104 protein-coding genes and 2 pseudogenes (2 of these 106 only partly in view) are annotated in these 114,297 nt (G+C 71.8%); 50 read left to right on the top strand and 56 right to left on the bottom strand.

Features of this window, described 5'->3' with window-relative positions; translation table 11 throughout:
• Both AB0K18_RS19815 and AB0K18_RS19810 read left to right on the top strand, forming a co-directional pair.
• Positions 1 to 2,040: the 3' portion of a tetratricopeptide repeat protein gene (locus AB0K18_RS19815; protein ID WP_364915879.1), read on the top strand. 237 nt of this gene lie to the left of the window's left edge; the window shows 2,040 of its 2,277 coding nt (coding positions 238-2,277); the start codon falls outside the window, past its left edge; it ends in the stop codon at positions 2,038 to 2,040.
• Positions 2,041 to 2,098: 58 nt separating this feature from the next.
• Positions 2,099 to 2,857, top strand: coding sequence for an SDR family oxidoreductase (locus AB0K18_RS19810; RefSeq protein ID WP_364915877.1), 759 nt, complete (start codon positions 2,099 to 2,101; stop codon positions 2,855 to 2,857).
• 10 nt (positions 2,858 to 2,867) lie between these two features.
• On the opposite strand, the gene AB0K18_RS19805 is transcribed toward AB0K18_RS19810, so the two are convergent.
• Together AB0K18_RS19805 and AB0K18_RS19800 are read right to left on the bottom strand one after the other, a co-directional pair.
• Entirely contained in the window at positions 2,868 to 3,245 is a 378-nt protein-coding gene (locus tag AB0K18_RS19805; RefSeq protein WP_364915874.1) for a hypothetical protein, read from the bottom strand.
• Between the two features lie 287 nt (positions 3,246 to 3,532).
• On the bottom strand, positions 3,533 to 4,528 hold the full coding sequence (locus AB0K18_RS19800; RefSeq protein WP_364915872.1) for a helix-turn-helix domain-containing protein: 996 nt from the start codon (positions 4,526 to 4,528) through the stop codon (positions 3,533 to 3,535).
• Between the two features lie 197 nt (positions 4,529 to 4,725).
• Here AB0K18_RS19800 and AB0K18_RS19795 point away from each other — a divergent pair, with 197 nt between their 5' ends.
• The 5 genes from AB0K18_RS19795 (at position 4,726) to AB0K18_RS19775 (ending at position 12,514) form a co-directional block, all read left to right on the top strand.
• Positions 4,726 to 7,107 carry an FAD-dependent oxidoreductase gene (locus AB0K18_RS19795; protein WP_364915869.1) on the top strand — a complete coding sequence of 794 codons (2,382 nt, stop codon included), beginning with the start codon at positions 4,726 to 4,728 and terminating at the stop codon, positions 7,105 to 7,107.
• Positions 7,104 to 8,306: a sarcosine oxidase subunit beta family protein gene (locus tag AB0K18_RS19790; protein ID WP_364915867.1), complete on the top strand. Its 1,203-nt coding sequence runs from the start codon at positions 7,104 to 7,106 to the stop codon at positions 8,304 to 8,306. The genes AB0K18_RS19795 and AB0K18_RS19790 overlap by 4 nt, the downstream gene beginning before the upstream one ends.
• The gene (locus AB0K18_RS19785) at positions 8,306 to 8,548 is read left to right on the top strand and encodes a sarcosine oxidase subunit delta (RefSeq protein WP_364915866.1); all 243 of its coding nucleotides are present in this window, start codon (positions 8,306 to 8,308) and stop codon (positions 8,546 to 8,548) included. The genes AB0K18_RS19790 and AB0K18_RS19785 overlap by 1 nt, the downstream gene beginning before the upstream one ends.
• Entirely contained in the window at positions 8,545 to 11,781 is a 3,237-nt protein-coding gene (locus AB0K18_RS19780; RefSeq protein ID WP_364915863.1) for a 2Fe-2S iron-sulfur cluster-binding protein, read from the top strand. The genes AB0K18_RS19785 and AB0K18_RS19780 overlap by 4 nt, the downstream gene beginning before the upstream one ends.
• Positions 11,782 to 11,842: 61 nt before the next feature.
• Positions 11,843 to 12,514, top strand: coding sequence for an HNH endonuclease family protein (locus tag AB0K18_RS19775; RefSeq protein WP_364915861.1), 672 nt, complete (start codon positions 11,843 to 11,845; stop codon positions 12,512 to 12,514).
• A gap of 60 nt (positions 12,515 to 12,574) precedes the next feature.
• Here AB0K18_RS19775 and AB0K18_RS19770 read toward each other — a convergent pair whose 3' ends face one another.
• The 12 genes from AB0K18_RS19770 to aceB all read right to left on the bottom strand — a co-directional run bounded on the left by AB0K18_RS19770 (position 12,575) and on the right by aceB (position 25,350).
• The gene (locus tag AB0K18_RS19770; protein ID WP_364915858.1) at positions 12,575 to 12,925 is read right to left on the bottom strand and encodes a PepSY domain-containing protein; all 351 of its coding nucleotides are present in this window, start codon (positions 12,923 to 12,925) and stop codon (positions 12,575 to 12,577) included.
• A 67-nt stretch (positions 12,926 to 12,992) separates the two neighbouring features.
• Positions 12,993 to 14,231: a HAMP domain-containing sensor histidine kinase gene (locus AB0K18_RS19765; protein ID WP_364915855.1), complete on the bottom strand. Its 1,239-nt coding sequence runs from the start codon at positions 14,229 to 14,231 to the stop codon at positions 12,993 to 12,995.
• On the bottom strand, positions 14,228 to 14,905 hold the full coding sequence (locus AB0K18_RS19760) for a response regulator transcription factor (protein ID WP_364557919.1): 678 nt from the start codon (positions 14,903 to 14,905) through the stop codon (positions 14,228 to 14,230). Before AB0K18_RS19760 ends, AB0K18_RS19765 begins: the two co-directional genes overlap by 4 nt.
• A gap of 382 nt (positions 14,906 to 15,287) precedes the next feature.
• Positions 15,288 to 16,172: a hypothetical protein gene (locus AB0K18_RS19755; RefSeq protein WP_364915852.1), complete on the bottom strand. Its 885-nt coding sequence runs from the start codon at positions 16,170 to 16,172 to the stop codon at positions 15,288 to 15,290.
• Positions 16,173 to 16,249: 77 nt separating this feature from the next.
• Positions 16,250 to 18,151 carry a hypothetical protein gene (locus tag AB0K18_RS19750; protein WP_364915849.1) on the bottom strand — a complete coding sequence of 634 codons (1,902 nt, stop codon included), beginning with the start codon at positions 18,149 to 18,151 and terminating at the stop codon, positions 16,250 to 16,252.
• A 60-nt stretch (positions 18,152 to 18,211) separates the two neighbouring features.
• Positions 18,212 to 18,424, bottom strand: a complete 213-nt coding sequence (locus AB0K18_RS19745; RefSeq protein ID WP_345398997.1) for a DUF2277 domain-containing protein — start codon at positions 18,422 to 18,424, stop codon at positions 18,212 to 18,214.
• Positions 18,425 to 18,427: 3 nt separating this feature from the next.
• Positions 18,428 to 19,168, bottom strand: coding sequence for an IclR family transcriptional regulator (locus AB0K18_RS19740; RefSeq protein ID WP_364915846.1), 741 nt, complete (start codon positions 19,166 to 19,168; stop codon positions 18,428 to 18,430).
• Positions 19,169 to 19,186: 18 nt separating this feature from the next.
• Positions 19,187 to 19,933, bottom strand: a complete 747-nt coding sequence (locus AB0K18_RS19735; protein WP_364915843.1) for an IclR family transcriptional regulator — start codon at positions 19,931 to 19,933, stop codon at positions 19,187 to 19,189.
• Positions 19,930 to 21,132, bottom strand: coding sequence for a heterodisulfide reductase-related iron-sulfur binding cluster (locus AB0K18_RS19730; protein WP_364915840.1), 1,203 nt, complete (start codon positions 21,130 to 21,132; stop codon positions 19,930 to 19,932). Before AB0K18_RS19730 ends, AB0K18_RS19735 begins: the two co-directional genes overlap by 4 nt.
• A gap of 1 nt (position 21,133) precedes the next feature.
• Complete coding sequence (locus AB0K18_RS19725) at positions 21,134 to 22,315, bottom strand: FAD-binding oxidoreductase (protein WP_364915839.1); 1,182 nt, start codon at positions 22,313 to 22,315, stop codon at positions 21,134 to 21,136.
• The gene (locus AB0K18_RS19720) at positions 22,312 to 23,748 is read right to left on the bottom strand and encodes an FAD-linked oxidase C-terminal domain-containing protein (RefSeq protein WP_364915836.1); all 1,437 of its coding nucleotides are present in this window, start codon (positions 23,746 to 23,748) and stop codon (positions 22,312 to 22,314) included. Before AB0K18_RS19720 ends, AB0K18_RS19725 begins: the two co-directional genes overlap by 4 nt.
• Positions 23,749 to 23,772: 24 nt before the next feature.
• Positions 23,773 to 25,350, bottom strand: coding sequence for a malate synthase A (gene aceB / locus AB0K18_RS19715; protein ID WP_364915834.1), 1,578 nt, complete (start codon positions 25,348 to 25,350; stop codon positions 23,773 to 23,775).
• A gap of 158 nt (positions 25,351 to 25,508) precedes the next feature.
• Here aceB and AB0K18_RS19710 point away from each other — a divergent pair, with 158 nt between their 5' ends.
• From AB0K18_RS19710 to holA, 8 genes are all read left to right on the top strand, one after another.
• Positions 25,509 to 26,201, top strand: a complete 693-nt coding sequence (locus tag AB0K18_RS19710; protein ID WP_364915831.1) for a DUF4097 family beta strand repeat-containing protein — start codon at positions 25,509 to 25,511, stop codon at positions 26,199 to 26,201.
• Between the two features lie 108 nt (positions 26,202 to 26,309).
• Positions 26,310 to 27,722 (top strand): GTPase HflX, encoded by a 1,413-nt coding sequence (gene hflX / locus AB0K18_RS19705; RefSeq protein WP_364915829.1) that lies wholly within the window; start codon positions 26,310 to 26,312, stop codon positions 27,720 to 27,722.
• 1,371 nt (positions 27,723 to 29,093) lie between these two features.
• Positions 29,094 to 30,302 (top strand): imidazolonepropionase, encoded by a 1,209-nt coding sequence (hutI, locus tag AB0K18_RS19700; RefSeq protein ID WP_345399018.1) that lies wholly within the window; start codon positions 29,094 to 29,096, stop codon positions 30,300 to 30,302.
• 13 nt (positions 30,303 to 30,315) lie between these two features.
• The gene (locus AB0K18_RS19695) at positions 30,316 to 31,209 is read left to right on the top strand and encodes a DegV family protein (protein WP_364915826.1); all 894 of its coding nucleotides are present in this window, start codon (positions 30,316 to 30,318) and stop codon (positions 31,207 to 31,209) included.
• 980 nt (positions 31,210 to 32,189) lie between these two features.
• A complete protein-coding gene (locus AB0K18_RS19690) occupies positions 32,190 to 32,726 on the top strand; it encodes a ComEA family DNA-binding protein (RefSeq protein ID WP_364915824.1) in 537 nt (178 codons plus the stop codon).
• A gap of 262 nt (positions 32,727 to 32,988) precedes the next feature.
• Complete coding sequence (locus tag AB0K18_RS19685) at positions 32,989 to 35,517, top strand: ComEC/Rec2 family competence protein (protein ID WP_364915821.1); 2,529 nt, start codon at positions 32,989 to 32,991, stop codon at positions 35,515 to 35,517.
• Positions 35,518 to 35,762: 245 nt separating this feature from the next.
• Entirely contained in the window at positions 35,763 to 36,188 is a 426-nt protein-coding gene (locus tag AB0K18_RS19680; RefSeq protein WP_364915818.1) for an NUDIX domain-containing protein, read from the top strand.
• 106 nt (positions 36,189 to 36,294) lie between these two features.
• Positions 36,295 to 37,278: a DNA polymerase III subunit delta gene (gene holA, locus AB0K18_RS19675; protein ID WP_364915815.1), complete on the top strand. Its 984-nt coding sequence runs from the start codon at positions 36,295 to 36,297 to the stop codon at positions 37,276 to 37,278.
• Between the two features lie 100 nt (positions 37,279 to 37,378).
• Here holA and AB0K18_RS19670 read toward each other — a convergent pair whose 3' ends face one another.
• Positions 37,379 to 37,864, bottom strand: coding sequence for a MarR family transcriptional regulator (locus AB0K18_RS19670; protein WP_364915812.1), 486 nt, complete (start codon positions 37,862 to 37,864; stop codon positions 37,379 to 37,381).
• Positions 37,865 to 37,931: 67 nt separating this feature from the next.
• Between AB0K18_RS19670 and AB0K18_RS19665 the strand changes: the two genes are divergently transcribed.
• The gene (locus AB0K18_RS19665) at positions 37,932 to 39,251 is read left to right on the top strand and encodes an MFS transporter (RefSeq protein ID WP_364915809.1); all 1,320 of its coding nucleotides are present in this window, start codon (positions 37,932 to 37,934) and stop codon (positions 39,249 to 39,251) included.
• A 101-nt stretch (positions 39,252 to 39,352) separates the two neighbouring features.
• Here AB0K18_RS19665 and AB0K18_RS19660 read toward each other — a convergent pair whose 3' ends face one another.
• From AB0K18_RS19660 to AB0K18_RS19635, 6 genes are all read right to left on the bottom strand, one after another.
• Positions 39,353 to 40,045, bottom strand: a complete 693-nt coding sequence (locus tag AB0K18_RS19660) for an ABC transporter ATP-binding protein (protein ID WP_345399043.1) — start codon at positions 40,043 to 40,045, stop codon at positions 39,353 to 39,355.
• Complete coding sequence (locus AB0K18_RS19655; protein ID WP_364915806.1) at positions 40,042 to 40,959, bottom strand: ABC transporter ATP-binding protein; 918 nt, start codon at positions 40,957 to 40,959, stop codon at positions 40,042 to 40,044. The genes AB0K18_RS19660 and AB0K18_RS19655 overlap by 4 nt, the downstream gene beginning before the upstream one ends.
• On the bottom strand, positions 40,956 to 43,538 hold the full coding sequence (locus AB0K18_RS19650) for an FtsX-like permease family protein (protein WP_364915803.1): 2,583 nt from the start codon (positions 43,536 to 43,538) through the stop codon (positions 40,956 to 40,958). The genes AB0K18_RS19655 and AB0K18_RS19650 overlap by 4 nt, the downstream gene beginning before the upstream one ends.
• Entirely contained in the window at positions 43,535 to 46,588 is a 3,054-nt protein-coding gene (locus AB0K18_RS19645) for an ABC transporter permease (RefSeq protein ID WP_364915800.1), read from the bottom strand. Before AB0K18_RS19645 ends, AB0K18_RS19650 begins: the two co-directional genes overlap by 4 nt.
• Positions 46,589 to 46,793: 205 nt before the next feature.
• A complete protein-coding gene (rpsT, locus tag AB0K18_RS19640) occupies positions 46,794 to 47,063 on the bottom strand; it encodes a 30S ribosomal protein S20 (protein ID WP_113700875.1) in 270 nt (89 codons plus the stop codon).
• 108 nt (positions 47,064 to 47,171) lie between these two features.
• Positions 47,172 to 48,158, bottom strand: a complete 987-nt coding sequence (locus tag AB0K18_RS19635; protein WP_364915797.1) for a glycoside hydrolase family 18 protein — start codon at positions 48,156 to 48,158, stop codon at positions 47,172 to 47,174.
• A 56-nt stretch (positions 48,159 to 48,214) separates the two neighbouring features.
• On the opposite strand from AB0K18_RS19635, the gene lepA reads away from it, so the two are divergent.
• Both lepA and AB0K18_RS19625 read left to right on the top strand, forming a co-directional pair.
• On the top strand, positions 48,215 to 50,044 hold the full coding sequence (lepA, locus tag AB0K18_RS19630) for a translation elongation factor 4 (RefSeq protein ID WP_364915794.1): 1,830 nt from the start codon (positions 48,215 to 48,217) through the stop codon (positions 50,042 to 50,044).
• A 53-nt stretch (positions 50,045 to 50,097) separates the two neighbouring features.
• Complete coding sequence (locus AB0K18_RS19625; protein ID WP_364915792.1) at positions 50,098 to 50,589, top strand: GNAT family N-acetyltransferase; 492 nt, start codon at positions 50,098 to 50,100, stop codon at positions 50,587 to 50,589.
• A 9-nt stretch (positions 50,590 to 50,598) separates the two neighbouring features.
• On the opposite strand, the gene AB0K18_RS19620 is transcribed toward AB0K18_RS19625, so the two are convergent.
• Together AB0K18_RS19620 and ccmA are read right to left on the bottom strand one after the other, a co-directional pair.
• Positions 50,599 to 52,140, bottom strand: coding sequence for a DUF6297 family protein (locus AB0K18_RS19620; protein WP_364915790.1), 1,542 nt, complete (start codon positions 52,138 to 52,140; stop codon positions 50,599 to 50,601).
• A gap of 56 nt (positions 52,141 to 52,196) precedes the next feature.
• Positions 52,197 to 52,820 (bottom strand): heme ABC exporter ATP-binding protein CcmA, encoded by a 624-nt coding sequence (gene ccmA / locus AB0K18_RS19615; RefSeq protein ID WP_364915788.1) that lies wholly within the window; start codon positions 52,818 to 52,820, stop codon positions 52,197 to 52,199.
• Positions 52,821 to 53,231: 411 nt separating this feature from the next.
• Here ccmA and AB0K18_RS19610 point away from each other — a divergent pair, with 411 nt between their 5' ends.
• Positions 53,232 to 53,510 (top strand): hypothetical protein, encoded by a 279-nt coding sequence (locus AB0K18_RS19610; RefSeq protein WP_364915787.1) that lies wholly within the window; start codon positions 53,232 to 53,234, stop codon positions 53,508 to 53,510.
• Here the strand turns inward: AB0K18_RS19610 and AB0K18_RS19605 are convergent.
• A complete protein-coding gene (locus tag AB0K18_RS19605) occupies positions 53,497 to 54,387 on the bottom strand; it encodes a response regulator transcription factor (RefSeq protein WP_364915784.1) in 891 nt (296 codons plus the stop codon). The two genes, AB0K18_RS19610 and AB0K18_RS19605, sit on opposite strands and share 14 nt — an antisense overlap.
• 198 nt (positions 54,388 to 54,585) lie before the next feature.
• On the opposite strand from AB0K18_RS19605, the gene AB0K18_RS19600 reads away from it, so the two are divergent.
• Positions 54,586 to 55,035: a hypothetical protein gene (locus AB0K18_RS19600; protein WP_364915781.1), complete on the top strand. Its 450-nt coding sequence runs from the start codon at positions 54,586 to 54,588 to the stop codon at positions 55,033 to 55,035.
• Here AB0K18_RS19600 and AB0K18_RS19595 read toward each other — a convergent pair.
• Together AB0K18_RS19595 and AB0K18_RS19590 are read right to left on the bottom strand one after the other, a co-directional pair.
• On the bottom strand, positions 55,019 to 56,218 hold the full coding sequence (locus AB0K18_RS19595; RefSeq protein WP_364915950.1) for a histidine kinase: 1,200 nt from the start codon (positions 56,216 to 56,218) through the stop codon (positions 55,019 to 55,021). The two genes, AB0K18_RS19600 and AB0K18_RS19595, sit on opposite strands and share 17 nt — an antisense overlap.
• A complete protein-coding gene (locus AB0K18_RS19590) occupies positions 56,218 to 56,706 on the bottom strand; it encodes a hypothetical protein (RefSeq protein ID WP_364915778.1) in 489 nt (162 codons plus the stop codon). The genes AB0K18_RS19595 and AB0K18_RS19590 overlap by 1 nt, the downstream gene beginning before the upstream one ends.
• Positions 56,707 to 56,980: 274 nt before the next feature.
• Here AB0K18_RS19590 and AB0K18_RS19585 point away from each other — a divergent pair, with 274 nt between their 5' ends.
• The gene (locus AB0K18_RS19585) at positions 56,981 to 57,436 is read left to right on the top strand and encodes a sigma-70 family RNA polymerase sigma factor (protein ID WP_364915947.1); all 456 of its coding nucleotides are present in this window, start codon (positions 56,981 to 56,983) and stop codon (positions 57,434 to 57,436) included.
• Between the two features lie 194 nt (positions 57,437 to 57,630).
• A complete protein-coding gene (locus tag AB0K18_RS19580) occupies positions 57,631 to 58,533 on the top strand; it encodes a hypothetical protein (RefSeq protein ID WP_364915776.1) in 903 nt (300 codons plus the stop codon).
• 9 nt (positions 58,534 to 58,542) lie between these two features.
• Here the strand turns inward: AB0K18_RS19580 and AB0K18_RS19575 are convergent, their stop codons facing one another.
• Complete coding sequence (locus tag AB0K18_RS19575) at positions 58,543 to 59,790, bottom strand: glycoside hydrolase family 18 protein (protein WP_364915773.1); 1,248 nt, start codon at positions 59,788 to 59,790, stop codon at positions 58,543 to 58,545.
• 129 nt (positions 59,791 to 59,919) lie between these two features.
• Here AB0K18_RS19575 and hemW point away from each other — a divergent pair, with 129 nt between their 5' ends.
• The gene (hemW, locus tag AB0K18_RS19570) at positions 59,920 to 61,140 is read left to right on the top strand and encodes a radical SAM family heme chaperone HemW (protein ID WP_364915770.1); all 1,221 of its coding nucleotides are present in this window, start codon (positions 59,920 to 59,922) and stop codon (positions 61,138 to 61,140) included.
• Here the strand turns inward: hemW and AB0K18_RS19565 are convergent.
• The 3 genes from AB0K18_RS19565 to AB0K18_RS19555 are packed head-to-tail and all read right to left on the bottom strand — an operon-like array spanning position 61,137 to position 63,366.
• On the bottom strand, positions 61,137 to 62,033 hold the full coding sequence (locus AB0K18_RS19565) for a DUF4870 domain-containing protein (RefSeq protein ID WP_364915767.1): 897 nt from the start codon (positions 62,031 to 62,033) through the stop codon (positions 61,137 to 61,139). The two genes, hemW and AB0K18_RS19565, sit on opposite strands and share 4 nt — an antisense overlap.
• Complete coding sequence (locus AB0K18_RS19560) at positions 62,030 to 62,839, bottom strand: DUF3097 domain-containing protein (RefSeq protein WP_364915764.1); 810 nt, start codon at positions 62,837 to 62,839, stop codon at positions 62,030 to 62,032. Before AB0K18_RS19560 ends, AB0K18_RS19565 begins: the two co-directional genes overlap by 4 nt.
• 17 nt (positions 62,840 to 62,856) lie before the next feature.
• Positions 62,857 to 63,366 (bottom strand): hypothetical protein, encoded by a 510-nt coding sequence (locus tag AB0K18_RS19555; RefSeq protein ID WP_364915761.1) that lies wholly within the window; start codon positions 63,364 to 63,366, stop codon positions 62,857 to 62,859.
• 415 nt (positions 63,367 to 63,781) lie between these two features.
• Between AB0K18_RS19555 and hrcA the strand changes: the two genes are divergently transcribed.
• The 3 genes from hrcA to AB0K18_RS19540 are packed head-to-tail and all read left to right on the top strand — an operon-like array spanning position 63,782 to position 66,671.
• Entirely contained in the window at positions 63,782 to 64,795 is a 1,014-nt protein-coding gene (gene hrcA, locus AB0K18_RS19550; protein WP_364915758.1) for a heat-inducible transcriptional repressor HrcA, read from the top strand.
• Between the two features lie 11 nt (positions 64,796 to 64,806).
• On the top strand, positions 64,807 to 65,949 hold the full coding sequence (dnaJ, locus tag AB0K18_RS19545; protein ID WP_364915755.1) for a molecular chaperone DnaJ: 1,143 nt from the start codon (positions 64,807 to 64,809) through the stop codon (positions 65,947 to 65,949).
• Positions 65,946 to 66,671 carry a 16S rRNA (uracil(1498)-N(3))-methyltransferase gene (locus AB0K18_RS19540; RefSeq protein WP_364915752.1) on the top strand — a complete coding sequence of 242 codons (726 nt, stop codon included), beginning with the start codon at positions 65,946 to 65,948 and terminating at the stop codon, positions 66,669 to 66,671. Before dnaJ ends, AB0K18_RS19540 begins: the two co-directional genes overlap by 4 nt.
• Before the next feature lie 72 nt (positions 66,672 to 66,743).
• On the opposite strand, the gene AB0K18_RS19535 is transcribed toward AB0K18_RS19540, so the two are convergent.
• Positions 66,744 to 67,406: a hypothetical protein gene (locus AB0K18_RS19535; protein ID WP_364915750.1), complete on the bottom strand. Its 663-nt coding sequence runs from the start codon at positions 67,404 to 67,406 to the stop codon at positions 66,744 to 66,746.
• Positions 67,403 to 67,915 (bottom strand): SigE family RNA polymerase sigma factor, encoded by a 513-nt coding sequence (locus AB0K18_RS19530; RefSeq protein WP_080047132.1) that lies wholly within the window; start codon positions 67,913 to 67,915, stop codon positions 67,403 to 67,405. The genes AB0K18_RS19535 and AB0K18_RS19530 overlap by 4 nt, the downstream gene beginning before the upstream one ends.
• A gap of 278 nt (positions 67,916 to 68,193) precedes the next feature.
• On the opposite strand from AB0K18_RS19530, the gene AB0K18_RS19525 reads away from it, so the two are divergent.
• The 9 genes and pseudogenes from AB0K18_RS19525 to era all read left to right on the top strand — a co-directional run bounded on the left by AB0K18_RS19525 (position 68,194) and on the right by era (position 75,178).
• Entirely contained in the window at positions 68,194 to 68,538 is a 345-nt protein-coding gene (locus AB0K18_RS19525) for a histidine triad nucleotide-binding protein (RefSeq protein ID WP_364558029.1), read from the top strand.
• 153 nt (positions 68,539 to 68,691) lie between these two features.
• Positions 68,692 to 69,396: pseudogene (locus tag AB0K18_RS19520) on the top strand (PhoH family protein); the annotation flags it as partial.
• An 891-nt stretch (positions 69,397 to 70,287) separates the two neighbouring features.
• A pseudogene (locus tag AB0K18_RS19515) lies at positions 70,288 to 70,623 on the top strand (PhoH family protein); the annotation flags it as partial.
• On the top strand, positions 70,620 to 71,096 hold the full coding sequence (ybeY, locus tag AB0K18_RS19510) for an rRNA maturation RNase YbeY (RefSeq protein ID WP_364915747.1): 477 nt from the start codon (positions 70,620 to 70,622) through the stop codon (positions 71,094 to 71,096). The pseudogene AB0K18_RS19515 and the gene ybeY, both read left to right, overlap by 4 nt.
• On the top strand, positions 71,093 to 72,406 hold the full coding sequence (locus AB0K18_RS19505) for a hemolysin family protein (RefSeq protein ID WP_364915745.1): 1,314 nt from the start codon (positions 71,093 to 71,095) through the stop codon (positions 72,404 to 72,406). Before ybeY ends, AB0K18_RS19505 begins: the two co-directional genes overlap by 4 nt.
• A 385-nt stretch (positions 72,407 to 72,791) precedes the next feature.
• Complete coding sequence (locus AB0K18_RS19500; RefSeq protein ID WP_364915742.1) at positions 72,792 to 73,439, top strand: hypothetical protein; 648 nt, start codon at positions 72,792 to 72,794, stop codon at positions 73,437 to 73,439.
• 10 nt (positions 73,440 to 73,449) lie between these two features.
• Complete coding sequence (locus AB0K18_RS19495) at positions 73,450 to 73,767, top strand: cytidine deaminase (protein WP_355419232.1); 318 nt, start codon at positions 73,450 to 73,452, stop codon at positions 73,765 to 73,767.
• A 7-nt stretch (positions 73,768 to 73,774) separates the two neighbouring features.
• Positions 73,775 to 74,251 (top strand): NUDIX domain-containing protein, encoded by a 477-nt coding sequence (locus tag AB0K18_RS19490; RefSeq protein ID WP_364915739.1) that lies wholly within the window; start codon positions 73,775 to 73,777, stop codon positions 74,249 to 74,251.
• Between the two features lie 18 nt (positions 74,252 to 74,269).
• Complete coding sequence (era, locus tag AB0K18_RS19485; protein WP_364915737.1) at positions 74,270 to 75,178, top strand: GTPase Era; 909 nt, start codon at positions 74,270 to 74,272, stop codon at positions 75,176 to 75,178.
• Positions 75,179 to 75,196: 18 nt separating this feature from the next.
• Here the strand turns inward: era and AB0K18_RS19480 are convergent, their stop codons facing one another.
• The 7 genes from AB0K18_RS19480 to AB0K18_RS19450 form a co-directional block, all read right to left on the bottom strand.
• A complete protein-coding gene (locus AB0K18_RS19480) occupies positions 75,197 to 75,664 on the bottom strand; it encodes a hypothetical protein (RefSeq protein WP_364915734.1) in 468 nt (155 codons plus the stop codon).
• Between the two features lie 182 nt (positions 75,665 to 75,846).
• Positions 75,847 to 76,635 (bottom strand): urease accessory protein UreD, encoded by a 789-nt coding sequence (locus tag AB0K18_RS19475; RefSeq protein WP_364915731.1) that lies wholly within the window; start codon positions 76,633 to 76,635, stop codon positions 75,847 to 75,849.
• A gap of 215 nt (positions 76,636 to 76,850) precedes the next feature.
• Positions 76,851 to 77,525, bottom strand: a complete 675-nt coding sequence (gene ureG, locus AB0K18_RS19470) for an urease accessory protein UreG (protein WP_364915728.1) — start codon at positions 77,523 to 77,525, stop codon at positions 76,851 to 76,853.
• Between the two features lie 14 nt (positions 77,526 to 77,539).
• Positions 77,540 to 78,208, bottom strand: coding sequence for an urease accessory UreF family protein (locus AB0K18_RS19465; protein ID WP_364915725.1), 669 nt, complete (start codon positions 78,206 to 78,208; stop codon positions 77,540 to 77,542).
• Positions 78,208 to 79,917 carry an urease subunit alpha gene (locus tag AB0K18_RS19460; RefSeq protein WP_364915722.1) on the bottom strand — a complete coding sequence of 570 codons (1,710 nt, stop codon included), beginning with the start codon at positions 79,915 to 79,917 and terminating at the stop codon, positions 78,208 to 78,210. The genes AB0K18_RS19465 and AB0K18_RS19460 overlap by 1 nt, the downstream gene beginning before the upstream one ends.
• Positions 79,910 to 80,221, bottom strand: coding sequence for an urease subunit beta (locus tag AB0K18_RS19455; RefSeq protein WP_364915719.1), 312 nt, complete (start codon positions 80,219 to 80,221; stop codon positions 79,910 to 79,912). Before AB0K18_RS19455 ends, AB0K18_RS19460 begins: the two co-directional genes overlap by 8 nt.
• On the bottom strand, positions 80,218 to 80,520 hold the full coding sequence (locus AB0K18_RS19450) for an urease subunit gamma (RefSeq protein WP_345399154.1): 303 nt from the start codon (positions 80,518 to 80,520) through the stop codon (positions 80,218 to 80,220). The genes AB0K18_RS19455 and AB0K18_RS19450 overlap by 4 nt, the downstream gene beginning before the upstream one ends.
• A 198-nt stretch (positions 80,521 to 80,718) precedes the next feature.
• Here AB0K18_RS19450 and urtA point away from each other — a divergent pair, with 198 nt between their 5' ends.
• Genes urtA through urtE form a run of 5 tightly spaced genes read left to right on the top strand, consistent with a single transcriptional unit; the run spans position 80,719 to position 85,206 of the window.
• Positions 80,719 to 81,939, top strand: coding sequence for an urea ABC transporter substrate-binding protein (gene urtA / locus AB0K18_RS19445; RefSeq protein ID WP_364915715.1), 1,221 nt, complete (start codon positions 80,719 to 80,721; stop codon positions 81,937 to 81,939).
• On the top strand, positions 81,939 to 82,787 hold the full coding sequence (gene urtB / locus AB0K18_RS19440) for an urea ABC transporter permease subunit UrtB (protein ID WP_364915712.1): 849 nt from the start codon (positions 81,939 to 81,941) through the stop codon (positions 82,785 to 82,787). The genes urtA and urtB overlap by 1 nt, the downstream gene beginning before the upstream one ends.
• Positions 82,784 to 83,806: an urea ABC transporter permease subunit UrtC gene (gene urtC / locus AB0K18_RS19435; protein WP_364915709.1), complete on the top strand. Its 1,023-nt coding sequence runs from the start codon at positions 82,784 to 82,786 to the stop codon at positions 83,804 to 83,806. The genes urtB and urtC overlap by 4 nt, the downstream gene beginning before the upstream one ends.
• Entirely contained in the window at positions 83,790 to 84,539 is a 750-nt protein-coding gene (gene urtD, locus AB0K18_RS19430; protein ID WP_364915706.1) for an urea ABC transporter ATP-binding protein UrtD, read from the top strand. Before urtC ends, urtD begins: the two co-directional genes overlap by 17 nt.
• Positions 84,517 to 85,206, top strand: coding sequence for an urea ABC transporter ATP-binding subunit UrtE (gene urtE, locus AB0K18_RS19425; RefSeq protein WP_355419204.1), 690 nt, complete (start codon positions 84,517 to 84,519; stop codon positions 85,204 to 85,206). The genes urtD and urtE overlap by 23 nt, the downstream gene beginning before the upstream one ends.
• Positions 85,207 to 85,251: 45 nt before the next feature.
• Here the strand turns inward: urtE and AB0K18_RS19420 are convergent, their stop codons facing one another.
• Positions 85,252 to 87,858, bottom strand: coding sequence for a BTAD domain-containing putative transcriptional regulator (locus tag AB0K18_RS19420; protein ID WP_364915704.1), 2,607 nt, complete (start codon positions 87,856 to 87,858; stop codon positions 85,252 to 85,254).
• 23 nt (positions 87,859 to 87,881) lie between these two features.
• Positions 87,882 to 88,592 carry a Mut7-C RNAse domain-containing protein gene (locus AB0K18_RS19415; protein WP_364915701.1) on the bottom strand — a complete coding sequence of 237 codons (711 nt, stop codon included), beginning with the start codon at positions 88,590 to 88,592 and terminating at the stop codon, positions 87,882 to 87,884.
• Positions 88,593 to 88,625: 33 nt separating this feature from the next.
• On the opposite strand from AB0K18_RS19415, the gene AB0K18_RS19410 reads away from it, so the two are divergent.
• The gene (locus AB0K18_RS19410) at positions 88,626 to 89,531 is read left to right on the top strand and encodes a TAXI family TRAP transporter solute-binding subunit (RefSeq protein ID WP_364915699.1); all 906 of its coding nucleotides are present in this window, start codon (positions 88,626 to 88,628) and stop codon (positions 89,529 to 89,531) included.
• A gap of 77 nt (positions 89,532 to 89,608) precedes the next feature.
• Here AB0K18_RS19410 and AB0K18_RS19405 read toward each other — a convergent pair whose 3' ends face one another.
• From AB0K18_RS19405 to AB0K18_RS19380, 6 genes are all read right to left on the bottom strand, one after another.
• Positions 89,609 to 90,943, bottom strand: a complete 1,335-nt coding sequence (locus tag AB0K18_RS19405; RefSeq protein WP_364915696.1) for a HAMP domain-containing sensor histidine kinase — start codon at positions 90,941 to 90,943, stop codon at positions 89,609 to 89,611.
• Positions 90,940 to 91,605 carry a response regulator transcription factor gene (locus tag AB0K18_RS19400; protein WP_364377682.1) on the bottom strand — a complete coding sequence of 222 codons (666 nt, stop codon included), beginning with the start codon at positions 91,603 to 91,605 and terminating at the stop codon, positions 90,940 to 90,942. Before AB0K18_RS19400 ends, AB0K18_RS19405 begins: the two co-directional genes overlap by 4 nt.
• A 9-nt stretch (positions 91,606 to 91,614) precedes the next feature.
• Entirely contained in the window at positions 91,615 to 92,925 is a 1,311-nt protein-coding gene (locus AB0K18_RS19395) for an MFS transporter (RefSeq protein ID WP_364558093.1), read from the bottom strand.
• Positions 92,926 to 93,160: 235 nt separating this feature from the next.
• Positions 93,161 to 95,284, bottom strand: a complete 2,124-nt coding sequence (locus AB0K18_RS19390; RefSeq protein ID WP_364915692.1) for a glycoside hydrolase family 6 protein — start codon at positions 95,282 to 95,284, stop codon at positions 93,161 to 93,163.
• A 73-nt stretch (positions 95,285 to 95,357) separates the two neighbouring features.
• Positions 95,358 to 96,341, bottom strand: coding sequence for a GNAT family N-acetyltransferase (locus tag AB0K18_RS19385; RefSeq protein ID WP_364915689.1), 984 nt, complete (start codon positions 96,339 to 96,341; stop codon positions 95,358 to 95,360).
• Positions 96,342 to 96,382: 41 nt separating this feature from the next.
• A complete protein-coding gene (locus tag AB0K18_RS19380) occupies positions 96,383 to 96,628 on the bottom strand; it encodes a DUF2630 family protein (protein ID WP_364915686.1) in 246 nt (81 codons plus the stop codon).
• 38 nt (positions 96,629 to 96,666) lie between these two features.
• Between AB0K18_RS19380 and ddaH the strand changes: the two genes are divergently transcribed.
• From ddaH to AB0K18_RS19355, 5 genes are all read left to right on the top strand, one after another.
• Positions 96,667 to 97,413 (top strand): dimethylargininase, encoded by a 747-nt coding sequence (gene ddaH, locus AB0K18_RS19375; RefSeq protein ID WP_364915683.1) that lies wholly within the window; start codon positions 96,667 to 96,669, stop codon positions 97,411 to 97,413.
• Between the two features lie 183 nt (positions 97,414 to 97,596).
• Positions 97,597 to 99,303, top strand: a complete 1,707-nt coding sequence (leuA, locus tag AB0K18_RS19370; RefSeq protein WP_364915680.1) for a 2-isopropylmalate synthase — start codon at positions 97,597 to 97,599, stop codon at positions 99,301 to 99,303.
• A gap of 142 nt (positions 99,304 to 99,445) precedes the next feature.
• On the top strand, positions 99,446 to 100,822 hold the full coding sequence (locus AB0K18_RS19365; protein ID WP_364915677.1) for an MDR family MFS transporter: 1,377 nt from the start codon (positions 99,446 to 99,448) through the stop codon (positions 100,820 to 100,822).
• Positions 100,819 to 103,257 (top strand): PEP/pyruvate-binding domain-containing protein, encoded by a 2,439-nt coding sequence (locus AB0K18_RS19360; RefSeq protein WP_364915674.1) that lies wholly within the window; start codon positions 100,819 to 100,821, stop codon positions 103,255 to 103,257. Before AB0K18_RS19365 ends, AB0K18_RS19360 begins: the two co-directional genes overlap by 4 nt.
• Before the next feature lie 10 nt (positions 103,258 to 103,267).
• Positions 103,268 to 103,864 carry a TetR/AcrR family transcriptional regulator gene (locus tag AB0K18_RS19355; RefSeq protein WP_364915671.1) on the top strand — a complete coding sequence of 199 codons (597 nt, stop codon included), beginning with the start codon at positions 103,268 to 103,270 and terminating at the stop codon, positions 103,862 to 103,864.
• Here the strand turns inward: AB0K18_RS19355 and AB0K18_RS19350 are convergent.
• The 3 genes from AB0K18_RS19350 to AB0K18_RS19340 all read right to left on the bottom strand — a co-directional run bounded on the left by AB0K18_RS19350 (position 103,845) and on the right by AB0K18_RS19340 (position 105,859).
• Entirely contained in the window at positions 103,845 to 104,708 is an 864-nt protein-coding gene (locus tag AB0K18_RS19350) for a hypothetical protein (RefSeq protein ID WP_364915668.1), read from the bottom strand. The genes AB0K18_RS19355 and AB0K18_RS19350 overlap by 20 nt on opposite strands.
• 98 nt (positions 104,709 to 104,806) lie before the next feature.
• Positions 104,807 to 105,130 carry a helix-turn-helix transcriptional regulator gene (locus AB0K18_RS19345; protein ID WP_345399206.1) on the bottom strand — a complete coding sequence of 108 codons (324 nt, stop codon included), beginning with the start codon at positions 105,128 to 105,130 and terminating at the stop codon, positions 104,807 to 104,809.
• A 24-nt stretch (positions 105,131 to 105,154) separates the two neighbouring features.
• Positions 105,155 to 105,859 carry a TetR/AcrR family transcriptional regulator gene (locus AB0K18_RS19340; RefSeq protein ID WP_364915665.1) on the bottom strand — a complete coding sequence of 235 codons (705 nt, stop codon included), beginning with the start codon at positions 105,857 to 105,859 and terminating at the stop codon, positions 105,155 to 105,157.
• Between the two features lie 114 nt (positions 105,860 to 105,973).
• On the opposite strand from AB0K18_RS19340, the gene AB0K18_RS19335 reads away from it, so the two are divergent.
• The 3 genes from AB0K18_RS19335 to AB0K18_RS19325 are packed head-to-tail and all read left to right on the top strand — an operon-like array spanning position 105,974 to position 108,125.
• Entirely contained in the window at positions 105,974 to 106,327 is a 354-nt protein-coding gene (locus AB0K18_RS19335; protein WP_364915662.1) for a YrdB family protein, read from the top strand.
• A 2-nt stretch (positions 106,328 to 106,329) separates the two neighbouring features.
• Complete coding sequence (locus AB0K18_RS19330) at positions 106,330 to 107,241, top strand: NAD-dependent epimerase/dehydratase family protein (RefSeq protein WP_364915659.1); 912 nt, start codon at positions 106,330 to 106,332, stop codon at positions 107,239 to 107,241.
• A complete protein-coding gene (locus AB0K18_RS19325; RefSeq protein WP_364915656.1) occupies positions 107,238 to 108,125 on the top strand; it encodes a Gfo/Idh/MocA family oxidoreductase in 888 nt (295 codons plus the stop codon). Before AB0K18_RS19330 ends, AB0K18_RS19325 begins: the two co-directional genes overlap by 4 nt.
• Here AB0K18_RS19325 and AB0K18_RS19320 read toward each other — a convergent pair.
• Genes AB0K18_RS19320 through AB0K18_RS19305 form a run of 4 tightly spaced genes read right to left on the bottom strand, consistent with a single transcriptional unit; the run spans position 108,122 to position 112,501 of the window.
• Positions 108,122 to 108,946, bottom strand: coding sequence for a trypsin-like serine protease (locus AB0K18_RS19320; RefSeq protein WP_364915653.1), 825 nt, complete (start codon positions 108,944 to 108,946; stop codon positions 108,122 to 108,124). The genes AB0K18_RS19325 and AB0K18_RS19320 overlap by 4 nt on opposite strands.
• Positions 108,947 to 109,003: 57 nt before the next feature.
• Positions 109,004 to 110,008 carry an acetamidase/formamidase family protein gene (locus AB0K18_RS19315; protein WP_364915650.1) on the bottom strand — a complete coding sequence of 335 codons (1,005 nt, stop codon included), beginning with the start codon at positions 110,006 to 110,008 and terminating at the stop codon, positions 109,004 to 109,006.
• Positions 110,005 to 111,372: an APC family permease gene (locus AB0K18_RS19310; protein ID WP_364915648.1), complete on the bottom strand. Its 1,368-nt coding sequence runs from the start codon at positions 111,370 to 111,372 to the stop codon at positions 110,005 to 110,007. The genes AB0K18_RS19315 and AB0K18_RS19310 overlap by 4 nt, the downstream gene beginning before the upstream one ends.
• A 52-nt stretch (positions 111,373 to 111,424) precedes the next feature.
• Positions 111,425 to 112,501, bottom strand: coding sequence for a substrate-binding domain-containing protein (locus AB0K18_RS19305; protein ID WP_364915646.1), 1,077 nt, complete (start codon positions 112,499 to 112,501; stop codon positions 111,425 to 111,427).
• A 48-nt stretch (positions 112,502 to 112,549) separates the two neighbouring features.
• Between AB0K18_RS19305 and AB0K18_RS19300 the strand changes: the two genes are divergently transcribed.
• Positions 112,550 to 112,996 carry a MarR family transcriptional regulator gene (locus AB0K18_RS19300; protein WP_364915644.1) on the top strand — a complete coding sequence of 149 codons (447 nt, stop codon included), beginning with the start codon at positions 112,550 to 112,552 and terminating at the stop codon, positions 112,994 to 112,996.
• A 101-nt stretch (positions 112,997 to 113,097) separates the two neighbouring features.
• Here the strand turns inward: AB0K18_RS19300 and AB0K18_RS19295 are convergent, their stop codons facing one another.
• Together AB0K18_RS19295 and AB0K18_RS19290 are read right to left on the bottom strand one after the other, a co-directional pair.
• Entirely contained in the window at positions 113,098 to 113,301 is a 204-nt protein-coding gene (locus AB0K18_RS19295) for a hypothetical protein (RefSeq protein WP_364377649.1), read from the bottom strand.
• A gap of 75 nt (positions 113,302 to 113,376) precedes the next feature.
• A protein-coding gene (locus tag AB0K18_RS19290) for a Glu/Leu/Phe/Val dehydrogenase (RefSeq protein ID WP_364915641.1) crosses the window boundary here: on the bottom strand, positions 113,377 to 114,297 show its 3' portion. Its footprint extends 357 nt past the window's final position; only the last 921 of its 1,278 coding nucleotides appear in the window; its start codon lies off the right edge, out of view; it ends in the stop codon at positions 113,377 to 113,379.

Below are 114,297 nucleotides of genomic sequence, written 5' to 3'. Positions count from 1 at the left end.
CAGGGCGCGGTCGCGGTCGACGACGCCAAGCAGTTGCTGGCGTTCGCTCAGCGCGAAGACGTGCGCGAGTGCCCCGCGACTCCGGCGGCGGCCGAGGCGATGGCCATCGCGTGGGCCAACGCCGACGGCCCTGGCCACGCCACCGAGCGGCTTGAGACCGTGGGCGCCTTTCTCGAAGGCATGAGCCCGGAAAACCCGGCCTTCTCCGGCCTCACGACGCAATACGTCGCGGCCCTCATCGACGCCGGAAAAGCGGGCGAGGCCGTCACCTACACAGAGTCCGCCGTCGAGCGGCTGCGCACGGCGGGCCGCGAGGCGAGCTGGGAGCTGGGGGCAGAGAGCGCCCGCGCGCTGCTGGCCGCGGGCCGCGCCGAAGACGCGCTCACCGCGCTGCAGGCGGCGTCGGAGTTCAAGCCCGACGACCCGGTCGCCAAGGAGCACCGCGACGGCGTGCGCAGGGCGCTCATCCTCGCCACGCTCGGCCGCATCGCCGAGTCCGTCGACGCGCTGCCCGACCTCGACGTCGTGGGCGACCACCCGCGCGTGTGGGTCGAGTGGACCCAGGCGGTCAGCAAGCTCGCCGGCTCCGCCCAGATCACCAACACCTGGCAGCTCGGCCGCGTCGTGCGCCAGTGGATCGACTACTTCGGCATGATGGGCGGCTACCGCGCCCGCGTCGAGCTGGCGCTGGTCGCCGGCGACCTCGCACTCGGCCGGCAGGGCGTGTGGCAGGCCAGGCTGCTCGCCGACCTCGCCGAGTCCGGCACCGCCGAGCTGCGCGAGAGCGGCGACCTCGGCGAGCGCATCGCCGCGCTGCGCGCCGGCGCCGACGGCACGGAGGAGCCGGCCGCTCCCGGCCCGCTGGAGGAGCGCGTCGGGCTGTTCGACGCCGCCGACGGCTTCAACGCCGACCCCGAGAAGTGGGTGGGCTGGCTGGCCCCGCTGTCCGGCGACGACCTCGAGGCCACCCGCCGCCACACCACCACGCTCGGCTTCCTCGGCTACCCCGCCACCGGCGCCGACATCTACTGGAAGAAGCTGGTCGACAGCGGCGAGATCGCCACCGCCGACGGTGACGACGTCGCCTACCTCACCACGCTGCTCATCGAGGCCCGCCAGGACGAGCGGCTTGAGCAGATGGCCGCCATGCTGCCCCACGCGGCCCAATACCTCGCGCTCACCCGCCTCCACAGCGCCCGCGAGCGCTGGCCCGAGGCGGTCGAGGCGGGCGAGCACGCCATCGCGGCCGGGGCCGGCATCGACGCCCGCCGCCTGCTGTCCGGCGCCGCCCAGCAGGTCGACCAGAACGCCAGAGGCGCCCAGGTGCTGCTCGAAGTGCTCGACGAGCTCACCGAGGAGGACACCTGGCGCATGATCGTCATGGCCACCTCCGCCGAAGACTGGGAGACCGTGCGCAAGGGCGCGGCCAAGATCGGCATGCCGATCAAGTCCGCCGAGGGGCCGATCGAGGAGGAGATGGGCCTCATCAGGCTCATCCTGCCCGCGCCCGACGGCGGCCAGCGTCAGGTGCTGTCCATCCGCACCGGCCCGGCCACCGCCAGGCTCGCCCTGCCGCAGCCGCGCGGCATGGACTACAACGCAGGCGACCTCGTCGTCTTCGACCCGCAGCTGCTGGAGCCGGTGCCGGAAGACCCGCAGGAGCAGCAGAACTTCGTGCCGCCCTTCGCCGCGGTGCGCATCCTGCGGCCCGGCGGCTACACCAGCTACTTCTTCGACGGCGCCGCGCCGAGCGAGGAGGACTGGGCGGAGTTCACCGAGGTCATGGCCGAGCGCGGCTGGCCGATGTGGGTCTACAGCGACGAAAACTACACCATCACCCACCCCTCCACCGGCGAGTCGCTGCCCGGCGTCTTCGGCTGGGTCGCGGTGCCGCCCGACGTCTCGGCCGCCGAGGTCGACGCGCTGCTCGACGACGCCACCGAGCGCTGGGTGCACCCGCTGGCCTGGCTCGACCTGGCGCGCGAGATCGACGTCGAGGTCGAGCGGCACGAGCGCATCGTCAAGGAATACGGGCTCTAGACCGGGCTTACAACTGGGCTTTCAACCGGGCTCTGGATCGGGCGGAGGGCGGTCAACGGTGCTGGAGCGGTTCCGGCTCGACGGCAAGGTGGCGATCGTCACGGGTGCGTCCGCGGGCCTCGGCGTCGCCTTCGCCCGTGGTCTCGCGGAGGCCGGCGCCGACGTGGTGATCGCCGCGCGCCGCGCCGATCGTCTCGCCGAGACCCGGCGGCTGGTCGAGGAGACCGGCCGCCGGTGCCTGGCCGTCCCGACCGACGTGTCCAAGCCGGACGACTGCGACGCGCTGGTGGCCGCCGCCGTCGAGGGCATGGGCTCGGTCGACGTGCTCATCAACAACGCGGGGGTCGGCACCGCCGTGCCCGCGCTGCGCGAGACGCCCGAGGAGTTCCGCCAGGTCATCGACATCAACCTGCACGGCACCTACTGGATGGCGCAGGCGTGCGCGCGGGTGATGCGGCCGGGCTCGTCGATCGTCAACATCGGCAGCGTCCTCGGCGAGACCACCGCCGGCCTGCCCCAGGCCGCCTACAGCGCCTCGAAGGCCGGCGTCGTGGGCCTGACCCGCGACCTGGCCCAGCAGTGGACCGGCCGCCGCGGCATCCGGGTCAACTGCCTGGAGCCCGGCTTCTTCGCCTCGGAGATGACCGGGCAGTACAAACCGGGCTACCTGGAACGCATGACGGAGTCCCGCGTCATCATGGGCCGAGCCGGCGACCCCGCCGAACTGGTGGCGGCCGCCGTCTTCCTGGCCGCCGACGCCTCGTCGTACATCACCGGAGCCACCCTCCCCGTGGACGGCGGCCTCCTCATCACCTAGCGCGCTGCGCTCAGGCGCTGACCTTCAGCTGATGGACGCGCTGCTTCGACAGGCCCATGAGGCGCGCCGTGTCAGGCTCCGACCAGTGACTCGTCAACGCCTTGGCGGTCTTGGCGGCCAGTTCGGCGGCGCGCTTGGCATGCGCCTCGGCCAGCTCCTTTTCGCGATGGTAGTCGCGCACCATGACGGCCAGGTCCTCGGGCAGGTCGAAGACGAAATCCACCCCTGGGGTGTCATCAGGCCATGCCCAGCCGTGCACTTCCATCAGGTCGCGCTCGAGCTGGGACAGGGAGCCGGCCACACCCACGCCTTCGGTCTCGCCGGTGGGGCAGCGCGAGACCCAGCGCTCGTTCTCGTAGGTGACGACGTACGTGATCGGCTTGCTCATCAGCTCATCCTTTCCATGACCACTTTCAAGCGCTTCAAGGCCTCGCGAAAGAGCTCAGGATCGCGTTCCGGGTTGGCCGGGATAACGATCGGGACCGAGATGATGCCCCCTTGATCACCCGAAGTGCGCACATGTCGCCCCTCAAGTGGTAGAGCCAGTCGGCGGTAGCTCCTGCAGCGGTCACGATCGCCGCGACCTCGGCCAGCTGACGCATGTGGGGAGGGAGATCCTCGGACAGGTGAAGAGTCTAGCCCTCTAGTAGTTGTTCTCCTAGTCGGATAGGAGGATCACGGGTCCTTGGGGAGGAGGTTGTGCTGGGCGGCCAGGTAGCCGGCGTGGAAGCGGGTGCGGGCGCCCAGGCGTTCGGCGAGCATTTGGACGCGGCGTTGCACCGTGCGGGGGCTGAGGCCCAGCTGGCGGGCTATGGCGTCGTCCTTCAGGCCGGCCGCCAGCAAGGCCAATACCTCCGTGTCCGGGGGTGAGGGCCAGGATTCTGGTTCGAGGCCGTCGGCCGCGATGCGGAGCGGGACGGCCGCGCGCCACAGGGTTTCGAAGAGGCCCACCAGGGCGTCCAGCAGGGCGGACGGGTGGACGACCAGGGCGCTTTCCACGGCTTTGTCGGTGTCGGAGACCAGCGGGAGGATGGCGGTCCGGGCGTCGGCGACGGCGAGCTTGACGGGCACCGAGCCGAGCCTGGCCTGCTCGCCGCCCGCGACGGCGCGGCGGGTGTGGTCGAGCATGCCGGGCTGCTCGAAGGCGAGCGGGCTGTAGATGCCGCGTGTCACGGGGGCGCCGCCGCGGGCGGCGCGGCGGAGGTTCTCCTGGTCGTCGCTGACGTCCACCGCGTACGGCGGATGCACCAGCACCAGCAGCTCCCTGGTGGCGTTGCGTTCGAGCTGGAGGTAGCGCCGCGCGACGGCGTCGCGCCCCGTCACCACCTCGAGCACCTCCTCGGGATGCGGCCCGCCGCGCTCGGCGACCTCGGTGGCCAGCAGCGCGGCGGCGGCCCTGCTGTGGGTGAGCTCCTCCTGGCGGCGCGCGACGAGGATGTCGATGGCGATGGTCGGCGGCGTCGCGACGAGGCGGAGCGGGCGGCCGGCGACGCGCGAGATGAGGCCGAGGTCCTCCAGCCTGGGCAGCATGCGGCGGATGGCGGCGGCGGACGAGCCGGTCTCGGTGGCCAGCTCGTTCAGCGTGGCGGGACCGTGCCGCAGCAGGGCGCGGTAGGCCGTCTCCTCGGCCGCCGTGACGCCGAGCCCGTCCAGTAAGCGCCGCTGCGCCATGGTGCCGTGACGCCCCCTCCCGTGCGATGATCCGAGGTCAGCGTACTGGTACGCCGCCCCGCTCGATCTCCCCACGCGGGCACAGTCCGGATGCGGCCGTTGTGCACCGAAGTGACTCTTGTTCCGGCGGTCCCTGGAATCTATGGTCGTTGCGTAGTGCGGTGCGTGTTGCGTCATAAGGAACAACCGGAGGCACCATGAGCCGACCGCGTACGGTGATCGTGGGAGCGGGCATCGTCGGCTGCGCCCTCGCCGACGAGCTCACCGAGCGGGGGTGGACGGACGTCACCGTGGTCGACCAGGGCCCGCTCTTCGCCGCGGGCGGCTCCAGTTCCCACGCCCCCGGCCTGGTCTTCCAGACCAACCCGTCGAAGACGATGACCGAGTTCGCCGCCTACACGGTCAGGAAGTACACCGCGCTCGGGGCGGACTGCTTCCGCCAGGTCGGCGGCCTGGAGCTGGCCACCACCCCCGAGCGCTGGACCGACCTGCACCGCAAGCTCGGCTGGGCCGAGTCGTGGGGCGTCGAGGGGCGGCTGCTCGACCCCGGCGAGTGCGCGGAGCTGTGGCCGCTGCTTGACAAGGACAAGGTGCTCGGCGGCTTCCACGTGCCCTCCGACGGGCTCGCGACGGCGGTCGCGTGCGGCGAGCGGCAGGCGGCCCGGGCCACCGAGCGCGGCGCCAGGTTCCTGGGCGGGCACACGGTCGTGGGCATCGACCAGCGCGGCGGCCGGGTGACCGGCGTCGCCGTCGTGGTCGAGGGCGAGCACCGGACGATCCCCGCCGACGTGGTGGTGTGCGCCGCGGGCTTCTGGGGGCCGACGGTCGGCGCGATGGCCGGGCTGAGCGTGCCGCTGCTGCCGCTGGCCCACCAGTACGCGAAGTCGGGCCCCCTCGGCGTCCTGCGCCCTGGCCCGATCCTCCGCCACCAGGACCGCGACCTCTACTTCCGGCAGCACGGCGACCGCATCGGCATCGGCTCCTACGCCCACCGCCCGATGCCGGTCACCCAGGACGAGATCGGCTCGCGGTCCACCACGATGCCGTCGGTGCAGGCGTTCACCGAGGAGGACTTCGACCCCGCCTGGCGCGACGCCGTCGAGCTGCTGCCGGCCCTGGCCGAGTCCAAGTACGAGGACGGCATCAACGGCGTCTTCTCCTTCACCCCCGACGGTTTCCCGCTGATCGGCGAGGCCCCGCACCTCGACGGGTTCTGGCTGGCCGAGGCCGTCTGGGTGACCCACTCGGCCGGCGTCGCGCGGGCGGTGGCCGAGGTACTGGTGAACGGGCGCTCCGAGGTCGATCTGCACGAGTGCGAGCTGGGCAGGTTCGAGCGGGCGCAGCTGTCGCCGGCGTTCGTCGAGGAGCGCGGCAAGCAGAACTTCGTCGAGGTGTACGACGTCATCCACCCCCTCCAGCCGATGGAGTCGCCGCGCCCGCTGCGGACGAGCCCGTTCTACCCGCGGCAGCGGGAGCTGGGCGCGGTCTTCCTGGAGGCGGCGGGGTGGGAGCGGCCGCACTGGTTCGCGTCCAACGAGGACCTGCCCAGGGCGGCCACCGGCGCCGAGCTGCGGGACGCGTGGGCGAGCCGCTACTGGTCGCCGATCGCGGCAGGGGAGTCGCTGGCCACCAGGGAGGGCGTCGCCCTGTACGACATGACGCCGCTCAAGCGCATCGAGGTCAGCGGTCCTGGCTCGGCGGCGTTCCTGCAGCGCCTGACCACGAACAACGTGGACAGGAAGCCCGGCTCCGTCACGTACACGCTGCTGCTCGACGCCAAGGGCGGCATCCGCTCCGACCTCACCGTGGCCAGGCTCGACGAGCACACCTTCCAGGTCGGCGCCAACGGCAACCTGGACCTCGAATGGCTGACCAGGCACGCGCCGGGCGGCGTACGCGTGCGTGACCTGACGCCGGGCACCTGCTGCGTCGGTGTGTGGGGGCCGCGCGCCAGGGAGCTGGTGCAGCCGCTGACCGACATGGACCTCTCACACGAGGGCCTGCGTTACTTCGGCTGCCGCCAGGGCCACATCGGGCACGTACCGGTGCTGGCGCTGCGCGTGTCGTACGTGGGGGAGCTGGGCTGGGAGCTCTACACCAGCGCCGACATGGGGCTGAAGCTCTGGGACACGCTGTGGGCGCCGGGCCTCGCGGTGGCGGGGGGCCGGGCCGCGTTCAACAGCCTGCGGCTGGAGAAGGGCTACCGGCTGTGGGGGGTGGACATGACGACCGAGCACACCCCGTACGAGGCGGGGCTGGGGTTCGCGGTCAAGACGGACAAGGAGTTCATCGGCCGCGACGCGCTCGCCACCGACGTCACCCGCAAGCTGGTGCCGCTGCTCAGCGCCGAGGTCGTCATGGGCAGGGAGCCGGTCAGGCACGACGGCCGCACGGTCGGCTACGTCACCAGCGCCGCCTACGGCCACACGATCGAGCGTCCCATCGCCTACGCCTGGCTGCCCGCGGAGCTGGCCCACCCCGGGACACAGGTGGAAATTTCCTACTTCGGCCGCCGCGTCCCCGCGGAGGTCGCCGCCGAGCCCCTGTACGACCCCGGGATGGAGAAGATCCGGCGTTGACCCACCCCGACTTCCTCTGGCGCAACCCCGACCCCAAACCCGCCTACGACGTCGTCATCGTCGGCGGCGGCGGCCACGGCCTGGCCACCGCGTACTACCTGGCCAGGAACCACGGCCTGACGAACGTCGCCGTCCTGGAGCGCGGCTGGCTGGCCGGCGGCAACATGGCGCGCAACACCACGATCATCCGCTCCAACTACCTGTGGGACGAGAGCGCCGCCATCTACGAGCACTCGCTCAAGCTGTGGGAGGGGCTGAGCGCGGAGCTGGACTACGACCTGCAGTTCAGCCAGCGCGGCGTGCTCAACCTCGCGCACAACCAGGGCGACGTCCGCGAGGGCCGGCGCCGGGTCAACGCCAACCGGCTCAACGGCGTGGACGCCGAATGGCTCGACCCCGACGAGGTCAAGAAGTTCTGCCCGGTCATCAACGTGTCCCGGCGGGCCCGCTACCCCGTCATGGGGGCCACGCTGCAGCGGCGCGGCGGCATCGCCAAGCACGACCACGTGGCCTGGGCGCTGGCCCGCAAGGCGGACGCGTACGGCGTGGACCTGATCCAGGGCTGCGAGGTCACCGGGTTCGAGATCACCGGCGGCCGGGTCGTCGGCGTGGAGACCTCGCGCGGCAGGATCGCCGCGGGCAAGGTCGCGCTGGCCGCCGCCGGGCACACCTCGGTGCTCGCCGCGCGGGCCGGGCTGCGGCTGCCGCTGCAGTCGCATCCGCTCCAGGCGCTCGTGTCGGAGCTGCTGGAGCCGGTGCTCGACTGCGTGGTGATGTCGAACGCGGTGCACGTGTACGTCAGCCAGGCCCACAAGGGCGAGCTGGTCATGGGGGCGGGGATCGACGCGTACAACTCGTACGGGCAGCGCGGCGGCGTCCACGTGATCGAGGCGCAGATGGCGGCGGCCCTGGAGCTGTTCCCCGTCTTCAGCCGGGTCCGCGTGCTGCGCACCTGGGCCGGCATCGTGGACGTCTCACCCGACGCCTCCCCGATCATCGGCCGCACGCCCGTCGACGGCCTGTACGTCAACGCCGGCTGGGGCACCGGCGGTTTCAAGGCCACCCCCGGCTCCGGCTGGGTCTACGCCGACACGCTCGCCAACGACCGCCCGCACCCGCTGGCGGAGCCGTTCGCGCTGGAGAGGTTCACCACGGGGGCGCTCATCGACGAGCACGGCGCGGCGGCGGTGGCGCACTGATGCTGCTCATCGACTGCCCGCACTGCGGCCCCCGCGACGAGACCGAGTTCCACTACGGCGGCCAGGCCGGCGTCGCCTACCCGGCCGGTGAGACCTCCGACGCCGAGTGGGCCGGCTACGTCTTCTTCCGCGACAACCCCAAGGGCTGGTTCCGGGAGCGCTGGTTCCACGTGCACGGCTGCCGGACCTGGTTCGACGTCGAGCGGCACACCGTCACCCACGAGATCAGGAAGCCCTCATGAGATTCACGTTCGACGGCCGCCCGCTGCGGGGCGAGCCGGGTGACACGCTGGCCGCCGCCCTGCTGCGCAACGGCGTACGGGTGGTGGGCCGCAGCGTGACCCTCGGCCGGCCGCGCGGCGTCTTCACCGCCGGACCCGAGGAGCCGAACGCGCTCGTCCGCGTCGGCCCCGACCCCATGCTGGCCGCCACCACGGTCGAGCTGTACGACGGCCTGGAGGCGTGGAGCCTGCGCGGCAAGGGCCGGGTGGACCCGCACGCCGTGGACGAACGCCGCTGCGACAAGGGCTACCTGCACTGCGACGTGCTCGTGGTGGGCGGCGGTCCCGCCGGGCTCGCCGCCGCGAGCGCCGCGGGACGGCTGGGCGCGCGGGTGATCCTGGTGGACGACCAGCCGCGGCTCGGCGGCGACCTGCTCAACGGGCGGCTGCTGCTCGACGGCGCGCCCGCGCTCGACTGGGTGGCGGGGCTCGACCTGCCGGGCCGGGTGCTCACGCGGACGACCGCCGTCGGTTACTACGACCACAACTACGTGGTGGCGGTCGAGCGGCGGGCGCGCGGTGAGCGGTTGTGGCACATCAGGGCCCGCCGGGTGGTGCTGGCCACGGGCGCGCACGAGCGCTCGGTCGCCTTCCCCGGCAACGACCGTCCCGGGGTGATGCTCGCCTCGGCGGCCCGCGCCTACGCCAACCGGTACGGGGTCGCGCCCTGGCGGCGGGCGGTCGTCTTCGCCTGCGCAGACTCCGGCCACGAGGCGGCGGCCGACCTGGCGGCGGCCGGGGTGGAGGTCGTCGAGGTCGTCGATCCCCGCCGCGACGGGCAGGTGGTGACCGGCACGACCGGCGACGCGGAAGGCGTGCTCAATGGTGTGCTGATCGGCTCCCGGCACGTCGAGGCGGACCTGCTGGCCGTGGCCGGCGGCTGGAACCCGGCCGTGCACCTGTTCAGCCAGTCGCAGGGGCGGGTCAGGTTCGACGAGGAGCTGCAGGCGTTCGTGCCGGGCACGTCCGCGCAGGCCGAGCGTTCGGCGGGGGCGTGCAGGGGCCTGTACGGCACCCGCGACGCCATCGCCGACGGCCACGCCGCGGGCACGCAAGCCGCGGAACTGGCGCTCGCCGGCAGCCGCGCCGACGGCGCGAGCGGGTTCGGCGCGAGCCGGACCGAGGCGCGCGGGCAGGACTCGGGCGGGCAGGACGCGGGCGGGCAGGACGCGGGCGGGCAGGACGCGGGCGGGCACGGCACGGGCGGGCGGGGCGGCCGTGCGGAGTTGCGAGTTCCTGAGTGCGACGAGCGGCCGAGCGCGCCGCCGGCCGCGCTGTGGCTGGTCGAGGGCGACGGCGGCGAGCCGGCGTTCGCGGACCTGCACCGCGACGTGACCGTGGCCGACCTCGCCAGGGCCACCGGCACCGGCATGCGCTCGGTCGAGCACGTCAAGCGCTACACCACCGCGGGCACCGGCGCCGACCAGGGCAAGACGTCGGGCGCGGTCGTGGTGGGCGTCATGTCGGCACTGCTGGGCAGCGCGCCGGGGCAGGTGGGGACGACCACGTTCCGCCCGCCGTACACGCCGGTGTCGTTCGCCACGCTGGCCGGACGCGACAGGGGCGAGCTGTCCGACCCGGTCAGGACCACCGCCATGCACGACGCGCACGTGGCGCGCGGCGCCGTGTTCGAGGACGTCGGCCAGTGGAAGCGCCCCTGGTACTTCCCCCAGGACGGCGAGTCCATGGAGGACGCCGTGCGGCGCGAGTGCCGGGCGGCCCGCACGGACGTGGCCGCCATGGACGCCTCCACCCTCGGCAAGATCGACATCAGGGGCGCGGACGCCGGGACGTTCCTCGACCGCGTCTACACCAACATGTACTCGACCCTTCCGGTCGGCGCCTGCCGCTACGGGCTGATGTGCCGGGCCGACGGCATGGTGTTCGACGACGGCACCACGACCAGGCTCGCCGACGACCGCTACCTGATGACCACGACGACGGGCAACGCCGCCGCGGTCTTCGACTGGCTGGCGGAGTGGCACCAGACGGAGTGGCCTGACCTCGACGTGTCGTTCACCTCGGTCACCGACCATTGGGCGACGGTCGCCGTGGTCGGGCCGCATGCCAGGCGGGTGCTCGCGGACGTCGCGCCGGAGGCCGTGGACCTGGCGTTCATGCGGTACGCGGCCGTCGACGTGCTGGGCGTGCCGGGGCGGGTGTTCAGGATCAGCTTCTCCGGCGAGCTGGCGTACGAGGTGAACGTGCCGTGGGCGTACGGGCGGGCGCTGTGGGAGGCGGTGCTGGAGCTGGGGGCGGTGCCGTACGGGACCGAGACCATGCACGTGCTGCGCGCCGAGAAGGGCTTCGCGATCGTCGGCCAGGAGACCGACGGCACGGTCACCCCGCAGGACCTCGGCATGTCGTGGATCGTCTCCAAGCGCAAGCCCGACTTCGTCGGCAAGCGCTCGCACGCCAGGCCCGACACCGCGCGGCGGGACCGCAAGCGCCTGATCGGCCTGCTGCCCGACGACCCCGCCGCGCGGGTGGACGAGGGCGCGCAGCTCGTGGCGGCCGGGCGTGCGCCGGACGGCGTGGTGCCGATGCTCGGCCACGTCACCTCCAGCTATCACAGTGAGGCGCTGGGCCGTACCTTCTGCCTGGCGCTGGCCAGGGAGGCGGCGCCGGGCGACCGGCTGACGGCGGTGTCAGGGGGCGCGGCGCTGCCCGTGACGGTCGTGGAGCCGGTCTTCTACGACCCCGGCAACGCCCGCCGCGACGGCGAGCCGCTGCCGGCCGGCACGGTCACGCCGCTGACCGAGCCGCAGGCGGAGAGCCCGGCCGCCGCCTTCGCCGCGCGCTTCGCGGCGGCGGGCGGGGAGCGGGTGCGGCTGCGGGAGGTGGCGTTCGAGCCGATGTGGGAGGTCAGGGGCGCGAACCCGGGGACGGGGCTGCGGCTGGGGCCGTCCTGGTGGCTCGTGGCGGGGGACGCGACGCCGGGGCCCGCCTGGGTGGACGTGTCGGGGCAGCGTACGGTGCTGGAGCTGGCGGGCCCGGCGGCCGATGAGGTGCTGATCACCGGCTGCCCGATCGACCTGCACCCGTCGGCCTTCCCCGGGCACGCCCAGACCCTGCTGGGCAAGGCGCCGGTCATCCTGGAACGGCGGGCGCCCGACACGTACCGGATCTACGTGAGATCGTCTTTCGCCCGGTATCTGGCCGAGTGGCTGCTCGATGCCGTAGAGGCGTTATAACGACATACCGGGGAATTACCTAGACTTTACGAGGTTTTTAGGCGAAGTCTGGGGAGCAAGCGTGCGCGTACGGGCGTTCATGGCCGGCCTGGCCACGGTGACGATGCTGGCCGGGTGCGGCGGACTGGAGGCCCGGTCGAGCGGCGGGGTCTCGGACGCGAAGCCCGATTCCGCCGCGGTCGCCGACGCGAAGAAGAAGCTCGGCGAGCTGGAGGTCAAGGGCCGCGCGCCCAAGACCGGCTTCGACCGCGACAAGTTCGGCCCGGCCTGGTCCGACGTCGACCGCAACGGCTGCGACACCCGTAACGACATCCTCAAGCGCGACATGGAGGACGAGACGTTCAAGTCGGGCACCCACGACTGCATCGTGCTGACCGGCACCCTGGAGGACCCCTACAGCGGCAAGACCATCACGTTCAAGCGCGGCCAGACCACCAGCAGCGCCGTCCAGATCGACCACCTGGTGCCGCTGTCGGACGCCTGGCAGAAGGGCGCCCAGCAGTGGTCGGCGACCAAGCGCAAGGAGTTCGCGAACGACCCGCTGAACCTGCTCGCCGTGGACGGCCCGCTGAACGGCCAGAAGAGCGACTCCGACGCCGCCACCTGGCTGCCGCCGCGCAAGGCGTACCGGTGCGCCTACATCGCCCGCCAGATCGACGTGAAGGCCAAGTACGGGGTCTGGGTGACCTCCGCGGAGAAGGATGCCATGAAGGGCATCCTGGACTCCTGCTGACCGCATGAGCGCGCCGGCCCACCGTGGGGGTGAGCCGGCGCCACAGGAAGGTGCGGAGAATCAGTCGTCGTCGTCGTTGTCGTCCCGGTCGTCGTTGTTGTTGTCCACCTCGGACTTGGCGACCTTGCCCGAGGCGGCGTCCACCTTCACCTCGTGCCGCTGGGAGCCCTTGACCAGCTCCAGCTCCCAGACGTCGGCGGCGGTGCCGTTGCGGTCGAAGTCGAGCTCGCTGACCCAGGCGCCCGGCACCTGCTGGTGCGCGATCTCGATGGCCCGCTCGGCGGTGACCTTGGGGGCGGCGGGCGCGGCGGCCTCGGCAGCGGTCGCGGCGGTGGCGTACGCCGCGCCACCGCACGCGATCAGGGAGACGACACCGGCACCGGCCACGAGAAGCTTCTTTGTGATTCGCATGCCCCTACGAAACCGCGACCCCCGGTAACCGCGCGCTAAACGATGGTTAAGGCGGTGAGAAGACGCTTCAGGGGGCGCCGAGGAGGAGGTCGACGCGGGCGCCGCCGCGGTCCCCGGTGGCGACGGTCAGGCCGCCGCCCGTCGACTCCGCGGTGCGGCGGGCGATGTCGAGGCCCAGGCCCGTCGAGCCGGCGCCGCTGATGCCGCGCTCAAGGAGGGCCGGTCCGAAGCCGGGGCCGGTGTCCTCGACGGTGAGCAGGGCGCCGGGCCGGTGCGGACGCAGCCGTACGGACATCGCGACGCCCTCAGGGGTGTGGGCGAAGACGTTGCCGAGCAGGGCGTCCACGCACGCGGCCAGCTCCTCGGCGCCCACCGCCACCTCCAGGGCGCCGTCCGGCAGCGTGACCGTGACCTCGCGTCCCTGGTCCTCGGCCAGCACCGACCAGAAGCGCACCCGCTCGCCCACCACGGCCGTCGCGTCGCACGACTCGCGGCCGGCGGTGCGGCGGCGGGCCTCGGTGATGACGGCGCTCACCGCGCGCTCCAGCGCGTCCACGCGGGCCTGGACGCGGGCCGCCTCCTCCGGGTCGCGCAGCGACTCGGCGTCCAGCCGCAGGCCCGTCAGGGGCGTGCGGAGCCGGTGCGACAGGTCGGCCACGGACTCCCGCTCGGCGGCCAGCAGCTCGTCGATGCGTCCGGCGAGGTGGTTGAGCGCGAGCGCGACCGAGCGCACCTCGGGCGGCCCGCCCGGCTCGGCCCGCGCGGTCAGGTCGCCGCCCGCGAGCCGGTGGGAGACCCTGGCCAGGCCGTCCACGGGCCGGGTGACGGCCAGGGCCAGCCGGTCCGCCAGCACGATGCCGAGCACCACCAGACCGAGCCCGATCAGCAGCAGCGCCAGCCACGCCTCGCGCACGCCGCGCCCCAGCTCGTCGTCCGGCACGAACACCCTGATCACCGCCGTCCCGCCGGGCGACTGCGCCGAGACCAGCACCTCCCTGCCGCCGGGCGCGGCGGCGGTGACGCTGCGGCCGGTCGCGGCCAGGCGGACGGCGTCGGAGCGGCGGGCCGGCGAGCCGACGGTGGTGCCGTCGGGCAGGAACACGGTCACGGGACGCGACACCTGCTCGACCGTCAGCGGCAGATCGGGCGTGCCCACGGCGACGGCGACTGACTCGGCGGCGGCGGTGGCCCTGCTCATCGCGCCGTTCTCGGCCACGGCGCGGATCAGCAGCGCCATCGGCACCAGCAGCGCGATGAGCACGAGCGAGGTGGTGGCCGCGACGAGCAGCGCCAGCCAGCGCCTCACGACGGCTCGACCAGCTTGACGCCGACGCCGCGCACGGTGTGCAGGTAGCGCGGCTCGGCCGCGGTCTCGCCCAGCTTCCTGCGCAGCCACGACAGGTGCACGTCCACGGTCTTGTCGGCGCCCCCGTACGGCAGCTGCCACACCTCGGTCAGCAGCTCCCGCTTGGTCACCACCTCGCCGGGCCGGGCCGCGAGGTAGTGCAGCACGTCGAACTCGCGCGGCGTCAGGTCGAGCGGCGTGCCGTCGAGCGTCGCCGTACGGGCCCGCGGATCGACTCGCAGCGCGCCCACCGCCAGCGGTTCGGGGGCGGAGCCGCCCGCGCGCCGCAGCACGGCCCGCACCCGGGCGTCGAGCTGCGCCGCGCTGTACGGCTTGACCACGTAGTCGTCGGCGCCCGCGTCGAGCACGGGCACCATCTCGGCGTCGCCGTCGCGGGCGGTGGCCACGATGACCGGCACCCGGCTGACCGCCCGCAGCATGCGCAGCAGCTCCACGCCGTCGAGGTCGGGCAGCCCGAGGTCGAGCACGATCAGGTCGGGCCGGTCCTGGACGGCCAAGCGCAGCCCGTCCATGGCGGTGGGGGAGGAGGAGACGGCATGGCCGAGCTCCCGCAGCCCCCGGCTCAGCGCCGTACGGATCGCCACGTCGTCCTCGATGAGCAGGATGTCGGCCATACGAAGAACGTAGACGCTTTCCTGCCCTGCCTTGAGCAGCCTTAGCGTCGCCTTAACCTGGCGTTAGCCGGACAGGGGAGAACCTGATCGGGATGAAGAGACTAGTCGCGGCCTGGGCCGCCACCGCGATCGCCGCCACCGGCGCGGCCGTGGCGGTGCTCGGCCTGCTCGGCAACGGACTGACCGGCTCCGACAGCCACGTGCTCGGCCCCGAGGAGGTGCGCGCGGAGCTGGCCACTGCCACCACCCGCAGCGCCGCCACCCCTGCCCCCGCGGCGACGCAGACCGGGCAGAGCCGGCTGATCCGCAGCGCGGGCGGCACGGTGATCGCCTCCTGCGACGGCGGCCTGGTCACGCTGCGCTCGTGGAGCCCGGCCCAGGACTACAAGGTGGACGGCGTCGAGCCGGGGCCTGCGGGCGAGGCGAAGGTGGAGTTCGAGCCGGACGAGGGCGAGGAGGTCGAGCTGACCATCGTCTGCTCGGGCGGCGCCCCCGTCGTACGCGAGCACTGATCAGGCCCCTCGCGCCAGCGGTGACCGGACTTGCGCAGGTGCCGGTACTCCAGCACGGCCAGCGTCAGGGACGAGACGACCCCGCAGAGGTTGAGTGTCAGCCACAGCCACAACGGCACGCCCTTGGCGTCGCCCTCGCTCAGCTCCAGACCGGTGACCAGCAGCATGACGGCCGTCGTGCCGACCGGCGCGAGCAGCGGGTGCAGCTCGGCGCTCCACAGCCCGGTGCGCGCCGCCCAGTAGAGCGTGCAGCCCCAGAAGCACCAGAACCAGAGGAAGAGCAGCGGGGACAGCAGGATGAGGAACAACGTCCCCACCCCGGCGTCCGGGAGCGAGATCGCGACGGTGCCGTCGCCGGCCGCCACCAGTAAGGACCAGGTGACGAACGGCAGCACGACGACCGCCACCGCGAGCCCCGCGCGGGCGAGCAGCCGCCGTGCGCCGGGCATGAGCGTGCCGCGCAGGCCGGGCCGGGTCACGAGCAGCAGGACGACGAACGCCAGCGGCGGCAGGAGCAGCGCGATCACGCCGCTCTGCACGACCTTCAGCCCGAGGCTGCCCGAGATGAACACGATGTGCTGGTAGTTCGACGTCGCGATCACGATCATCACCAGGCCGGTCGCCGACCGCCAGAACGCGAGCCGGTCCAGCAGCCGGTCCTTCTTCCCCGTACCGACCTGGGGTTTGAACACCTGTCTGGCGAAGAGCCACGGCAGCAGCACGTTGACGGCGGCACGCCGCTGAGGTGAAAGCACTCGGTCCTCCCATGTCAGAAGCCGGGGAACACGGCCACAGTAGGGAGATCACCTTGCGGGCGGCTTGACCGCCGGTGTCAGGGCGCCTCGGCGCTGAGCGCCGACTTCGTCAGCTCGGCCTGGCGGCGGATCTGTCCCATGACGATGGGGTTGACGCCCTTCGCCTGGAACGTGGCGACCATCGCGTCCATGACGGCGTTCGCCTTGATGAGGTCGCCCTGCCGCGCCTCGGCCCTGGCCAGGCGGCGCATCGCCAGGTTGAGCGTGATGTTGTCGATGCCGCCCGCGCGGACGACCTGGCCGAGGTGCTCGATGCCCTGCTTGGGGTCGGGCGGCCGGACCCGCAGCCCGCCCGGCGTCAGCTCCTTGAACTCCCGCTCGGCGTTGAGCCCCTTGACCAGCCGGGCGTAGACGGCCAGCGGGTGGCCGCCGTGCCGGTTGATGAGCTCGTCCAGCGCCAGGTTGCCGGCGCGCAGCTCGGGCGCGTCGGAGCCGAGCAGCGAGAACAGCTTGCCCTGCTCCTCGCCCAGCATCAGCTCGGCCACCTCGTGGTCGGCGCGGCTCACCGGGAGGCGCACCCTGACCGGGCAGGCGGCGGAGACGATGCGGGAGCCGTCGGCGGCGATGTACTGGGCCCGCACCTGGTACTCGCCCGGCTGCTGGAAGTAGTGCCCGTCGCGGCCGTGCCCGACGTACGCGCTGCGGTACATCCCCGGGTTGCCCGCATCGAGCCTGACGTCGGTCGAGTCGTCCACGCAGTGCCGCATCATCGGCCGGTACAGCACGGTCGAGCCGTCCGGCCGGGTGATCGAGACCTGGGTGAACTCGGTGTCGGGGTGCAGGTGGCCGTGCGTGGTCACGGGCTCGCCCGCGCACGACAGCTTCAGCTCGAGCACGACGGGCTCGCCCAGCTCGAACGACTCCTTGGCGCGCAGCTCCAGCCGTAACCCGGAGTGGTCCTCGACCGGCCGCTCGAAGGGGTCGATCTCGGCGGCGCCCCGGCCGAAGGCGTTCGCGCCCATGGCGACGTCGCGGTAGAACCCGTGCCGCAGGTGCACCAGCTCGGCGTCGGTGAACTGGAAGGGGAAGGCCGCCCAGTACGCGGGCTCGCCACCCGGACGGTAGTTCCACGCGTAGTTCATCCACGACAGGTCACCGAAGCCGCCGTCGGGGCCGAGCGGCTGGGGCGGGCCGGCGAGGTTCTTCTGCCAGGAGTGCAGCAGGTTGAAGGCGTGGCCGAGCTCGTGCACGTACGTGCGCAGCTGCGCCCGCCGCGCCTCCGGCGTGTCCCCTTTGATCGCGTCGTAGAACACCGCGGAGCCCTGCCGCTGGTGCGCGTCGTCGTAGTCGAACATGATGCCCCGGTAGCCGCCGACGTGCTTGCCGGCCACCAGCAGCCACACCCGCCAGGCGGGCGCGTCGCCGAACGCGCCGAAGTGCCGGGTCATCGCGTGGTGCAGCTCGGCGTCGTCCCACGCCAGGTCGGCGCCCGAGCCATCGACCGGGATCACCTCGGGCCCGGTCACCCGCAGCTCCACGCCGGCCTCCGCGTACGCCGCCGCCACCGACAGCTCCCTGTCGGGCGATGCGGCCGGTCCCGGCAGCGTGCCGGTCCGGTACGACGCGAACGGCACGGACTCGACCACGGAGTCCTGTTCGAGCAGCACGCTGCGGAAATAGGGGGAGGCGAACACCACCGGGTACGCCCGCCCCGCCACCACGGCACTGCCCGCCCCGTCGGCGAGCTCGACCCGCACGTCACGGTCGGGCACGCCGAAGGTGAAGTCGCCGCGCCCGTGGATGAGCCCGTCGCGCACGTCGGGGGCGTGCACCACGAACGAGCCCGCGTAGGAGGTGGTCGCGCCCGCCACGGTGAACAGGTCACCGCTCACCCGCCCGGTCGGCCGCGGCCCGTCGACGTCGACGCGGAGCGCCAGCCGCGAGTCGCCGTCCTGTCCCTCGTACAACCCGCTGATCATGGGAGCTCCTGGGATCGCTAAGGGGTCATACCGGGACACTGATCCCGTGCGCAGGACCTGTCAACGGCTCCCGCGGACCTGCAGCGCTCCGAGCAGTTCCTCCGACGCCCTGGTGATCGCCTCGACCGCGCGGTCGAACGCCTCCGCGTTGTGCGCCGCGGGCGCGCGGAAGCCGGAGATCTTCCTGACGTACTGCAGCGCGGCCGCCCGCACGTCCTCCTCTGTCACGCTCTCGGTGTACGGCGGGCGGAGGGTCTTGATGCTTCTACACATGTCTCAACCGTAATAGCCGATGCGCTGGCTGATCTCGTTCGCGCCCGCCACCAGGGTCGCCCCCACCTCGGGCAGCCGGTCCTGCGTCAGCCGGTACGACGGGCCCGACGCGCTGACGGCCGCCACCACGGACTCGTCGGAGCCCCTGATCGGCGCGGCGACGGCGTTGAGCCCCACCTCCAGCTCTTCGACGGCGGTGGCCCAGCCGCGTTCCTTGATCTCCTCCAGCCCCAGCTCGTCGGCCGACGTGATGGTGTTGGGCGTGTAGCGTTCCAGCTCGGCGGGCGGCCGCAGCGCGCCGAAGGCGAGCAGCACCTTGCCGCTGGAGGTCGCGTGCGAGGGGGTGCGCTGGCCGACCCAGTTGTGGCCGCTGATGGCGGCGGGGCCGCGCACCTGGGTGATGTTGACCGCGTCGCCGTTGCGCGGCACCGCCACGCTGACGGTCTCGCCGATCTCCTCGGCCAGGCGCAGGCAGACGGGGCGGCTCTCGCCCGAGAGGTCGAGGCGGGCGGTGGCCGCGCCGGCCAGCCGCACGACGCCGAACCCGAGCCGGTAGCGCCCGCGATCGCCGCTCTGTTCGACGAGCCCGCCCTGTTCGAGGGCCGACAGCAGGCGGAAGGCGGTGGATTTGTGTACGTCCAGCTCGGTCGCCAGGTCCGTGACCCGGCTGGCGCCGTCGCGGGCGAGGATCTCCAAGATCGCGATGGCACGATCGACCGACTGGACCGACGTGCTGTTGCTCATAGCGCAACAGAATATCGTTCAGTCGGCGATCGGTCCCAGCTCGTCACCGAACTGCGATGCGATCTCCCGCATGCCCGCGGCCAGCTCGTCGCGGTCGAGCGCGTCGATCCGCTCGGCGGGGCCCGAGACGGACATGGCCGCGACCACCCGGCTCCCGTCCCGCACCGGCACCGCGAGACAGTGCACGCCCAGCTCCTCCTCGCCCAGGTCGAGCGCGTAGCCCCGGCTGCCGACCGCCTCCAGCTCGGCCTGCATGGCGGGCAGCTCGGTGATCGTGTTGGGCGTGCGGCGCGGCATGCCGGTGCGCTCGAACACCGCCAGCGCCTCCGCCGCCGGCCGCCCGGCCAGCAGCACCTTGCCCACCGCCGTGCTGTGCGGCAGCACCCGCCTGCCCACCTCGGCGAACATCCGCAGCCTGCGCGGCGAAGGCACCTGCGCGACGTAGACGACGAAGTCGCCCTCCAGCACGGCCAGGTTCGCGGTCTCGCCGGACAGCTCGACCATCTTCGTCAGGTACGGCTGCGCCCACACCCCCACCATGCTCTCCGCGATGCCGCCCAGCCGGACCAGCCCGCCGCCGAGCGCGTACCGGCGGTCGGACTCCTGCCGGACGTAGCCGCGCGACAGCAGCGTCTGCAGCAGCCGGTGGATCGTGCCGTACGGCAGGCCCGTACGCGCCGCGATCTCCGACAGCCCCGCCTCGCCCCCGTGCTCGGCCAGCGCCTCCAGCACGTCGAGCGCCCGCTCCACGGACTGGACGCTCACAGCGTGACCCCGCGCAGGGAGGCGTCGAGCACTTCCGCGGTGTGGGCGACCCTGATGTCGGTGCCCGCCCGCTTCATCGCCGCGGCGATCTGCATCGTGCACCCCGGATTGGCCGACACCAGCAGCTCGGCCCCCGTCGTGCGCACCGAGGCCGCCTTCCTGTCGCCGAGGTCGCGCGCGGCCTGCGGCTGCAGCAGGTTGTACGTGCCCGCCGAGCCGCAGCAGATCGCCGACTCGGGGATCTCGCGCACCTCCAGGTCGGGGATGCCGGCCAGCAGCTCGCGCGGCTGCGCCCGCACGCCCTGGGCGTGGGCCAGGTGGCAGGCGTCGTGGTAGGCCACCGTGAGCGGCAGCGGGTGTCGCTTGGCCACCGGGCCCAGCTCGGCCAGATATTCCGACAGGTCCATGACCCGGAACCCCGGCTCGCGACCGAGCAGCTCGGCGTACTCCTTCATGGTGGAGCCGCAGCCCGCCGCGTTGACCACGACCGTGTCCACCCCGGCCCGCTCGAACACCTCCACCGTCCTGCGCGCCAGCCGCCCCGCCTGCCGGTCGAGCCCCGAGTGCACGCTGAGCGCCCCGCAGCAGCCCTGCTCCGGCGGCACCACGACGTCGCAGCCCTCCAGCGCGAGCACCCGCGCGGTGGCCGCGTTGACCTGCGGGAAGAACTCCCGCTGCACGCACCCGGTGAGCATCCCCACCGTGGCGCGGCGCTCGCCCCTGGCCCTGACCAGGCGCGGCAGGCGCTGCCGCCGCTCGACGGGGGGCGCCAGCGCCGCCATGGCGCCCAGGCTCGGGTTCGCCCGGTCGAGGAACGGCGCCAACCGCCTGGCCAGCCCCATCGTCGGGCGCAGCATGCGCAGCCTGCGCGGATAGGGGAACAGGTTGAAGACGATGCCGCGCACGGCGCGCTCCTGCGGCTCGCGTACGTGCTGCCGCTCCACCTCCACCCTGGTCTGCTCGATCAGCCGGTCGTAGCGCACCCCCGAGGGGCACGCCGTCACGCAGGCCATGCAGCCCAGGCAGGCGTCGAAGTGCCCGGCCATCTCGGGCGTGACGGGGGTGCCTTCGACGTGCTGCTTCATCAGGTGGATGCGGCCGCGCGGCGAGTCCATCTCCTCGCCCCACAGCGCGTACGTCGGGCACGCCGGCAGGCAGAACCCGCAGTGCACGCAGTCGTTGATCAGCTCGGGGTCCACGTCACACGCCTCCCACGTACCGGCCTGGAGACATCCTGCGACCGGGATCGAACCGTTCCTTGACCCGCCGCATCAACGGCAGCGAACCCACCTGCCCCCACCTGTCGACCTTCGCGTACGGCGCCGCGAGCACGTGCACCCGCCCGCCGGCCGCCTCGACCTCGGCCCGCAGCCGCGTCACGGCGGCGGCCAGCTCGCCCTCCTCCGTCGCCTGCGCCGACTCCAGCAGCAGCCGCCCGCGCACCGGCGAGCCGCGCAACGCCATGCCGGTGGGGCCGGCCGCGTCGAGCACCGCTGCCGTCGCCGCCGGCGGGAACCGCAGCTCGACCAGCACCTCGTCGGCGAGGATGCGCCCCCACCACGGCGGCGGCTCCTCGGTGATCTCGCCCGCGCCGATCTCGTCGCGCAGCGTCGCCGCCCTGCCGGCCGCCGCCGTGCCCTCGACCAGCGCGGCGAGCGTGATCGGCGCGTCGGGGGCGGGCCTGTCGATCTCGACCGCGCTCGGCTCGGCCTGCGAGGCCGCGAGGCCGGTCGCCTTCGCGGGATCGTCCAGGCGGGCGACCACCCAGCGGCGGCCGGGTGGCAGCGGGTGCAGGCGGAACGTGGCCTCGGCGATGACGCCGAGCGTGCCGTACGAGCCGGTGAACAGCTTGCCCAGGTCGTAGCCCGCGACGTTCTTGACGACCTTGCCGCCCGAGCGGGCGATCGTGCCGTCGGGCAGCACCACCGTGATGCCGATGAGCAGGTCGCGGGCGGTGCCGTAGCGGAACGCGCGCGGCCCGGCCGGCCCTCCGGTGGCGAGCGTGCCGCCGACCGTGGCGTCCTCGGCGAACGGCACGTCGAGCGCCAGCTCCTGCCCCTCTCCCGCGAGCACGCCGGCCAGCGCGCCCATCGTCACCCCGGCCTGGGCGCGCACCACCAGGTCGCCTGCCGCGTGCTCCAGCACCTCGTTCATGCAGCACATGTCGAGCAGCACGTCGCAGCGCTCGGGCGGCGGCGCCCAGTGCAGCTTCGTGCCGCCGCCGGCGGGCACCACCGCGAGGTCCCGCTCCGCGCAGGCGCGCAGCACGGCCGCGATCTCCTCGACGCTCTCCGGCAGCACCACCCAGCGGGGCCGCACCCCGGCCACCGCGTCGTCCGGCCCGGCCTGCCGGGTCGTGACCCCGCCGATCGTGTCGCTCAAAACTGCTCCGCCTTCCCCGACTCGACCAGCGGGTGCACGCCCTTGCGCTTCCCCGGCACCTCGCCGCACAGGCGCGGGGTGGGGAACACCTTGCCCGGGTTCGCCAGCCCCTCGGGGTCGAACGCGCAGCGGACCAGCTGCATGGTGTCGAGGTCGTCGGCGCTGAACATCTTCGGCATGTACCGCGACTTGTCCACCCCCACGCCGTGCTCGCCGGTGATCGAACCGCCATGCTCGATGCACAGGTCGAGGATCGCCCCCGACACCACCTCGGCCCGCTCGCCCGCGCCGGGGTCGCCGTCGTCGAACAGCACCAGCGGATGCAGGTTGCCGTCGCCGGCGTGGAAGACGTTGGCCACCCTGATGTCGTGCTCCTCCGACAGCCGGTCGATGGCCGCCAGCACGGCCGGCAGCGACGTGCGCGGCACCACGCCGTCCTGCACGATGTACGCCGGGCTGATCCGCCCCACGGCGGCGAACGCCGACTTGCGGCCCTTCCAGATCGCGGCTCGCTCCGCCGGATCGGCCGCCACCCGCAGCTCGAACGCCTCGGAGCAGATCTCCCGCAGCCGCGCGAACTGCCGCTCGACCTCGGCGGCAGGCCCGTCCAGCTCGACGATGAGCACCGCGCCGGCGCCCTCGGGATAGGAGCAGGCCACCGCGGCCTCGGCCGCCTCGATGGCGAGCGCGTCCATCATCTCGATCGCGGCGGGCACGATGCCCGCGCCGATGATCGCCGACACCGCCCTGCCGCCCTGCTCGATGCTCTCGAACGCGGCCAGCACCGTGGTGACCGCCTCCGGCGCGCGGCACAGCCGTACGGTGATCTTGGTGGCGATGCCCAGCGTGCCCTCCGACCCGATGAACGCGCCCAGCAGGTCGTAGCCGGGGTCCATGCGGTCGAGCGTGACCAGGTCGCCGTCGGGGGTGACGATCTCGCACGCCTCGACGTGGTTGACCGTGAAGCCGTACTTGAGGCAGTGGGCGCCGCCCGAGTTCTCCGCCACGTTGCCGCCGATCGAGCAGACCTGCTGGCTGGAGGGGTCGGGAGCGTAGTAGTAGCCCTGGGCGCGCACGGCCTCGGTGATGGCCAGGTTCGTCACGCCCGGCTCCACCACGGCCCTGCGGTTGGGCAGGTCGATCTCCAGGATCGCGCGCATCTTCGAGGTGACGATGAGCACGCCGTCCTCGCGGGGGAGCGCGCCGCCCGACAGGCCGGTGCCCGAGCCGCGGGCCACGAAGGGCACGCCGTGCTCGTTGCACAGGCGCACCACGGCGGCGACCTGCTCGGCGGTCTCCGGCAGCACGACCACGCCGGGGGTGGCGCGGTGGTAGGTCAGGCCGTCGCACTCGTACGTGCGCAGGCGTACGGGATCGGTGATCACCGCGTCGTGAGGCAGCAGCGAGCGCAGTGCCGCGATCAGCGTCTCCATCACCGACCCCCTTTGTACGCTTCTTTATGGCATTTGAGCATAGGCCGGAAGGGTCAGGAACTCCGCGAAGTCGTCGTCCAGCGCCACCTGCTTGAACAGCTCCGTCGCCTGCCGGAACAGCCCCTCGTCGTAGCCCGGCTCCCCGGAGATCTTGGCCAGCTCCTCCCCGATGATCCGCTCCACGAGCTCCTTCGTCACCTGTTCGCCCGAGTCGGCCAGCGTGATGTCGTTGTGGATCCACTGCCAGATCTGCGAGCGCGAGATCTCGGCGGTGGCGGCGTCCTCCATGAGGTTGTGGATGGCCGCCGCGCCCTGCCCGCCCATCCAGGCGGCGAGGTAGCGCAGGCCGACGTCCACGTTGTTGCGCAGGCCCGCCTCGGTGATCTCGCCCGGCGTGTCCGACACCGCGAGCAGCTCGGCCGCCGAGACGACGACGTCCTCGCGCAGCCGGTCGAGCTGGTTGGGCCGCGAGCCGAGCACCCCGTCGAACACCTCGCGGCAGATCGGCACCAGGTCGGGGTGCGCCACCCACGAGCCGTCGAAGCCGTCGTTGGACTCGCGCGTCTTGTCGGCCCGCACCTTCTCCAGCGCCACCGCGTTGACCTCGGGGTCGCGCCGCGAGGGGATGAACGCCGCCATCCCGCCGATCGCGTGCGCGCCCCGCTTGTGGCAGGTGCGCACCAGCAGCTCGGTGTACGCGCGCATGAACGGCGCCGTCATCGTCACCGCGTTGCGCTCCGGCAGCAGGAACTCCCGCCCCCGCGTGCGGAACTTCTTGATCACGCTGAACAGGTAGTCCCACCGGCCCGCGTTGAGCCCCGCCGAGTGCTCGCGCAGCTCGTAGAGGATCTCCTCCATCTCGAACGCCGCCGGGTACGTCTCGATGAGCACCGTCGCCCTGATCGTGCCCTGCGGGATGCCGAGCAGCTCCTGAGCCCTGACGAACACCTCGTTCCAGAGCCGCGCCTCCAGGTGCGACTCGATCTTCGGCAGGTAGAAGTAGGGGCCCTTGCCCTTGTCGATCTGCCGCTGCGCGCAGTGGAAGAAGTAGAGCCCGAAGTCGAACAGCGACCCCGACACCGGCTTCCCGCCGACCAGGGCGTGCTTCTCGTCGAGGTGCCAGCCGCGCGGGCGCACGACCACCGTGGCCAGCTCGTCGTCGGGCCTGAGCGCGTACGTCTTGCCGCCGGTCTCGAAGTCGATCGTGCGGTCGAGCGCGTCACGCAGGTTGAGGTGACCGGCCACGCAGTTCTCCCACAGCGGGGAGTTGGCGTCCTCGAAGTCGGCCAGCCACACCTTCGCGCCCGAGTTGAGCGCGTTGATGGTCATCTTCTTGTCGACCGGCCCGGTGATCTCGACGCGGCGGTCCTCCAGGCCGGGCGCCGGCGGCGCGACCCGCCACTCGCCCTCCCTGACCTCCTTGGTCTCCGGCGGGAAGTCGAGCGTGCCGCCCGCCGACAGCTCCGCCTGCCTGGCCTGGCGGGCCTCCAGCAGCTCCAGCCGCCGCGCGCCGAACTCCCGCTGGAGAGTCGCCACGAACGCGAGCGCCTCCGGCGTAAGGATCTCGTCGAACCGGTCGAGCATCGGGCCGGTGATCTCCATGGGCCTCCTCCTTTTCCATATAGTGGAAAGTGAATTCTGGATTGTGGAAGCGAAACTACCCTTACGCGCACAGCGGGTCAAAGGTCGGGGTGTCCCCGGGATCGACCAGGGGTCATCCCCGATGCGGAACCCCTGCCCACGCGGGGAGGATCCTCTCCATGAAGACGATTGCGATCGCCGGCGGGCTGCTGGCCTCGACCTTGCTGCTGGCCGGTTGCGGGCTGGGGAGCCTCGCCGGTCCCAACAACGAGGACACGGTGTCGTACGAGGTGACCGACAAGGTCGCCACGCTGAGACTGGTCTCCAGGTCGGGCGACGCCGTCGTCACCGAGACCGGCGGCAGCGGCATCCGCGTCGTCGAGACCCTTCACTGGCGTGGCGACGACAAGCCGCAGCCGGAGCACAAGGTGGACGGCCAGGAGTTGTTCGTCACCTATGACTGCCCGTCGGAGTGGGGGAGCTGCAGCGTCGACTACAAGATCGAGGTGCCCAAGGGCCTGCGGCTCAACCTGGAGACGGGCTCCGGCAACCTCACCCTCAGGGACAGCACCGGCGAGATCGACCTGAACGCCGGCTCCGGTGACGTCGACGCGGCCGGGCTGGCCGCCAAGAAGCTCAACGCCGAGCTGGGCTCGGGCAACATCGAGCTCAAGTACGCCGCCGCACCCGAGGACGTCCGGCTCAAGGTCGGCTCGGGCGACATCCGGCTGCACGTCCCGGACCAGGCGTACGCGGTGGACAGCGAAGTCGGCTCCGGCGACCTCGCCCTCGACGTCAAGCAGGACAAGGGCGCCCCCAACAAGATCTCCGTCACGGCGGGCTCCGGCGACATCACCGTCTCGCCCTCTTGACAGTCTGTGGGAGCACCCTGATAACCAGGTGCTCGCGCTGTGGGTGTCGTGCCACCATCGTGGGAAGACATCGAGGTGTCCAGACGTTCCCTCATAGAGATGACACGTATGCACGAATTTCCCGCGCTCGACCCGATCGAGACCGGCGACCTGGACCTTGAGGACCGTCAGGCTCTGCGCCGCGTGGCGGGCCTGTCCACCGAACTTCAAGACGTCACCGAAGTCGAATACCGGCAGCTGCGGCTCGAGCGGGTCGTCCTCGTCGGCGTCTGGACCAACGGCACGGCGGAAGACGCCGAGAACTCTCTCCTGGAGCTCAAGCTCCTGGCCGAGACCGCCGGGTCCCAGGTGCTCGACGGGCTCATCCAGCGGCGTCAAAAGCCGGACCCGGCCACCTACATCGGCTCCGGCAAGGCCCTGGAGCTGCGCGACGTCGTCGAATCGACCGGCGCCGACACCGTGATCTGCGACGGCGAGCTGACCCCCGGTCAGCTCCGCCAGCTGGAGGAGACGGTCAAGGTCAAGGTCATCGACCGCACGGCGCTCATCCTCGACATCTTCGCCCAGCACGCCAAGAGCCGCGAGGGCAAGGCCCAGGTCGAGCTGGCCCAGCTGTCCTACCTGCTGCCCCGCCTGCGCGGCTGGGGCGGCAATCTGTCGCGCCAGGTCGGCGGTCGCGCCGCCGGCGGCGTCGGCATCGGCGGCCGCGGTCCCGGTGAGACGAAGATCGAGCTCGACCGGCGCCGCATCCGCGAGCGCATGTCCAAGCTCCGCCGCCAGATCAGCGGCATGTCCACCTCGCGCGACACCATGCGCCACCGGCGCCAGCGTCGCGAGGTGCCCGCCGTGGCCATCGCCGGCTACACCAACGCCGGCAAGTCCTCGCTGCTCAACCGCGTCACCGGCGCGGGCGTGCTGGTCGAGGACGCGCTGTTCGCCACCCTCGACCCGACCGTGCGCAGGGCCCGCACGTCCGAAGGCAGGCTGTTCACGATCGCCGACACCGTCGGCTTCGTACGCCACGTGCCCCACCAGCTCGTCGAGGCGTTCCGCTCCACCCTGGAGGAGGTCGCCGACGCCGACCTGATCCTCCACGTGGTCGACGGCTCGCACCCCGACCCCGAGGGGCAGCTCACGGCCGTCCGCGAGGTGTTCGCCGACATCGAGGGCGCCTCCGACGTGCCCGAGATCGTGGTGATCAACAAGGCCGACGCGGCCGACCAGGAGGTGCTCGACCGCATCGCCCGCCGCGAGCGCGACAGCATCGTCGTCTCGGCCCGCACCGGGGCCGGCATCCCCGAGCTGATGGACCTCATCGAGGAGCGGCTGCCGCGCCTCGACCACGAGGTCCACCTGCTCGTGCCCTACGACAGGGGCGACCTGATCTCGCGGGCCCACAAGGAGGGCGAGGTCCTCTCGGTGGACCACGTCGAGGACGGCACCATCCTGCACGCCCGGGTCCTGCCCAGCTTGTCCCAGGAGCTGGAGCGGGTGGGCAAGCCGGTGGAGCACGCCATCTGACGCCTTCGTGAGCGCCTCTCCACGTGGGGAGAGCCTTCGTGAGAGCCTCTCCACATGGAAGGGCTCTTCGTGAGCGCATCTTCACGTCAGAGGACTTCTGCTCCTCTCCATGTGAGAGGAGCTTTGTGAGCGCCTTTCCGCGTGAGAGGCGCTCACGCTTTTCCTGGGTGGGCGCTTCTCCCTGTGAGAGGCGCCCACGCGCTTTGCGCCTGCAAGGCTGTGAAGAGGAGGCAGGCGCTTCCGGCAGGTCAGTCAGTCAGTCCTCAGCGTTCGGCGTTCGCTGCGGGTGCTCGTCAGGTGGCGAGCTCTCTGAGGCGGGGGCCGCCGATCATGGTGAGCATGTCGGTGTGGACGGTCGCCAGCTCAGCTCCCGCCGTGACCGCGGAGCGCGGCTGCGGCTCGTGCCGGACATGAGCAGGGCAGTCCCGCCACCGTTGCGCCCCACCCCCCGCGACCTCACTCCCTTGCAGTCGCGCCCCCGTTGCGCCCCGCCCTCGCTTGCGGCCCTGGGCCTCTCATGCCCTTACGGCCTCGTGCGGCGGCCTCGTGGCCGGCCCTTGCGGCCACGTCCCTGATCAGGGAGGCCCCGCCTCGCAGGCGAGGCACCTCCTCCCCGGCTCCCCGCGTGCCTTGAGACCCCTTGCGGCGCTCTGTCGTGGCCCTGGCCCTGACCCTGGAGGTCCTATGGTGGGCTCCGCTTGTGCGGGGCGTCTTCGGGGCGTCTCGGGGCTCGCAGCCCCGCCGTCGGTGGCCTTCGGGGCCCCGAACCTCCTCCCTTCCCGTGCGCCGGCCGGGCCTTCGTGTGGGGTCGGTCCGGTAGGGTGTCGCGGCGGGGTGGTGGCGCTGCGTGCACATGCCGTATAACGGTCCCGTGATAGACCGGTCCTGCGATATGCATACGCTGCCAAAACGCGCGAGGCCGTACCCATCCCCCATGGTTGGGCGACACTCTCCACAAAGCGTGCAGACCTCCCCAAAAGCGGCAGTGGTCCCCACCCCCCTGGGGTTGCTAGGATTAGCCAGACCTAACGTTGGTCTGGTTTTTGGGTTCGGGTTCTAGGTTTCGGATGATGACTGCGAGTGTTCAAGTCGTCAGCGGGGGCCGTGGGGACGAGGCAGGGCTGCGTGACGGTTGGGATGAATGGTCTTTCTTCCGAATAACCCTGTACAGCAGCCCGACATGTGAAATAACGTAACTGAACTGAAATCGCTGGATCATGCGTCCGGCGATACGGTCACCGCACTACTCGATGCGGATGAGAGCAGGAGACCCCCCATGTCGTCCGGACCCGGAGCGGACTCAGTGGGCGCGGCGCCGGCCGTGCGCTGTGCTCTGCACCCGTACGAGGGGTCGTGCGGGGTGGTGATGCGGTGACCGTTCGACTGCTGACCAACATCGGCCGTCTCTGGACCGGCAACGAGGTTCTCAGCAACGCCGCCATCCTGGTGCACAACGACCGCATCGCGTGGGTCGGCCGTGCCCCGGACCTGCCGCAGAGCGTGCCGGGTGTCGTCGATGACATCGTCGACGTCGATCACGTCGAAAACCTGGGCGGCGCTCTCGTCACCCCCGGGCTCATCGACGCGCACACGCACCCCGTCTACGCCGGCAACCGCTACGCCGAGCTGGCGATCCGTACGGGCGGCTCCACGTCCGCCTCGATCACCGCGGCCGGCGGCGGCGTGGGCTCCACCGTCACCGTGACCCGCGGCACCGACCCGTGGACCTTGTGCAACGGCGTACGCGAGCGCCTGCGCGACTGGCTGCTCAGCGGCACCACCACGGTCGAGGCCAAGACCGGCTACCACCTCACCCGCGACGGCGAGCTGGCCGACGTGCGGCTCCTGCGCGAGCTGGAGAAGGAGCCGATGATGCCGCGGGTGCACGTCACGTTCCTGGCGGCGCACGTGGTGCCGCCCGAATACTTCGGCAGGCAGCGCGAATACGTCGAGGCCGTGGGCGCGTGGTGCGCCGACGCGGCGGCGGCCGGCGCCGACAGCGTCGACGTCTACTGCGACGAGGGCTACTTCACGACGGAGGAATCCCGCTGGGTACTCGCCTCCGGCCGTAACGTCGGGCTGCTGCCCCGCATCCACGCCGGCATCTACAGCCGCCGCGGTGCCGTCCAGCTCGCCGCCGAGCTCGGCTGCGCCTCCGCCGACGGCCTGCACCACATGTCCGACGAGGACATCGCGATCATGTCGCGCTACGGCGTCCCCGCCGTCGTCTGCCCGGCCACGGCACTGCAGCGCGGCCACCTGCCGCCGGTCCGCCAGATGATCAAGAACGGCGTGCAGATCGCCCTGGGCAGCGACCACAACCCCGGCTACTGCGGCATCACCTCGATGTCGCTGGTGATCGCGATGGCGGTGTCGGCGTTCGGGATGAGCGTCAACGACGCCCTGCGCGCGGCCACCCTCGGCGGCGCCACGGTCCTGGGCGCGCCCGACCGCGGCGTGCTGGCTCCCGGGCGGCTGGCCGACATCGTTCAGTGGGACGCCGACCACGAGGGCGCCTTCGCCTGGTCCTTCGGCCTGAAGCCGCGCCGGGTGTGGCGGGGTGGAACGCCCGTTCAGTAGTTAATCTCGGTGTATGCCGCCCTTGGTCGCTGTTGTCACCGATTCGACCGCTTATCTGGGTTCCGTCCCCGGGGTGTCCGTGGTTCCCGTACAGGTGAACCCGAGGCGTGCTGCTGGCGCATCGGCCGCCGCTTCCGATGGTCCACCCACGTCCTCTTCTGGGTCACCGGCCGCCCAGCCTGACTCCTCAGGTGCCTTCGACGAAGGCTCCTTCGCCGGCGACCTCGCTTCGGCCACCACCTCACGTCCCTCACCGGCCAGCTTCGCCTCCTGCTACTCCGACCTCGCCGCAGCCGGAGCATCGGCGATCGTCTCGATCCACCTTTCCGGCGAGATGTCCGGCACGATCGAATCCGCCCGCGCCGCCGCCAGGGAAGCCGCCGTACCGGTGGCCGTGATCGACAGCCGTTCGATCGCCATGGGCCTGGGCTACCCCGTACTGGCCGCCGCCCGAGCCGCCACGGACGGCGCCCCCATGGAAGAGGTGGTCTCGGCCGCCAACCGCTGCATCTGTGGCACCCGCTCGTTCTTCTACGTGGACAACCTCGAATACCTCCGCCGCAGCGGCCGCATCGGCACGGCGGCCTCCCTCGTCGGCTCGGCGCTCATGATCAAACCGCTGCTGCACATCACAGAGGGCCGCATCTCCCTCCTGGAGAAGGTCCGTACGGCCTCCCGCGCCATCGCCCGCCTGGAGGACCTGGCGGTGGAGGCGGCTGGAACCGGTCCCGTGGACGTGGCGGTGCAGCACCTGGGAGCCCGGGAACGAGCCGAGGGCCTCGCCGAACGCCTCTCGAAGCGAGTGCCAGGACTGGGGGAGTTGCGGGTGGTGGAGGTGGGGGCGGTGATCGGCGTACACGTCGGCCCGGGGATGCTCGGCGTAACCGTCACGCCCTGCGACACGTAGCGACGGGCACGTCCTCCGCGAAGGAGACATGAGCGACCAGGGCCGCTGCTTGTCCACACCCTCGGCACAGGTTCCGGCCAGTATCCCCAGAACGCCGTTCGGCCCTTCCCCGCCCACCGCCTCGCCGTACCTTCACTGCCGTGCGAACCCCCGATCCGACGGCAGAACGCGCCATAGCCGAGTCCCGGCTACGGTCGATCACCGCGCCTGCCCGCCGCGCCCGCCGCCGCCTCACCAGGCCGACCTGGGCCACCGGCATCGGTCCCGCCTACAAACCGCCCTACCAAGACACCCCAGGATCCACCACCCCCCTGAGGCCGCCGAAAACCCTCACCCCACCCACCGACGAACCCAAGAACGCCGCACCCGCCCGGCTTCCCGGCCTCCCCTTCGAACCACCGCCGCCCGACGCCCCGCAGCGCGCTCCTGGAGGCCAGGCAGGCAATTCATCACCGGCTTTGCCATCACCGCCACACCCCGGCACACCTCACGACCCCGCAGCGCCACCAGATCACCCCGAGTCGCTGCACCATGCCTCACTTCCAGACCCAGAGGCGGACTTCGCAGCACCACCGCATCTTGACCTGCCAGCCGACCTTGGAACACCGCTCCACCCGACATCCGAGCACCTCACACCCCCTGCGCGCCTGTCGCTGCCCGAGCACTTGGACCATCCGCCGGGTCTCGCTACGCCCGCCTACCTCACACCCTCGGCGGGCTTGCCGATGCCGGAGCACTTGGATCATCCTTCGGGGCTCGCCGCGCCCGCGTACCTCAGCCGCTCAGCGGACGTCCCGACACCGCTTGATCCCGGCACACAACCGTCTCGGTCCTCAGCGCCCGGTCACCCTGCCCCTAAGGCCGCGTCCACCCCGAACCCCGCAACAGCCTCCCTCCGGTCCCTACGGCAGCTCCTGGCCGCACAGAGCCCCACTCTCGACCCCGGGAAGCCGGGTCTACGCGTCCTGCTCGCCATCGGGGTGCTCGCCACGGCGGTGGCGGCCTTCCTCGCCTGGCGCTCGCAACCGACGCCCCAGCCCCTGCCTCCGCCCGCCCCCGTCACCCCGCTGACTTCGATCACCCCTTCGACCACCGCCGCCAAGGTGACCGTCCATGTCGCCGGAAAGATCCGCAAGCCGGGCGTCTACTTGCTCCCCGCAGGCTCAAGGGTGACGGACGCCGTGTCGGCGGCCGGCGGCGTGTCCAAGGGCGCATCCACAGGACAACTCAACCTCGCACGACGCCTGATCGACGGCGAGCAGATAGTCGTGGGCGCCCCACCAGGCCACGCAGCACCGGGCTCCCCGGTAATCGACCCCGCCACCGCCATCCTGGACCTCAACTCCGCCACCCCCGACCAGCTGGAACAACTCCCAGGCGTAGGGGAGGTCCTCGCCGCCCGCATCGTGGAGTTCCGTACCAGCCGTGGCGGCTTCACCACGATCGACCAACTCCGGGACGTCTCAGGCATCGGCCCGAGAAAGTTCGAGGAAATCAAACCAAAGGTCCGCGTCTGACATGCCCGCCCCCGACCCCACCCCCGCCACCGCACCTGGTCCAGCCGCAGCCACCAGCTCAACCTCCAGGCGCGCATGGGACACCGGCGCTGCCCCTGCTCCTGGCCCCAAGTGCGCTCCTGCCGTCGCCCGCGGCTCCGGCCTTGTTCGTGGCCCTCAGAAGCGGCGGCCGGCTGTTCCGAAAGAGCCTTCCGTTGCCAAGCCTGAGCCCGCATGGCCGCTGGCTCTTCCGGCCCTGGCTGCCTGGGCCACCGCACTGGCCTTGCTCGGTTGCACCGCGCTCGTCGGCCTGATCACGGCCGCCGGTGTCGCGACCGTCGCCGCCGTAATGGCGTGGCGTACCCGACAACCCCCGAAAGGCCGCACCCGTACGGAGCCTGCCCGCCGGATCAGCCCGGGGTGGCGGAACATCATCCTGGCCACCCTCATCGGCACGGCGGCGACGGCCGCCACCGTGGCCCTCCGCGTCCACGCCCTCACCACCGGGCCGACCGCCGAACTGGCCGAACAGAACGCCTTCATCACCGCCCAGATCGCCCTCACCGACGACCCAAGACGCAGACCGAACGGAGCCGCCCGCTTCCAGCAAGAGAGCTACGTGATCCCGGCGACCCTCAAGGTCCTCCAGACCTCCACGACGCGGCAAGCAGTCGACGTCCCCATCACGGTCTTCGCGACGGGCTCGGCATGGCGTCCCTTGCTGCCGACCCAGGAGGTCGAGGTCACCGGCCGCCTGGCCAAGCCGACACCGGGCACGTCCGTGGCGGCGATCCTGCTCGTCCGCGAGGCGCCCCGCCCCCTGACACCCCCGTCCACCCTGCAGACGGTGGCGGGTGCCATCAGGTCGGGCCTGAGATCAGCTGCCGACGTACTGCCTCCCGACCAGCGCGGCCTCCTGCCCGGTCTGGTCGTGGGCGACGTCTCCCGCATGGACCCGCAGGTGACAGCCGACTTCAGGGAAGCCGGCCTCAGCCATCTGAATGCGGTGTCGGGGGCCAACCTCGCCATAGTGGCAGGCGCGGCACTCGCGCTCTCCCGGCTCGTCGGCCTCTCACTCCCTCTGCGGGCGGGCTTCGCCGCCGTCGCGATGCTGGCGTTCACCGTGGTCGCACGGCCGTCGCCGAGCGTCCTGCGAGCCCTCCTCATGGGCCTGGCAGCCGCGATCGCGATGGGCACGGGCCGCTCGAAGGACGGCGTCGCGGCCCTGTCGGCGACGGTCCTGTTCCTGATGCTGTTCGTGCCCGAACTCGCCCGCTCATACGGCTTCGCCCTCTCCGTAACGGCGACCGCCGGCATCCTCCTCCTCGCCCCACGCTGGCGAGACAAGCTGATGGGCAGGAACAGCGCGGAGGAAGACCCCTCACCTACCGACGCAGCCCCTGACGTGATGCGTGGAAGGGACGGCGTCGCCGGTCTCGCCTTTGTTCCGGAGAGCGGGGAGGGGGCCTCTGCTGCCGGCTCGGCTTCTTCCGGGCGGGGTTCCTCTGCGGCGGGAGAGGCACGCGCGGCCTCTCAACCGGATCCTGACGCGTCGCCGGAGAGCGGGCGTAGGCGGGTGGTGGCGTTGCCGCGGTGGGTGGCGGAGGCGGTGGCGGTGCCTGCGGCGGCGCAGCTTGCGGTGACGCCTGTCCTGGTGTTGATGGCCGGGCAGCTGACGCCCGTCGCGGTGGTCGCCAACCTGCTCGTCGCGCCGGCGGTGGCGCCCGCGACTCTGCTCGGCTTCGGTGCCGCGCTGATTGCGCCGGTCTGGCTTGATGGGGCGCGGATGCTGGCGATTCCCGCCGGGTACGCGGTCGGGTGGATCATCACGGTGTCGCGGTGGGCGGTGACCGTGCCGTTCGCGACCGTGCCGTGGCCGGCCGGGCTCGCCGGGCTCGGGTTGCTGGTGCTTGCGGTGGCCGTGGTGGTTGCGGTGATGAGACGTCGGGCCTGGCGTGCTGTGGCGTTGACGGTGGCCGGGGCGGCCCTGGTGGCGGTGCTGGTGCTCCGGCCCATCGCCGGGTCGTGGCCGCCCAAGGGGTGGGTGATGGTCATGTGTGATGTGGGGCAGGGCGATGGCCTGGTCATCTCGGCCGGGCCGGGCCGGGTCGTGGTCGTGGACACGGGGCCGGATCCGGTGGTCATGGATCGGTGCCTGCGGAGGCTCGGGGTCTCGGACGTGCCGTTGCTCGTTCTCACGCATCCCCACGCCGACCACGTGGACGGGCTGCCGGGCGTCCTCAGGAACCGTCGCGTCGGGGCCGTCGTCGTCAGCCCGCAGCGTACGGGTGCGCGGTCCGGGGGACGCATCACCGGCATGCTGCGGCGACGCGGCATACCCGAGTGGACGGTGCCGCCGGGCACCCGATGGCGGTTCGGGCCGTCTGAGCTGACCGTCCTCGCGCCCGACCCGGTCGCGGGTGAGCTGCACGGGCAGGGTGAGGGCAGCGCGATCAACAACTCGAGCGTGGTGATGCACGTACAGTGGCGGTCCGGGTCGATGCTGCTCGGCGGTGATCTGGAGACCGAGGCTCAGGACGAGCTGGCGCGGCGGTTGATCGTACGGGCCGACATCCTCAAGACGCCGCACCACGGGTCCAACAGGCAGTCACCTGAGTTCCTGGCGTCGCTGGGGGCGCGGGCCGCGTTGATCAGCGTGGGAGCCGGCAACGACTACGGTCACCCGGCGACGTCCACGCTGAGTCTCCTGCGACGGCTCGGCCTCACGATCCACCGTACGGACCAGTCGGGGGACCTCGCGGTGGTGGAGCGAGAAGGCGGCGGCCTGGCAGTGGTTCCCCGTGGCCCCTAGCTTCCCGAGTTGCCCGAGTTGTTCCGGTCCGGTCCCGCACGTGGTGGATCTCGTCCCGCACGTGGTTGGGCCCGTGCCGCACATGGTTGGGCCCGTGGCGGTCCGTTCTCGGGCATGTCCCTCCGCCTTGGCGTTCTTCGGCTGGCTCTGGTTCGCTTCCGGATGCGCTGGATACCCGTTCCCGGAATTGGTTGCGCTTCTGCTCTGGCCTGGGTGGGTTTGTTGGGGTTGGCATACTGGCGAGCGTGCTGAGCGACGGTGTGATGCGGGTGGTGGCGGCGGCTGTCGTTGATCGGGGGCGGCTGCTTGTCGTCAGTAAGAAGGCTGCGCCGGAGACGTTCTACCTGCCGGGAGGGAAGCCCGAGGACGGGGAGAGTCCGGAGGACACCCTTCTGCGGGAACTTGATGAGGAGCTTGGTGTTGCGGCGCGTGATCTGAATCTGTTCTGCGAGGTTGAGGACGTGGCCGCGCTTGAGGGTGTGCCCATGCGTATGACGGTTTTCACGGTGAGACTGGCCGGTCGGCCCGAGCCTGCTGCTGAGCTCGCGGCTCTCGGGTGGACCGATGGGTGTGATGGGTACCGGGCTCGGCTGGCTCCGGCTGTTCGTGATCAGGTGCTGCCGCTGCTTGTTCGGGCGGGAGCGCTCGCATGCGGCCAACGCCGGAGTTGAGCTTCTTTCGCGTTCCTTCCAGCGCCGGAGCTCAGCTTCTTTCGCGATCCTTGGTGTGAGGATTCGGCGGTGGGTTGCGAGTACCTAGTTGTCGGCGGGGCGTGGCATGCTGCCTGACATGGCGGGAACCGATCCAGCACCTGTGACCTTGGTCGTCGGCGATGAGGAGTTGCTGGCCGAGCGGGCGGTCAGTGGGGTCGTCGCGGCGGCCAGGAGTGTCGATCCCGGGGTCGACGTGCATGACCTCGTCGGGAGCAAGGTCACGACGGGTGAGTTGACGCAGCTGACGTCCCCTTCGTTGTTCGGGGATCGGTCCGTCGTGGTGATCCGGGGGGCGCAGGATCTCGGCAAGGACGTCATCGCCGAGATCGTGGCGTACGCGAAGCAGCCGTCCGAGGACACCGTGATGGTGCTCGCCCACCCGGGTGGGGTGAAGGGCAAGGCGCTGGTCGACGGGGTGAAGAAGGCCGGGGCCAAGGTGGTCGCGATCAGCAAGGTCACCAAGGCCGGTGAGCGGATGGAGTTCATCAAGGCGGAGTTCAAGCGGGCCGGGCGGAACATCTCCGGCGATGCGGCTCAGGCGCTGCTGGACGCGGTGGGGAATGATCTGCGGGAGCTGGCGGCGGCCTGTTCGCAGTTGATGTTCGACACCGAGGACAAGACGATCAGTGCGGCGGCCGTGGCTCGCTATCACAAGGGGCGGGCGGAGGTGACCGGGTTCAACGTCGCCGACTCGGCTGTGGAGGGGCGGCTGGCGGAGGCGCTGGAGCAGTTGAGGTGGGCGCTCGGCACCGGGGTCGCTCCCGTGCTGCTGGTCAGTGCGCTGGCCGGTGGGTTGCGGTCGCTGGCCAAGGTCGGCAGCGCGCCTCGCAACCTGCGGGGCGGGCAGCTGGCCAGTCATGTGGGCATGCCGCCGTGGAAGGTCGACCGGGTGAAGCGGCAGCTCAACGGGTGGGGGCCTGAAGGGCTGTCGCGGGCCATCCAGGCGGTGGCTCATGCCGACGAGCAGGTCAAGGGTGGGGGAGCGGATCCGGCTTACGCCCTGGAGCACACGGTGCAGGTGATTGTGGCGAGCCGCACCGGACGGTGAGTGCGTCCCCCGCCTCGGTTGAGGGCTGGAGCAGGAAGCCAGGGCTGAGGGTTGAGGCGGAGGGTCAGGGCGGATCATCAGCTCGACGCATGAGTACGGCCTAACGGGTGGTTTCGGCGTTGTGGAGCAGCTTCTTGAGGAGGCCGTCCAACTGAGCCTGGTCCTCGGGGGACAGTGCCTTGATCATGGAGGCTTCGACTTCGGCGCGGATGGTCATGGCCTCCATCCACAGGTCGTGACCCTTCGACGTGACCTCCACGTCCACCCGGCGGCGGTCCTCGGTGCTGCGGACCCGGCGTACGAGCGCTGAGCGTTCCAGCGTGTCGAGGCGGCCCGTCATGCCCGCCGGCGACAGGAGGAGGTCGGCGGCCAGCTCCGACGGCGTCGCCATGCCCCCGCGGGCGACGAGGCGGTGCAGGGTCTCGAACTCGAAGTCCTGCATGCCCACCTCCGACAGGGCCGCCTCCTTGGTGTGGGCGATGTGTTTCACCAGGAACTGCAGGCGGGTCACGATCGCCTCCACCCGTTCGTCGAAGGGGGCCTTGCCGCGCCAGCGGGCCAGGTGACGATCGACCGAGTCCTCCATGCCTGGGAGCATAGGGCAGTGATTAATTCGTTGACGTAATGTTCGGTGGCGAAATATTGTCACCGGCATGGTGATGCGGCTTCTCATCGGGCGGTGCCTGTCCGCGCTGGGCACGGCGCTCATTCCGACCACTTTGACGCTGGCTGTGCTGCGGGCCGGGGGCGGTGAGGGAGAGCTCGGTCTGGTGCTGGCGGCCGAGCTGGTTCCGTTGCTGGTGTTGCTGCCGGTGGGCGGGGTGCTGGCCGATCGGGTCAGGCCCGCGCGGGTGGTGCTTCTCGCCGACCTGACCCGCTGCCTGTCGCAGGCGGTCATCGCCGGGGAACTGCTGCTCGGTGTCTATCGGGTGGCCGATCTGGTCGTGTTGTCGGCGGTGGCGGGGGTGGCGATCGCGTTCGGGAGTCCCGCGGTGCCGCGGCTCGTGGTGGCGGTGGTGCCCGGGCCGGTCCGGTTGCGGGTGAACGCGCGGATCGGGGTGGTGACGAGCCTGTCCGCGGTGGCCGCGCCGGCGATCGCCGGGACGATCACGGTGGTCGCCGGGCCGGGGTGGGCGGCGGGGGTCACGGCTGTGGTGTTCGCGTGCTCGGCGTTGACGCTCGGCGGTGTTCGGGCGCCGGGCCTGGCGATGGAGTCCGGTGGTGTTGGGGCGCCGGGCCTGGCGTCGGAGTCCGGTGGTGTTCGGGCGCCGGGCCTGGCGTCGGAGTCCGGTGGTGTTCGGGCGCCCGGCCTGGCGGTGGGGTCTGGTGTTCGCCGGCCGCTCCCGGTCGGGCGTGGGCTGGCGGCGCGGGGGCTTGGGTTCGGGCGGGAGCTGGTCGAGGGGTGGCGGGAGATCAGCGGGCGGCCGTGGTTCGTGGCGTGCGTGGTCGGGCACGGCGTGTGGCACTTCATGGCCGGGCTGTTCCTGACGCTGGGGCCGGTCGTCGCCGTACGGGATCTGGGCGGTGAGGCGAGCTGGGCGCTCATCGTGCAGTGCGGCACCGTCGGGATGGTGCTGGGCGTGTTCCTGGCACCTCGGCTGCCGGTCCGGCGGCCTCTGGTCGTCGTGCAGATCGGGGCGGCCTGTTACGTGTTCCCGATGGCGGCGCTGGCAGCAGGGGCGCCGCTGCCGGTCATGGCAGGGGCCTACGCCGTGGCGCTGTTCGGGCTGGGGCTGCTCAGCCCGTTGTGGGAGACGGTGGTGGCCGACGAGGTTCCGGAGAGCGCGCTGGGGCGGGTGCGGTCATTCGACCAGCTGATCTCGTTCGCGTCGCGGCCGTTCGGGCTGGCGGTGGCCGCGCCGCTGGCCGGGGTGGCCGGGATCGCCGCGCCGGCGGTCGTGGGCGGCGTGCTGGTCGCCGCCGCCAACCTCATCGCCATCGCCTGGGCGCCAGGACGCGCCCAGCGGAGGTGAGCAGGGCCGGCCAAGCGCGGGTGAGCAGGGCCGGGCAAGCGCGGGTGAGCAGGGCCGGGCAAGCGCGGGTGAGCAGGGCCGGGCAAGCGCGGGTGGCCGGGTCAGGTCAGGGCGGCCTCGTGGACGACTCCGTCGCTGATCTCCAGCACCCGGTCCGCCACCGTCATCAAGCTCGGATCATGCGTCGCGACCAGCGCCGTGACCCCCTCGCTGCGGACGAGCGCGCGCAGCAGCTCCATGATCTGCCGCCCGGTCTGCGAGTCGAGCTGCCCGGTCGGCTCGTCGGCCACGAGCAGCCGGGGCCGGTTGGCCAGGGCGCGGGCGATGGCGACGCGCTGCCGCTGCCCGCCGGACAGCTCGTACGGCCGCTGGTTGACGTGCTGCTCAAGCCCGACCAGCGCGAGCAGCATGCGGACCCTGGCCTCGCGCTCGGCCGCGGGCGCGCGCATCAGCCGCATCGGCACGCCCACGTTCTCGGCCGCCGACAGGACGGGGATCAGCCCGAACGACTGGAACACGAACCCGACGACGTCGCGCCGCACGGCGAGCAGCTCGTCCTCGGACATGGCGGTGATCTCACGCCCGTCCACGACCACCCGGCCGGCGTCCGGTTTGTCCAGGCCGCCGATCTGGTTGAGCAGCGTGGTCTTGCCGGACCCCGACCGCCCGCGCAGCGCGACGAGCTCGCCGGGGAAGACGGAGAACGACACGTCCCGCAGCGCCACGACCTCCTTGGGCCCGGTCCGGTAGACCTTGCGCAGCCCTTCGACCTCGACCAGGGGCGACTGACTCATTCGGACGGCTCCTCTCGGGCGGGCCACACGCCGATGTGGTCGGATTCGAGTTCGAGGCGCACGCGCCGTTCCATCTCCAGGGCGTTCATGAAGTCGCGCGGGAGCTGGAGGCGTCCGACGCGGTCCAGTACGGCGTACTCCTCGGCGATGATCTGCCCTTCCGCGCCTTCGCGGCGTACGGTCTCGCTGCTGGTGCGCCCGTCGCGGATGCCGACGGTGCGGTCCACCTGCTCGGCCACCAGCGGGTCGTGGGTGACGATGACGACGGTCACGCCCAGCTCCCTGTTGGCGGTGCGCAGCGAGTCGAAGACCTGCTCGGACGTCTCGCTGTCCAGCTCGCCCGTCGGCTCGTCGGCGAGGATGAGCTGCGGCGAGTTGGCCAGGGCGACGGCGATGGCGACGCGCTGCTGCTGCCCGCCGGACATCTCGGGCGGCCGGCGGTCGGCGCAGGAGGCGACGCCGAGCAGGTCGAGCAGCTCGCCGGCGCGTTCGCGGCGGAGCTTGCCGGCCAGCTTCATGGGCAGCTCGACGTTCTCCTTGGCGGTCAGGTACGGCAGCAGGTTCCGCGCGGTCTGCTGCCAGATGAAGCCCACGACGGAACGCCGGTAGCGCAGCCGGTCGCGCGCGGTCATCGACAGCAGGTCCATGCCGGCCACCCTGGCCACGCCCGCGGTCGGCACGTCGAGCCCGGACAGCACGTTGAGCAGCGTGGACTTGCCGGACCCCGAGGCGCCGACGATGGCGACCAGCTCGCCCTTGTCGATGACGAGGTCGAGTCCCTGCAGCGCGACGACCTCGACGCCCTCGGTCTTGTAGATGCGGACGAGGTTGTCGCACACGATGTGCGCGTCCCCGCCGAACGCGGCCTTCTCCTTCGTGGCCTTGGCTTCCAGCTCGGACAGTGTCGGGTTCATGTGAGGTCCCCCACTCGAAGGACGGCGCCGAGACTGCGGCGGCGGCTGATGGCGGTGTGGACGTACGCGCCGAGCACGGCGACGACGGCGAGCCCGGCGGCCAGCGCGCTGGGCAGGACGGGGTCGGGTGAGTAGTCGCCGACGGGCAGGTCACCGGCGTAGGACGACAGGTCGACGCCGGGCCCGAGCGCGGCGGGCAGCGCCAGGCCGAGGCAGAGACCGGCCAGCGCGGTGACGATGATCATGGGCATGATCTCCAGGACGGTGAGCCGCTGCGCCTGCCGGTCGGACAGGCCCAGCGTACGCAGGAAGGAGACCGCCCTGGCGCGGTCGGCCGCGCCGACGATGAGCGTCAGGACGACGGCGAGCAGCGCGTAAGCGGCCAGCGCGGCGGTCACGATGGCCAGCGTCGTGCGTACGGTGCTGGTCAGCGGGTCGTCCTGGATGGCGGCCAGCGTGCCCTCCTGGGAGATGACGGTGGCCGACGGCGCGAGCGCGGCCAGCTCGGCCACGTCCGCGTCGCCCTTGATGAGCAGCGTGTTCACGGCGGGGCGCAGCTGGACGCCGATCGGCACGATGAGGAACTTGCCCTTGGTGAAGAAGCCGGGCACCGACTCGACGACGCCACGGGTGGGCAGCTTGAGCCGGGACTGCCAGCCGAGGTCGAGCGTGCCGCGTCCGCGCAGCTCGGGGGAGACCAGCACGCCTTCCGACAGCGGGGGCACGCTCACGGGCGCGTCGGCCAGGATCGCCCGCCATTGGGCGACGTCCACGGCGAGCGCCTCGGCCCGCTCGGCGCCGTACCCGACCTGGACCTGGCCCCGCTGGGCGAGCACGACCTGCTCGACGCCGGGCACCGCGCGGATCTTGTCGATCGTCTCGGCCGGGATCTCGATCTCGGACGTCACCTTGATCGGCGCGCCGGCCTGCTGCCAGGACGCCAGCCGCTGGGTGCCGGCGATGCCGCCGGTGACGACGGCGGCGAAGACCGACACGGCCAGCGCGGGCAGCAGGATCAGTACCGGCAGGACGGCGGCGGCCCGCGCCCGTGCCGCCCTGGTCAGTCCCAGGAACGGCACCGCGGCCCGCCCGCGCGCGGCCAGCCGGACGATCAGCCGCAGCGGGTACGGGTAGCAGCGCAACGTGACCAGCGCCGCCGCCACGGTCAGCGCGACCGGCACCACCAGCAGGAACGGGTCCTGCCCCGCCGACGCGCTCAGCCCTCTGGCCCGCAGCAGGTACGCCCCCGCCACGGCCAGCACGACGATGAGCACCTCCAGCGTGATCCGCCGGGCGGACGGCCGCGCGGTGGCGACGTCCTCGCGCCGCTCGTGCAAGGGGGTGCGGTGGGCCAGCGCGAGCCGGGCGGCGGCGAAGCCGACGGCCACCAGCACCACGAACACCGGCCCCGCGTGCACGATCGGCAGCACGGGCCCCGGCACCAGGTACGACAGCGCGTACCCCGCGACGGCCCCGGGCACGACGGCGACGGCGGTCAGCCCGGCCGCCGTGCGGGCCACCTGCGCCAGCGACCCGCCACGGGCCCTGGTCAGCGACAGCGTGTGGTCGAGCCGGTCGGCCAGCAGTTGCAGGGCCAGCACGATCACGCCGAGCGCGACCGCCAGCAGCCCGCCGAGCACGAGGGACATCACGGTCTGCGCGGTGGACAGCTCCGCCTGGAACCCGGTGAGCAGGTTGGGCAGCCCCGTCTCCAGCCGGTACGGGCTGACGGGCCCGTTCGACTGGACGTCCACGACCCGGCCGAACTCGGCGACGTCGTTGAGCAGCCCCGGCACGGCCAGCGCGGTCGCCCCCCGGGGGTCGAGCGGCAGCGTCCACCGGTAGGCCAGGTTGCGTCCCTCGCCGCTCAGGACGGCCAGCCCGGCGTCGGACAGCAGGGCGGTGGCGTGCTTCTCGAAGTCGAGGCTGCCCGGCGGCTGCTGCTTCAGCACGTGCAGGAGGTCGTTGTGGTGCGACCAGTAGCGGTCGTCTGGCTGCTTGGCGCGGAAGATGCCGACGATCTTGACGGCGGCGTAGTCGTGCTCGCCGATCACCGTGGTCTTGCCGATGCCGAGGCCCATCTCCCGCTCGGCCTCGTCGACGATCCCGGCCTCGAACACGGGGATCGTCTCGCCCTCGTACCGCATGGTCGAGGGCGCGCCGGGAGCGCGGCCGCGCACCCACTCGACGCGCTGGTCGGCGTCGGACACCCAGCCCACGTTGAGGTAGGACGAGCCGCCGGTGCCCGCGATGGGGGTGAGCGTGGTCTTGGCGCTCGAGTGGCCGGGTCCGCTCACCAGGGGACGCAGCCCGGCGGGCAGGATCTCGTGCCAGAGGCGCTCGCGGGTGTCGAACTGGGCGCGTTCGCGCAGGTCGAGCGCCGGTGACCAGGACCCGACGGTGACCGTCAGGTCGGTCTGCACGCCGGGCGCGCCGGTCAGCGCGCGCTGCAGCGCCTGGTCGTACGCCGATTGCGTGGCCCGCGGCAGCCCGGCGACCAGCAGGCAGGCGCTCAACGTCAGCGCGAAGAGCACGGCCAGCGGGCCCAGGTGCACCCGGGCGAGCAGCCACGTCCTCACTGTTCCTCCCGAAGGCTGAGGCCCTGGCCGCGTACGGTGCGTGCCAGCCCGGCGAGGATCGCGAACAGCACCGCCGTCACCAGCACCAGCATGAGGGTGGTCGCCGCCCAGGGGATGTCGAGCAGCACACCGGGCGTGACGGCCGCGGCCTGCCCGGTGAGCACGATGTGCGGCACCACCAGCTCGCCCACGACGATCGCGAGCCCGGTGCCGGCCAGCAGCGACAGCCCGACGACGAACGCCTGCTCCATGGCCAGCATCCCGAACACCTGCCGCGGGCTCACTCCGAGCGCCCGCAGGATCGCGAACTCGGCCAGCCGCTCACGCGCCGCGACGGCCGCGTTCACGAGGAAGCCGAGCACCGCGAACACCAGCGCCGCGAGGAAGCCCAGCATGAGCGCCCCCTGGAGTCCGCTGGCCAGCGGGTCGTCCTGGAGGGTGGCGGCGAGTGCGCGCTGGTCGAGCACGGTGACGTCCCATTCGGGGTGGCTCTTGAGCGCGGCCGTGGCGGCGCCCGGGTCGTCGGTGCCCAGCCACCATTCGGTGGCGGGCCTCGGTGGCTGGGCCAGGGCCAGCTCGTACGCCTGCATCGTCTCCCAGTCGGCGAGTACGGCCTGCTGCCCGGCCGTGGTGGTCGGCATGCTCTCGACGACGCCCGCGACCTTCACCTGCAGCACCCGGCGGTCGATGCTGACCCGCCCCGACTGCCCGGGGGAGAGCTTGAGGGCGGCGGCCAGGTCGGCGGTCAGCACCACCGGCATCGGCCCCGGCTGCGCTCCATGGACGAACGTCGCGGCGCTGCTGAGCTCGGCCTCCATGGCCAGCGGCGGCGCGGCCACCTGCTGACCGTCGGCGCTCAGCCCGGTCACCTTGAGCGTCGCGCTGCCCGAGGGCGCCCCGGCGATCACGCCGACCAGCGACACCGGGTAGGTGATCTGCCCCTTCCGCCCGGCCAGCGCCCGCAGGTCCACCTCGACCTGGCTGGTGCCCGCCTTGAGGACGCCGAGCGGCACGTCCCGCCAGACGCCGAGCGCGTCGGTGAGCACCAGCCGCGCCGTCACCTCGTCGCTCGCCTCGGCGTTCACGGTGAGCTTGGCGGGCTTCCCCGGCAGCTCGAGCCGGTCCGTACGGCTGCCGGCCAGCGTTCGCGACAGCTCGCTCACCGGCTGCTCCGACAGGTCGGGGCGCAGGTGGAACAGCTCACCCAGCTTGCTCGCGTCGAGCGTGACCAGCATCGCGTTCTCGCCGCCGACGTCCGCCTGCCCGCGAAAGCCGGGCGACGCGGCGCCGATGCCGGGCAGCGTGGTGAACGCGGTGCCGCGGCCGAGCGCCCCCAGCTCGGGACCGTCCGGCGGCCCTGACAGCCGCAGGTCGGCCCCGGCCTGGTGGCGGGCCTGGTCGAGCTGGGACGTACGCCAGGTCGCGGCGGTCGCCAGGGACACGATGCCGATCGCGATGGCCATCGTGAGCAGCAGCGCGGGCCCTGCGTACTTGAGCGGGCGCCTGCTCACCTGCCACGCGCCGAGCGCGGGGGCGAGCGCGGGCCGCCTGGAGGTGATCTTCTCGGCCAGCTTGGACACCCGCGGCACCAGCCGCAGCCCCAGCATGCCGCCGGTGAGCAGGGCCAGCGCGGGCCCGGAGATGATCAGCGGGTCGATGCCCAGGCCGCCGGTGGCCGTCGTGGTCACGGGAGCGCCGTAGCGCTGCAGCTGCCAGATCGCGAGCCCGGCCACGACCAGCAGCGCGAGGTCGGCTCCCGCCCGTTCGATGAGGCCGCGCCCGCCGCCGCGCCCGCGCGCCGCCTGCTCCTCCACGTACGTCCGCCGCGCCCCGGCCAGCGCCGGCGCCATCAGCAGCACGGCCGCGGCCAGCGCCACCCCGAACGACACCAGGAACGTCCCCAGGTCGGCCGACGGCGACAGCCGCACCCCGGCGGCCTCGATCCACGGCAGCCGGTTGATCGCGGCCAGCAGCGGCGGGCCGAGGAACGGCGCGATGACCGCGCACGGCAGGGCCACCAGCAGCGCCTCACCGCCCGCCAGCACCGCCAGCCGCACGGTCCCCGCGCCGCGCGAGCGCAGCAGCGCCACCTCCATGCGGCGGTGGTCGGCCAGCAGCCGCGCGGTCAGCATCAGCGCGTACGCGGCCAGCAACAGCAGCTGCAGCACCGGGATCAGCATGGTGGAGCGGGCCACCAGCGAGGCGGTGTCGAGCTGGGTGAGGATCTCGGGCAGGTGGCTCGCGGCCACGCAGCTGCCGCACCCGGCCGCCTTCAGCCGCTGCTCCAGGCCGGCGACCGCGCCGGCCATCGGGCGCAGCTGCTCGGGGGTGAGCGCGCGCAGATCGGGGACGGCGGTCCAGGTGGCGTTCACGTTGGTGGCGAAGCGGGCGATGAACGTCTCACGGGGCACCATCAGCGGCCCGTACGTGGTGAAGTCGCCGCGCTCGACACCCCGGCTGAGCAGCTGCTCGCCCGCCCAGCGCGCCCCGAAGGGGTCGTCGAGCTGGAACACACCGACCACGCGCACCCGCACGGGGCGGCTGTCGAGCCGGCCCCGCGTGGTGAACTCCTGCCCGACCTTGAACCCGGTCTCCGAGGCCGCCGACAGCGAGATGACCGCCTGCACGGGGTCGTCGCCCGGCTGTGGCCAGGCGCCGCTGACCAGCCGCGCCTGCCGGTCGAGGCCGTCGTAGCTGCCGAAGCGCAGCAGTTCGGGCCGCTGCCTGTCCTCCTGGCCCGGCATGGTGTAGGAGTCGGAGCGGAAGCTGGTGCTCAGCTCGGGCGGGCGGGTGTAGGCGCCGGTCAGCTCGGCGCGCACGGCCTTGTCGAACTCGGGGAACGTCTTGGCCGTGACGGGGGCGCTGACCGTGGCGGCGGTCTGTTCGTAGGAGGCCGTCTCCATCGTCCTGCGGACGCCCGCGTCGGCGATGGAGGAGGCGTACATGGTGAGCGCCACCAGCGTGGTGGTGGCGAGCAGGATCGACCCGAACGCGGCCAGGAGAAGCAGCGGCTCGCTGAGCGCCCTTTTGACGACCAACGGCCCCCGCATGCATCCCCCTTTGTCGTGTTTAGTGCACCTTCGGGGATGGCGCAGGTGGCGGGCAAGGTGATCTCTGCAACGGTGACTCACCCGATACGGCTGTGTGATATCGAAACTGTGACAAAACGGCCCCAGGAACGACAAGAACGCCGCACTCCGGACACGTGGAGTGCGGCGTCGAGAAGCGCCGTAGCCGCTGCCGCGGCGTCGCTGCTTACTTGGCGGCCAGCGCCGCGGCCTGCTTGGCGATCGCGGACTTGCGGTTGGCGGCCTGGTTCTTGTGGATGACGCCCTTGCTCACGGCCTTGTCGAGCTGGCGGGCGGCGACCCGCTGAAGGGCCACGGCCTGCTCGACGTCACCCTGCTCGGCGGCCTCGCGGAACTTGCGGACGGCCGTCTTCAGGGACGACTTGACCGCCTTGTTGCGCAGGCGAGCCTTCTCGTTCTGCTTGTTGCGCTTGATCTGGGACTTGATGTTCGCCACGAAGAAGCCTCGGTGAAAGTCTGAGTGATGGATGGGGCGCGCGGGCTCGAGAGAGGGCGCGCCACACGCAGTAGCCCAGGCTACCAATAACCGAGGCGGCTGCTCAAATCAACGCCATCGTGTCATGTACTCGTGCCAGTCCTCTTCCGTCGCGGCGAAGTCGACATAGAGGGCCAGGCCGAAGCGCTCGCGCTTGCCGTGGTCGGTCAGCGCCAGCCGGGCGCCCTCGGCGGCCATCGCCACGCTCTCGGCTCCGTCCAGCCAGGGTACGCCGTGGTCGTGGTACGCGGGCGCGCCGATGTAGAGGGTCTTGTCCTGCGGCACCAGGTCCAGCGCGAGCCTGGCCTGGCGGGCGACGTGGCCGCCGTACAGGGACTGGAGAGGCGTGAAGGAGTCGTACGTCATGACCGCCACCTGGTCCACCCGGGCGGCGACCTCCTGGAAGTAGCCCTGCGACCAGTACTTGTCGTGGCCCAGCGCGGCTCTGGCGGCCAGGCGCAGGCCCCAGTAGGGCTCCAGTTGCGGGGTCGAGGTCGACAGCAGCCGGGCGTGTCGCCTCGTCTGCTCCAGCAGCTCCAGGAACTCCGTGTCGCCGTCGCCGATGGGCTCGAAGTTGTAGTGGATGCCGTCGAAGCCCTGACTCATGATGGCGGCGACGCCGGCCAGGACGTTCGTGCGGGAGCGGGGGTCGTCGAGGTCGAGGGTGCCGTCCACCTTCTGGCCGAGCCAGGCGGAGACGCGGAGGCCGGGGAGGTGTTTTCGTACCCATTGGACGAAATTTCCGGCGTTGGGGTATTTAGCGGGATCTAATCGGCCGTCCGCCTCGAACGGGCCGGAGTGGACGTACAGGTCCTTGACGCCTGTCGTGCGCAGCCGTACGGCGAGCTGCTCCAGGTCGCGCTCGGTGCGGCGGCCGTCCACCCACGCGTGGCCGAGCCAGAGGGCGTCGTTGCCTGTGCTCTTCGCCCAGGCCGCCGGCGCACCGGTAAACTGGAGGCGGAGCGCTGCGGCGAGCAGGCCGGCCAGCGCGACCAGGACGGCCAAGGCAAGCGCGATCAGGCGCAGGCCGCGGCGGATGACGGTTCGGGCAATCACCCGGGCATGTCACCATGGAAGACTGCTTGACCTCAACCCTGTCGAAACGGACTTCGGTGCGCACTCAGCCTGGCCAGACCGACCCCGCGTTGATCCGCAACTTCTGCATCATCGCGCATATCGACCATGGCAAGTCGACGCTTGCCGACCGGATGCTGCAGATCACCGGCGTGGTCGACGACCGCACCATGCGGGCGCAATATCTCGACAGGATGGACATCGAGCGCGAACGCGGCATCACGATCAAGTCGCAGGCCGTGCGGCTGCCGTGGGACGGCCACGTGCTCAACATGATCGACACGCCAGGCCACGTCGACTTCACCTATGAGGTGTCGCGCTCGCTGCAGGCGTGCGAGGGCGCCATCCTGCTGGTCGACGCCGCCCAGGGCATCGAGGCACAGACCCTGGCCAACCTCTATCTGGCCATGAACGCCGACCTGCACATCATCCCCGTCCTCAACAAGATCGACCTGCCGGCGGCGCAGCCGGAGAAGTTCGCCGAGGAGCTGGCGGGGCTCATCGGGTGCGACCCCTCCGACGTGCTCAAGGTGTCGGGCAAGACCGGCGAGGGCGTACGCGAGCTGCTCGACCACGTGGTCCAGACGGTGCCCGCGCCCGTCGGCCAGGCCGACGAGGCCGCGCGGGCGCTCATCTTCGACTCCGTCTACGACACCTACCGCGGCGTGGTGACGTACGTGCGGGTCATCGACGGTCATCTGAGCAAGCGTGAGCGCATCCTCATGATGTCGACCAGCGCCACCCACGAGACCCTTGAGATCGGCGTCATCTCGCCCGAGCCCAAGCCCGCCGACCTAGGGCTCGGCGTCGGCGAGGTGGGCTACCTCATCACCGGCGTGAAGGACGTCCGTCAGTCGCGGGTCGGCGACACCGTCACCTCGGCCGCCAAGCCGGCGGGCGAGATGCTGGCCGGCTACGAGCACCCCAAGCCCATGGTGTTCTCCGGGCTCTATCCCATCGACGGCGACGAATACCCCGAGCTGCGCGAGGCGCTCGACAAGCTGCAGCTCAACGACGCCGCGCTGGTCTACGAGCCGGAGACGTCGGCGGCGCTCGGGTTCGGCTTCCGCGTCGGGTTCCTCGGGCTGCTGCACATGGAGATCGTGCGCGAGCGGCTGGAGCGCGAGTTCGGGCTGTCGCTCATCTCCACCGCGCCCAACGTCGTCTACCGCGTGGTCATGGAGGACGGCAAGGAGCTGTCGGTCACCAACCCGTCCGAGTTCCCCTCCGGCGGCAAGATCGCGCAGGTCTTCGAGCCGGTCACGAAGTCCACGATCCTCGCGCCCGCCGAGTTCATCGGCGCGATCATGGAGATCTGCCAGGGGCGGCGCGGCCAGCTCCTCGGCATGGACTACCTGTCGGAAGACCGCGTCGAGATCCGCTACACGCTGCCGCTCGGCGAGATCATCTTCGACTTCTTCGACCAGCTCAAGTCGCGCACCCGCGGCTACGCCTCGCTCGACTACGAGCCCGCCGGTGAGCAGGAGGCCGAGCTGGTCAAGGTCGACATCCTGCTGCAGGGCGAGGCGGTCGACGCCTTCAGCGCGATCGTCCACAAGGACAAGGCGTACGCCTACGGCGTCGACATGGCCAAGAAGCTCCGCGAGCTGATCCCGCGGCAGCAGTTCGAGGTGCCGATCCAGGCCGCCATCGGGGCCAGGGTCATCGCCCGCGAGAACATCCGTGCCATCCGCAAGGACGTCCTCGCCAAGTGCTACGGCGGTGACATCTCCCGTAAGCGGAAGCTGCTGGAGAAGCAGAAGGAAGGCAAGAAGCGGATGAAGATGGTCGGCCGGGTCGAGGTGCCCCAGGAGGCCTTCGTCGCCGCGCTGTCCACCGACTCCGGCGGCGAGAAGGCCAAGAAGTAGGGGTTCGCCGGGACTCGTGCCGTCCCTGTGCCCCGGCGAAATACCCTGATGGCATGGAAATGGTGCAGACGGCTCGTATGGTCCTGTCTCGGGTGACGGTTGACGATCTGGATGCCGTACACGAGATTCATTCCGACCCGCGCACCAGCGTCTACCATCCCAGCGGACCCGTCACCGACATCGAGTCCAGCCGGGCCATGCTCGGCCTGTGGCTCGACGACTGGGACGAACGCGGCCTCGGCTACTGGGCCGCGCGGCCGCTCGGCGACTCCCACGTGCTGGGCTTCGGCGGGCTGCGGCACGCGATCGTGGACGGGCAGCACGTGCTCAACCTCTACTACCGGTTCCGGCCCTCCGCATGGGGGCACGGCTATGCGCTGGAGCTCGCCCGGGCGGCCCTTGACGTGGGGAAGTCGGTGGGGACGGTGGTCGCGGTCATCCGCGACATCAACGAGCCGTCGCGGAAGGTGGCGGAACGGGTCGGCATGCGGCGGGATCGCACGATTCCGTACGGGGGCGTGCCGAGCGACCTGTACGTGGCCTGAACCGCCCCTTTATCGTGCTCTGCTGCGCCAGACGTATCCCGCCAGCACCACCGCGCTCCAGACGGCTTGAGCCGCCAGGTAGGGAGCCGTGGCGACGCCCGGGGTGGTGAGGGCGATCAGGGCGGGCAGCGAGCCGATCAACGCCAGGTCGGGCCCGGTGGCCGCCCACTTCAGGAGACCGGTGGGAATCGGGCCGCCAGGGGTCTCGATGACCGGCATCGAGTGGTCGACCGGCGCGCGCCTGGCCATGCGGAGCGCCGCCGCCGCCAGAGCGGGCGCGACCGCCGGCCCCAGGGGCGCCACGTCGCTCAGCGGCAGGTCCGCGGCGCCGCTCAAGACGAGGGCCAGGGACGTCCACGTGCCGCTCAGCAGGGCGGGCAGCACCGCGCGGGCCGCCAGCGTGGGGCGGTGCGCGGTTCCGATGAGCCTGGCCAGGGCCGGGTTGTCGGCGTCGCGGCGGGCACCCGAGGTGGCCGTCACGGCCACGGCCAGCCCGCCCGCCAGGACCGCGATCGTGAGCGCCGCCGGGGGAGCGCCCGCCTGACCGAGGACCGCAGGCAGCACCGACGTCCCCGCGATCGTCGCCAGCCACCCCGGCCTGCGGGCCAGGCGCCGCCAGTCCTGCCAGGCGGGCGCGAGCGGCCCGGACAGCCGCGGCCAGCGACGGGAGCCGAGTCTCCTCGCGCGCCAGTGGTTGTCCTCGACGATCCAGGTGAGCGCGCTGGTGTCCAGCGACGCGGTGGCGCTCGCCACGTGCCCGGCTCGGGTGGAGGCGGTCGTGAGCGTACGGGTGGGGATGCGGTCCAGCGAACGCCAGGCGTGCCGGACCAGCAGCCCCGCCGTCACGACCGCCCCGGCTGCCGTGGCGGCCAGGATTGACGACGGAGCATGCGCCGCCACGGTCAGCACCGTACGCAACTGGTTCGTCACCGCCACCGCCGCCAGCACCAGCAGCGCGACGATCGCCACGGTCAGCCAGAGCTGCCACGGCTGCCCCGCTCGACCCGCCCGCCCCGCATGCGCTGCCTGACCCGCCTGCCCCGCATACGCTGCCTGACCCGCCTGCCCGAGTACCGCCAGCGCCATCCCGCCCACGGTCGTCGCCACGCCGAGCACGAGCGCGGCGAGCACCCGCCACACGAGCTGATCCGGCGCACCCAGCACCGCCAGCAGGCCCACCCCGAGCAGCAGGCCCGCCACCAGCACCACCACGCCCAGCGTCCTGGCCGGACGGGCCAGCAGGTCCCGGCGGTTGAGCGGGGAGCGCAGCAGCCAGGAGGCGTCAGGCCCGTTCAGCACCACGGGGCCCGCCGTCCGCGCACCCGCCAGGAAGCCGGCCAGGGCGAGCGAGAGCAGCGCCGCGCCCGCTCCCATCCTGCCTGGATCGACCGGGCCCGCCAGCCCCGCGAACACCCCGGCCAGCGGATGCCCGAGCACCATGACGGCCATGAGCAGGCAGAACCCGGTGACGTACCGGTCGAGGAGGCTGGCGGGGGCGGGGCCACGGGAGCGCAGGTACGCGCGAACGGCCCGTACGCCGGACTCGGTCATCGGTCGATCCTCTACGCCGGACTCGGTCATCGGTCGATCCTCGGAGGAGAGGCCGGTCATGCGGGGACGCCTGACGGAAGGACGCGGCGGCCGTGGCCGGCGAGGTCCTGGTCGTGGGTGGCCAGGACGACGGTGCCGCCCTCGGCGGCGTACTCGTCGAGCAGATCGCCCAGGGCGGACCGGAACTCGACGTCGAGCCCGCGTTCCGGCTCGTCGAGGAGCAGCAGTTCGCTCGGCCTGAGCAGGGCGGCGGCGAGGGCGAGGCGCTGGCGCTGACCGGTCGAGAGATTCAACGGAGCCGCGTCCGCCCGCTCCACCAGCGCGAACATCTCCAGCGCCGCGTCCACGGTCATCCGCGCGGCACTGTGCACGGCGCCCATCAGCTCCAGGTGCTCGCGGGTGGTGAGCCCGGGATACCAGGCGGGCTCATCGCCCAGCAGCGCGACCCGGCCCCAGAACCGGGCGTCGTCCACCGGCGCGGCGCCGAACACGCGTACCCCACCGGCGGTGGCGGGCTGCAGCCCGGCCAGGCAGCGCAGCAGCGTGGACTTCCCGGAGCCGTTGGGCCCCACCACGGCCACGATCTCACCCGGAGCCACGGTGAACGTCAGGTCGCGGAGCACCGGGTTGCCACCGAGCTCAACCGAGAGGGAATCGACGCAGATGACGGGGGCTGACACGGTTCGAGGCTAGCTGATCAGCAGTACAACCGCGCGGCCGGTCCTATCCGCCGTTTTTTGGCCGGCGAAGGGCCAGCCGCCACCACCCACAGCCGGCGAGGGGCCGGCCGCCACCACCCACAGCCGGCGAGGGGCCAGCCGCCACCACCCACAGCCGGCGAGGGGCCGGCCGCCACCACCCACAGCCGGCGAAGGGCCTCCGCCGGCACCCGCCGGCGCACCCGGAGGTTCGTCAAGCAGCGCAGCATTCAGCGGGCCGGGACCTGGGCCGGGCCGGGTTGGGGCTGCCGGACTGGCGGGCCGATTTTGTCGGTGCCGTCGTCTACTTTCATTCTCCGAACACCTGTGCGACTGGAGGGTGACGTGATTGCTTCTGAGCGATTCGAGCGTGCAGCCGTTCTTGGGGTCGCCGTGGCTGAGGAGACACGGCGGCTGCTGAGACGTCATGTGGGCGAAGGAGAGGAGGCGGCTGACGGCACCGTCCTGGTCGACGTGCCCTATCCCGACGCGGCGGTGGTGGCGATGCTGCTCGACGTGGCGGCCGAGTGCTTCGGCGAACGCGGTGACTCGGTCGAGGAGACCCGGCAGGCGGCATTGGAGACGCTCTTACAGCTCGCCGGATTCGACGAGGAGTCCCAGCTCAACAGCCATCTTGGCGGGCAGCGTGGAGGTGGGCTCAGCCGGGGGTGACCAAACCGTGGCGGTAGGCGTACGTGACGGCTTGCGCGCGATCCCTCAGCCCCGCCTTGGCGAACAGGTTGTTGATGTGGGTCTTCACCGTGGCTTCCGTGATGAAGAGACGCGCGGCGATCTCGGCGTTGGAGAGGCCGTCGGCGATGAGCATCAGCACCTCGCCTTCGCGCGGCGTCAGGCCATCGGGAAGTGACTCACCACTCCGGCGCACCCGCCGCCCACCCGAATACTGCTGCTGCCGCGACTCCGAGGCGTCCGTACGGGAGGGCGGCGCAGCGGAAGCAGCCCCACTGGGCGGAGGCGCCTCGCCAGGGGGTGATGGGAGGAGTTCGGCAGGGGGAGGCGTGGTCGAAGAGGGCACAGGCGGCCGGTCCGTCGTGGGCGGGGACGCCGGGGAGGGGGGCGTTGTGGAAGGGGGCGTTGTGGCTGGCGGCGTAGCGGCCGAGGATGGGGCGGGTGGGGACATGCTGTCGAGGAGGCGGCGCTGCACGGTGGGGTCGAGTTGGGCGTCCCCGCGCATCACGGTGGCCAGGGCCTTGGCGATGTCGTCGGCCTCGGCGTCCTTGGTGAGGAAACCCCGCGCACCCGCCCTGAGTGCGGCGAAGACCGACTCGTCGTCCGAGTACGTCGTGAGCACCACGACCTGCGTGCCGGGATGGGCGGCCCGGACCCGGCGGGTCGCCTCAACGCCGTCCATGCGCGGCATGCGCAGGTCCATGAGCACCACGTCCGGCCGTTCCGTCTCGACCAGCCGCAACGCCGCCTCACCGTCACCCGCCGACCCGACCACGTCGATCCCAGGCAGCAGACCGAGCAGCAACACCAGCCCTTCCCGCACCACAGCCTGGTCATCCGCCACGACGACACGAATCATCCGCCCACCCCCTTAGCCATCGAAGCGCAGTAAGCGCCAGCTCCCCCGACCGTCACCCACACCGTCGAACCCGGCCCAGCTGCCGTCACCGCCGCCCAACTGCGGTTGACCGCCGCTGGAACTGCCCAGCGAAGGGCGAGGGCCGCTGAGGTAACCCTGCGGAGTGCGAGGGCCGCTGGGGTCGCCCAGCGGGGTGTGATGACTGCGGAGGCCGTCAAGGCGGGTGTGGTCGCTGCCGGAGCCGCTGGGGCAGCTGACTTGAGGGTTACCGTCGTTGCCGCTGCGGAGCTGGACAGGTCAGCCGCTGCGGCAGAAACGATCGCCGCTGAGGTCGTCACGGCGGGTGTGGTCGCTGCTGGAGCCGCTGGGGCACTCGACTTGGGCGTGACCATCGTTATCGCTGCCGAGCTGGACGGGACAGCCGGTGCGGCAGGGATGATCGCCGCTGGGGTAGTCGGCTCGAGGGTGACTGCCGTCGCGGCCCTTGGGCTCGGTTTGCCGCGCCTGGTCGCCTTTGGGCGCGATGCGCGTATTGCCAGCGCGGCAGAGCCGAGGGTGACTGCGGGTGAAGTTGTCAAGGTCGGTGCCGTGGGCGCCGTGGAAGGCGGGTTGGGGGTCGGGGCTGTTCGGGTCATGCCGGGATCCTGAGGTGGACCGTGAAGCCGTGGTCGTCGGCGCCTGCCGTGAGGGTGCCGCCGAGGAGTTCGGCGCGTTCTCGCATGCCGATGAGGCCATGCCCGCCGCCCGGCGACCGTTGCTCCGCCACAACTTCGTCGGGCGACGGTTGCTCTGCCGTGCCTTCGTTGGGCGAGCGTTGCTCCGCCGTGCCTTCGTTGGGCGGGCGGTGTTTCGGTGGGGAGCCGTTCGGTGGGTGGTGGGTCGGTGGGGTGGGGTTGGTTATGCGGAGGTCGCACCACGTGGTGGAGAAGGTCAGGTTGATGGTCGCGGAAGTGCCAGGGGCGTGGCGGCGGATGTTCGTGAGGGCTTCCTGGGCCGTTCGGGTCAGGGACAGCTCGGCTTCCGGGGCCAGGCGGTGTTCGGGGCCTGAGATGTGGAGGGTGCAGGGGTGGTGGGTGGTGCTTTCGAACTCCTCGGCCAGCCGGCGTAGGGCGGTGGGGAGCTCTGGCGGGTCCTCCCGGAGCGCGGCCACTGCGCGCCTGGCCTCTTCCAGGCCCGATTTCGCGAGGTCGCGGGCGCGGGTGACGCGGTCGAGGGCCTCGTCGGTACGTTCGGCGCGCAGGAGCAGCTTGGCGCCCTCCAGGTGGACGAGCTGGGCCGACAGGGAGTGGGCGAGGATGTCGTGGAGTTCCCTGGCGATCCTGGCCCGCTCCGCGAGCACCGCTTCCCTGGCCTCGGCCTGCCTGATGGCCTTGCGCTGCCTGGCCGCGTACGCGACGAGGAAGACCAGGCTGGTGCTGAAGGCGAGGGTCAGGTTCCGGGTGACGTCACCGGTGATCGCCCCCGCCACCAGCAGGCTGACGATCGCCGTCAGGGCGATCGCCAGCGACTGCGGGAGGGGACGGCGGCCGGCGGCGGCCACCACGCAGGCGAGCAGGACCAGGGCGGGGGTGCTGTTGGGGGTCAGCTCGTGCAGGGCGACGGCGATGATCGTGGCGGCGCCGAGGGCGATCAGCGGGATCGGCGTGTCCGCGGACCTCCGGCCGGAGATCCTGAAGGGGAGCAGGGCCGCGGCGAGGGTGAGCACCAGGGCGGAGGTCAGGATGATGCTCGGCGGGCCGGCCACGAGTGCGGTGTGCGCCTGTCCCGCGCCGACCAGCACGATCACGCCCAGCCGCAGCATGAGGGAGATGGGGCTGGACGTAACGGGCATCACCTTTCGACGTTATAGGACCGTGCGGCGGACCCGGGAAGCGCACGGACGCGACGCGACACCACGAGCGCCTGCGTGGCGAGGGTCAGGCCGACGAAGATCAGGATGCCGCCGGTCGTGACGGTCAGTCCCATGGAGGTGCCGGCGACCTGCTCGATGACGCGCACGGCAATCGAGGCCAGCCAGGCCAGCAGGGTCCAGACCGTCCCCTTGGACCAGGCTACTCCTTGGGCGTCGGTCCAGATGTGCACGGTCATCGCCCGCAGGATGCCGAGTCCGACGCCGGTCACCGCCTCTGCGGCGAGGAAGGCGAGGCTGAGGGCGAAGTGGTGGGGGTCGAAGAGGCCACCCGAGACCAGGCCGATAACGATCATGACGGCGGAGATGTAGAGGACGCTGGAGCGGTCGGCAGGGCGGGTCTTGAACTGGCGGTAGATGACGAACGCGAGGACAAGGAGGATCAGCAGGCCGGTTTCGACGGAGTTCATGACACGTGACGGTAGGGACGGGGCCGTCGGGGCGGATCGACCAGCGGGTGGAGCTTCGCAGATCTCCACCCAAGGGTGGACACACAACCCAGCGGCCGGGCTGCGCGGTCGGGGCCGTTCATGCGTGCACGCCGGTGAGATCTTCGCGATCGCCGGCCACAACGGGGGCTGGGGTGGGTGGTTGGGCCCAGTGCGGTTTTGGGGTTGGTGTGACCATTGCGGGTTTCGGTGCGTCTGTTGGTGACATGACCTTTGAAACCGTTCGGGGGGCGACATCATCGAGGAGCTCTATCGCGAGCACTGGCCGCTCGTGTGCGGGTTCCTTCTGCGCAGGACCCGCGATCCGCATCTCGCCGAGGACTTGGCGCAGGAGACCTTCGTCAAGGCGACCAGGGCGCTGCTCGGCTGGCGAGGGGAGAACGCGGCTGCGTGGCTCCTCACGATCGCCAGGAACGTACTGCTCGATCACGTACGCAAGAGTCGGCGGGAGCTCGCGCTGCCCGACGCCGATGAGCTGGGTGTGCCGCCGCTGCACGTGGCCGCGCTGGACGTGCGAGACGCGCTGGAGCGGCTGCCCGAGCAGCAGCGGCGGCTGCTCACCTTGGTCTACTTCGAGGGTTTCTCGATGGTTGAGGTGGCCGCTATGACCAGAAGGTCGCACAACTCGATCAAGACCGCGGTGTGGCGGGCGCGGGCCGCCTTCGCCGACCTTTACGGGGAGGATGCATGAGCACGTCCGATAGGCCGGGCACGCCTGGTCCGCAAGATACGTCGCATACGCCTGGGCTATTCGTTACCTCCGAGACGCCTGGCCCACCTGATGCGCCGGGCGCGCCCGGTTCGCTCGATGCGCCGGGCGCGCCTGGCCGGCTCGATGCGGTGGATGCGGCGGCGTCTGCAGGCAGCCTGCCGGAGTTGTCGGCGATGCCGGACTTTGATCCCAGGCGTACCAGGCGTGCCGTTCGGCGGGGGCTGGTGCGGACGGTGGTCAGCGTGCTGGCGGTGCTGGCGCTGGTCGCGGTGGTCGTGACCGAAGGAGCGTCGCTGGTGCAGACGCGGGGTGATCGTGAGCGTCGCATGACGGACGTGCTCGGGACCGCGTTCAAGATGTACAACCCCGCCTACCTCGTGACGAACGACCCCTGCTGCGAGACGACGCCCGTCTCGATGTCGTTCCAGGTGAGCGCGCGTCCCATGGGACCCGCCGGGGCCTGGCCGGGTGGGAGTCAGACGTACTCGATCAGTCAGGACTTCTTCGGGCGGGTCGGGCGGCTGCCGCTCGGTCACACCGCCAACACCAGGCTCTCCCAGTCGTTGTTCAACGTCGGCACCACGCTGGGGAGGAAGGAGGAGGCGAAGCAGGTGCTCGCCCGGTTGCCGGCCGATCTGAGCGCGCTGGCGGTGGTGGAGTTCGAGCGGCCGTTGGGGGAGGCGGAGTTCGAGGCGTTCGTACGGCGCCACGGCTCCTGCGCAGAACGGGTCGTGTACGAACGCAGGCCCGGATCGCTGCCGATCACGTGGGGCTTCGATTACTGGACCGACCCGGCGGACATTCGCGAGGGCGACGTCACGGATGAGGTGTGCCGGGGCGGGCTGCCGCAGTTCCGGGCGTGGGTCGGGCTGCTGCGTGACCACGACGACGCCAACCTGCGCTCCTTCGACCTGAGCCTGAAGCGGCTGCGGGAGGCGTCACGGGCCGGGCTCGCCCACGCCTACGTGGACCAGCTCAGCTCGGTCCGCGAGCTGCGGGAGTTGCTCAAGGACTCGCAGGTGCGGACGATCCGGCTGGCCGACGTGGCGTTCGATCTGGATCGTCCGCACCCATGAAGGTCCAGGTCAGCGGAGGACGCTGGAGAGTGCGGAGGTGAGGGAGGCGCGGGAGTCGTCCTGGTCGATGGACCACAGCATGAACCCGCCGAGCCCCTTCAACCGGATGTACGCCGCCTTCTGCAGCATCACCGCCGGATCGTCGTACGACCAGAACTCGTTGCCGTCGTACAGCCACATGGCGCCGGTGAGCAGGTCACGGTGGCGCTTGCCCGGCTTGTTCGCCAGGTCCTTGTAGTCCTCGGTGCCGGGGGCCCACTTGCCGGGGGCGGGGCCGGTGGCGGGCTGGTAGAGGCCATTGGAGCGGTCGGTGACGCCGGTCCAGCCCTGCCCGTACGCGGGCACGCCGACCACGAGCTTGCGTGCGGGCGCCCCGCGCTTGAGGTAGTCGCGGACGGTCTGGTCGACGCTGTACTTCACCGGGCCCGGGTCGCGCCGGTCGGTGAACAGGTTGGCGTGGTGCGCGGTCTGCTGCTCCCAGGTGCCGTGCAGGTCGTAGCCCTGGAGGGTGGCGAAGTCGAGCTGCCTGAAGACCTCCCGTACCTCGAAGCCCGCGTCGATCTTGGCGGCGGCGGCCGGGAGGAACGCGCTGAGCTGCGCCTTCCGCGAGTACGCGGTGAGCTGGCGGCGCAGCTCGGTCACGAACAGCGTGAAGTTGCGCTTGTCCTCGGGCCTGATCACGTTGCCCTCGGCGCCGGCCGAGCCGGGCCACTCCCAGTCGAGGTCGATGCCGTCGAAGACGCCTGCGGCGGCGCCGGGCTCGAGGCCGGGCAGGTTGCCGCGCAGCCACATGTCGATGCAGGAGGAGGCGAGCCTGGAGCGCGACTCGGCGGTGAGCACGGCGTCGGAGAACGCGGCGGAGCCGGTCCAGCCGCCGAGCGAGATCATCACCTTGAGCTTGGGGTGCTTGGCCTTGAGCTTGCGAAGCTGGTTGAGGTTGCCGTTGAGCGCCTGTCCCGGCTCGTCGGCGACGCCGTCCACGCTCTGCTCGGCGGGCACGGGCCGCTGCCAGTCGGCCCACGGGTCGGAGGAGTAGCAGGTGCCGTCGCCGTTCACGAACCCGAACGCGTAGTTGAGGTGGGTGAGCTTGGCGGCGGCGCCGCTGAGGTGCACGTCCTTGACGTGGTAGTCACGTCCGTAGACGCCCCATTGGATGAAGTACGCGACCCGGTTGAACCCGGTGCGGGCCTCCGCCGGTACGGAGACCAGCGTGAGCCCGAGTAGGACGGACAGGGCGATGAGGATCTTCTTCTTCACGGGGCCGCTCCCGGACAGCTACAAATAGGAAACTTTCCTATAAGTTGAACGCGATCGTAGAGCGGCCCTGAGCCCTCGTCAACGACCCGCACCGGTCGGAGCACTGCGGGGGACGGGCACACTGGAAACGTGCCATCCATCCTGCCTGACGGCGATCCCGCGCCCACCTCGGGCGAGCTGCCCGACAGCGCCCTGCGCGGCCTCGGCGAGCGCCCGTTCGGCTTCTACGTGCACGTGCCGTTCTGCCTGACCCGCTGCGGCTACTGCGACTTCAACACCTACACCGCCTCCGAGCTGGGCCCCGGCGCCTCGCAGCGCGACTACGCCGACACGGTGATCGAGGAGATCCGCCTGGCGCGCCGCGTCCTGGGCGAGACCGACCTGCCGGTGGATACGGTGTTCTTCGGCGGCGGCACCCCCACGCTGCTGCCCCCCGAAGACCTGGCACGCATCCTGGCCGCGATCGGCTCGGAGTTCGGGCTGCGGCCGGACGCCGAGATCACCACCGAGGCCAACCCCGAGTCGGTCGATCCCTCGTCGCTGGAGAAACTGCGCCACGGCGGCTTCAACCGCATCAGCTTCGGCATGCAGAGCGTACGCGAGCACGTGCTGCAGGTCCTCGACCGCCGCCACACGCCAGGCCGGGCCGCCGCGGCCGTCAGGGAGGCGCGCGCGGCCGGGTTCGAGCACGTCAACCTCGACCTGATCTACAGCACCCCGGGCGAGTCCGACGACGACTGGCGGGCTTCGCTGGGCGCGGCGATCGAGGCAGGGCCCGACCACGTGTCGGCGTACTCGCTGATCGTCGAGGAGGGCACCCGCCTGGCCGCGCGCATCAGGCGCGGCGAGCTGCCGATGCCCGACGACGACGTGGCCGCCGATCGCTACCTCATCGCCGACGAGCTGCTGTCCGCGGCCGGGTTCGCGTGGTACGAGGTGTCCAACTGGGCCGTCACCGAGGACGCCCGCTGCCGCCACAACCTGCTCTACTGGACCGGCGGCGACTGGTGGGCGGCCGGCCCCGGCGCCCACAGCCACGTCGGCGGCACCCGCTGGTGGAACGTCAAACACCCCGCCGCCTACGCCCAGCGCCTGGCCGCGGGCCACTCGCCCGCGCACGCCCGCGAGGTGCTCGGGGACGACGACCGCGACGCCGAACGCCTCATGCTGGAGCTGCGGCTGTCGTCCGGATATCCGCTGGCCGAGGTCGCGCCCGCCGCGCGGCCCGTGGTGGCGAGCGCCATGGCGCGCGGGCTGCTGGAGCCCGAGCCGTTCAAGGCGGGCCGCATGGTGCTGACCCTCCAGGGCCGGCTGCTGGCCGACGCCCTGATCAGGGACCTGCTGGTCTAGGTGATCAGGCGGATGGAGATCGGGTAGCGGTAACGCTCGCCCCGGTACGTCGCCATCGCCGCCTGGATGTGGAAGATCAGCGACACGACGAAGACCACCGGCAGCAGCAGGAAGCCGATGAACAGCAGCATCAGGAACGCGGACACGATGTAGCCGATGAACATGGTGATCTGGAAGTTCAGCGCCTCGGCCGCCTGGTCCCTGACGTAGGGCGACTGGTCCTTGCGCACCACGTAGATGATGAGCGGGCCGATCCACGAGACCAGCAGGCCGAGGAGGTGGGCCAGCATCGCCATGGAGTTGTCGTCGGTGCCGGGGCGGGGGCCGAAGCGGCCGGGCACGTAGGGCTCGCCGGGGGGCTGCGGGTAGCCGTAGCCGGGCGGGGGCGGCGGATATCCGGGCCGGCCGTAACCGCCTGGCTGACCGTAACCGGCGTTGGGGCCGTAGCCGCTGGGCGGCTGCGGGTGGTAGATGGGCGCCGACCCGGGCTGCTGGCCATAGGGGAGCTGCTGCCCGTAACCGGGCGCCGAGCCGGGCTGCTGCCCGTAGCCGGACCAGCCGGGCTGCTGCTCATAGCCCGGCGCGGAACCGGGCTCCTGCGTGTGACCCGGGGTCGAACCGGGTTGCGGTGGGTAGCCCGGGGTCGAACCGGGTTGCGGTGGATAGCCAGGCGTGGAGCCGGATTGCTGGGGGTGGCCGGGCGTGGAGCCGGGTTGCTGGGGGTGGCCGGGTTGTTGTCCGTACGGCGGGGGCGGGCCGGGTTGGGGGCCTGAGCCGGGCGCGGGCGGCGGCAGGTCGGACGGGGCGACCTTGCGCGTGGCGTCGTCGTCCGCCGGGGCGAACCTGCGGGTGGCGTCGTCGTCGGCGGGCGGCGGGGTCGGGTCCTGGCTCATGGAGCCTCCGTAACGAAGTCGATCAGTTCCTCGACCCGGCCGAGCAGCGCCGGCTCCAGGTCCGTGTACGTCGAGACGGCGCCGAGAATGCGCCGCCACGCCTCCGCGGGCTCCATGCGCCAGCCCAGCGCGGCGATGACGCCCTCCTTCCATGGCACCCCGCGCGGCACGTCGGGCCAGGCCGGGATGCGCAGCACGGACGGCTTGACCGCCTGCCAGATGTCGACGAACGGATGCCCGACCACGAGCACGTCGGGCGAGGTGATCTCGGCTGCGATCCGGCTCTCCTTGGAGCCGGGCACCAGGTGGTCGACGAGCACGCCGAGGCGCCGCCCCGGCTCGGGGCCGAACTCCTCGACGATGGCGGGCAGGTGGTCGACGCCTTCGAGGTATTCGACGACGACGCCTTCGACCCGCAGGTCGTGGCCCCAGATCTTCTCGACGAGGGCGGCGTCGTGGACGCCTTCGACGTAGATGCGGCTCTGCCTGGCGACCCTGGCCCGCAGCCCTTCGACGGCGATCGAGCCCGACGCGCTGCGCCGAGGGCCGGTGGGGGCGGGGGCGGTGGGGCGTACGAGGGTCACGGGACGGCCTTCCAGCAGGAACGCCGCGGGGGCGAGCGGGAAGAGCCGGCGCTTGCCGAACCGGTCCTCCAGCGTGACGGCCTCCTTGTCACAGGCCACCACGGCGCCGCAGAAGCCGCTGTCGGCGTCCTCCACGACGAGGTCCGGCTCCGCGGGCACCTTGGGGATCTTGCCCTTGCCCGGCCGCCGCCAATTTCCCGCCAGTACATCGCCCTCGTACACACGGGGACCGTAGCAAATCACCCGCTCACTGCAAGGCGCTTCCGCGCGCCGCTGCGGCGGACGAGGACGACGATCGTGCCGGCGATGGCGGCGAGCAGCCCGGCGCCCGGCAGGACCACGAGGGCGATGAGGCCGCCGGCGACGCCGTTCACGACGGAGTAGGAGTCGCGGCCGACGCCGTAGCGCACGGTGGCGTCCTCCTGGTTGACGCAGGTGAGCTGGTAGTCGCCCTTGGCCGGTGCGTTGATGACCAGGAACTGCTCCCACACGGCGTCGCCGGCCGACACCGTACGCCGGTCGGGGGTCTTGGCCAGCTTGGCCTCGCCGCTGATCGAGCAGTCGTAGGTGACGGCGGTGTCGCTGGCGAGGTAGACGCCTGGCTTCTCGGCCGGGTCGACCGTCACCGTGACGCTTTCGCCGGACGCGAACGTCTGCCTGGGCACCAGGTCGGTCGCGCCGCCCAGGCCGGTGGCGAACAGCACGCCGCCGGCCGCCACGCAGGCCACGAACACGCCCCAGACGGCCACCAGCCACCAGCGGCTGGGCTTTATGGCTTTGGAGTCGATTCGTGGTGGAAATTGGGCCTGTTGGCCGTATTGTCCGTACTGAGATGGCGGGCCGAACTGAGCGGGGTCACCGTACTGCGGTGGCCCCTGTCCGAACGGAGGCTGTTGCCCGTACTGGGGTGGTCCCTGTGGCGGCTGTCCCTGTGGGGGCGGTCCGTACTGGGGCGGACCGTAGCCTGGCGGCGGGCCGTACGTCGGGGGCCGGGAGTCGTCGGTCATGAGGGCAAGTGTGGGGCCTGTCGCTCACAGGAAGCCAGACAGCAGTTGGGACCCGGTGTTATCGCACCTTGTGGGCGAGAGCCGTACACTTGGCACTCGGGAACACAGAGTGCTAGACACCACGTTCCTGTAAGGGACAGAGGCAGGAGGTGAGCACGTGCTCGACGATCGGAAGCTGGCGGTGCTCCGGGCCATTGTCGAAGACTACGTGTCCACCAACGAACCGGTGGGCTCCAAGGCGCTGGCCGAGCGTCACAATCTGAAGGTCTCCCCGGCGACGGTCAGGAACGACATGGCCGCGCTGGAGGAGGAAGGCTACATCACCCAGCCCCACACCAGCGCGGGCCGCGTGCCGACGGACAAGGGCTATCGCCTGTTCGTCGACCGGCTCTCGCAGGTCAAGCCGTTGTCGGGGGCCGAGCGGCGGGCGATCGAGACGTTCCTCGCCGGCGCGGTCGACCTCGACGACGTCGTCACCCGCACGGTCCGGCTGCTGGCGCAGCTGACCAGGCAGGTGGCGGTCGTGCAATACCCGACGCTCAACCGTTCGACGGTCCGGCACGTCGAGCTCGTCCCGCTGACCGACCGGCGGGTCATGCTCGTGCTGATCACCAACACCGGCCGCGTCGAGCAGCGCGTGCTGGAGCTCCCCGAGGCGGTCGAAGACCATCGCATCGCCAACCTGCGCGCCGTGCTCAACGCCTGCCTCGACGGCTGCGGCCTGAGCAGCGTGCCCGAGCTGGTGGCCGACCTGCCGGAAAGACTCCCGATCGAAGACCGGCCCGCCGCGGCGACGATCCTCTCCGTGCTGCTCGAGACGCTGGTCGAGCGGCACGACGAGAAGATCGTGTTCGCCGGCGCGGCCAACCTCGCCGGCGCCGACTTCGCCACCGGCCTGCGCGACGTGCTGGAGGCGCTTGAGGAGCACGTCGTCCTCATGCGGCTGCTCGGCGAGACCACCTCAGACACCCCGTCCGCGCTCACCGTGCGCATCGGCTCGGAAAACCCCTACCTGAGGGGCACATCCGTCGTCGCGACCGGATACGGTTCTGGCGACAACCAACTGGCCCGGCTCGGCGTTCTGGGGCCGACCAGGATGGACTATCCCGTGACGATGGGCGCCGTACGCGCGGTGGCACGCTACGTCAGCCAGATCCTGGCTGCATCATAAGAGGTCGATAAGTGGCAAACAGCGACTACTACGCCACCCTCGGGGTGCGCCGTGACGCGAGTCAGGACGAGATCAAGAAGGCGTATCGCCGGCTCGCCCGAGAGCTGCACCCTGACGTGAACCCCGATCCTGACACGCAGGAGCGGTTCAAAGAGATCACGCAGGCCTACGAGGTGCTGTCCGACCCGAACAAGCGCCAGATGTACGACCTGGGTGGCGACCCCTTCGGCGGCGGCGCGGGAGCGGGCGCCGGCGCGGGAGGCTTCGGAGCGGGCTTCCCGTTCAGCGACATCATGGACGCCTTCTTCGGCACCGCCACCGGTGCCAGGGGGCCCCGCTCACGTGCCCGCAGGGGCCGCAACGCCACCATCAGGGTCGAGCTCGACCTGCGCGAGACGGCGTTCGGCACGACCCGAGAGCTGGCCGTCGACACGGCCGTGCTGTGCGACATCTGCCACGGCGCCGGCACCGCGCCTGGCACCCACCCCGACACCTGCGACATGTGCAGCGGGCGCGGGGAGATCTCCCAGGTGACGCGGTCCTTCCTGGGCCAGGTCATGACCTCGCGGCCCTGCCCGCAGTGCGGCGGCTTCGGCAGCATCATCCGCAACCCCTGCCAGGAGTGCTCCGGCGACGGCCGGGTGCGCACCCGCCGTACGATCAAGGTACGCATCCCCGCGGGCGTCGAGGACGGCACCCACATCCAGCTCGCCGGCGAGGGCGAGGTCGGTCCGGGCGGCGGCCCGCCCGGCGACCTGTTCCTCGAGATCGTCGAGCGGCCCCACGAGATCTTCGAACGGCGCGGCGACGACCTCCACTGCACCGTCCAGATCCCGATGACGGCCGCCGCGCTCGGCACCGTGCTGTCCGTCGAGACCCTCGACGGCGCCGAGGACATCGACGTCCGGCCCGGCACGCAGTCGGGCCAGGTCATCACCATGTACGGCAGAGGCGTCCAGCGGCTCAACGAGTCCGGCAGGGGCGACCTGCTCATCCACGTCAACGTCGAGACGCCCAGCCGTCTCGACGCGGCTCAGGAAGAGCTGCTGCGCGAGCTGGCCAGGCAGCGAGGTGAGGAGCGCCCGCCTGGCAAGTTCGCACCGGGCCAGCAGGGTTTTTTCTCCCGCCTGCGTGACGCGTTCAACGGCCGGTGACAGCCCCGGTCTTCCTGAGCGCGCACCTCGAAGGGCCCGAGCTGACGCTCGACGGCCCCGAGGGGCGGCACGCGGCCTCCGTACGCCGGTTGCGCGCCGGTGAGCGGGTCGACCTCACCGACGGGGCGGGCGGGGTGGCCGAGTGCGTCGTACGCGAGGCGCTGAAGGACGCGCTACGGCTTGAGGTGCTGCGCCGCTACGACGTCGAGCCGCCGCGGCCCCGGCTGGTGGTCGTCCAGGGGCTGCCCAAGGGCGACAGGGGCGAGCTGGCGGTCGAGATGATGACCGAGGCCGGCGTCGACGTGATCGTGCCGTGGGCGGCGGCCCGCAGCATCACCCAGTGGAAGGGTGACAAGGTCGCCAAGGCCCTCGGCCGCTGGCGCTCCACCGCGCGCGAGGCGGGCAAGCAGGCCCGCCGCTTCCACCTGCCCGAGGTGGCCGACCTCGCCACCACGGCACGCGTCGAGCGGCTGCTGGCGGAGGCTGCGCTCGGGCTGGTGCTGCACGAGGAGGCCGCCGAGCCGCTGTCGGGCGTGGCGCTGCCGGCCGGCGGCGACGTCGTCATGGTGGTGGGGCCGGAAGGCGGGGTCTCGGAGGAGGAGCTCGAGCGGTTCAGGGCGGCCAAGGCGCAGCCGGTGCTGCTCGGGCCGACGGTGCTGCGCACGTCCACGGCGGGGGTGGCGGCGGCCGCCGTGCTGTTCAGCCGTACGGGCCGCTGGTGAGCCGCTAGGGCCTCGTTCGCGCGTCCTGCAGGGGGGTGAGCCGCTGAGGCCTGTCCTGCGAAGGCCGGGCCGCTAGGGCGTGGTCTGCGTGTCCTGCAGGGGGGTCGCCTCGACGGGCGGCGTCTCGGTCATCTCGTCGTCCGGCGGGCACTGCTCCGGCGGGCACGACGGCGGCGCGGACGTCTCGATCATGGTGGGCGACGGTGTCGGCGTCGGCGACGGTGAGAGGGTGGGGCAGTCGGACGGCGGCTCGGCTTCCTCGGCGAGCGCCGAAGGACACGGGGTCGTGGTGGGCGTGGGGGTGGGCGACTGAGACGGCCTGCTGGTCGACTCGGCCTTACGGGTCGGCTTGGGCGAGGTGGGCGACGGCGTCGCCGGGATCACCACCGCTGGCGGCGACTGACGGGGCGGCACGCTGGTCGCGGGCGGATCGATGGACCGGGTGGTCGAGGAGTTGGACGGCACCTTGCTCGTCTCGTCGTCCACGATCCGCACGGGCGCCTGATCGATGATCTGGGAGCGCAGGCCGGGGACGGCGAACACGATCGCGCCCGCCACCAGCACGGCGCTGGCCGCGGCCGCTCCCGCGCGCCACCAGAACAGATTGCGTACGCCCCGCCGCTCGATGCGGGCACGGATGATCTCCAGTCCGTCCGGCGAGGGCACGACCGCGTCCGCCTCCGCGCGGAGCGCACGGCGCAGCAGGTCGCCGTACTCGTCGGGGGGCTGGGTCATGACATTTTCTCCAGGACCGATCGCAAGGCGGCCATGCCACGTGCGGTGTGGCTCTTGACCGCCCCCTTGCTGATGCCCATGGCGTGGGCGATCTCAGCTTCGGACAGATCACCGTAGTAGCGTAGAACCAGAGCCTCTCTTTGTCGGGTCGGAAGGGCGCGTAATGCCTCGATCACGGCAGAACGTTCCAGTTCGCCGATGGCGCCGTTCTCGGCGCTCGGCGCGTCCGGCAGACCTTTGGGAGCATACTTCTCGACGACCGCGCGGTGGCGCAGCACCGACCTGGACCGGTTGACGACTGACTGGCGCAGGTAGGCAAGTGCTTTGTCGGGATCACGCAGCCTGCGCCAGGCGCCATGGATGGCGACGAACGCATCCTGCACGACTTCCTCAGCTGTTGCTATGTCGCGCACCAGCAACACAGCGAGACGCACCAACGACCGAAAATGCGCACTGTACAGCGCCGTAACGGCCATGTCGGCATCCCACCCGACCGGCACCGCCCCCATCGACCTGTCGGCCAGAAGGGTTTCGGTGGTCACATCAGTGGGACGCGCGGCCTTCCCAGAGGGTTTACGCTCTTCCGGTTCTGGAGGTTTCCCCGGTTCCTTAGGGTGCATTACCCAGTCGTGTCCTCGCCAGGTGGCGCTCGCCCGACCCTGAATCGTCTTTTCTGCTGAAGTGTCGCACACTCACCCTAACCTTGTGGATCTTCCTGCGCACGACACAGCTGATTACCGATTCGCAACGGACTCACCGACGGCGGCGCCCTCGGTAGGCTGATCGAGTGAGCGATTGCCTCTTCTGCAAAATCGTCGCCAAGGAGATTCCCGCCGAGATCGTTTACGAAACCGGCCGGACCCTGGCGTTCCAGGACATCAACCCGCAGGCGCCGACCCACGTGCTGGTGATCCCCAAGGAACACCACGCCAACGCCGCCGCGCTCGCCGCGGCCGACGACGGGCTCGCCGACGAGGTGCTCAAGACCGCGCACGAGGTCGCCGTGCTCGGCGGCGTCGCCGAGAGCGGCTACCGCGTCGTCTTCAACACCGGTCCAGGCGCCGGTCAGACCGTCTTCCACGTGCACGCCCACGTGCTCGGCGGGCGCGACCTCACCTGGCCGCCCGGCTGACGCCCTGGCCAGGCCGGGCGCGGTGATCGGCGCAGTGATCGGCGCGGTGATCGGCGCGGCGATATTGACGCGAGCAATCGGCCTGGCCCCGGATACGATGGGCGGAGAAGAACTCCGAAAGAGACCGGGAGGCATCAGGCCGCTGGCCTGCCCATGTCCGAACTACACGAATCCCGACGCACAGCACCTCCCTCGCGGACTCAAGCGAAGGTGCTGATACCGGACGAATACCCGATGGTCAGCCTCCTGGGCTCCCGCGACGAGCTGCTACGCGTCATCGAGGGCGCCTTCCGGGCCGACATCCACGTACGCGGCAACGAGATCACCGTCACCGGCAGCCCCGACGAGAGCGGCACCGTCGTGCGCCTCTTCGAAGAGCTCGTCGAAGTCCTGCGCAGCGGCGGGGAGCTCACCCCCGACGCGGTCGAGCGCAGCATCGCCATGCTCCGCATGACCTCCGACCGGCCCGCCGAAGTGCTCTCGCTCGACATCCTGTCCTCCCGCGGCCGCACCATCCGCCCCAAGACCGTCAACCAGAAGCGCTACGTCGACGCCATCGACGACCACACGATCGTCTTCGGCATCGGCCCGGCCGGCACCGGCAAGACCTACCTCGCCATGGCCAAGGCGGTGCGCGCGCTGCAGGAGAAGCGGGTCAACCGCATCATCCTGACCCGGCCGGCGGTCGAGGCGGGCGAGCGCCTGGGCTTCCTGCCCGGCACGCTCTACGAGAAGATCGACCCCTACCTGCGCCCGCTCTACGACGCGCTGCACGACATGGTCGACCCCGACTCCATCCCCAAGCTGATGGCGGCGGGCACGATCGAGGTCGCGCCGCTGGCCTACATGCGCGGCCGGGCCCAGCCGGTGGACAGCCAGGTGCTGACCCCCGACGGCTGGCGGGCGATCGGCGACCTTGAGGTCGGCGACCTCGTCGTCGGCTCCGACGGTGAGCCGACTCCCGTGCTGGGGGTCTACCCGCAGGGCGAGAAGACGATCTACCGGCTGTCCAGCGACGACGGCGCCTCCGTGCTCGCCAGCGAAGACCACCTGTGGACCGTCCGCGACGGCGAGGGTGAGCCGTGGCGGGTGCTGGAGACCAAGCAGCTGCTCGGCGAGCGCCGGTGGGAGCTGCCGATGCTCACCGCGCCGGTCCGCTTCCCCGAGCGTGCGGTGCCGATGGATCCGTACGCGCTGGGCCTGCTCCTCGGCGACGGCCGGGACGTCGAGCCGCACATGAGCGGTCACCACCCGGCAGGGCGCTCCGGCGGCACCATGACGCTCACCCATCCGCTCACCGAGCTCGGTCTGGCGGGCCGTACGGCGGCCACGACGTTCGTGCCAGAGGTCTATCTCCGCAACACGCCGGAGATCAGGCTCGCGCTGCTCCAGGGCCTGCTCGACGCGGCCGGGACGGTCACGGCCGGGACGGGCACGGCCGGGACGGGCACGGCCGGGACGGTCACGGCCGGGACGGTCACGGCCGGGACGGGCACCGGGCACGGCCCGCGCCTCACCACCGGCTCCGAGCGGCTCCGCGACGACGTGATCGCCCTCGTGCGGTCGCTCGGCGGCGTGGCCCACGCGAGCCGGGAGGAGGCGTACGTCCTCGACATCCGCCTGCCGGAGACCAGGCCCACGCGGCACATCGCGCGCATCGAGCCGGGCGGCACCGCCGAGTGCGTGTGCATCCAGGTGGCGGCCGAGGACTCCCTCTACGTCACCGAGGGCCACCTCCTCACCCACAACACGCTCAACGACGCCTTCATCATCCTCGACGAGGCACAAAACTCCTCGGCCGAGCAGATGAAGATGTTCCTGACCAGGCTCGGGTTCAACTCGAAGATCGTGGTCACCGGTGACGTCACGCAGGTCGACCTGCCCTCGGGCACGGTCAGCGGGCTGCGGGTGGTCCAGGAGATCCTCGAGGGCATCCCCGACATCCACTTCGCCCGGCTGACCAGCTCCGACGTGGTGCGGCACAAGCTCGTCAGCGAGATCGTCGACGCCTACGGGCGCTACGACGCCACGCAGGCGGCCCAGGAGCCGAAGGCGATCCAGCAGCGAGGGAAGCGGCGGCCGTGAGCATCGAGATCAACAACGAGTCGGGCGCCGGGGTCGACGAGGAGAGCATCGTCGCCCTGGCCGCCCACGTGCTCGGCGAGATGGGCATCAACCCGCTCGCCGAGCTGTCCATCGTGGTCGTCGACGAGGACGCCATGGCAGAGCTGCACGAGAAGTGGATGGGCGAGCCGGGCCCGACCGACGTGCTGGCCTTCCCGATGGACGAGCTGCGGCCCGGAGGCGGCGCGCGCGGCGAGTCCGAGGGGCCGGCCGACCCGGCGCTGCTGGGCGACGTCGTGCTGTGCCCGCAGGTGGCGGCCAGACAGGCGAAGGAGGCCGGGCACAGCACGGCCGACGAGCTCGAGCTGCTGTGCACCCACGGCATCCTGCATCTGCTCGGCTACGATCATGCCGAGCCGGAGGAGCACAAGGAGATGTTCGGACTGCAGTCCCGGCTCCTCGAGTCGTGGCAGGAGGTGCGCAACCCGCGGTGAACGCCTGGTTGCTGTCGGCCATCGCGCTCGTCGTCGTCGGTGGCCTGATCGCCAGTGCGGAAACGGCGCTGACACGCATCTCCCGGGTGCGTGCCGACGAATACGTCCGTGAGGCGCGGCGCGGTGCCGCGCGGTTGCAGACGATCGTGACCGACCCGCCGCGCTACCTCAACCTGCTCCTGCTGCTGCGGCTGAGCTGCGAGCTGGTCGCGACGGTGATCGCGACGCTGCTCTTCATCGACCTGCTCGACGACCAGGGCTGGGCCTACTTCTGGGCCGCGGCCGCGATGATCGTGATCAGCTACGTCGTGGTCGGCGTCATGCCGCGTACGCTGGGCCGCCAGCACGCCGAGCCGGTCGCGCTGGCCAGCGCGCCGATCGTGTACGGCCTGACCCGCATCTTCGGCCCGCTGCCCAAGTTGCTCATCCTGCTGGGCAACGCGCTGACGCCCGGCAAGGGGTTCCGCGACGGCCCGTTCACCTCGGAGGCCGAGCTGCGTGACCTGGTCGACCTGGCCGAGGAGCGCCGGGTGATCGAGCCGGATGAGCGCGAGATGATCCACTCGGTGTTCGAGCTGGGCGACACGCTCGTCCGCGAGGTCATGGTGCCCCGCACCGACATGGTCTACATCGAGCGGTCCAAGACCATCAGCCAGGCGCTGTCGCTGGCGCTGCGCAGCGGGTTCTCCCGCATCCCCGTGGTGGGCGAGAACGAGGACGACGTCATCGGCATCGCCTACCTCAAGGACATCGCCCGCAAGATCCACGAGTCGGGCGAGGGCGGGGGGAAGGAGACGATCGAGTCGATCCTGCGGCCGGCCGCGTACGTGCCGGAGAGCAAGCCCATCGACCAGCTCATGCGGGAGATGCAGGCCCGCCAGATCCACATCGCGATCGTCATCGACGAGTACGGCGGCACCGCCGGGCTGGTCACGATCGAGGACGTCCTGGAGGAGATCGTCGGGGAGATCACCGACGAGTACGACCAGGAGGCGCCCCGCGTCGAGCCCATGGACGACGGCGGCATGCGGGTCACCGCCCGCATGCCGGTCGACGAGCTGGGCGAGCTGTTCGGCACCGAGATCGAGGTCGACGACGTCGAGACCGTCGGCGGGCTGCTGGCCCACGCGCTGGGCCGGGTGCCGATCGCGGGTTCGCACGCGGAGGTGGCCGGGCTGTCGCTGACGGCGGAGAGCCTGGCCGGGCGGCGTAACCGCATCAGCACGGTGGTGGTGCGGCGGGTGGCACCGCCGCCGGACGAGGTCGTTCCCGCCACCGCCGAGCGCGAGCGGTCCAACGGCCGGGAGTGAGCGCCCGCGCGGGCCGCGAGTGAGCGTGCGCGCGGGCCGCGAGTGAGCGTGCGCGCGGGCCGGGGGTGAGCGGGCGAGACGGCGGCGAATGCGGACGAAACGGCAAGCGTTCTACAAGTCAACTGCAAGCCGCCTCCGGCACTCTCGTATCACGACATCCAGTGCGGTGGGTGTCTACAGGGGAATCGTCCGAAGGCCGGGTGGGGTTCGCGGCCTGACGACGATCCCGGGGGGCGACGGCGTCACGATCCTGGTCGCGACGCTGGTCGGCGTAAAGGGTGTTCTCGTCCTGATCAGGGCGGGGGCACCCTTTTTGCGTATTGGTGGTCACTCCGGTGGATTGCCGCATTCCTCGTGCGGGGAAGCCACCGATCAAGGGGGGACCATGAAACGAAGACCAGGGATCGGCGCCTGCGCGCTGCTGACCTGCCTCCTGGCGGGTTGCGGCGGCGGAGGAGCCGAGAGCTTCCTCGACGCACAGGCCATGGCGCAACTGCGCGAGGTGGTCAGCAAGGAGCAGCCACGCCTGCCCGACGGCTTCACGATCAGGCCGGAGCAGGCCTGGCGGATGCCGTTCGGCCAGGCGGACAGGAACTGCCGGGCCGTGCTGGAACCGGCCGGTGGGCAGGCGCCCGGGCAGGCGCTGACCGCACAGGCCGCGGTCAGCTACCTCGGCGACGGACTGGGCGAGCAGGCCGGGGTCGGCCTCGCCAGGTACGCCAACCAGGAAGCGGAAGACCACCTCGACGCCCTGTCGGAGGCGATGCGCAACTGCCGCGAAGTGCACACCTCCAGCGGCACCGACATGCGGCTGCACGAGCTGCCCATCGAGCAGGCGGTGCAGCAGGCGGCCGACGACGCCGTGGGCGCGCGGTTCAGCGGGCGGCTCAACGGCTACCCGTACGCGCTGAACGTCGTGCTCGCCCGCGTCGGCGACACGCTGGTGTCGGTGGTGCACACCGGAATGAACGACGTGGACACCGAGCGTACGCGTAAGGTCGTCGAGGCGGCGATCTCCATGGTCGACGCCTAACCTAGAGCGCGTGACACTCGATCCCGAAGACAGCAAGATCATCACGTTGGCCCGCGCCGCCAGGGCGCGCAACGGCTCCGCCGAGGGCGCGGCCGTGCGCGACGAGACGGGCCGCACCTACTCGGCGACGAACGTGGCCCTGTCCGCGCTCACGCTCTCGGCCGTGCAGGTGGCGGTGGCCATGGCCGTCTCCAGCGGCGCGCGCTCGCTCGAAGCGGTGGCGCTGGTGAGCGAGGGCGACCCGAGCCCCGCCGACGAGGCGGTGGCGGCCGAGCTGGGTGCGGGCAAGCTGCTGCTGGCCGGCCCCGACGGCACCCTGCGAGGCTGACATGCCCATGTCGCCGTTCTTGGCGAGGCTGCGGGAGAAGGTCGGCACGGATCTGCTCATGCTGCCGTCGGTCACCGGGTTCGTGTTCGACGACGCCGGCCGCATGCTGCTGGCCCGCCACGGCGACGTGGGGCTGTGGGCGGCGCCCGGCGGCGGCGTCGATCCCGACGAGCGGCCCGAGGCGGCCGTGGTGCGGGAGCTGCGTGAGGAGCTGGGCGTCGAGATCGAGGTGCTGGGGCTGGTCGGCGTCTACGGCGGGCCCGAGTTCCGTACGGTCTATCCCAACGGGCACGAGGTCGGCTACGTCATCACCGGCTACGGTTGCCGGCTCGCGCCCGGATCCCCCGAGCCGCGGCCCGACGGCGTCGAGATCAACGACTGCCGCTGGGTGGCCGAAGAGGAGCTGAGCGGCCTCGACACCACCGCCTGGACACCCGGCGTGCTGCCCCTCGCCTACGCCTGGTGGCGTGAACACGCCGGTTGATGGGCCACAATGCACTATGTGACTTCGCCAGACAACCATCGCGCCGGATTCGCCTGCTTCGTGGGGAGGCCGAACGTCGGCAAGTCCACGCTGATGAACGCCCTGGTCGGCGCCAAAGTGGCGATCACCTCGTCCAAGCCCCAGACGACCAGGCGCGTCATCAGGGGCATCGTGCACCGACCCGACGCCCAGCTCGTCATCGTCGACACCCCCGGCCTCCACCGCCCCCGCACGCTGCTCGGCGAGCGGCTCGACAGCCTCGTGCTGTCCACGCTGACCGAGGTCGACGTGATCGGGTTCTGCGTGCCGGCCAACGAGCCCATCGGCAAGGGCGACCGGTTCATCGCCGACAAGCTGTCGGCCGTGAAGAAGACGCCCGTCATCGCGGTGGTCACCAAGTGCGACCTGGCGAGCAAGGAGCGGATCGCCCAGCAGTTGCTCGCGGTGTCGCAGATCGCGGAGTTCGCGGCGATCGTGCCCGTCTCGGCCGAGTCGGGCGACCAGCTCGACGTCGTCGCCGACGTGCTGATCGAGCACCTGCCCGAGTCGCCGCCGCTCTACGAGGGCGGCCAGCTCACCGACGAGCCCGAGCAGGTGCTGGTCGGTGAGCTGATCAGGGAGGCGGCGCTGGAGGGCGTACGCGACGAGCTGCCCCACTCCATCGCCGTGGTCGTCGACGAGATGCTGCCCAGGGAGGGGCGCGACGACCTGCTCGACATCTACGCCCACATGTTCGTCGAGCGGCCCTCCCAGAAGGCCATCGTCATCGGGCACAAGGGCGAGCGGCTGCGCGAGGTCGGCACCAAGGCCCGCAAGCAGATCGAGGCGCTGCTCGGCACCCGCGTCTATCTCGACCTGCGCATCAGCGTGGCCAAAGACTGGCAGCGCGACCCCAAGCAGCTGCGCCGGCTCGGCTTCTACGACTGATCCTCGCGCGCCGGGCGGTCAGCGGCGCACCAGCGTGAGCACCGACAGCAGCACCACCGCGACCGCGCAGGCCAGCGCGGCGAACCAGCCCGACCTGATCACCGGCTCGATCGACAGCAGGTCGCCGAGGTGGATGGAGACGCGGTCGCGCAGGCCGCCGTCGCCCATCACGAACGTCACCAGCACGAACACCGCCACGCTCCCCGGCACGATCGCCAGGGCGGCCAGGCGGGGGCGGGCGAGCAGGCCCGCCACGCCGCAGCCCACCGCGGTCAGGCCGGCCAGCAGGGTGTAGACGCCGAGAGGGTCGTCGATGCCGCGCACGTCGCTGGCCACGCCGGCGCCGAACAGGCTGCTGGTCGCCTGGAGGCCGGCCCACGGCAGGACCGCGCAGCACGCCAGCAGGGCGCCGGCCACCAGCACCGCGAACGCGGGGCCGCGACCGAGGCGGGAACGGGTGGGCGCGGGCTTGAGGTCTTCGGCCACACGATCAGCGTAGGCCGGGGAAGGTCGCCTCACCACCGTACGCAACGGAGTCGTCACCGTGGCGCGGTAGGAGCGCGGGCCGATCAGCCGGCTGCGGGCTGGTCATCCGGCATCCGTCCTGGGGTGGGCGCGGTCACGGAGTGGCGGGTTGAGGGCTTGGTGTCCGTCCGGGGCGGGTGCGGTCACGGGGTGGCGGGTGGGAGGGCTTGGCGTTCGCCCCACTCCAGGCGGGTGCGGAGCTGGACGGCGTCGTCGGCCAGGGCCGACACCAGGGTGCCTGGGGCGGCCAGGGGGAGGACGGCGACGCCCTCGCCCACCGCCGTCGCCGAAGCCTGGGCGGTCATGAACGTCGTACCGACGCAGCGGGCGCTGCCGTACACGGCGGGGGAGCCGTCGAGGGCCGGGTCGCCGACCGTGAACTCCTGCCTGAGCAGCGGCACGCCGTCGCGGGTGGCGTCGAAGCGGGCATGGCAGCGGCCGGACGGCTCTCCGTGACGGCCGAAGACGATCTCCTCACGCCACAGCACCGTCGCGTCCTCCTCCAGGGTGAGACGCACGTGAAGGCGGTGGTCGCTGCGTGCGGCCAGGACGGTCGGCCCGGGGACGAACCTGAGCGTCGCCCCCGCACCGACGTGCGCGGCGACCACCATCGTGGACGGCCCGTCACCGGGCAGCACAAGAGTGGCGGCCACCGACCCCAGCTCCAACGTCGTGCCAGGCGCGACCCGCAGGTCCAGTTGCAGCCGATCACCACCGAGCGGCCCGGCCGCGGTGGACACCAGATGCACGCTGTGCGGCCCCGTCTGCCGCAACGTGAGCGGCGGCGCGGAAACCAACCGCCGCATCACCGTACGCCCCCCACCCCCGGCAACGGTCTCCACCACCGCCACCGCCCGCATCCCTCGCCCCCCGGCCGCCGCAGCGGCCACCGTCCGCTTGTCCCGCGCGCCGCTCTCCACCCCGGCCCCCACCTGCTCCTCCCTCGTCCCTGCCCCACGCGCCGGCCGGCGTTCAGCGGCCATCTGCGCGGAGCGCGTGGTCTCGGTGGAGGCAGGTGATGTGGCGGTGGGGTCGGTGGTGGGGGGAGTCTCAGCGGCGGGGTGTGAGGGGGCTCCAGGCCCGGCCGGTGGCGACTCGGAGGAGGCGGGTGGTCGGGTGGCCGGCAACGTGGGGGTGGGGAGGGGGTTCATGAGATGGGGGTGGCGTGGGAGTGGGACCAGGCGCGGACCTCGTCCCTGACCCAGTCGGCCACCGTGTCGGCCGTCGGGTCCTGGCGGATCGAGGTGAACAGCACCGGCCGCTCCCCGCGTACGGCCGCCGCGTCCCGCGCCATGACGCCGAGGTCGGCGCCCACCATCGGCGCGAGATCCGTCTTGTTGACGACCAGGAGGTCGGCCGTTGTGACGCCGGGACCGCCCTTGCGCGGGACCTTGTCGCCGCCTGACACGTCGAGGACGAAGATCTGCCGGTCGGCCAGCCCGCGGCTGAAGGTGGCGGTGAGGTTGTCGCCGCCGCTCTCCACGATCACCAGGTCGAGCGGCCCGAAGCGGTATTCGAGGGTCTCGACGGCGTCGAGGTTGGCGGCGATGTCGTCGCGGATCGCCGTGTGCGGGCAGCAGCCGGTCTCGACGGCCAGGATGCGCTCCTCGTCGAGGACGCCCGCGCGGCGCAGGAAGTCGGCGTCCTCGGTGGTGTAGATGTCGTTGGTCACCACGCCCAGCGACAGGGACGGGCCGAGCGTCCGGCACAGGGCCGCGACCAGGGCCGTCTTGCCGCTGCCCACCGGCCCGCCCACGCCGAGGCGCAGCGCGCGGCCGCGGCCGTCGGGCGTGTGGTGGTGGTCGTCGTGGTTGGCTCCCATGGTGGGGTCCTTTCCTAGGAGACGAAGAGCCTGACCTCGGCCTGGGCGTGCTGCTCGGCGAGGAGGTCGAGGGCGGGTGCGGAGTGCGCGGGCAACGAGTCCCACCCGGAGGTGGATCCGGCGCGGGCGGCGATCGCGGACAGGTCGGGGGTGAGGCCGGCGAGCAGGGCGTGCACGGTGACGGGGTCGAGGCCGAGCAGGCGTACGGCGGCGGTGGCGGGCCCGGTGATCGCGTGGTAGGCGGCCGCCAGCGCGGCCTCCTCGGAGGTGGCGCCGGCGACGTGGGCCGCCGCGCCGAGGGCGATGGGGTGGTGCGGATCGCGTACGGCCCGTCCCAGCTCCTCCAGCACGGACGACGGCCACACCCGGCGGGCGACCCGCAGCAGCAGCCTGCCCTGGGTGCGGGAGGCGTCGCGCTGGGCGGGCGACGAGGTCCTGGCGTCCACCTCGGCGTCCAGCTCCGCCCACCGCCGCGCGCCAGGGGCGGCGGCGTGGGTGCGGGCGGCGGCCGTCAGCGCGGCGGCGACCGCGCCGGCGGTGTGCAGGCGCCCGCGCAGGAACGCGGCCAGCGACGGCGCGTCGTGCACCGAGCCCGCCGCGACGGCGCGCTCGACGCCGCCCGAGTGGGCGTGGCCGCCCGCGGGGAGCCTGGAGTCGGTGAGGAGCAGCAGGGACGGGTTCATCAGAAGAGGAAGTAGCGCTGGGCCATGGGCAGGGACGTGGCGGGGGCGGGCTCGATCAGCTCTCCGTCGATGCGGACCTCGAAGGTGTCGGGGGCGACGTCGATCCGGGGGAGCGCGTCGTTGAGCGGCATGGCGGCCTTGCCGCGCCGGCGTACGTCGGCTGTGGGCGCGAGCCTGCGGCGGACGTCGAGCCGGTCGGCCAGGCCGGACTCCAGGGCGAGCGGCGCGACGAAGTGCAGGGAGGTCGCGGCGGCGGTGACGGGGGAGGCGCCGAACATGGGGCGCGGCAGCACCGGCTGGGGCGTGGGGATGGAGGCGTTGGCGTCGCCCATCTGCGCCCAGGCGACGACGCCGCCCTTGAGCACGAGGTCGGGCTTGACCCCGAAGAAGGCCGGGTCCCACAGGACGAGGTCGGCGAGCTTGCCGCGCTCGACGGAGCCCAGCTCGCCGTCGAGGCCGTGGGCGACGGCGGGGCAGATGGTGTATTTGGCGATGTAGCGGCGGGCCCGCAGGTTGTCGGCGGGGCCGTCGCCGAGCTGCCCACGGCGGGCCTTCATGACGTGGGCGGTCTGCCAGGTACGGATGATCGTCTCGCCGATGCGTCCCATGGCCTGGGAGTCGGAGCCGATCATGGAGATGGCCCCGAGGTCGTGCAGCACGTCCTCGGCCGCCATCGTGCCGGGCCTGATGCGGGACTCGGCGAAGGCGAGGTCCTCGGGGATGGCCGGGTTGAGATGGTGGCAGACCATCAGCATGTCGAGGTGCTCGTCGAGGGTGTTGACGGTGTGGGGTCTCGTGGGGTTGGTGGAGGAGGGCAGCACGTTGGCGTAGGAGGCCGCGCGGATGATGTCGGGCGCGTGCCCGCCGCCGGCCCCTTCGGTGTGGTACGCGTGAATCGTCCGGTCACCGATGGCCTTGAGCGTCGACTCGAGGAAGCCGGCCTCGTTCAGGGTGTCGGTGTGGATCGTGACCTGCACGCCGGAGGCGTCGGCCACGCTCAGGCAGGCGTCGATGGCGGCCGGGGTGGTGCCCCAGTCCTCGTGCAGCTTGAAGCCCGAGGCGCCGGCCCTGAGCTGCTCGGCCAGGCCCTCGGCGCTGACCGTGTTGCCCTTGCCGAGCAGGGCGAAGTTGAGCGGGTAGGCGTCGAGGGACTCGAGCATGCGGCCGAGGTACCAGGTGCCGGTGACGGTGGTGGCCTTGGTGCCCTCGACGGGCCCGGTGCCGCCCCCGACGATCGTCGTGACACCGGACCCGATGGCCTCGTCGAGGAGTTGCGGGCAGATGAGGTGGACGTGGGAGTCGACGGCCCCGGCGGTGAGGATCTTGCCGTTGCCCGCCAGCACTTCGGTGGACGGGCCGATGACGATGTCGACGCCGTCCATCGTGTCGGGGTTGCCGGCCTTGCCGACGGCGGCGATGCGGCCGTCGCGGATGCCGACGTCGGCCTTGATGACGCCCCAATGGTCGAGGATGACCGCGCCGGTGATGACGAGGTCGGCGGCGCCGTCGGCGCGGGTGGTCCTGGCCTGGCCCATGGACTCGCGGATGACCTTGCCGCCGCCGAAGACGGCCTCGTCGCCGGCGCCCGCCGCGCCCATGGACAGGTCGTCGGTGACCTCGATGAACAGGTCGGTGTCGGCCAGCCGGACGCGGTCGCCGGTGGTGGGGCCGTAGAGGGCGGCGTACCGCTCGCGGGACAGCTCAGTCATCGAGCGGCCCCGCCCACTCGGGCCGCAGCCCGGGGACGACCCGGTGGCCGGCCAGCGGCACGAGCGTCACGTCGCGCTCGACGCCGGGCTCGAACCTGACGGCGGTGCCGGCGGGCACGTCGAGCCGCATGCCCCTGGCCGCCCGCCGGTCGAAGTCGAGGCCGGGGTTGGCGGCGGCGAAGTGGTAGTGGGAGCCCACCTGGACGGGCCGGTCGGCGGTGTTGACCACGCGGACCGTCACCCGCTCGCGCCCCGGGTTGAGCGGGATCGTCCCCTCCGGGTGGACGTACTCGCCGGGGATCACGGGATCGGCCTGTGGACGGTGACGAGCTTCGTGCCGTCGGGGAACGTGGCCTCGATCTGCACGCTCTCCAGCATCTCCGGCACGCCCTCCATGACGTCGGCGCGGCCGAGCACCGACCGGCCCGCCTCCATCAGGTCGGCCACGCTGCGCCCGTCTCTGGCGCCTTCCATGAGGAACGAGGCGATGACGGCGGTAGCCTCGGGATGGTTGAGCCGCAGGCCCCTGGCCCGCCGCTCACGCGCCACCCCGGCGGCGACATGGATGAGCAGCCGCTCCTGCTCGTGTGAGGTAAGCCGCATGGCCGGACCATAGGAACCGGCCGTTTCCGCCCTGTTGCCGGTCGATGTCGTGTTGGTTTCGTGCCCTGGCGAGCACTGACATGACGGGTTATGTGCGCTTGTGAAGACTCGGCAATCGCCAATTAACCTTCGAGATCTAAAGGCGAAATGTCGCGGAGTCACCTTTCTCGCAGTACCGGTCGGCAGGAAGGAACGGCTGTGCGCATCTCCCGCCCGATTGCCCGCGCGCTCGTCCCCGCGCTCCTCGTGACAACCTTAGCGGCGTGCGGATCGGACGCCGGACCCGCCGCCTCGTCCAACGAGATCAAGGTCGGTCTCCTGCACTCGCTGAGCGGCACGATGGCGATCAGCGAGGTCACCGTCCGCGACGCCGAACTGCTCGCCATCGACGAGATCAACAAGGCGGGCGGCGTGCTCGGCAAGAAGCTCGTCCCCGTCGTGGAGGACGGCGCCTCCGACTGGCCGACCTTCGCCGAGAAGGCGACGAAGCTGATCAGGCAGGACAAGGTGGCCACCGTGTTCGGCGGCTGGACCTCGGCCAGCAGGAAGGCGATGCTGCCGGTCTTCGAGCGGTACAAGGCGCTGCTGTGGTATCCGGTGCAGTACGAAGGGCTGGAGAGCTCGCCGTACATCTTCTACACCGGCGCCACCACCAACCAGCAGATCATCCCCGGCCTCGACTACCTGAAGGAGCAGGGCAAGAAGAAGCTGTTCCTGGTGGGCAGCGACTACGTCTTCCCGCGTACGGCCAACAAGATCATCAAGGCGTACGCCGCCGCGAACGGCATGGAGATCCTCGGCGAGGAGTACACCCCGCTCGGCCACACCGAATACTCCACGCTGACCAACAAGGTCGTCCAGGCCAAGCCCGACGCCGTGTTCAACACGCTCAACGGCGACAGCAACGTGGCCTTCTTCAAGCAGCTCAAGAGCGCGGGAGTCAGCGCGGACACCATGCCGGTGCTGTCGGTGAGCGTCGCCGAGGAGGAGGTCACCGGCATCGGCGTGGACAACATCGCCGGCCACCCCGTCGCCTGGAACTACTACCAGACCACCGACACCGCGGCCAACGACGCGTTCGTCAAGGCGTACAAGGCGAAATACGGCCAGAACAAGGTCACCTCCGACCCCATGGAGGCCGGCTACAACGCCGTCTACCTGTGGGCCGAGGCCGTCAAGAAGGCCGGCACGACCGAGGTGGAGGCGGTCAAGAAGGCCGCGCCCGGCATCGCGCTCGAACGCCCCGAGGGCCTGGTCACCATCGACGGCGAGAACCAGCACATGTACAAGACCGCCCGCATCGGCATCATCCAGCCCGACGGCCTGATCAAGCAGGTGTGGGACTCGGGCGAGCCGATCAAGCCCGACCCGTACCTCAAGGGCTACCCGTGGGCCGGCGGCCTGGCGGCGGGTCAGTGATGTCGGCCTTCGTCAACCAGCTTCCCATCGGGCTGTCCATCGGGGCGGTGCTGCTGCTGATCGCGCTCGGCCTGACGTTCACGTTCGGGCAGATGGGCGTGATCAACATGGCGCACGGCGAGTTCATCATGGCCGGGGCCTACACCGCGTTCCTGCTGCAGGACCTCGTGCTCGCGCTGCCGGTCGCGTTCCTGGTGGCCGGGGTGATGGGGCTGATCCTGGAGCGGGCCGCGATCCGCCACTTCTACGGCAGGCCGCTGGACACGCTGCTGCTCACCTGGGGCGTCAGCCTGGTGCTGCAGCAGCTCGCCCGCGACCTGTTCGGCGCGCCCAACGTGCAGGTGCCCGCCCCCTCGTGGCTGGCGGGCGGGGTCGGCATCCTGCCGTACAACCGGCTGTTCATCATGGCGCTGGCGGTGGCCGGCGTGGTGGGGGTCTGGGCGTACCTCACGCGCACCGGCCTCGGCCGCAGGACGCAGGCCGTGGTGCAGAACCGGCAGCTCGCCGCCACCAGCGGCATCGACACCGGCCGGGTGGACATGCTGACGTTCTTCATCGGCTCCGGCCTCGCCGGGGTGGCCGGGGTGGCGCTGACGCTCATCGGGCCGGTCGGGCCGGCGCTCGGCACGTACTACATCGTCGACGCCTTCCTCGTCGTCGTGGCAGGCGGGCTCGGGCAGCTGCGCGGCGCGGTGCTCGCCGCCGTCGGCCTGGGCCTGCTGAACTCCTACGCCGAGTTCTGGTCGGACGCCTCGCTGGCCAAGGTCATCGTGTTCGCCGTCATCATCGCCTTCCTGCAGATCAGGCCGCAGGGGATGTTCGTGCTCAGGTCGAGGGTGCTGACGTGATCAAGCGCAACCTTCCTTTCGCGACCATCGCGGTGATCGCGCTGATCGCCGCGCCGCTGCTGCTCGAGCCGTTCCGGCTCGGGCTGCTCGCCAAATACCTGTGCTACGCGATCGTCGCGCTCGGCATCGGGCTGGCCTGGGGGCAGGGCGGCATGCTCACCCTCGGGCAGGGCGTCTTCTTCGGGCTCGGCGGCTACTCCATGGCGATGTACCTCAAGCTCCACGAGGCCGGGCCGGGCGGACTGCCCGACTTCATGGTGTGGAGCGGGGTGGAGGAGCTGCCCGCGCTGTGGACGCCGTTCGCCAACCCGGTCTTCGCGGTGGCGATGGCGGTCCTGGGGCCCGTGGCGCTCGCGGTGCTGCTCGGCACGCTGGTCTTCCGCCAGCGCGTACGCGGTGCGTACTTCGCGATCCTCACCCAGGCGCTGGCCGCCGCCATGGTCATCCTGCTGGTCGGGCAGCAGGGCCTGACCGGCGGCACCAACGGCATGACGAACTTCTTCGAGCTGTTCGGCCAGGACCTCGCCGACGACTCCACCCAGCGCGGCCTCTACCTGGTCGTCGCGGGCGTACTCGGCGTGCTCTACCTGGCCACCAGGCAACTGGTGAACAGCCGGTACGGCCGGCTGCTCGTCGCCGTACGCGACGGCGAGGACAGGGTGCGCTTCCTCGGCTACGACCCTGCCCTGGTCAAGACCGTCACCTTCGCCCTCTCGGCGGGTATGGCGGGGCTCGCGGGCGCCCTGTTCGTCCCCGTCGTGGGCATCATCTCGCCGGCCCTGCTCGGCGTCGTGCCGTCACTGGAGCTGGTCGTCGCGGTGGCCGTGGGCGGGCGGCACGCGCTGGCCGGGGCCGTGCTCGGCGCGGTCGTCATGGGCTACGCCAAGACCGCCTTCAGCGAGCAGTTCGCCGACGGCTGGCTCTACCTGCAGGGAGCGCTCTTCATCCTGGTCATGACGCTGGCCCCGAGAGGGATCGTGGGCCTGGCAGGGAGGTTGCGACGTGCTCGAACTACGTGACGTCCAGGTCGTGTTCGACGGTTTCCGCGCGCTCGACGGCGTGGACCTGACCGTGCCCGAGGGCGAGCTGCGCTTCCTCATCGGGCCCAACGGGGCGGGCAAGACCACGCTCATCGACGTGATCACGGGGCTGACCAGGCCGGCGGCCGGCACCGTACGCTTCGGCGGCCAGGACCTCGTCGGCAGGAAGGAGCACCAGATCGTCCGGATGGGCGTCGGCCGCACGTTCCAGACGTCGGTGGTGTTCGAGGCGCTCACCGTGCTGGAGAACCTCGACCTCGCCGCCACCTTCCGCAAGCCGCTGTGGACGCTCGCGCGCAGGCGCGACGGCGTGTCGGAGGCCGTGGAGGAGGCGCTGGCCAGGACGGGTCTCGAAGAGCTCGCCGGACGTTCGGCCGGCGTTCTCTCGCACGGCCAGCGCCAGTGGCTCGAGATCGGCATGCTGCTGGCGCAGCGGCCCCGGCTGCTGCTCCTGGACGAGCCGGTCGCCGGCATGTCCAAGGACGAACGCGAACGCACCGGCGAGCTGCTCACCCAGATCGCCGACGACCACACGGTGATCGTGGTCGAGCACGACATGGAGTTCCTGCGGCGGCACGCCTCGGCGGTGACCGTGCTGCACGAGGGCAAGGTGCTCGTGGAGGGATCGGTCGAGCAGGTCAGCGCCGACGCCCGCGTGCAGGAGGTCTACCTGGGGAGGAGGACAGGGGATGCTGTCGGTTACCGGCCTTGAGTCCGGCTACGGGCGGGCCCGCGTGCTGTTCGGGGTCTCGGTGGAGGTCGGACCGGGGCAGCTCGTGTGCGTCATGGGACGCAACGGCGTGGGCAAGACCACACTGCTCAACACCGTCATGGGGGTGCTGCCCGCGACGGCGGGCACGGTGACGTTCGACGGCCGCGACGTCACCAGGCTCAAGCCGCACGAGCGGGTGCGCCTCGGCATGGGGTACGTCCCCCAGGGCCACCAGTGCTTCCCGCAGCTGTCGGTGCTGGGCAACCTGCTGGTCACCGTCGAGGCCGCCAAGCAGCCCAGGTCGGCCGTGGACGAGGCGCTCGACCTCTTCCCCGCGCTGCGCCCGCTGCTCAAGCGCAGCGCCGGGCACCTGTCGGGCGGCCAGCAGCAGCAGCTCGCGATGGCCCGCGCGCTGGTGACCAGGCCGCGGATGCTCATCCTGGACGAGCCGACCGAGGGCATCCAGCCGTCGATCATCCTGGAGATCGAGGCGGCCATCGAGCGGCTGCACGCGTCGGGGCTGGCCGTGCTGCTGGTCGAGCAGTACCTGGACATCGCGCTGCGGCTGGCCGACACGTTCGTGATCCTCGACGCGGGCCACGTCGTGCGCACCGGCACGGCCGAGGAGCTGCACAGGGAGGACGTCCAGCGCCTCCTGGCCGTCTGACCCCGCCGCCCACGGCGGCGGGGTCAGTGGAGCGGGGCGCGGCGGTCAGCGGAGCGGGGTGCGGGCCAGGAAAGCGCGGGCGTTGGCGGCGCCGCGCTGGTCGCCGGTCTCGTCGAACACCTCCAGCGCCGCGCCCGCCAGCTCGGCGGCCCGCCCCGCCGCGCCCTCCGCCCGGTTCACCCCGGCCAGGGCCAGCAGGGCGTAGGCGTCGAGCAGCCGGTCACCGAGGCGTACGGCGATGCCCCTGGCCTGCTCGGCGGCGGCCCTGGCGGCCGGCTTGGCGGCCTGTGCCAGGCGTACGGCGGACAGGTCGAGCAGCGCGTCGGCCTGCCGGTGCCGGTCGCCCAGCTTGGCCAGCCCCTCGACGGCGGCGAGCAGGCGTTCGGCGGCCTCGTCGAGGCGGCCCGCGCGGCGCAGCACCTCGCCGAGCACCCGGTCGGCGTCGGCCTCGTCACGCACGTTGCCGGCGGCCTCGCGGCACCGCCGCAGCGTCTCCTCGGCCGCGTCGAGCCGGCCCAGCTCCAGGTGGACGCGGCCGAGCCGGAGCCGCACCCGGTTCGCGTGGCGGGCCCCGCCGTGCCGCAGGCATGTCTCCAGCGCCGGCCGCAGCACCTCCTCGGCCTCGTCCCACCGCCGCTCCGCCAGGTGCAGGTCGCCCAGGTCGAGCAGGACGAGCCCGGCGCCCTGGCCGTCGCCCGCCCGGCGCGCCGACGCGAGGCCGAGCCCGGCCACCGTCCGCCAGTCGTCGAGGAACCTGTGCCGCTCCAGGAACGGCGCCAGCAGGTGGCCGAGCCGCCAGCAGTCCTCGTCGAGCCCCGCCGCGTGCAGGTCGCCGACCAGGCCGACCAGGAAGGCCCGCTCGGCGGCCAGCCACTCCACCGACTCCCTGATGTCCCGCGTGGCGACCGCCGTCTCCGGATCGCCCGACACCAGCGAGAACCGCGAGGCCCGCACCCGCGCCAGCGCCGCCGCCGCCACCTTCGCCGGCACGCCGGGCACCGGCTGCTCGCGGGCGAACAGCCGGGTCAGGTCGTGCATCCGGTAGCGGACCTGGCCCGCGACGTCGATCCCGTACGTCTCCAGCAGCCCCGCGTCCACCAGCGCCTCCGCCTGCCCGCCGAGCAGCTCGGTCACCCAGTCGGCGACGTCGGGCGCGGACAGGGCGCCGAGGCCGCGCAGCGTCAGCTTGGCGGGCTCGGGCAGGCCGTCGAAGCCGATCGCGAGCACGCTGCGCACGGTCTGGTCGCCCGCGTGCAGCCGGTCGAGCCGCCCCTGCTCGTCCTCCAGCAGCCGCACGAGGTAGCCGACCGTCCACTCGGGGCGGGCCGCCAGCCGGGAGGCGGCGATGCGCAGCGCGAGCGGCAGCCCGCCGCACAGCCGCGCCAGCCGCGGCCAGGACTCGTCGCCAGCGTCCCGGCCGGAGCCCGCGATCAGCAGCTCCAGCGCCTCCTTCTCGTCGAGCACCCCGACCGACAGCCGCCGCGCCCCGGTCAGGCCGCCGAGCGGGGACCGGCTCGTCACGACCGTCGGGCAGGCCGACAGCAGCGGGCGCACCTGGGCCTCGTCCGCCGCGTTGTCGAGCAGCACGAGCATCGACCGGTTGGCGGCGTACGTGCGGAACAGCCGGGCCCGCTGCTCCAGCGAGGCCGGGATGGCCTGGGCCGGGCAGCCCAGCCAGCGCAGGAAGTCCTCGAGGACGGCGGCCGGTGCCGTGGTCTCGCGCAGGTCGGCGTACAGGATGCCGTCGGAGAAGCCGGCGCGGCGCTGCCAGGCCGCGTGCACGGCCAGCGCCGACTTGCCCGCGCCGGCCTGCCCGTGCACCACCACCTGCTCGCCGATCACCCGCTCCAGCAGTCCCGCGCGGCCGGTGAAGCCGCTGACGTCGGGCGGCAGCAGCACCGGCGGGCCCGCCGACACGTGCAGGGAGACGTCGTCGTGCAGCATGCGGTGGTAGAGCAGTTGCAGCTCGGGGTCGGGCTCGATGGCGTGGCCGCCGTCGAGCTTGTCGCGCAGCACCGCGTACGCCGCCAGCGCCTCGACCCGCCGCCCGCTGCGGTAGAGGGCCAGCATGTACTGGCCGCGGAAGCGCTGCCACGTCGGATGGAGCCGGGTCAGCTGCTTCAGCTCGGCCAGCAGCTCGCGGTGCCGCCCGGCCTCGAGGTCGGCCTGCACCCGGCGCTCCAGCGCGAGCAGCCGCAGCTCCTCCAGCTCATCGCGCAGCCGGCGCGTCTCGGCCCACCGCGCGCCCTCGGGGTCGACGTCCTCCAGCGCCTCGCCGCGCCACAGCGCCAGCGCCTCCTCGTTCGCGCCCCTGTAGACCAGCAGCCGGAACCTGTCGACGTCGAGCAGGCCGTCGCCCAGCGCCAGCACGTAGGAGCCGGACACGGTCGTGATCACGTCCTTGCCGACCAGCCGGCGCAGCTCGCCCACGTAACCGCGGACCAGGGAGTCGGACCTGTCGCCGCCCTCACTCGCCCATAACAGCCTGCGCAGCCGCTCGACCGTCAGCGGACGGCCCGCGTGCAGCAGGAACAGGGCGAGCAGGTCGCGGTGCTTGGGCACGGTCGGGGTGCGGTCGCGGCCCTCGGCGTCGAGCACCGCGAGCGGCCCCATGATGCGGAACTCCATGCGGCCCTCTATGCGACCCTCCATGCGGCCCTCCATCGTCGCCCGGCTCACGCGGACCAGGCGGTGGCCATGCGGACGATCTCCTCCAGATGGCCGCTGTGCGCGCCGTGCCAGTAGACCTGGCCGCACGAGCCGCAGCGGCCGTAGGCGTCGTAGGAGCGCCGGGTGCCCGCCTCCAGCAGCGGCTCCACCTCGTCCTTGGTCACCGGCCGCAGCACGCCGTTGCAGGCGGTGCAGCGCGTCCACGGGCGCAGCGGCGGCGCGAAGCGCTCCAGCAGGTCGCGCAGCTGGTCGGACGGGGCCGAGCCGCGGACGTACGCGCCCAGCCAGAGCGCGCGGCGGCGCAGCAGGCCGCGGTCCTGGGTGAGCAGCACCCGCCGCTCCTCGTTGGCCTGCGCCACGAGCGCCGGGTCGTCCATGTCGTTGTGGTAGGCGGTGTCGATGCCGAGCAGCCGCAGCCGCCGCGCCAGCGTGCCCAGATGCACGTCGAGCAGGAACTTCGGCTCACCGGGCAGCGGCTGGGGGCGCGGCACCGGGTGCACCTCCACCTCGTCGCCCGGCGCGAGCAGGTGGGACGGCGGGACGCCCCGGCCGCCCGCCAGCATCGGCCCCACCTCCGTCAGCGGCACGCCCAGCGACTCGACGTGGTGACCGAGCGTGGCGGTGCCGTCGGGGGTGACCTCCTGCCACTCCTGGCGGCGGCTCGCGGGCAGGAACATCGTCAGCTCTGAGGAGATGCGCAGGCGTGCGATCGTCACGCGTCCATTCTCCGCCACCGGATAGCGTGAATCATGCCCGTTTCCCGCCGCTCCTTCCTCGGCCTTGCCCTGCTCGCCGCCGGCTGCTCGGGCGGCGGCGCGGACCTGCCGGAGTTGCGGCTGGCCACGGGCCTGGCGGGCGGTCCCTACGGCGCGCTCGGCGACCGGCTCGCCGAGGAGCTGCGGCGTGACGGGCGGCGGGTTCGGGTGCTGCGCACCGCCGCCAGCGTGGAGAACCTCACGATGATGACCGACGGGCGGGCCGACGTGGGGTTCGCGCTGGCCGACAGCGCCGACGACGCCGTCCGCGTACGCCGGCAGCCGGTCTCCGCCCTGGCCCGGATGTACATGAACTACGTGCACCTGGTCGTCGCCAAGGACTCCGCGATCACCGGGCCGGGGCAGCTCGCCGGGCGGGCCGTGTCCATCGGGCTCGACGGGTCCGGCACCGCCGTCACCGCCGATCGCGTGCTGGCCGTCGCCGGGCTGACCACCCCGCCCCGCGTCTCCAGACTCGGGCTCGACCCGTCGATCAAGGCGCTGCGTGACGGGCGGGTCGAGGCGTTCTTCTGGTCGGGCGGGGTGCCCACGCCCGCCCTTGAGGCGCTGCCCGACATCCGCCTGGTGCCGCTCGAACCGCTGGTGCCGGAGCTGCGGCGCCGCTACGGGCCCGTCTACGAGCACGCGTCCGTGCCCGCCGGCGCGTACGGGGCCGTCAGGGCGGTGCCGACCGTGGGGACGCCCAGCTACCTTATGTGCCGCACCTCGCTGCCTGAGGACACCGCGTACACGATCACCGAGACGCTCTTCCTGGCCCGCGACCGCCTCCAGGCGCCGTCGGCGCCCGGCGGGCGCCTTGACAAGCGCTACGCCATCGGCACCGGCGTCGTGATCCTCCACCCTGGCGCCGCCCGCTACTACCGCTCGGTCTACGGCTGAGGCAGATGCAGCGCTTGCGCTACGGCTGAGGCAGGTGCAGCGCTTGCGCTACGGCTGAGGCAGGTGCAGCGCTTGCGCTACGGCTGAGGCAGGCGGAGCTCCACGATCAGGCCGTGGGGGTCGGCGGGGAGCAGGTGCAGGGTGGCGCCGCAGGCCCTGGCCAGCTCGGCGGCGATGGCCAGCCCGAGGCCGCTGCCCGGCACGTTCGCGTGGGAGCCCGAGCGCCAGAAGCGGCCGAGCGCCTCCGCGCGCTCCTCCTCCCCGAGCCCAGGGCCATCGTCGGCGACGCGCAGCACGCCGCCGTCCAGGCCGCCGTCCAGGGTGACGGTGACCGTGCCACCCGCGGGCACGAACTTCTGGGCGTTGTCGAGCGCGATGTCCGCGATCCTGGCCGCCGCCTCGGGAACGACCTCGCCGGAGACCTCGGTCACCAGCCGCACGCCCTTGGCCGCGTACACCTCCCGCCACGTCACCAGGCGCGGCCCCAGCTCGACGTCCTTGCCGCCCACCCCCGCGCCCGCCTCCACCTTGGCCAGCGCCAGCAGGTCCTCCACCAGCAGCGACAGCCGGTCCAGCTCCGCCATCGCCTCGGCGTACTCGGTCGTGCCCTCGTGACGCAGGTGCGGCTCCAGGTTCTCCAGCCGCAGCCCGAGCACCGTCAGCGGGGTGCGCAGTTCGTGCGAGGCGTCGGCCACGAACGCCCGCTGCCGCTCCATCGCGCCCGCCACCGCGTCGGCCATCGCGTTGAACCGCTCCTCCAGCCGCCGCAGCTCGGAGGGGCCGACGCCGGGATGCGCCCGCGCGTCCAGCCGCCCCTGGGCGATCGCCCGCGTGGTGCGGTCGAGCTCGGTGACCGGGCGCAGGATCCAGCGGGCCAGCCGCCTGGCCGCCAGCACCGCGTACGAGACCGACGCCAGCGTGCCCAGCGCCAGCGCGCCCCACACCAGCGTCACGTCACCGCGCGCCTGGTCCGTGGGCGTCTGGAGCAGCACCACGCCCGACAGCTGCGCGTCGCGGCCGGCCGGCTCGGCCAGCAGCACCGTGCCGGGGCCGAACGGGCTGATCGTCGGCAGGTCCTCCGTCGTACGGCCGGACAGCGCGAGCCGCAGCGCCTCGCCGTCGTCCACGGTGAAGTCGCCCGCCGTCAGCAGGGCCGTGCCGTCCCTGTCGCGGACGCGGACGGCGGCGCCGTAGAGGGCGGCGTAGCGGTCGACCTCGGCGATCAGAGCCGTGTAGTCGTCCTCGCGAGCCGCCTGGTCGGCCAGCTCGGCGAAGCGGGTGGCGTCGGCGCGGCGGTCGAGCAGCAGCCGGTTGGTCCGGTGGGAGGCGTACGCCAGGCCCAGCGGCACCGCCAGCGCCGCCACCAGGAACACGATCAGCGTCGTGAACGTACCGACCAGCCGGGCGTTCACGCCGTCGAGCCCAGCCGGTAACCCGTGCCGCGCAACGTCTCCACCAGGCCGGGCCGGCCCGTCTTCGCGCGCAGGTTGGCCACGTGCACGTCGAGCGAGCGGGACGCCGACAGCAGCGGGTCGCCCCAGATCTCGTCCAGGATCTCCTCGCGGCCCCGCACCACGCCCGGCTCACGGGCCAGCATCGCCAGCAGGTCGAACTCGCGCCGCGTCAGCGTCACCGGCGCACCGGCCACCGTGACCTGGCGGCCCTCCAGGTCGATGCGGACGTCGCCGACCCGCACCACCTCGTCGCGCGGCGGGCGCGGGCGGGTGCCCCGCCGCATCACCGCCTCCATGCGGGCCATCAGCTCCACCGTACGGAACGGCTTGACCAGGAAGTCGTCGGCCCCCGACCGCAGGCCGCGCAGCACCTCCCGCTCCTCCGTACGGGCCGTCACCACGATCAGCGGCACCGCCGAGACCCGCCGCAGCCTGCGCAGCACGTCGAGCCCGTCCATGTCGGGCAGGCCCAGGTCGAGCAGCACGAAGTCGACGCCCCCCGCCAGGCGGAGGGCGTCGACGGCCAGCCCCGCCCTGGTGACCTGATGGCCGTGCCGGGCGAGCGCCGTGGTCAGCGCGGAGGCGAGCCGATCGTCGTCCTCCACCAGGAGAACCCGCATGTGGCCAGGTTAGACGCGGGCGGGCACCGACTCGGCCGCCGCCTCGCTGCGGGACAGCGCGGCGTCCCTGGTCTCGCGCATGAACAGGTAGACGACGAGGGACACGGCGGCGCAGCCGGAGACGTACCAGTAGAAGCCCGACTCGACGCCGGCGTCCTTGAACCACAGCGCGACGTACTCGGCGGTGCCGCCGAACAGGGCGTTCGCGATCGCGTACGGGAGCGCGACGCCCAGGGCGCGCACGTGCGTCGGGAACAGCTCGGCCTTCACCACCGCGTTGATCGAGGTGTAGCCGGTGATGATGATCAGGCCGATCAGCGACAGCACCAGCCCGCCGCCGAACCCGCTCACCTGGCCAAGCGCCGTCATCAGCGGCACCGTCCCGACCATCGACCCGATCCCGAACGTGATCAGCAGCGGCCTGCGCCCGATCCGGTCCGACAGCGACCCCGCGAGCGGCTGGAGGCACATGAAGACGAACAGCGCGCAGAAGCTCACCAGCGTCGCCGTCTCCTTCGGCAGGCCCGCCGTGTTCGACAGGTACTTCGTGAGGTACGTCGTGTACGTGTAGTACGCCACCGTGCCGCCCATCGTCAGCGCGATGACCAGCAGCGCCTCCTTCTTGTGGGCCAGCAGCTGCGCGATCGTGCCCCGCCGGGCGGGCGCCGCCTCGCGCTCCTCCTCGTCGTACGCCTCCGTCTCCAGCAGGTTGCGCCGCAGCCAGAACACCACCGCCGCGGCCACCGCGCCCACCAGGAACGGGATCCGCCAGCCGTAGGAGTCGAGCGCCTCCTTGGACATCGTGTTCTGCAGGATGATCTGCAGGCCGAGGCCGACGAGCTGGCCCGCGGTCATCGAGACGTACTGGAAGCTCGACGCCATGCCGCGCCGGCCCTTCGGGGTGGCCTCGGTCAGGTACGTGGCGCTGGCCGCGTACTCGCCGCCCACCGACAGACCCTGGAGCAGGCGGGCCACCACCAGCACCAGCGCGCCGACGTAACCGACCGAGTCGTACGTGGGGGCGACCGCGATCAGCAGGGCGCTGGCCGACATGAGCGTGACGGTGAGCGTGAGCGCCGCCTTACGGCCCTTCCTGTCGGCGTAGCGGCCGAGCAGCCAGCCGCCCAGCGGGCGCATGAAGAAGCCGACGGCGAAGATGGCGGCCGTGTTGAGCAGCTTGGCCGTGGTGTCGCCCTCGGGGAAGAAGGACGCCGCGAAGTAGACGGCGAAGCTGCTGTAGACGAACCAGTCGTACCACTCGACGAGATTGCCGACGGATCCGCCGAGCACGGCCTTCCACGGCACGCGTGCCTTGCTCACGAAGAACCTCCTGGAGGGCTCTGGGGGGAGTGGGTGCTGGCCAGAGCCTTACGGCGGAAGGTTGTTCGGACAAGATGAGCGGGGCCAGATCTAACGTCCGCTTAACATGACTTCTTACCTGCACTTAACCAGCCCGCAACACGGGCGGCGGTCTTGGAAGGGCGTGGGTGGCGGCAGGGCGCCACCGGCCGGGGTCTTGCGGGGGTGTGGGTGGCGGCGGGCCGGGGTCGGGGTGTCAGTTGAGGGGTGGGTTCGCGTTCTTCGCCATCTCCAGGCCCAGCACGTCCCACCACTCGCCGGACGGCGGTGACACGACGCCGCGTTCCGGGTCCTTCTCGCCGTCCGTGCCGCGCGTGCACCGGCCGCCGGAGACGCCCGGCCTGGAGATCCACAGGTACGCGTCCACCAGCTCCTCGCCCGTCTCCGTGGTCGGGCGGGGGCCCACGCCGCGGCCCGGCGGGTTGCACCACGTCTGCGGGTCCTCGTAGTGCTCGTCCGGCACCCAGGTCCCCTGGCCGTTCCTGCTGGTGTCCACCACGAAGTGCGGCATCGCCGCGGGGTTCACGCCGTCGTTCTTCGGGCAGCCCGAGCCGCCCGACTTCACGCGGACGCCGATGCAGGCGGACAGCTCCTTGCCGTACGCGACGGTCGGCTCGGTCGCGGTGAAGGCGGCGGTGTTGAGGAAGAAGCCGTCGGCCCGCTCGACGCCCGCCCCGAGCAGCCGCCCGGCCATGACCTCGGTGCCCGGCCAGTGCGCCTGGGCGCCGTCCAGGTAGACGGCCGTGCCCGGGTTCGACTTGAGCGTGGCCACGGCGGCGCGCAGCGCCTGGTAACGCGGCTCGGGGGAACCGCCGGGGTCGCAGTTCTTCGCGCCGGGGACGCGGACCAGGCTGCCGGGTTCGAGGATCACCACCGCCTTGGACGGGCCGATCGTCCTGGCGATCCCCTCGATCCATTCCTGGTAGCCCTTCAGCTCGGTGCCGGAGGGCGGCCGGCAGTCGCTGCCCGGCAGGTCGTCGACCATGAACACCGGCACCGCGCCCGCCTGCCCCGACGCCGTGACCGCCGCCGCCACCTTCGGCCTGACCTCAGGATCGGCGAGCCGGATGGCGTGGGGGACCGCGGCCAGCCGGTCCATCAGCGCGGCGTCCTTCGGGCGGTCCTTGCGCCAGCGGCCGGCCTGCTCGCTCGCGAACGGCTCCTTCGGGGAGTAGAAGGCCACCGCACCACCGGCCCGCAACGGGTTCCCCGCTCCGCCGCCACCGCTTCCCGGCGTGCTCTTCGCCGTGCCGCCCGTCGCGCTCGCGGACGCGCCCGTCGCCTGACTCGCTCCCGTGGCGGACGTCCTCCCGTGGGCACCTGGATCGCCCGACCCCCTGACCGCCATCGCCACGGAGAACCCGGCCACCGCCACGACCGCGACGGCCGCCGCCAGCACCCACTTCCGCTGCCCCGACGCCGCCGTGAGCGCTCCCTCGTCTTCGGGCACCCACCTGCCGGTATCTTGGAGCGGCTCGGCGACCGGCGCGCCGGAGCCGGCCACCTCCGGCAGGGCCGCACTTCCCGGGCCGGTGCTCAGCCGGTCCATGAGGTCCTGCGCGGTGGGGCGCTCGGCGGGGTTCTTGGACAGGGCGGCGACCACCAGGTCGTGCAGCGGCCCAGGCAGCCCGGACAGCTCAGGCGGGTCGTTGATGACGCGCATCAGCACGTCGGGAACGGATCCGGTGCCGAACGGGGAAAAGCCGCTCGCCGCGTACGCGACCGTGCAGCCCCAGGAGAAGATGTCCGACGCGGGCCCCACGGTGACGCCCGACACCTGCTCGGGCGACATGTACGACGGCGTCCCCACGATGGCGCTGCTCATCTCGGAGTCCACGAGATGCGCGATGCCGAAGTCGATCACCTTGGGCCCGACCTGCGACAGCAGCACGTTCGACGGCTTGAGGTCGCGGTGCACGACCCCGGCCCCGTGGATGGCGCGCAGGGCCATCGCCATGGCGGCGGCGAGTCCGTCGAGCGCCGACCCCTTGAGCGGCCCCGACTCCTCCACAGCCGCGTCCAGGCTGGGGCCCTCGACGTATTCGGTGACGAGGTACGCCACGTCGCCGCCGACGTCGGCGTCGAGCACGGGCGCCGTACAGAACCTGGCGACCCGCTGCGCGGCGGCCACCTCGCGGGCGAACCTGCGGCGGAAGCCGGCGTCGGCGTCCATCCTGGCGTGGATGACCTTGACCGCGACCCGGCCGCCGGGGCCCTCGCCGAGGTAGACGACCCCCATGCCGCCCTCGCCGAGCCGGCCCAGCAGGGTGTACGGCCCCACCTGCCGCGGATCTCCGTTCCTCAGCGACTCCAAGGTCATAATGCGTCAGGTTAGCCCCGGCGCGGCGGCCGGGCCATGCTTATGCGATTCACAGCGATCTTCACAGCGGTCTTCACAAGGGCAGCCGCCACTCGTGCCACTCGTCGAACAGCTCGAACCCCATCGCCTCGTTGATGGCCAGCATGTGGGCGTTGGAGACGGCGTTCCAGGTGATGATCCGGTCGAGGTGCGGCTCGTGCTCGCGCAGCCACAGCAGGTTGGCGACCTTGAGCAGCAGCCCGAGCCGGTGGCCGCGGTGCTCGCGCAGCACGGTGGTGTCGGTCTGGTGGCCCCAGCCGTTGTCGCGGGCGGTGTCGAGCAGGATGCGGGTGTAGCCGGCGGGGGCGCCGTCAGACGTGCGCCGGGCGATCGTGGTGTAGCTGGTGCGGGCGGTCAGCGGGATGGACTCCTCGCGCTGCCGCAGCCGCTCGACGGAGTGGACCTGGTCCTCGACGCCGGGGTCGCGCGGGGCGTCGTTCATGCCGTCCATCAGCACGGCCAGGTCGGGCAGCAGCTCGGGCCCGGCCGGGCCGATCCACTGCTCCAGGTGGTAGCCGGGCACCTCGGGACGCATGCGGCGCAGCGCGTCCCAGTCGGCGGCGCGCAGGTCGAGCGTGCGTCGGGCCTCGTTCATCGCCACCGTCATGCCGCGCGCGGCGGCGAAGCGGGCGGCCGTGCCCGTGGTGATCGTCTCGGTCAGCAGCAGCGTCCTGCCGTTCGCGCGCATCCGGTCGAGCGCGTGCGCGAACAGGGCGGTGCCGAGGCCACGGCCCTGCGACTCGGGACGTACGGCGAGCGGGAAGAGCCAGCCGATGTGCCGGTTGTCGGTCTCGTAGAGCTCCAGCCCGTAACCGCCCGCCACCTTGCCGCCGTCGGTCGCCACCCACGCCTCGTAACGCTGGCCCGCCCCGCCTCTCCTGATCAGATGGGAGAACCAGGCCAGGGTGGGCTCAGGGCCGCGGTCGTCGCCGCTCGCCGCCTCGGCCGTGACGTACGCCTCGTGCAGGCCCTCGATGAGGCCGCCCGGCTGCTCCGGGTCGATCGGCTGGATGCGCATGGAACCAGGAGACCGCACGACCCCGCCCCGAGGCGAACGATTTATTGCCGGTAGTTCTCCACTTCGCGGGGCGGCCTGGCGGTGGCGCCGTCGGGGTCCTCGCCCGCGCCGCGCCTGGCCCTGCGCTGCCTGAGCAGGTCCCAGCACTGGTCGAGCGCCGTCTCCAGCTCCTTGATGCGCGCCTGCTCCTCGTCGGTGGTCACCTGACCGGCCGTGAGCCTGTCGCGCAGCTCGTGCTCCTCGTCGACCAGGGCGCTGATCCTGGTCAGAATCTCGTCGTCACGCATGTCCAAGACTCTAGTCAGTGCGTGATAGAACACGCCCTATGTCAGGCATTGCGCTGGTAAGGAAGCCCGGTCCCCGCGTCGCCGAGGGCATCGTCACCCATCTCGCGCGCGAGCCGGTCGATCCCGAGCGGGCCGCCGTCCAGCACGACGCCTACGTCGCCGCGCTGGCCGAGGCGGGCTGGCGGCCGGTGTACGCGCCGCGCGCCGACGACCTGCCCGACGCGCCGTTCGTGGAGGACGCGGTGGTGGTGTCGGGCCGCCTCGCGGTGCTGACCAGGCCGGGCGCCGAGGAGCGGCGGCCGGAGGTGGAGTCGGTGGCGGAGGTGGTGCGCGGCCTGGGCCTGCCGTCCGTGCGCATCGCGCCGCCCGCCACCCTCGACGGCGGCGACGTGCTGCAGGTCGGCTCCACCGTGTACGTCGGCAGGTCGGCCCGCACCAACGACGAGGGCATCGCGCAGCTCGCCGCCCTGCTGCCGGAGCGCGGGATCGTGCCCGTCGAGCTCAAGGGCGTGCTGCACCTGAAGTCGGCCGTCACCGCGCTGCCCGACGGGACGCTCATCGGCGACCCGCGCCGCGTGGACCTGCCGGGCCTGCTGGTGCCGGAGGAGGAGGCGGGCGCGCACGTGGTGCCGCTGGGCGGGAACCGGGTGCTGCTGTCCGCCGCGGCCCCTCAGACAGGGACGGTGCTCGAACAGCGCGGCTATATGGTGATGAAAGTTGACATTTCGGAATTCGAGCGGCTGGAAGGCTGCGTGACCTGCCTCAGCGTGCTCGTGGCGGACTGACGTTCTCACGATGTGAGAACCTGCGCGGCCTGCGGCGAGACGTCTGGTAGCGTGCATGGCATGCTGCGCGGGCTGCTTCTTAGCTGCCGCGGCGGGGGCCTGTAGAGGCCGGCTCCCTCGCCGCGGAGCCAGTCGTGCGCGTCGGCCGCTTTTCTTCCGAAGACCGACGAGGAGCACCGACTCATGACCGCTCAGCAGCCCAGCCGCATGCCCGTCCATCGTTATCAGCCGTTCGAGCCCATCCGGCTGACCGATCGCACCTGGCCCGACAAGGTCATCACCAAGGCGCCCCGCTGGTGCGCGGTCGACCTGCGCGACGGCAACCAGGCCCTGATCGACCCGATGGACTCCCACCGCAAGCTCCAGATGTTCGAGCTGCTCGTACGCATGGGCTACAAGGAGATCGAGGTCGGCTTCCCGGCGGCGTCGCAGACCGACTTCGACTTCATCCGCAAGATCATCGAAGAGGGCCGCGTCCCCGACGACGTGGTCGTCCAGGTGCTGACGCAGGCCAGGCCCGAGCTGATCGAGCGCACCTTCGAGTCGATCGAGGGTGCCAAGCAGGCCATCGTGCACCTGTACAACTCGACCTCCACCCTGCAGCGCCGCGTCGTGTTCGGCCAGGACAAAGACGGCATCACCGCCATCGCGGTCGAGGGCGCCAAGCTGGTGAAGAAGCTCGCCGACGCCACCGACGTCGACGTCCGCTTCCAATACTCGCCCGAGTCGTTCACCGGCACCGAGCTCGAATACGCCGTCGAGGTGTGCGACGCCGTCAACGAGGTGTGGCAGCCCACCCCCGACCGCAAGGTCATCATCAACCTGCCCGCCACCGTCGAGATGGCCACCCCCAACGTCTACGCCGACCAGATCGAGTGGATGCACCGCAACCTCAAGCACCGCGACTCGATCGTGCTGTCGCTGCACCCGCACAACGACCGCGGCAGCGCCGTGGCCGCCGCCGAGCTGGGCTACATGGCGGGCGCCGACCGCATCGAGGGCTGCCTGTTCGGCAACGGCGAGCGCACCGGCAACGTCTGCCTGGTCACGCTCGGCATGAACCTGTTCTCCCAGGGCGTCGACCCCGAGATCGACTTCAGTGACATCGACGAGATCCGTCGCATCACCGAATACTGCAACCAGCTGCCCGTGCACCCGCGCCACCCGTGGGGCGGCGAGCTGGTCTACACCGCCTTCTCCGGCTCCCACCAGGACGCCATCAAGAAGGGCTTCGAGCACCTCGAGCGCGACGCGGCGGCGGCCGGCGTGCCGGTCGACGAGTTCACCTGGGCGGTCCCCTACCTGCCCATCGACCCCAAGGACATCGGGCGTTCCTACGAGGCCGTCATCCGGGTCAACAGCCAGTCCGGCAAGGGCGGCGTCGCGTACATCATGAAGGCCGACCACCAGCTCGACCTGCCGCGGCGGCTGCAGATCGAGTTCTCAAAGGTCGTGCAGGCGCGCACCGACAGCGAGGGCGGCGAGATCAGCCCGGCCGCGATGTACGAGATCTTCCGCGACGAATACCTGCCCAACCCCGCCAACCGCTGGGGCCGGCTCAGCCTCATGGCCCACCGCCACCAGTCCACGGTCGACGACAAAGACCGCATCAGCGCCGACGTGCGGCTCGACGGAGAGATCCGCGAGATCGACGGCACCGGCAACGGCCCCATCTCGGCCTTCATCGACGCCATCGCCGGCGTCGGCATCCAGGTGCGCGTCCTCGACTACGTCGAGCACGCGATGACCGCAGGCAGCGACGCCAAGGCCGCCTCCTACCTGGAGTGCGAGGTGAACGGCCAGGTCCTGTGGGGCGTCGGCATCGACACCAACGTCACGACGGCCTCGCTCAAGGCGATCATCTCGGCCGTCAACCGCGCCTCCCGCTGACCTGCGAAAGCCCGAGCCCTCACGGCGGTGAGGGCTCGGGCTTTTTCATGCCCTGGCGAAATGACCGAGTAGTGAACGTTGCGTTTCTTTGGGGTAGATTCTATGCTCGGTAGAGAACGAGACGTTCTCTAAAGGAGCGGCCATGGGGCTCGTGCTGTCGGGGCTGATGCTGTGCATGCTGCTCGGCGCGCTCGATCAGACGATCATGGCGCCGGCGCTGCCCGCCGTGGCGGCCGGGCTGGGCGGGCTCGATCAGATGTCGGCCGTCGTCAGTGCTTACCTGGTGGCCGCGACCGTCGTCATGCCGGTCTACGGCAAGCTCGGCGATCGGTACGGGCGCAAGCCGGTCATGCAGGCAGCCATCGTGATCTTCGTCGCCGGGGCCGTGCTGTGTGCGCTGGCCACGTCGATGCCGCAGTTCATCGCCTTCCGGGCGGTTCAGGGCATCGGCGGTGGCGGGTTGATGATCGGGGCGCAGGCGATCATCGGGGAGGTGGTGAGCCCGCGCGAGCGAGGGCGCTACCTGGGGCTCATCGGCGCCGCGTACGTGGTGGCGGCCGTGGGCGGCCCGCTGATCGGCGGGTTCTTCATCGACCAGCTGAGCTGGCGGTGGATCTTCGTCATCTACCCGCCCCTGGGGCTGCTCGCGCTGATCGTGCTGACCGCCACGCTGAAGCTGCCGAGGCCCGTCGGCCGGGCGCCGCTCGACGTGGCGGGGGCCGTCACGCTGGGCGTGGCCGTCGTGGGCGTCGTCCTGCTGGGGGAGAGCGGCAACCCCGCCTACCTCGGGCTGGCGGCGGCCGGCGTGGCCGGCTGGCTGCTCAGCGCCCGCTACGCGACCGATCCGATCCTGCCGCTGCGGCTGTTCAGGGACCGGGCGTTCGCGGTGCCGGTGGCGATCAGCTTCGTCGTCGGGTTCGCGTTGTTCGGCGCGACGTCGTACCTTCCCGCGTACGCGCAGATCGCGCTGCACACGAGCGCCACCCGCGCAGGGCTGATGGTGACCGCGCTCATGGCCGGCGTGCTGCTCACCACCATCGTCTCCGGCCGCCTCATCACCAGGACCGGCGTCTACAAGCCCTACCCCGTCGCGGGCACGATCGTCGCCGCGGCCGGGCTCGGGCTCATCGGGCTGGCCGGCGCCTCACCGATCGGGCTCGTGGCGGCGATGGCGCTGACCGGGCTGGGGGTGGGGCTCGTCATGCAGGTGATGGTGACGGCCGCCCAGAACGCCGTCCCGTACGAGGACCTGGGCACCGCCACCTCGTCGGTCACGTTCCTGCGCCAGATCGGCGCCTCCGCCGGGGTCGCGCTGGTCGGCGCCCTGATCACGCTGCGGTCGGGCATTTCGGGGAGCAACCCGGCCACGCTGCCGGAAGGGATGCGCGAGACGTTCGCCGCCGCGGTGCCGCCCGTGTTCGCGGCCATGGCGCCGCTGCTCGTCGTCGCGTTCTTCCTGGCCCTGGCCCTGCCGGCGCGCCCGCTCCGCACCACCGCCTACGTCGAGGAGAGACAGTGAAACTGGTCGCACCCCTGAACGCCTTCGGGCGCGCCGACCTGGCCATGGCCGGAGGCAAGGGCGCCAACCTGGGCGAGCTCGTCAGGCACGGCCTTCCGGTGCCCGACGGGTTCGTGATCACGACGCACGCGTACGAGCTGGTCGCCCGCGGTCGTGACACCCGCGAGCACTTCGAGACCGTCGAACCCCCCGACGAGCTGCGGGAGGCCGTCACCGATGCGTACGCGCGGCTCGGCGGCGGGCCGGTGGCCGTGCGGTCGAGCGCGACCGCCGAGGACCTGCCGGGTGCGGCGTTCGCCGGTCAGCAGGACACCTTCCTCAACGTGGTCGGGGAGCAGGCGCTGCTCGACGCGGTACGCCGCTGCTGGGCCTCCCTCTGGACCGACCGCGCCGTCGCCTACCGGGCCCGCCTGCGCCTGGACGACTCCGAGGTGCGGATCGCGGTCGTCGTGCAGCGGATGGTGGAGGCGGAGACGGCCGGGGTGATGTTCACCGCGAACCCGGTCACCGGCGACCGCACGCAACTCGTCGTCGACGCGGGTCGGGGGCTGGGGGAGGCGGTCGTGTCGGGGCTGGTCACCCCCGATCACTATGTGCTCCGGCCGTCGGGCGAGGTCGTGGACTTCATGCCGGGCCGCGGCGAGGTCGTGGTCCGCAGCGCGGAAGGCGGCGGCGTCGTCCACGAGAGCCCGGCGGGGGCCGGTGCGCAGGGCGATGGGCAGGGTGATGGGCGACACGGTGGGCCGGGTGCCCGGGCCGAGCGGGGGCCGGTTCCGGGCACCCCTGGGTTGCTGTCCGATGAGGTGCTGCGGGAGCTGGCCACGCTCGGGGGGCGGGTGGCCGAGGTGTTCGGGCGGCCGCAGGACATCGAGTGGGCTCACGTGGCGGGTCGGCTGCACCTGCTCCAGGCCCGGCCCATGACCGCGCTGCCGCCGCCTCCGGTGGGGCCGCTCGACGGGATACGGCGCAGGACGGCCGAGATCCTCATGGAGTACCTGCCCGAGCGGCCGTACCCGATGGACATGTCCTCCTGGCTGCCCAACGGCCCGGCGGGGCAGATGAGCAAGGTGTTCGCCGCGTACGGCGTCCGCAACCTCATCCACGAGGCGCTCAAGGAGGAGGACGGCGTCGTCTACCGGATCGTTCCCGTCAAGCCGGGCTTCGAGCGGAAGGTGCTGACGGCGCCGTTCCGCGCGCTGCGCAAGGCCAGGAGGTACAACCCCGCCCGCTGGACCGAGGACCCCCGCTTCCAGGCGTACCTGAAGGACGTCGAGAAGCTGCGCGCCCTCGACCTCGAGGAACTGCCGTGGGAGGAGCTGCGGCGGGTGCCCAGGCAGGCGATGGACCTGGTGGGCCCGGTGGCCGACCTGCGGATCGACTACCTGCCTGGCGTCGGGCTCGCGCTGCTGCGGCTGATGCTGGGGCTGACGCTGCTCGGCCGCAGGAAGATGTTCGGCGAGCTGCTGCTCGGCGCGCCCACCCGCACCTCCGACGCCAACCGGGCGCTGGAACGCCTGGCCGAGACGGCTCGCCGTACGGGGGCGCTGGAGGCGGAGCGGCCGCCCGCGGAGTTCGCCCCGGAGTTCGCCCCGGAGTTCGCCCCGGAGTTCGCCGCCGAGCTGGCGGACTTCATGGCCGAGTACGGCCACCGCGAGACCGCGAGCCCCATCCTCATCACCCCGCCCACCTGGGCCGACGCCCCCGAGGTGGTGCTCGACCTGGTGCGGGTGCTGGCGGCGGCACCGCCCAAGGAACGGGAGGAGCAGGCGGGGCCGCCGGTGAGACCCCGGTGGCTGGCGCGCCGGGTGGCGGCGGCCCGCGCGGGCATGGTCTTCCGCGAGGACAGCCACTTCTCGTTCATGATGCCGGCGCCGGTCATGCGCAGGGCGCTGGTGGAGATGGGCCGCAGGCTGGCGCAGGCACGCCTGCTCGACCGCCCCGATGACGTCTTCCACCTGCGGCTGGAGGAGCTGGAGTCGCTGCGCGGCACCGACGACCCGGCCGCCGCCCGGCTGCGCGACGTGGCCAGGAGGCGGGCGGCCAGGCGGGAGGAGCTGTCCGGGGTGAGGCTCATCGACCCGGCGGCCGTCCACCCCGTCACCGACCCCGGCCCCGCGCTGCTGACCGGCGCGGCGGCGGGCGGCGGCACCGCCACAGGACCGGTCAAGGTGATCGCGAACGTCGCCGAGTTCGGCCGGCTGGAGCCAGGTGACGTGCTGGTCTGCCCCTACACGAACCCGTCGTGGACGCCGCTGTTCCAGCGCGCGGCGGCGGTCGTCGTGGACACCGGCGGCGCCGCCTCGCACGCCGCCATCGTCGCCAGGGAGTACGGCATCCCGGCCGTCATGGGCACGGGACGCGGCACGTCCGTGCTGGAGGACGGCCTGCTGGTCACCGTCAACGGTGACACCGGCACCGTCACGGCCGCTCCCTAGAATGCCTGCCATGGTGACCGACCACCGCAAACAGCCGCGCCGCAGGGGCGAGGCCCTGAGCGCCGCGATCTTCCAGGCCACGCTCGACGAGCTGTCCGAGGTCGGTTACGCCGGGCTGACCATGGAGGGGGTCGCGGAGCGGGCGCGGGCCAGCAAGGCCTCGCTCTACCGGCGCTGGCCCAGCCGCATCGAGCTGGTGATGGAGGCGGTCTACCGGTCGCTGCCGTCGCCCGGCTCCGCGCCCGACACGGGCAACCTGCGCGACGACCTGGTGGCCCTGCTGACCACCACCTCCAACGCCCTGTCGGGCCCGGCGGGCGAGGCGATGCGCGGGCTGCTCGGCGAGGCGCTGCGCGGCGAGTCGCCGCTGGGCTCGATGCGGCGCAACACGCAAGGGAGGGGCCGGCGGCTGATGGAGGAGGTGGTGCAGCGGGCGATCGAGCGCGGCGAGGTGGACCCGTCCGACGTCACGCCGCGCCGCATCGACGCCGGTCACGCCCTGCTGCGCCACCACTTCCTGTTCGAGGGCCTGCCGTTCCCCGACGGCCTCGTGGTGCAGATCGTGGACGAGGTGCTCGTCCCGCTGCTCAAACCGTCGTCCCGCTGAGCGAGGGCATGTCCACGGCGCCCGCCCTGCCCCTGGCGAGCGTACGGCCCGCCACCAGAGCGGTCATGGAGACGCCGATCAGCGCGCCCGCCGCCACCGGCGTCACGAACGCCGGCGACGCCTGGCCCAGCACGAGCAGCACGGCCACGGCGAGCCAGGCGAGGCCGTTCATCAGCGCGGCGACGGCAAGCGACCGGCCTGCGGCGAGCACGGCGGGCCCGAACGCCGGAACGGCCGAGGCGATCAGCGGCAGCGGCAGCACCAGCGCCATGAGGATCGGCACGAAGAACCCGCCCGTGATCGCCGTCCCCAGCGGCCCGAGAGACTGCCCGAGAGACTGCCCGAGCAGGAGGACGACCACCAGCGCGACGGGGACGGCCAGCAGGCCCGCCGTCCGCAGCATCCGCCGCGCGGTGGTCCTGGCCGCCTGATCGTGGAAGGAGTGGACGCGGACGGCGGAGCCGAGCTGCCAGAGCGACAGCAGCGCCGTCACGCCCGCCGCGACGAAGAGCGACGTCGCCGTGCCGCGCAGCTGGCCGGCGATCGGGCCGGCGGCCGCCGCCCGCGCCCACACGCCGGACAGGTCGCCGAGGCCGGGCCGCCACAGGAACCACAGCAGGAAGCCGCCCGTGACCAGCGACACCGCGAGCGGCACGCGCAACGGGCCCGCGCCGGGGATACGCCGGTGGTGCAGCCAGGCGTCGGCCGCTCCGGCCAGCAGATCCGCCACTGTGCGCGGGCGTACCGGCCGGGCGGCGACCAGGTCGCCCACCTCGTCGCCGTACCGCTCCCGCCATGCCTTCGGATAGAGACGCAGCGCCGCCTCAGCCAGCCACCGCAGCACACCGGCCCCCGTTTCCCCGCGCGGAGGAACGCCGCCTCCGCCGGTCGTGGTCGTCGAAGAGGAGCGTCCCCGCCTCGGGGGACGCGGGCGGGCAGGAGTCATGCCGGCCCCAGCGCCACGCGCGTGCTGCCGGCCCGCTCGATGCGGCGCAGCGTGGCGAGCTGCTCGCCGAGCGCGGCCCGGCCGCCTGGCGTGATCCGGTACGGCTTGCGCCGCTCGGCCGAGGCGACCGGCTCGATCCAGCCGCGCTCCTCCAGCCGCATCAGCGCGCCGTAGAGCGTGCCCGGCTCCAGTGAGGTGCCGGAGAACTCCTCGATGTCGCCGATCATCCGGTAGCCGTGTTTCTGCCCCTCCGCGAGGCTGATGAGCACCAGCAGCGCCACGTCCGTGAAGCGGCCGAGCTCCTGTGTCCTGCGAGCCATGTATTCAGTAAAACTTAGTAAGTCTCACTGAGCAAGTCCCAAGGTGCCCGCCGTCAGCCGCATGGTGTGCTCGAAGGCGGCCTCCCGGTGCTCGATGGTGTTGTCGAACTGGCCGAACACCTCGAACGTGACCCAGCCGTACAACGTGCTCCAGGCGGTGACCGCGCGCCAGACCACGGCGTCGGGCACCTCGGGCATCAGCTCGCGGATGGTCGCGGCGTCCCCCGCCAGTTCCTGCGCCGGCTCCTGCGGCGCCCCGTCGGATGGCGGCCGGATCGCGCCGGCCCGCCAGGCGTCGGACACGAGGCGGCCCAGCACGACGACGTCGCGTACGCGGGCCTCGATCGTGGCCTGCGGCGCCTGGTAGCCGGGCACGGGGGAGCCGTAGATGAGCGCGAACTCGTGGGGGTGGGCCAGGGCCCAGCCGCGGACGGCGCGGCAGACGGCCAGCCAGCGGCCGAGGTGGTCGTCGCGGGCCACCTCGGCCTCGCCGGTCTCGACGGCCTCGCCGAGCGCGTTGTAGCCGTCGATGATCAGCGCGGTGAGCAGGTCATCGCGGCTCGGGAAATAGCGGTAGATGGCCGACGACACCATGCCCATCTCGCGGGCGACGGCCCGCAGGGACAAGCCGCCGGCTCCCTCGGTGGCGAGCCTGCGCCGTGCGATGTCGGTGATCTCTCTGGTCAGCTCGGCCCTGACGCGTTCTCTTGCGGTGCGGCTGGCGGTCATGCCGAGCAGATTATCAGAGCGGTGCCAAAAAAAGAGAGCACTGCTCTTGACTATAAGCGCTCTTTTGAGAGAGCATTGCTCTCGTAAGAGAACGCCGCCCTAGGAGGCCCCCCGATGTTGTCCCTCGCCAAGAACGCCAACATGCTCCTGATGTTCCTCCTGGAGATGGGGGTGCTGTTCTCCGCCGCTTACTGGGGCTTCACCCTGAGCCCGAACTGGGGCGTGAAGCTCCTCGCCGGGCTCGGGGCGCCCGCGCTGTTCATCGCCGCGTGGGCGTTGTTCGGGGCGGGCGGCGGCGAGAACGCCGTCTACCCGCTGACCGGCCTGGCCCGCGCCGCGCTGGAGATCCTCTGGTTCGGCGGCGGCGCCCTGGCGCTCTACGCCTCGGGCCTGGTCACCTCGGCGTTCGTCTTCTTCGCACTCTTCGTCGTCAACGCGGTTCTCCGCCTCATCTGGAACGAGGTCTGATCATGGGCAAGCACGTCGTCGTGGGCTCCGGCCAGGTCGGTACGCACCTGGCGAGGAAGCTCCTCTCCCGCGGCCACGAGGTCGTCGTCGTGACCCGCTCGGGCCGCGGCCCCGACGGGGCGGTCAAGGTGGCCGCCGACGTGGCCGACAAGGCCAGGCTCACCGAGCTCACCGAGGGCGCCGACGTCCTCTACAACTGCGTCAACCCCCGCTATGACCGCTGGCCGATCGACTGGCCGCCGATGGCCGCCGCGTTCCTGGCCGCCGCCGAGGCCACCGGCGCCGTCTACGTGCTGCTCGGCAACCTCTACCCGTACGGGCCCGTCACCGGCCCCATGACCGAGGGCCTGCCGCTCGCCTCCACCGACCCCAAGTTCCGGGTCCGCACCAAGATGTGGGACGACGCGCTGGCCGCGCACGAGGCGGGCCGCATCAGGGCCACCGAGGTCCGCGCGTCCGACTTCTTCGGGCCCGGTGCCACCGACCAGTCCTACCTGGGCGACCGGTTCCTCAAGCCGCTGCGCGCGGGCAGGACGATCCCGCTGGTGTGGCCGGCCGACGTGCCGCACACGTGGTCGTACCTGCCGGACGTGGCGGAGGCGCTGATCACGGCCGGCGCGGACGAGCGGGCCTGGGGCCGCCCCTGGCACGTGCCGAGCGGGGAGCCGCTGACCTTCCGGCAACTGGGCGAGCGCATGGCCGCGCTGCTGGGCCGGCCGGCGCCGCGCATGTTCCAGATCCCGTGGCCGGTGATCAGGGCGGCAGGGCCGTTCTCGTACATGATCGGCGAGCTGGCGCACGTCCGCTACCAGTTCACGAAGCCGTTCGAGATGGACTCGTCGGCCTTCCAGCGGACGTTCGGCGTCGCGCCTACTCCGATCGACGAGGCGCTCAAGGCTACGCTCGACGCGTGAAGATTGCCATGATCGGGCTGGGCGACATCGCGGAGAAGGCCTACCTGCCCGTGCTCGCCGCGCAGCCCGCACTCGACCTGCACCTGTGCACCCGCAACCAGGCCCGCCTCGACCGGCTCGGCGACGCCTACCGCATCGCCGCCCGCTACACCGGCGTGGACGAGGTGATCAAGGCGGGGGTGCGGGCGGCGTTCGTGCACGCGGCCACCGAGGCGCACCCGGAGATCGTCGAGCCGCTGCTCGCCGCCGGTGTCCACGTCTACGTGGACAAGCCCATCGCCTACACGCTGGCCGACGCGGAGCGCCTGGTCCGGCTGGCCAGGGACGAGGACAGGTCGCTCATGGTGGGCTTCAACCGGCGTCACGCCCCCGGCTACGCCGAGCTGGTCGCCCATCCGCGCCGCCTGGTGCTGATGGAGAAGAACCGGCTCAACCATCCCGACACCCCCCGCCGGGCGATCTTCGACGACTTCATCCACGTGGCCGACACGCTCAGGTTCCTCGCGCCCGGCCAGGTCACCGACACCACGATCAGGACCCGCGTCCACGACGGGCTCATCGAGCACATCGTGCTCGAGCTGTCCGGCGACGGCTTCACCGCCATCGGCGTCATGAACAGGATGAGCGGCGCCAGCGAGGAGACCTGCGAGGTCATGGGCGACGGCACCAAGCGGCGAGTGGTCAACCTGGGCGACGTGATCGACTACGAGGGCGGCGAGCGGCTCGTCCGCAGGCCCGACTGGGTGCCGGTGGCCAGGCAGCGCGGCATCGAGCAGATCTGCCTGGAGTTCCTGGCCGCCGTACGCGAGGAGCGCCGCGTCGACGCGGGCGACGCGCTGGCCACCCACGCCCTCTGCGAGCGGATCGTCGAGCACGCCGGCTAGTCGGTGGGACGCGCGAGCATCGTCCTGTCGGCCCTCGCGAACATGCGGCCGAACACCTTGCCGCCCAGCCGGGTCAGCACGGTGTAGCCCTCGGCGTCGCGCAGCGGGCTCGACGAGGACACCACGCCCGCGATCGCGCCGCCGTACAGCGCGGGGCCGCCGCTGCCGCCCGCGGTGGCGTGGCAGTTGTGGGTCACCATCAGCCCCGGGCCCTTGCGCACGGCCTCGACGGTGTCGCCGACGCACCGGTACAGCGTCGTGCCCGGATAACCCTTGCCCGCCGGGTAGCCGAGCAGTTCGAGGCCGCGCAGCTCGGTGCCGCGCGCGGTGGGCATCGCCTTCAGCCCGCGCCCGGTGACGGCCTCCAGCGGGCGCTCGCGGCGGGCGACGCCGACCAGCCCCACGTCGTACGGCAGCAGGTCCGGCGAGTACGGCCGCGAGCGCCACCTGGCCGGCACCCACGTGCGCACGACCGGCCAGACGCCCAGCTTCGGCCGCCCCCGATCGAAGCCCGGCAGGAACGCGAGGTGTTCGAGCAGCCGCCCGTCGCGGTAGAGGCAGTGCGCCGCCGTCAGCACCAGGCTGCGGCTGCGCGAGCCGATCACCGTCCCCCCGCAGAGCACGTCGGTCTTGGCGACGGGGTCGCGGCCGAGCAGCACCCCCGTCAGCCGCCGCGCCCCCGTGTAGGGGCGCGGGACCGGCGCGTAGCCCAGGCGGTCACCGTCGGGGGTGAGGACGGTGGAAGCGGGAACGTCGCGTTGGGACACCTCGGTGACGGCGGCTGGATCGAGCAGGACGAGGGACAGCACCAACCTGAGCACCCTCACACCCTATGGGGAAGATGATCAGTGCCCTGACCTGCGACATCAATGTTTACCCTAACTTGTGTACGCGGAACCCAGGGCCCGCAGCCGGGCGTGCACGTCCTCGTGGACGGAGGCCCGGCCGAGGTACGCCTTGGGCAGTTTGGCGACCATCGTGTAGTTGGTGTCACAGACGTTCCCGACCGGCGCCTGCCCGGCCTGGCTGACGAGCTGGTAGGCGTCGAGCGTGTCGAGCCCGGTCAGCTCGGAGGTCCAGGTGACGAGGTCGTGCTGGCTGATGCGGTAGGCGTCCTCCAGCGGCCGGGCCGAGCCGGTGGACATCAGGTGCCGGTCGTCCTCCAGCCGCGGCCACGGCGTGGAGACGCCCTTGATCAGCTCGACCGCGACCACGGTGTTCATGGCCGACTCCACGGCGGTGCCGCACACCTCGCCGTGCCCCTGCAGGCCGTGGCCGTCGCCGACGGAGAACAGCCCGCCCTCCACGTTGACGCCGAGGTAGACGGTGACGCCCGCGCGCAGCTCGGGAGTGTCCATGTTGCCGCCGTGGGCGTCGGGGGTGATCGACATGCGGACCTCGTTCGCGCCCGGCGCCACGCCGACCGTGCCGTGCATGGGGTCGAGCGGCAGGTCCACGCTGAAGTCGCTGTTGCGGGCGTGGTAGACGGCCACGTTCCGCTCCAGGTCGATGTCGTAGCGCCAGACCCGCTCCTCCAGCGGCGGGTGCAGCATGGCCGTGGTGTGGGTCGCGGTCAGCGCGCCGAAGTGCGGGAACGTGGTGGAGACCGCCCAGTCCCTGGCCGGGGTGATCGAGACGAAGTGCAGTGCCAGCGTGTCGCCAGGCTCGGCGCCCTCGACGTGGAAGGGGCCCGTCACGGGGTTGAGGTAGGGGAACTCGCACACCTGGGACGGCAGGTCGTCCACGGTACGCACCCGGCCGCCGAAGCAGTCCTCGGTGTAGATCTCCAGGATCGTGCCCGGCCGTACCTTGCCGACGGCCGCGCGCCCCCCGAAGGTGTAGCTCAGCTCTTCCGGCGCGGGGTGGTAGGAGACGACGTTCACTTGACCTCCGTGGGAAGTTCGGGCCGGCGTCCCACCACGTAGGAGACGCCGATGACGACCAGGCCGATCGCGAGCCAGACGCCGCCGACCCACTGCGCGGCGACGTTCTGGTTGATGACGACGGCCACCAGCACCGCGAAGCCGATCGCGGGCGCGATGAGGTGCGCCCAGATGTTCCGGCTGCGCTTCTTGATCATGTAGTGGACGACCACGGCGACGTGGAGCAGCAGGAACGCGCTCATCGCACCGAAGTTGACCAGGGAGGCGAGCTCCCCGATGCCATTGTCGCGCAGGCTCATGAAGACGCCGAGCGTGACCGACACGGCGGCCACCGCGAACGTCGCGTTGACCGGCACCCTGTGCTTGGGATGCACCTTCGCCAGGAACGCGGGCAGCTGCCGGTCGCGGGCCATCGCGAACAGCAGCCGCGAGGTGGCGGCCTGGGCGACCAGCGAGTTGGCGAAGCCCCAGGCGATGGCGGTGGCGACGGCGGTGAGCACGGACAGCCATGGTCCGCCGGCGAAGGCCGCCGTGTCGTAGAAGGCGTTGCCGGTGAGGTCGCCTTCGGCGATCAGCTGCTCCCTGTTCGGGGTGAGCAGCGCGGCCACCCACGTCTGCACCACGAACAGCACCGCGGCCACGCCCAGCGCGGCGACCATGGAACGGCCGAGCCTGCGCGCGTCCTCGCGGTTCTCCTCGGCGAGCGTCGAGATGCCGTCGAAGCCGAGGAACGACAGCACCGCCACCGACGCCGCGGCGAACACGACGGTCCAGGTGAAGGAGGAGGAGTCGAAGAGCGGGGTGAGCGCGCCCGCCTGCGCCTTGCCCTGGGCCAGTGCGACGCCGCCGACCACCAGGAAGATCGCCAGCACGGCCAGCTCGGCGACCAGCATGATCCGGGTGATCCTGGCCGTCATCTGGATGCCCAGGTAGTTGACGACGGTGTTGAGCAGCACGAACGCCACCAGCCACGCCCAGACGGGGACGGCCGGGACGAACGAGTTCATCGCCGTGCTCGCCACCAGATAGAGCAGCGAGGGCACGAGCACGTAGTCCAGCAGGATCGCCCAGCCGGCGAAGAAGCCGACGGGGGCCGCGATGCCGCGCCCCGCGTAGGTGTAGACCGAGCCGGCCATCGGGAACGCCCTGGCCATCTGCGCGTACGACAGCGCGGTGAACGCCATCGCCACGAGCCCGATGACGTACGCCAGCGCCACCATGCCGTGCGAGATGGAGAAGACGTTGCCGAAGATGCCGAAGGGCGCGATCGGCACCATGAAGATCAGGCCATAGATCATCAGGTCGGCGAAACCCAGGGACCGCTGGAGTTCCTGGCGGTAGCCGAACTGCTCGACTGTGCTCATGTACGGCTCCTAGCTGCTAAGGGGGCGATTGGCACCTTAGAGCCAAAGCTTTCTACTGAAAAGATTTCTCCAGAAAGAAATCAAGGCCGTCGGCCCTGCCGAGGTGGACGGGGTGGCGCACCTGGTGGTCGAGCAGCGTCAGCGTGCCCCGCGCGCTGGTGATCGTGGTGCCGTCGGCCACCGCGTCCAGCGCGGGCACCGCCAGCGAGCCGGCCCGCGCGCACAGCGCCGCCAGCATCGCCACCGCCTCGTAGCAGCCGTGGCCGTGCGCGTTGAGCAGCGGCGCGTCCGCGCCGAACCGGGCCGCGTAGCGTTCGGCGAAGCCCTGGCCGGCCTCCGTGGGCAGGTTGCGGAAGTAGCCCATCGAGGCGTACAGGCCGCCCGTGACGTCGCCGCCGATGCCCAGCAGGCCGTGCTCCTCCAGCGCCCCGCACAGCCGCACCGCGCTCAGTCCCGCCGCCGCGTACGCCCGGTTGAAGGCCACCAGGTCGCTGCCGATCAGCGTCAGCAGGATCGCGTCAGGCCGGGCGTCGGCCACCCGGTCCAGCCGGCGCACGGCCTGCCCGTACGCGACGAGGCTCTCGCCCACCACCGTGGCGCCCGCCGCGCGCAGCCGCCCGCGCGCCCTGGCGTGCACCAGGCGCGGCCAGATGTAGTCGTTGCCCAGCAGGTACCAGCGGCGGGCGTGGGAGGCGGTCAGCCGGTCGATGCCGGGGACGAGCTGCCTGTCGGGGGTCTCGCCCAGGAAGTAGACGCCGGGCGTGCGGCCGCCGCCCTCGTACGGAGGCGCGTACACGAACGGCACCCGCCCCGCGATCGCCGCCACCACCGCCACCCGCACGTCGCTGGCGTGCGCCCCGGCCACGGCGGAGATCGTGCCGGACCGCACGAGACCGGCCACCTCGCCCGCGACCTGCGGCGCGGGCCGCCCGCCGTCGATGAGCACCAGCTCGACCGGCCGGCCCAGCATGCCGCCCCTGCCGTTGATCTCCTCGGCGGCCAGCACCGCGCAGTTGATCGCGCAGGGCCCCATCAGACCGAGCACCCCCGACACGGGGACGACCAGCGCGATCCTGATCGCGTCGGAGGGGAGGAGCCGCGCTTCGAGAGGATCGACCGTCGCCGCCACGCCGACGAGTATCCTCCTCTACAACCCCCCGACGAAAGGACCACATCGATGACCGCTCATGGGCTCGGGTCCTCACTCGCCTACTTGCTGAGCCGTGCGGAGCGCAGCGTCAACCGGGGGCTCGCGGCGGTGCTCGCCGGCGAGGGGGTCACCGTCGAGCAGTGGCGCATCATGCGGGCGCTGGCCGACGGGCGGGGCGAGTCGATGGGCGAGCTGGCCGAGGCGGTGCTGATGCCGCATCCCACGCTGACCAAGGCCGTCGACCGGCTCATCGACCGCGCGCTGGTCTACCGCGGCCCGGCCAAGGGCGACCGGCGGCGGGTGGCGGTGTTCGTCTCAGGGCGGGGGGCCGAGCTGCTGGCCCGCATCGACGGCGCCGTGGCCGAGCAGCAGGGGCTGATCGCGCTGGCGTTCGGCGCCGAGCGCACCGAGCAGCTCATGCGCGACCTGGAGAGCCTGGTCACCGCCCTCGACCACGCCGAGCTGAAGACCTGAGCCCACGCCGCTGCCCGCTAAACGCCGCCGCCCGCTGAACGCCGCCGCCCCCGGAGCGCCCCGGCCCCGGACCGCCCCGGCCCCCTGACCGTCTGAGGGCGTCAGCTTCCCTCGCGCTTCTTGGCGGAGTCGGCCCAGATGATGGCCACCACGCCGGCCGCCGCCACCCCCAGATAGCCCGGCAGCGGCAGGTCCACCAGCCGATGCAGAAAGCCCCAGTTGCTGTCGAACCACATCCGCCCGGCGAACCCGGCGAGCCCCTGGATGATGGCGATCACGCCGACGATGTTGACGATTCCTCTCATGCGTCAAGGCTCGCAACACGAGGCCCGCCCCGGCATCGAACCTTGGGCGGGCCTCCTGCTACTAAAGTCGCGCGCTCACGGGTAGAGGCCGCGCATCCGGTGCGCCTCGGCCACCCGGCTCACGCCGATGACGTGCGCCGCCTGCCTGAGCGTCAGCCCGCGCTCGGAGGCCAGCGCCTTCACCTCGTCGAAGGCGTTCAGCATCAGCTCGCGCAGCTTGAGCTCGATCTCGCCCGAGCTCCACGAGCACGCCTGCAGGTTCTGCACCCACTCCAGGTACGACACGATCACCCCGCCGGCGTTGGCGAGGATGTCCGGCACGACCGTGGTGCCGTTGGCCGCGAGTATCTCGTCGGCCTCGGGCGTGGTGGGCCCGTTGGCGCCCTCCACGACCAGGCGGGCGCGGACCCTCGGCGCGTTGGCCTCGGTGATGACGCCTTCGAGCGCGGCCGGGACGAGCACGTCCACGTCCAGCTCGAACAGGTCGTCGTGGGCCATCGCGTCGGCCTGGGCGTACCCGAGCACGCCGCCGCTCTCGGCGACCCACGCGCGCAGCGCGGCGACGTCGAGCCCGCGCCCGTCGTGGACGGCGCCGGTGATGTCGGAGACCGCGACGACCTTGCAGCCGGCGTCGGCGAGGTATTGGGCGGCGAGCGCCCCCACCTTGCCGAAGCCCTGCACGGCCACGGTCACGCCCTCGGGCGAGCGGCCGAGCGCGGCCAGCGCCGCGATCTGCACGCCGCGCGAGGTCGCGCCGCCGCGGCCGAGCGAGCCGCCCAGCGTCATGGGCTTGCCGGTGACCACCCCTGGCACCGAATAGCCCGCGTTGACGCTGTAGGTGTCCATGATCCAGGCCATGGTCTGCTCGTCGGTGCCGACGTCGGGGGCCGGGATGTCCTTCTCCGGGCCGATCAGCGGCAGGATCTCGTTGACGTAGCGGCGGGTGAGCCGCTCCAGCTCGCGGGTGGTGAGCCGGGTCGGGTCCACGGCCACGCC

Origin of the sequence: Nonomuraea sp. NPDC049421 (assembly GCF_040677005.1) — a bacterium.
Taxonomy (GTDB): domain Bacteria; phylum Actinomycetota; class Actinomycetes; order Streptosporangiales; family Streptosporangiaceae; genus Nonomuraea; species Nonomuraea salmonea.
This window is presented reverse-complemented; position numbering and strand designations above follow the sequence as displayed.

Coding starts and splice junctions, on each gene's coding strand:
- AB0K18_RS19645 (WP_364915800.1), bottom strand. CDS start 46,588: ATGCGGGGGCCGTTGGTCGTCAAAAGGGCGCTCAGCGAGCCGCTGCTT.
- AB0K18_RS19665 (WP_364915809.1), top strand. CDS start 37,932: ATGGTGATGCGGCTTCTCATCGGGCGGTGCCTGTCCGCGCTGGGCACG.
- AB0K18_RS19535 (WP_364915750.1), bottom strand. CDS start 67,406: ATGACCCAGCCCCCCGACGAGTACGGCGACCTGCTGCGCCGTGCGCTC.
- AB0K18_RS19330 (WP_364915659.1), top strand. CDS start 106,330: ATGGGCAAGCACGTCGTCGTGGGCTCCGGCCAGGTCGGTACGCACCTG.
- AB0K18_RS19710 (WP_364915831.1), top strand. CDS start 25,509: ATGAAGACGATTGCGATCGCCGGCGGGCTGCTGGCCTCGACCTTGCTG.
- urtE (WP_355419204.1), top strand. CDS start 84,517: ATGCTGTCGGTTACCGGCCTTGAGTCCGGCTACGGGCGGGCCCGCGTG.
- AB0K18_RS19800 (WP_364915872.1), bottom strand. CDS start 4,528: ATGGCGCAGCGGCGCTTACTGGACGGGCTCGGCGTCACGGCGGCCGAG.
- AB0K18_RS19465 (WP_364915725.1), bottom strand. CDS start 78,208: ATGAACCCGTCCCTGCTGCTCCTCACCGACTCCAGGCTCCCCGCGGGC.
- AB0K18_RS19605 (WP_364915784.1), bottom strand. CDS start 54,387: ATGATTCGTGTCGTCGTGGCGGATGACCAGGCTGTGGTGCGGGAAGGG.
- AB0K18_RS19340 (WP_364915665.1), bottom strand. CDS start 105,859: ATGACCGCCAGCCGCACCGCAAGAGAACGCGTCAGGGCCGAGCTGACC.
- AB0K18_RS19500 (WP_364915742.1), top strand. CDS start 72,792: ATGAAACGAAGACCAGGGATCGGCGCCTGCGCGCTGCTGACCTGCCTC.
- ureG (WP_364915728.1), bottom strand. CDS start 77,525: ATGGGAGCCAACCACGACGACCACCACCACACGCCCGACGGCCGCGGC.
- AB0K18_RS19295 (WP_364377649.1), bottom strand. CDS start 113,301: ATGAGAGGAATCGTCAACATCGTCGGCGTGATCGCCATCATCCAGGGG.
- AB0K18_RS19785 (WP_364915866.1), top strand. CDS start 8,306: ATGCTGCTCATCGACTGCCCGCACTGCGGCCCCCGCGACGAGACCGAG.
- ddaH (WP_364915683.1), top strand. CDS start 96,667: ATGTCAGGCATTGCGCTGGTAAGGAAGCCCGGTCCCCGCGTCGCCGAG.
- AB0K18_RS19355 (WP_364915671.1), top strand. CDS start 103,268: ATGGTGACCGACCACCGCAAACAGCCGCGCCGCAGGGGCGAGGCCCTG.
- AB0K18_RS19590 (WP_364915778.1), bottom strand. CDS start 56,706: ATGAACTCCGTCGAAACCGGCCTGCTGATCCTCCTTGTCCTCGCGTTC.
- AB0K18_RS19345 (WP_345399206.1), bottom strand. CDS start 105,130: ATGGCTCGCAGGACACAGGAGCTCGGCCGCTTCACGGACGTGGCGCTG.
- AB0K18_RS19660 (WP_345399043.1), bottom strand. CDS start 40,045: ATGAGTCAGTCGCCCCTGGTCGAGGTCGAAGGGCTGCGCAAGGTCTAC.
- AB0K18_RS19655 (WP_364915806.1), bottom strand. CDS start 40,959: ATGAACCCGACACTGTCCGAGCTGGAAGCCAAGGCCACGAAGGAGAAG.
- AB0K18_RS19335 (WP_364915662.1), top strand. CDS start 105,974: ATGTTGTCCCTCGCCAAGAACGCCAACATGCTCCTGATGTTCCTCCTG.
- AB0K18_RS19620 (WP_364915790.1), bottom strand. CDS start 52,140: ATGACCGAGTCCGGCGTACGGGCCGTTCGCGCGTACCTGCGCTCCCGT.
- holA (WP_364915815.1), top strand. CDS start 36,295: ATGCTGCCTGACATGGCGGGAACCGATCCAGCACCTGTGACCTTGGTC.
- AB0K18_RS19390 (WP_364915692.1), bottom strand. CDS start 95,284: ATGACCTTGGAGTCGCTGAGGAACGGAGATCCGCGGCAGGTGGGGCCG.
- AB0K18_RS19780 (WP_364915863.1), top strand. CDS start 8,545: ATGAGATTCACGTTCGACGGCCGCCCGCTGCGGGGCGAGCCGGGTGAC.
- AB0K18_RS19365 (WP_364915677.1), top strand. CDS start 99,446: ATGGGGCTCGTGCTGTCGGGGCTGATGCTGTGCATGCTGCTCGGCGCG.
- AB0K18_RS19490 (WP_364915739.1), top strand. CDS start 73,775: ATGTCGCCGTTCTTGGCGAGGCTGCGGGAGAAGGTCGGCACGGATCTG.
- AB0K18_RS19565 (WP_364915767.1), bottom strand. CDS start 62,033: ATGAGCCAGGACCCGACCCCGCCGCCCGCCGACGACGACGCCACCCGC.
- AB0K18_RS19670 (WP_364915812.1), bottom strand. CDS start 37,864: ATGGAGGACTCGGTCGATCGTCACCTGGCCCGCTGGCGCGGCAAGGCC.
- AB0K18_RS19310 (WP_364915648.1), bottom strand. CDS start 111,372: ATGAGCACAGTCGAGCAGTTCGGCTACCGCCAGGAACTCCAGCGGTCC.
- AB0K18_RS19595 (WP_364915950.1), bottom strand. CDS start 56,218: ATGCCCGTTACGTCCAGCCCCATCTCCCTCATGCTGCGGCTGGGCGTG.
- AB0K18_RS19625 (WP_364915792.1), top strand. CDS start 50,098: ATGGAAATGGTGCAGACGGCTCGTATGGTCCTGTCTCGGGTGACGGTT.
- AB0K18_RS19760 (WP_364557919.1), bottom strand. CDS start 14,905: ATGGCCGACATCCTGCTCATCGAGGACGACGTGGCGATCCGTACGGCG.
- hflX (WP_364915829.1), top strand. CDS start 26,310: ATGCACGAATTTCCCGCGCTCGACCCGATCGAGACCGGCGACCTGGAC.
- AB0K18_RS19380 (WP_364915686.1), bottom strand. CDS start 96,628: ATGCGTGACGACGAGATTCTGACCAGGATCAGCGCCCTGGTCGACGAG.
- AB0K18_RS19450 (WP_345399154.1), bottom strand. CDS start 80,520: ATGCGGCTTACCTCACACGAGCAGGAGCGGCTGCTCATCCATGTCGCC.
- AB0K18_RS19600 (WP_364915781.1), top strand. CDS start 54,586: ATGACTGCGGAGGCCGTCAAGGCGGGTGTGGTCGCTGCCGGAGCCGCT.
- AB0K18_RS19795 (WP_364915869.1), top strand. CDS start 4,726: ATGAGCCGACCGCGTACGGTGATCGTGGGAGCGGGCATCGTCGGCTGC.
- AB0K18_RS19740 (WP_364915846.1), bottom strand. CDS start 19,168: ATGAGCAACAGCACGTCGGTCCAGTCGGTCGATCGTGCCATCGCGATC.
- AB0K18_RS19805 (WP_364915874.1), bottom strand. CDS start 3,245: ATGAGCAAGCCGATCACGTACGTCGTCACCTACGAGAACGAGCGCTGG.
- AB0K18_RS19770 (WP_364915858.1), bottom strand. CDS start 12,925: ATGCGAATCACAAAGAAGCTTCTCGTGGCCGGTGCCGGTGTCGTCTCC.
- AB0K18_RS19695 (WP_364915826.1), top strand. CDS start 30,316: ATGCCGCCCTTGGTCGCTGTTGTCACCGATTCGACCGCTTATCTGGGT.
- AB0K18_RS19745 (WP_345398997.1), bottom strand. CDS start 18,424: ATGTGTAGAAGCATCAAGACCCTCCGCCCGCCGTACACCGAGAGCGTG.
- AB0K18_RS19400 (WP_364377682.1), bottom strand. CDS start 91,605: ATGCGGGTTCTCCTGGTGGAGGACGACGATCGGCTCGCCTCCGCGCTG.
- aceB (WP_364915834.1), bottom strand. CDS start 25,350: ATGGAGATCACCGGCCCGATGCTCGACCGGTTCGACGAGATCCTTACG.
- AB0K18_RS19750 (WP_364915849.1), bottom strand. CDS start 18,151: ATGATCAGCGGGTTGTACGAGGGACAGGACGGCGACTCGCGGCTGGCG.
- AB0K18_RS19300 (WP_364915644.1), top strand. CDS start 112,550: ATGACCGCTCATGGGCTCGGGTCCTCACTCGCCTACTTGCTGAGCCGT.
- AB0K18_RS19580 (WP_364915776.1), top strand. CDS start 57,631: ATGCCGGACTTTGATCCCAGGCGTACCAGGCGTGCCGTTCGGCGGGGG.
- AB0K18_RS19420 (WP_364915704.1), bottom strand. CDS start 87,858: ATGGAGGGTCGCATAGAGGGCCGCATGGAGTTCCGCATCATGGGGCCG.
- AB0K18_RS19460 (WP_364915722.1), bottom strand. CDS start 79,917: ATGACTGAGCTGTCCCGCGAGCGGTACGCCGCCCTCTACGGCCCCACC.
- AB0K18_RS19385 (WP_364915689.1), bottom strand. CDS start 96,341: ATGCGCATCCAGCCGATCGACCCGGAGCAGCCGGGCGGCCTCATCGAG.
- urtB (WP_364915712.1), top strand. CDS start 81,939: ATGTCGGCCTTCGTCAACCAGCTTCCCATCGGGCTGTCCATCGGGGCG.
- AB0K18_RS19410 (WP_364915699.1), top strand. CDS start 88,626: ATGCCCGTTTCCCGCCGCTCCTTCCTCGGCCTTGCCCTGCTCGCCGCC.
- AB0K18_RS19720 (WP_364915836.1), bottom strand. CDS start 23,748: ATGGAGACGCTGATCGCGGCACTGCGCTCGCTGCTGCCTCACGACGCG.
- leuA (WP_364915680.1), top strand. CDS start 97,597: ATGACCGCTCAGCAGCCCAGCCGCATGCCCGTCCATCGTTATCAGCCG.
- AB0K18_RS19530 (WP_080047132.1), bottom strand. CDS start 67,915: ATGGGGGCGGTGCCGGTCGGGTGGGATGCCGACATGGCCGTTACGGCG.